At 72.2% G+C, this 115,343-nt stretch carries 100 protein-coding genes, 3 tRNA genes, 1 other RNA gene and 1 pseudogene (2 of these 105 cut by a window edge); 38 read left to right on the forward strand and 67 right to left on the reverse strand.

What is annotated here, in order from left to right; translation table 11 throughout:
* Both rfbB and rfbD read left to right on the forward strand, forming a co-directional pair.
* Positions 1-316: the end of a dTDP-glucose 4,6-dehydratase gene (rfbB, locus tag DEI86_RS08000; protein ID WP_111013465.1), read on the forward strand. 671 nt of this gene lie to the left of the window's left edge; the window shows 316 of its 987 coding nt (coding positions 672-987); its start codon lies beyond the left edge, outside the window; the stop codon is at positions 314-316.
* A complete protein-coding gene (gene rfbD / locus DEI86_RS08005) occupies positions 313-1,164 on the forward strand; it encodes a dTDP-4-dehydrorhamnose reductase (RefSeq protein WP_111049251.1) in 852 nt (283 codons plus the stop codon). Before rfbB ends, rfbD begins: the two co-directional genes overlap by 4 nt.
* 94 nt (positions 1,165-1,258) lie before the next feature.
* Here the strand turns inward: rfbD and DEI86_RS08010 are convergent, their stop codons facing one another.
* Complete coding sequence (locus DEI86_RS08010; protein ID WP_258376486.1) at positions 1,259-2,353, reverse strand: glycosyltransferase; 1,095 nt, start codon at positions 2,351-2,353, stop codon at positions 1,259-1,261.
* A 63-nt stretch (positions 2,354-2,416) separates the two neighbouring features.
* Here DEI86_RS08010 and DEI86_RS08015 point away from each other — a divergent pair, with 63 nt between their 5' ends.
* Together DEI86_RS08015 and DEI86_RS08020 are read left to right on the forward strand one after the other, a co-directional pair.
* Positions 2,417-3,430 carry a lysylphosphatidylglycerol synthase transmembrane domain-containing protein gene (locus DEI86_RS08015; RefSeq protein WP_146244886.1) on the forward strand — a complete coding sequence of 338 codons (1,014 nt, stop codon included), beginning with the start codon at positions 2,417-2,419 and terminating at the stop codon, positions 3,428-3,430.
* A gap of 91 nt (positions 3,431-3,521) precedes the next feature.
* A complete protein-coding gene (locus DEI86_RS08020) occupies positions 3,522-4,664 on the forward strand; it encodes a glycosyltransferase family 1 protein (protein ID WP_111049253.1) in 1,143 nt (380 codons plus the stop codon).
* Between the two features lie 71 nt (positions 4,665-4,735).
* On the opposite strand, the gene purE is transcribed toward DEI86_RS08020, so the two are convergent.
* From purE to DEI86_RS08035, 3 genes are all read right to left on the reverse strand, one after another.
* Positions 4,736-5,203, reverse strand: a complete 468-nt coding sequence (gene purE, locus DEI86_RS08025; RefSeq protein ID WP_111009629.1) for a 5-(carboxyamino)imidazole ribonucleotide mutase — start codon at positions 5,201-5,203, stop codon at positions 4,736-4,738.
* Between the two features lie 162 nt (positions 5,204-5,365).
* Complete coding sequence (locus tag DEI86_RS08030; RefSeq protein ID WP_111049254.1) at positions 5,366-7,072, reverse strand: glycoside hydrolase family 6 protein; 1,707 nt, start codon at positions 7,070-7,072, stop codon at positions 5,366-5,368.
* 200 nt (positions 7,073-7,272) lie between these two features.
* Positions 7,273-8,457, reverse strand: coding sequence for a 5-(carboxyamino)imidazole ribonucleotide synthase (locus DEI86_RS08035; protein ID WP_258376487.1), 1,185 nt, complete (start codon positions 8,455-8,457; stop codon positions 7,273-7,275).
* 62 nt (positions 8,458-8,519) lie between these two features.
* Here DEI86_RS08035 and DEI86_RS08040 point away from each other — a divergent pair, with 62 nt between their 5' ends.
* Positions 8,520-8,999 carry a GtrA family protein gene (locus DEI86_RS08040; protein WP_111009529.1) on the forward strand — a complete coding sequence of 160 codons (480 nt, stop codon included), beginning with the start codon at positions 8,520-8,522 and terminating at the stop codon, positions 8,997-8,999.
* An 81-nt stretch (positions 9,000-9,080) separates the two neighbouring features.
* Positions 9,081-9,818 carry a hypothetical protein gene (locus tag DEI86_RS08045; protein ID WP_111013469.1) on the forward strand — a complete coding sequence of 246 codons (738 nt, stop codon included), beginning with the start codon at positions 9,081-9,083 and terminating at the stop codon, positions 9,816-9,818.
* Positions 9,819-9,866: 48 nt separating this feature from the next.
* On the opposite strand, the gene DEI86_RS08050 is transcribed toward DEI86_RS08045, so the two are convergent.
* The 3 genes from DEI86_RS08050 to DEI86_RS08060 form a co-directional block, all read right to left on the reverse strand.
* Entirely contained in the window at positions 9,867-11,174 is a 1,308-nt protein-coding gene (locus DEI86_RS08050) for a UDP-glucose/GDP-mannose dehydrogenase family protein (RefSeq protein ID WP_111049255.1), read from the reverse strand.
* A gap of 111 nt (positions 11,175-11,285) precedes the next feature.
* Positions 11,286-11,849, reverse strand: coding sequence for a PH domain-containing protein (locus DEI86_RS08055; RefSeq protein WP_111071363.1), 564 nt, complete (start codon positions 11,847-11,849; stop codon positions 11,286-11,288).
* A gap of 4 nt (positions 11,850-11,853) precedes the next feature.
* Positions 11,854-12,645, reverse strand: coding sequence for a biotin--[acetyl-CoA-carboxylase] ligase (locus tag DEI86_RS08060; RefSeq protein ID WP_111049256.1), 792 nt, complete (start codon positions 12,643-12,645; stop codon positions 11,854-11,856).
* Positions 12,646-12,776: 131 nt separating this feature from the next.
* Between DEI86_RS08060 and DEI86_RS08065 the strand changes: the two genes are divergently transcribed.
* The gene (locus tag DEI86_RS08065) at positions 12,777-14,390 is read left to right on the forward strand and encodes an acyl-CoA carboxylase subunit beta (RefSeq protein ID WP_181435168.1); all 1,614 of its coding nucleotides are present in this window, start codon (positions 12,777-12,779) and stop codon (positions 14,388-14,390) included.
* Positions 14,387-14,650: an acyl-CoA carboxylase epsilon subunit gene (locus DEI86_RS08070; RefSeq protein WP_111049257.1), complete on the forward strand. Its 264-nt coding sequence runs from the start codon at positions 14,387-14,389 to the stop codon at positions 14,648-14,650. The genes DEI86_RS08065 and DEI86_RS08070 overlap by 4 nt, the downstream gene beginning before the upstream one ends.
* A 292-nt stretch (positions 14,651-14,942) precedes the next feature.
* Here the strand turns inward: DEI86_RS08070 and DEI86_RS08075 are convergent, their stop codons facing one another.
* From DEI86_RS08075 to DEI86_RS08090, 4 genes are all read right to left on the reverse strand, one after another.
* Complete coding sequence (locus DEI86_RS08075) at positions 14,943-16,007, reverse strand: hypothetical protein (RefSeq protein WP_111036611.1); 1,065 nt, start codon at positions 16,005-16,007, stop codon at positions 14,943-14,945.
* On the reverse strand, positions 16,004-17,278 hold the full coding sequence (locus DEI86_RS08080; protein ID WP_111026199.1) for an ATP-binding protein: 1,275 nt from the start codon (positions 17,276-17,278) through the stop codon (positions 16,004-16,006). The genes DEI86_RS08075 and DEI86_RS08080 overlap by 4 nt, the downstream gene beginning before the upstream one ends.
* Positions 17,268-17,948, reverse strand: coding sequence for a response regulator transcription factor (locus DEI86_RS08085; RefSeq protein WP_258370166.1), 681 nt, complete (start codon positions 17,946-17,948; stop codon positions 17,268-17,270). Before DEI86_RS08085 ends, DEI86_RS08080 begins: the two co-directional genes overlap by 11 nt.
* A gap of 144 nt (positions 17,949-18,092) precedes the next feature.
* Entirely contained in the window at positions 18,093-19,340 is a 1,248-nt protein-coding gene (locus DEI86_RS08090; protein ID WP_111049258.1) for a class I SAM-dependent RNA methyltransferase, read from the reverse strand.
* Positions 19,341-19,354: 14 nt separating this feature from the next.
* On the opposite strand from DEI86_RS08090, the gene DEI86_RS08095 reads away from it, so the two are divergent.
* From DEI86_RS08095 to DEI86_RS16290, 5 genes are all read left to right on the forward strand, one after another.
* Positions 19,355-20,119, forward strand: coding sequence for a nucleoside triphosphate pyrophosphatase (locus DEI86_RS08095; protein ID WP_111049259.1), 765 nt, complete (start codon positions 19,355-19,357; stop codon positions 20,117-20,119).
* Between the two features lie 96 nt (positions 20,120-20,215).
* Complete coding sequence (locus DEI86_RS08100; RefSeq protein ID WP_111049260.1) at positions 20,216-21,985, forward strand: biotin carboxylase N-terminal domain-containing protein; 1,770 nt, start codon at positions 20,216-20,218, stop codon at positions 21,983-21,985.
* 98 nt (positions 21,986-22,083) lie between these two features.
* Positions 22,084-22,920 (forward strand): purine-nucleoside phosphorylase, encoded by an 837-nt coding sequence (locus tag DEI86_RS08105; protein ID WP_111049261.1) that lies wholly within the window; start codon positions 22,084-22,086, stop codon positions 22,918-22,920.
* The gene (locus DEI86_RS08110) at positions 22,917-24,662 is read left to right on the forward strand and encodes a phospho-sugar mutase (protein ID WP_375342166.1); all 1,746 of its coding nucleotides are present in this window, start codon (positions 22,917-22,919) and stop codon (positions 24,660-24,662) included. Before DEI86_RS08105 ends, DEI86_RS08110 begins: the two co-directional genes overlap by 4 nt.
* A gap of 805 nt (positions 24,663-25,467) precedes the next feature.
* Positions 25,468-25,803 (forward strand): hypothetical protein, encoded by a 336-nt coding sequence (locus DEI86_RS16290; protein WP_146244887.1) that lies wholly within the window; start codon positions 25,468-25,470, stop codon positions 25,801-25,803.
* Between the two features lie 95 nt (positions 25,804-25,898).
* On the opposite strand, the gene DEI86_RS08120 is transcribed toward DEI86_RS16290, so the two are convergent.
* The 10 genes from DEI86_RS08120 to DEI86_RS08165 form a co-directional block, all read right to left on the reverse strand.
* The gene (locus tag DEI86_RS08120) at positions 25,899-26,171 is read right to left on the reverse strand and encodes a PTS sugar transporter subunit IIB (RefSeq protein WP_111009516.1); all 273 of its coding nucleotides are present in this window, start codon (positions 26,169-26,171) and stop codon (positions 25,899-25,901) included.
* A complete protein-coding gene (locus DEI86_RS08125) occupies positions 26,168-26,620 on the reverse strand; it encodes a PTS sugar transporter subunit IIA (protein ID WP_111009515.1) in 453 nt (150 codons plus the stop codon). The genes DEI86_RS08120 and DEI86_RS08125 overlap by 4 nt, the downstream gene beginning before the upstream one ends.
* The gene (locus DEI86_RS08130) at positions 26,617-27,732 is read right to left on the reverse strand and encodes an adenosine deaminase (protein ID WP_111009514.1); all 1,116 of its coding nucleotides are present in this window, start codon (positions 27,730-27,732) and stop codon (positions 26,617-26,619) included. The genes DEI86_RS08125 and DEI86_RS08130 overlap by 4 nt, the downstream gene beginning before the upstream one ends.
* Positions 27,733-27,742: 10 nt before the next feature.
* Positions 27,743-29,035, reverse strand: coding sequence for a thymidine phosphorylase (locus DEI86_RS08135; RefSeq protein WP_181439735.1), 1,293 nt, complete (start codon positions 29,033-29,035; stop codon positions 27,743-27,745).
* Positions 29,032-29,571 carry a cytidine deaminase gene (locus tag DEI86_RS08140; RefSeq protein WP_258376494.1) on the reverse strand — a complete coding sequence of 180 codons (540 nt, stop codon included), beginning with the start codon at positions 29,569-29,571 and terminating at the stop codon, positions 29,032-29,034. Before DEI86_RS08140 ends, DEI86_RS08135 begins: the two co-directional genes overlap by 4 nt.
* Entirely contained in the window at positions 29,568-30,857 is a 1,290-nt protein-coding gene (locus DEI86_RS08145) for an ABC transporter permease (protein ID WP_111049263.1), read from the reverse strand. Before DEI86_RS08145 ends, DEI86_RS08140 begins: the two co-directional genes overlap by 4 nt.
* Entirely contained in the window at positions 30,854-32,164 is a 1,311-nt protein-coding gene (locus DEI86_RS08150; protein WP_111049264.1) for an ABC transporter permease, read from the reverse strand. The genes DEI86_RS08145 and DEI86_RS08150 overlap by 4 nt, the downstream gene beginning before the upstream one ends.
* Entirely contained in the window at positions 32,161-33,681 is a 1,521-nt protein-coding gene (locus DEI86_RS08155; RefSeq protein ID WP_111036621.1) for an ABC transporter ATP-binding protein, read from the reverse strand. The genes DEI86_RS08150 and DEI86_RS08155 overlap by 4 nt, the downstream gene beginning before the upstream one ends.
* A 139-nt stretch (positions 33,682-33,820) precedes the next feature.
* The gene (locus DEI86_RS08160; protein WP_111009508.1) at positions 33,821-34,894 is read right to left on the reverse strand and encodes a BMP family protein; all 1,074 of its coding nucleotides are present in this window, start codon (positions 34,892-34,894) and stop codon (positions 33,821-33,823) included.
* Positions 34,895-35,097: 203 nt separating this feature from the next.
* On the reverse strand, positions 35,098-36,210 hold the full coding sequence (locus tag DEI86_RS08165; protein WP_111009507.1) for a mannose-1-phosphate guanylyltransferase: 1,113 nt from the start codon (positions 36,208-36,210) through the stop codon (positions 35,098-35,100).
* A gap of 226 nt (positions 36,211-36,436) precedes the next feature.
* Between DEI86_RS08165 and sdhC the strand changes: the two genes are divergently transcribed.
* The 5 genes from sdhC to DEI86_RS08190 are packed head-to-tail and all read left to right on the forward strand — an operon-like array spanning position 36,437 to position 40,686.
* On the forward strand, positions 36,437-36,910 hold the full coding sequence (sdhC, locus tag DEI86_RS08170) for a succinate dehydrogenase, cytochrome b556 subunit (RefSeq protein ID WP_111049265.1): 474 nt from the start codon (positions 36,437-36,439) through the stop codon (positions 36,908-36,910).
* A 14-nt stretch (positions 36,911-36,924) separates the two neighbouring features.
* Positions 36,925-37,371, forward strand: a complete 447-nt coding sequence (sdhD, locus tag DEI86_RS08175; RefSeq protein WP_111036622.1) for a succinate dehydrogenase, hydrophobic membrane anchor protein — start codon at positions 36,925-36,927, stop codon at positions 37,369-37,371.
* Positions 37,372-37,405: 34 nt separating this feature from the next.
* Entirely contained in the window at positions 37,406-39,229 is a 1,824-nt protein-coding gene (sdhA, locus tag DEI86_RS08180; protein ID WP_111009504.1) for a succinate dehydrogenase flavoprotein subunit, read from the forward strand.
* Between the two features lies 1 nt (position 39,230).
* Positions 39,231-40,007 carry a succinate dehydrogenase iron-sulfur subunit gene (locus tag DEI86_RS08185; RefSeq protein WP_111036623.1) on the forward strand — a complete coding sequence of 259 codons (777 nt, stop codon included), beginning with the start codon at positions 39,231-39,233 and terminating at the stop codon, positions 40,005-40,007.
* Between the two features lie 22 nt (positions 40,008-40,029).
* Positions 40,030-40,686 (forward strand): TNT domain-containing protein, encoded by a 657-nt coding sequence (locus DEI86_RS08190; RefSeq protein WP_111049266.1) that lies wholly within the window; start codon positions 40,030-40,032, stop codon positions 40,684-40,686.
* 37 nt (positions 40,687-40,723) lie between these two features.
* Here DEI86_RS08190 and DEI86_RS08195 read toward each other — a convergent pair whose 3' ends face one another.
* The 5 genes from DEI86_RS08195 to ptsP form a co-directional block, all read right to left on the reverse strand.
* Entirely contained in the window at positions 40,724-41,665 is a 942-nt protein-coding gene (locus DEI86_RS08195; RefSeq protein WP_111049337.1) for an NADP-dependent oxidoreductase, read from the reverse strand.
* Between the two features lie 273 nt (positions 41,666-41,938).
* Entirely contained in the window at positions 41,939-43,090 is a 1,152-nt protein-coding gene (locus DEI86_RS08200) for a mannitol-1-phosphate 5-dehydrogenase (RefSeq protein ID WP_111049267.1), read from the reverse strand.
* A complete protein-coding gene (locus DEI86_RS08205) occupies positions 43,087-43,524 on the reverse strand; it encodes a PTS sugar transporter subunit IIA (RefSeq protein ID WP_111036626.1) in 438 nt (145 codons plus the stop codon). Before DEI86_RS08205 ends, DEI86_RS08200 begins: the two co-directional genes overlap by 4 nt.
* An 88-nt stretch (positions 43,525-43,612) precedes the next feature.
* Positions 43,613-45,172: a PTS mannitol transporter subunit IICB gene (locus tag DEI86_RS08210; RefSeq protein ID WP_181435169.1), complete on the reverse strand. Its 1,560-nt coding sequence runs from the start codon at positions 45,170-45,172 to the stop codon at positions 43,613-43,615.
* A 58-nt stretch (positions 45,173-45,230) separates the two neighbouring features.
* Positions 45,231-46,886: a phosphoenolpyruvate--protein phosphotransferase gene (gene ptsP, locus DEI86_RS08215; RefSeq protein ID WP_111049268.1), complete on the reverse strand. Its 1,656-nt coding sequence runs from the start codon at positions 46,884-46,886 to the stop codon at positions 45,231-45,233.
* A gap of 228 nt (positions 46,887-47,114) precedes the next feature.
* On the opposite strand from ptsP, the gene DEI86_RS08220 reads away from it, so the two are divergent.
* From DEI86_RS08220 to DEI86_RS08265, 10 genes and pseudogenes are all read left to right on the forward strand, one after another.
* On the forward strand, positions 47,115-47,885 hold the full coding sequence (locus DEI86_RS08220; protein WP_111013490.1) for a DeoR/GlpR family DNA-binding transcription regulator: 771 nt from the start codon (positions 47,115-47,117) through the stop codon (positions 47,883-47,885).
* Between the two features lie 97 nt (positions 47,886-47,982).
* Positions 47,983-48,255 (forward strand): HPr family phosphocarrier protein, encoded by a 273-nt coding sequence (locus tag DEI86_RS08225; RefSeq protein WP_111009497.1) that lies wholly within the window; start codon positions 47,983-47,985, stop codon positions 48,253-48,255.
* Between the two features lie 129 nt (positions 48,256-48,384).
* On the forward strand, positions 48,385-49,227 hold the full coding sequence (locus DEI86_RS08230; protein ID WP_111009496.1) for an exodeoxyribonuclease III: 843 nt from the start codon (positions 48,385-48,387) through the stop codon (positions 49,225-49,227).
* A 49-nt stretch (positions 49,228-49,276) separates the two neighbouring features.
* Positions 49,277-50,284 carry a tryptophan--tRNA ligase gene (trpS, locus tag DEI86_RS08235; RefSeq protein ID WP_111049269.1) on the forward strand — a complete coding sequence of 336 codons (1,008 nt, stop codon included), beginning with the start codon at positions 49,277-49,279 and terminating at the stop codon, positions 50,282-50,284.
* Positions 50,285-50,300: 16 nt separating this feature from the next.
* The gene (locus DEI86_RS08240; RefSeq protein ID WP_111049270.1) at positions 50,301-50,867 is read left to right on the forward strand and encodes a GNAT family N-acetyltransferase; all 567 of its coding nucleotides are present in this window, start codon (positions 50,301-50,303) and stop codon (positions 50,865-50,867) included.
* A gap of 28 nt (positions 50,868-50,895) precedes the next feature.
* Positions 50,896-51,954, forward strand: coding sequence for a bifunctional diaminohydroxyphosphoribosylaminopyrimidine deaminase/5-amino-6-(5-phosphoribosylamino)uracil reductase RibD (gene ribD / locus DEI86_RS08245; protein WP_375342167.1), 1,059 nt, complete (start codon positions 50,896-50,898; stop codon positions 51,952-51,954).
* Positions 51,955-51,983: 29 nt separating this feature from the next.
* Positions 51,984-52,607: pseudogene (ribA, locus tag DEI86_RS08250) on the forward strand (GTP cyclohydrolase II); the annotation flags it as partial.
* A gap of 231 nt (positions 52,608-52,838) precedes the next feature.
* On the forward strand, positions 52,839-54,266 hold the full coding sequence (locus tag DEI86_RS08255; protein WP_111049271.1) for an MFS transporter: 1,428 nt from the start codon (positions 52,839-52,841) through the stop codon (positions 54,264-54,266).
* Between the two features lie 145 nt (positions 54,267-54,411).
* Positions 54,412-54,627, forward strand: coding sequence for a helix-turn-helix domain-containing protein (locus tag DEI86_RS08260; RefSeq protein WP_111009491.1), 216 nt, complete (start codon positions 54,412-54,414; stop codon positions 54,625-54,627).
* Between the two features lie 49 nt (positions 54,628-54,676).
* Positions 54,677-56,596 (forward strand): ABC transporter ATP-binding protein, encoded by a 1,920-nt coding sequence (locus DEI86_RS08265; protein ID WP_111049272.1) that lies wholly within the window; start codon positions 54,677-54,679, stop codon positions 56,594-56,596.
* Positions 56,597-56,612: 16 nt separating this feature from the next.
* Here the strand turns inward: DEI86_RS08265 and DEI86_RS08270 are convergent, their stop codons facing one another.
* From DEI86_RS08270 to DEI86_RS08335, 14 genes are all read right to left on the reverse strand, one after another.
* Complete coding sequence (locus DEI86_RS08270) at positions 56,613-58,148, reverse strand: NAD-dependent succinate-semialdehyde dehydrogenase (protein ID WP_111049273.1); 1,536 nt, start codon at positions 58,146-58,148, stop codon at positions 56,613-56,615.
* A 23-nt stretch (positions 58,149-58,171) separates the two neighbouring features.
* Positions 58,172-58,789, reverse strand: coding sequence for an isochorismatase family protein (locus DEI86_RS08275; RefSeq protein ID WP_111049274.1), 618 nt, complete (start codon positions 58,787-58,789; stop codon positions 58,172-58,174).
* Positions 58,790-58,831: 42 nt separating this feature from the next.
* Positions 58,832-60,358 (reverse strand): D-alanyl-D-alanine carboxypeptidase/D-alanyl-D-alanine-endopeptidase, encoded by a 1,527-nt coding sequence (gene dacB, locus DEI86_RS08280; protein ID WP_258376488.1) that lies wholly within the window; start codon positions 60,356-60,358, stop codon positions 58,832-58,834.
* A gap of 11 nt (positions 60,359-60,369) precedes the next feature.
* Positions 60,370-61,389 carry a Gfo/Idh/MocA family protein gene (locus tag DEI86_RS08285; RefSeq protein ID WP_111036629.1) on the reverse strand — a complete coding sequence of 340 codons (1,020 nt, stop codon included), beginning with the start codon at positions 61,387-61,389 and terminating at the stop codon, positions 60,370-60,372.
* A gap of 106 nt (positions 61,390-61,495) precedes the next feature.
* Positions 61,496-61,568 (reverse strand) — tRNA-Thr (locus DEI86_RS08290).
* A gap of 44 nt (positions 61,569-61,612) precedes the next feature.
* Positions 61,613-62,239, reverse strand: a complete 627-nt coding sequence (locus DEI86_RS08295; RefSeq protein ID WP_111049275.1) for a TetR family transcriptional regulator — start codon at positions 62,237-62,239, stop codon at positions 61,613-61,615.
* A gap of 61 nt (positions 62,240-62,300) precedes the next feature.
* Positions 62,301-63,443 carry a DNA polymerase III subunit delta' gene (locus tag DEI86_RS08300; protein WP_111013500.1) on the reverse strand — a complete coding sequence of 381 codons (1,143 nt, stop codon included), beginning with the start codon at positions 63,441-63,443 and terminating at the stop codon, positions 62,301-62,303.
* 49 nt (positions 63,444-63,492) lie between these two features.
* The gene (gene tmk, locus DEI86_RS08305) at positions 63,493-64,143 is read right to left on the reverse strand and encodes a dTMP kinase (protein WP_111049276.1); all 651 of its coding nucleotides are present in this window, start codon (positions 64,141-64,143) and stop codon (positions 63,493-63,495) included.
* Positions 64,140-66,893 carry a type I DNA topoisomerase gene (gene topA, locus DEI86_RS08310; RefSeq protein WP_111049277.1) on the reverse strand — a complete coding sequence of 918 codons (2,754 nt, stop codon included), beginning with the start codon at positions 66,891-66,893 and terminating at the stop codon, positions 64,140-64,142. The genes tmk and topA overlap by 4 nt, the downstream gene beginning before the upstream one ends.
* Positions 66,869-67,384, reverse strand: coding sequence for a hypothetical protein (locus DEI86_RS08315; protein ID WP_111049278.1), 516 nt, complete (start codon positions 67,382-67,384; stop codon positions 66,869-66,871). Before DEI86_RS08315 ends, topA begins: the two co-directional genes overlap by 25 nt.
* A 56-nt stretch (positions 67,385-67,440) precedes the next feature.
* Positions 67,441-67,749, reverse strand: a complete 309-nt coding sequence (locus DEI86_RS08320; protein ID WP_111049279.1) for a TadE family type IV pilus minor pilin — start codon at positions 67,747-67,749, stop codon at positions 67,441-67,443.
* Between the two features lie 29 nt (positions 67,750-67,778).
* Entirely contained in the window at positions 67,779-68,015 is a 237-nt protein-coding gene (locus DEI86_RS08325) for a DUF4244 domain-containing protein (protein WP_111009481.1), read from the reverse strand.
* 156 nt (positions 68,016-68,171) lie between these two features.
* A complete protein-coding gene (locus tag DEI86_RS08330) occupies positions 68,172-69,131 on the reverse strand; it encodes a type II secretion system F family protein (RefSeq protein ID WP_111049280.1) in 960 nt (319 codons plus the stop codon).
* A complete protein-coding gene (locus DEI86_RS08335; protein WP_111049281.1) occupies positions 69,128-70,189 on the reverse strand; it encodes a TadA family conjugal transfer-associated ATPase in 1,062 nt (353 codons plus the stop codon). The genes DEI86_RS08330 and DEI86_RS08335 overlap by 4 nt, the downstream gene beginning before the upstream one ends.
* Before the next feature lie 629 nt (positions 70,190-70,818).
* Between DEI86_RS08335 and acs the strand changes: the two genes are divergently transcribed.
* Positions 70,819-72,765, forward strand: a complete 1,947-nt coding sequence (gene acs / locus DEI86_RS08340) for an acetate--CoA ligase (protein WP_111049282.1) — start codon at positions 70,819-70,821, stop codon at positions 72,763-72,765.
* A 236-nt stretch (positions 72,766-73,001) separates the two neighbouring features.
* Here the strand turns inward: acs and DEI86_RS16835 are convergent, their stop codons facing one another.
* Positions 73,002-73,463: a RidA family protein gene (locus DEI86_RS16835; RefSeq protein WP_258376489.1), complete on the reverse strand. Its 462-nt coding sequence runs from the start codon at positions 73,461-73,463 to the stop codon at positions 73,002-73,004.
* The gene (locus DEI86_RS16840; RefSeq protein ID WP_258370170.1) at positions 73,460-73,618 is read right to left on the reverse strand and encodes a DUF4177 domain-containing protein; all 159 of its coding nucleotides are present in this window, start codon (positions 73,616-73,618) and stop codon (positions 73,460-73,462) included. Before DEI86_RS16840 ends, DEI86_RS16835 begins: the two co-directional genes overlap by 4 nt.
* Before the next feature lie 50 nt (positions 73,619-73,668).
* On the opposite strand from DEI86_RS16840, the gene DEI86_RS08350 reads away from it, so the two are divergent.
* From DEI86_RS08350 to DEI86_RS08360, 3 genes are all read left to right on the forward strand, one after another.
* Positions 73,669-76,218, forward strand: a complete 2,550-nt coding sequence (locus tag DEI86_RS08350) for a transglycosylase domain-containing protein (RefSeq protein WP_111049283.1) — start codon at positions 73,669-73,671, stop codon at positions 76,216-76,218.
* Entirely contained in the window at positions 76,215-77,177 is a 963-nt protein-coding gene (locus tag DEI86_RS08355; RefSeq protein ID WP_111049284.1) for a metallophosphoesterase, read from the forward strand. The genes DEI86_RS08350 and DEI86_RS08355 overlap by 4 nt, the downstream gene beginning before the upstream one ends.
* Before the next feature lie 78 nt (positions 77,178-77,255).
* Positions 77,256-77,332: transfer RNA gene (locus DEI86_RS08360), tRNA-Pro, on the forward strand.
* A gap of 122 nt (positions 77,333-77,454) precedes the next feature.
* Here DEI86_RS08360 and DEI86_RS08365 read toward each other — a convergent pair.
* The 12 genes from DEI86_RS08365 to ffs all read right to left on the reverse strand — a co-directional run bounded on the left by DEI86_RS08365 (position 77,455) and on the right by ffs (position 92,033).
* Complete coding sequence (locus tag DEI86_RS08365; protein WP_111049341.1) at positions 77,455-78,504, reverse strand: LLM class flavin-dependent oxidoreductase; 1,050 nt, start codon at positions 78,502-78,504, stop codon at positions 77,455-77,457.
* Positions 78,505-78,693: 189 nt separating this feature from the next.
* Entirely contained in the window at positions 78,694-79,320 is a 627-nt protein-coding gene (locus DEI86_RS08370; RefSeq protein WP_111009475.1) for a thymidine kinase, read from the reverse strand.
* On the reverse strand, positions 79,320-80,114 hold the full coding sequence (locus DEI86_RS08375; RefSeq protein WP_258370171.1) for a response regulator: 795 nt from the start codon (positions 80,112-80,114) through the stop codon (positions 79,320-79,322). The genes DEI86_RS08370 and DEI86_RS08375 overlap by 1 nt, the downstream gene beginning before the upstream one ends.
* The gene (locus DEI86_RS08380; protein WP_111049285.1) at positions 80,101-81,246 is read right to left on the reverse strand and encodes a hypothetical protein; all 1,146 of its coding nucleotides are present in this window, start codon (positions 81,244-81,246) and stop codon (positions 80,101-80,103) included. Before DEI86_RS08380 ends, DEI86_RS08375 begins: the two co-directional genes overlap by 14 nt.
* Positions 81,243-82,532: a sensor histidine kinase gene (locus DEI86_RS08385; protein ID WP_146244889.1), complete on the reverse strand. Its 1,290-nt coding sequence runs from the start codon at positions 82,530-82,532 to the stop codon at positions 81,243-81,245. Before DEI86_RS08385 ends, DEI86_RS08380 begins: the two co-directional genes overlap by 4 nt.
* Positions 82,533-82,758: 226 nt before the next feature.
* Positions 82,759-83,979, reverse strand: coding sequence for an Rv2578c family radical SAM protein (locus DEI86_RS08390; RefSeq protein ID WP_111049287.1), 1,221 nt, complete (start codon positions 83,977-83,979; stop codon positions 82,759-82,761).
* A gap of 45 nt (positions 83,980-84,024) precedes the next feature.
* Complete coding sequence (locus tag DEI86_RS08395; RefSeq protein ID WP_111049288.1) at positions 84,025-85,509, reverse strand: malate:quinone oxidoreductase; 1,485 nt, start codon at positions 85,507-85,509, stop codon at positions 84,025-84,027.
* A 63-nt stretch (positions 85,510-85,572) separates the two neighbouring features.
* Positions 85,573-86,625, reverse strand: a complete 1,053-nt coding sequence (locus DEI86_RS08400) for an aspartate-semialdehyde dehydrogenase (RefSeq protein ID WP_111009470.1) — start codon at positions 86,623-86,625, stop codon at positions 85,573-85,575.
* A gap of 12 nt (positions 86,626-86,637) precedes the next feature.
* Complete coding sequence (locus DEI86_RS08405; RefSeq protein WP_111013516.1) at positions 86,638-87,903, reverse strand: aspartate kinase; 1,266 nt, start codon at positions 87,901-87,903, stop codon at positions 86,638-86,640.
* Between the two features lie 134 nt (positions 87,904-88,037).
* On the reverse strand, positions 88,038-88,637 hold the full coding sequence (gene recR, locus DEI86_RS08410) for a recombination mediator RecR (protein ID WP_111049289.1): 600 nt from the start codon (positions 88,635-88,637) through the stop codon (positions 88,038-88,040).
* 2 nt (positions 88,638-88,639) lie between these two features.
* Positions 88,640-91,291 carry a DNA polymerase III subunit gamma and tau gene (locus DEI86_RS08415; RefSeq protein WP_111049290.1) on the reverse strand — a complete coding sequence of 884 codons (2,652 nt, stop codon included), beginning with the start codon at positions 91,289-91,291 and terminating at the stop codon, positions 88,640-88,642.
* 645 nt (positions 91,292-91,936) lie between these two features.
* Positions 91,937-92,033, reverse strand: an RNA gene (gene ffs / locus DEI86_RS08420) — signal recognition particle sRNA small type.
* 66 nt (positions 92,034-92,099) lie between these two features.
* Here ffs and DEI86_RS08425 point away from each other — a divergent pair.
* Positions 92,100-92,771 carry an SDR family oxidoreductase gene (locus DEI86_RS08425; protein WP_111049291.1) on the forward strand — a complete coding sequence of 224 codons (672 nt, stop codon included), beginning with the start codon at positions 92,100-92,102 and terminating at the stop codon, positions 92,769-92,771.
* Positions 92,772-92,926: 155 nt separating this feature from the next.
* Here DEI86_RS08425 and DEI86_RS08430 read toward each other — a convergent pair whose 3' ends face one another.
* On the reverse strand, positions 92,927-94,126 hold the full coding sequence (locus DEI86_RS08430) for an acetate/propionate family kinase (protein ID WP_111049292.1): 1,200 nt from the start codon (positions 94,124-94,126) through the stop codon (positions 92,927-92,929).
* A complete protein-coding gene (gene pta, locus DEI86_RS08435) occupies positions 94,123-96,243 on the reverse strand; it encodes a phosphate acetyltransferase (RefSeq protein ID WP_111036798.1) in 2,121 nt (706 codons plus the stop codon). The genes DEI86_RS08430 and pta overlap by 4 nt, the downstream gene beginning before the upstream one ends.
* Positions 96,244-96,354: 111 nt before the next feature.
* On the opposite strand from pta, the gene DEI86_RS08440 reads away from it, so the two are divergent.
* Positions 96,355-96,442, forward strand: a tRNA-Ser gene (locus tag DEI86_RS08440).
* Between the two features lie 295 nt (positions 96,443-96,737).
* Positions 96,738-97,376, forward strand: coding sequence for a hypothetical protein (locus DEI86_RS08445; protein WP_111013522.1), 639 nt, complete (start codon positions 96,738-96,740; stop codon positions 97,374-97,376).
* 35 nt (positions 97,377-97,411) lie between these two features.
* Here DEI86_RS08445 and DEI86_RS08450 read toward each other — a convergent pair whose 3' ends face one another.
* Complete coding sequence (locus DEI86_RS08450) at positions 97,412-98,662, reverse strand: multidrug effflux MFS transporter (RefSeq protein WP_111009462.1); 1,251 nt, start codon at positions 98,660-98,662, stop codon at positions 97,412-97,414.
* A gap of 188 nt (positions 98,663-98,850) precedes the next feature.
* On the opposite strand from DEI86_RS08450, the gene DEI86_RS08455 reads away from it, so the two are divergent.
* Positions 98,851-99,420, forward strand: a complete 570-nt coding sequence (locus DEI86_RS08455) for a TetR/AcrR family transcriptional regulator (protein WP_111009461.1) — start codon at positions 98,851-98,853, stop codon at positions 99,418-99,420.
* A gap of 125 nt (positions 99,421-99,545) precedes the next feature.
* Here the strand turns inward: DEI86_RS08455 and DEI86_RS08460 are convergent, their stop codons facing one another.
* The 10 genes from DEI86_RS08460 to DEI86_RS08510 all read right to left on the reverse strand — a co-directional run bounded on the left by DEI86_RS08460 (position 99,546) and on the right by DEI86_RS08510 (position 112,306).
* Positions 99,546-101,537, reverse strand: a complete 1,992-nt coding sequence (locus DEI86_RS08460) for a protease pro-enzyme activation domain-containing protein (RefSeq protein WP_258372043.1) — start codon at positions 101,535-101,537, stop codon at positions 99,546-99,548.
* Positions 101,538-101,918: 381 nt separating this feature from the next.
* A complete protein-coding gene (locus tag DEI86_RS08470; protein ID WP_181439736.1) occupies positions 101,919-102,560 on the reverse strand; it encodes a hypothetical protein in 642 nt (213 codons plus the stop codon).
* 75 nt (positions 102,561-102,635) lie between these two features.
* On the reverse strand, positions 102,636-104,027 hold the full coding sequence (locus tag DEI86_RS08475; protein ID WP_111049294.1) for an MFS transporter: 1,392 nt from the start codon (positions 104,025-104,027) through the stop codon (positions 102,636-102,638).
* The gene (locus DEI86_RS08480; RefSeq protein ID WP_111013525.1) at positions 104,024-105,175 is read right to left on the reverse strand and encodes a cystathionine gamma-synthase; all 1,152 of its coding nucleotides are present in this window, start codon (positions 105,173-105,175) and stop codon (positions 104,024-104,026) included. The genes DEI86_RS08475 and DEI86_RS08480 overlap by 4 nt, the downstream gene beginning before the upstream one ends.
* A 79-nt stretch (positions 105,176-105,254) precedes the next feature.
* A complete protein-coding gene (locus DEI86_RS08485; RefSeq protein WP_111027063.1) occupies positions 105,255-106,619 on the reverse strand; it encodes a cystathionine beta-synthase in 1,365 nt (454 codons plus the stop codon).
* A 114-nt stretch (positions 106,620-106,733) separates the two neighbouring features.
* On the reverse strand, positions 106,734-108,644 hold the full coding sequence (locus DEI86_RS08490) for an ABC transporter ATP-binding protein (protein WP_181439743.1): 1,911 nt from the start codon (positions 108,642-108,644) through the stop codon (positions 106,734-106,736).
* A gap of 194 nt (positions 108,645-108,838) precedes the next feature.
* Positions 108,839-109,225 carry a 50S ribosomal protein L7/L12 gene (rplL, locus tag DEI86_RS08495; RefSeq protein ID WP_111009457.1) on the reverse strand — a complete coding sequence of 129 codons (387 nt, stop codon included), beginning with the start codon at positions 109,223-109,225 and terminating at the stop codon, positions 108,839-108,841.
* Positions 109,226-109,270: 45 nt separating this feature from the next.
* Positions 109,271-109,786 carry a 50S ribosomal protein L10 gene (rplJ, locus tag DEI86_RS08500; RefSeq protein ID WP_111009456.1) on the reverse strand — a complete coding sequence of 172 codons (516 nt, stop codon included), beginning with the start codon at positions 109,784-109,786 and terminating at the stop codon, positions 109,271-109,273.
* 255 nt (positions 109,787-110,041) lie between these two features.
* Positions 110,042-111,517 carry a cell wall metabolism sensor histidine kinase WalK gene (locus DEI86_RS08505; protein ID WP_111013526.1) on the reverse strand — a complete coding sequence of 492 codons (1,476 nt, stop codon included), beginning with the start codon at positions 111,515-111,517 and terminating at the stop codon, positions 110,042-110,044.
* Between the two features lie 48 nt (positions 111,518-111,565).
* Entirely contained in the window at positions 111,566-112,306 is a 741-nt protein-coding gene (locus tag DEI86_RS08510) for a response regulator transcription factor (protein WP_111009454.1), read from the reverse strand.
* A gap of 199 nt (positions 112,307-112,505) precedes the next feature.
* Here DEI86_RS08510 and DEI86_RS08515 point away from each other — a divergent pair, with 199 nt between their 5' ends.
* Positions 112,506-114,053, forward strand: coding sequence for a bifunctional PIG-L family deacetylase/class I SAM-dependent methyltransferase (locus DEI86_RS08515; protein ID WP_181439737.1), 1,548 nt, complete (start codon positions 112,506-112,508; stop codon positions 114,051-114,053).
* A gap of 143 nt (positions 114,054-114,196) precedes the next feature.
* Positions 114,197-115,343, forward strand: the 5' portion of a protein-coding gene (locus DEI86_RS08520; RefSeq protein ID WP_111049296.1) for an ABC transporter permease. It continues 413 nt past the right edge of the window; 1,147 of the gene's 1,560 nt are visible here — the first part of the coding sequence; its start codon is at positions 114,197-114,199; the stop codon falls past the right edge of the window.

Raw genomic sequence — 115,343 nt, forward strand, 5'->3', positions numbered from 1 at the left:
GCGCGGCATCGCCATGGTCCTGACCCGGGGCCGCGCGGGCGAGATCTACAACATCGGCGGCGGCACGGAGCTCACGAACAAGGAGCTGACCCAGCTGCTGCTCGACGCCACGGGCAAGGACTGGTCGTACGTCGACCGCGTGGCCGACCGGCTCGGGCACGACCTCCGCTACTCCGTCGACATCTCGAAGATCCAGGCCGAGCTCGGCTACGAGCCCCTCGTGCCGTTCGAGCAGGGCCTCGCCGACGTCGTGCAGTGGTACCGCGACAACCGCGCGTGGTGGGAGCCGCTCAAGGAGCGTGCGGCGCTCGCATGACCCGGTACCTCATCACCGGCGCGGGCGGCATGCTCGGCCAGGACCTCCAGCAGGCGCTCCTCGGGCGGGCGGTGACCGCGCTGACGCGTGCCGAACTCGACATCAGCGACGGCAGCGCCGTCGGTGCCGCGGTCGAGGGCCACGACGTCGTCATCAACGCGGCGGCGTACACGAAGGTCGACGACGCCGAGACCGACGAGGCCACGGCGCGGCGCGTCAACGCCCAGGGCGCCGAGATGCTCGCCCGGGCCGCGGTCCAGTCCGGCGCCCGGCTCGTCCACGTGTCGACGGACTACGTGTTCGACGGCACGGCGACGACGCCCTACGCCGAGGACACGCCGACCCACCCGGTGAGCGCCTACGGTCGCACGAAGGCCGAGGGCGAGGCGTTCGTCCGCTCCGTCGCCCCGCACTCGTCGTACATCGTCCGGGGCGCGTGGCTCTACGGCGCCGGCGGCCCGAACTTCGCCAAGACGATGCTCCGGCTCGCGGCGTCGCACGACACGGTGAGCGTCGTCACCGACCAGGTCGGCCAGCCCACGTGGACGGGCGACCTCGCACGGCAGATCGTCGCGCTCCTCGACGCCGACGCTCCCGCCGGGGTCTACCACGGCACGAACAGCGGGCAGGCCTCGTGGTTCGAGTTCACCAAGGCGATCTTCGCCGAGGCCGGCCTCGACCCGGAGCGCGTGCTCCCGACGGACAGCAGTGCGTTCGTCCGTCCGGCACCGCGTCCGGCCTACAGCGTGCTCGGGCACGACGGCTGGGCGGCGGCCGGGATCGCGCCGATGCGCGACTGGCGGGACGCCCTGCACGCCGCCGCGGCAGCGGGGGTCCTGACCGCCTGAGGGTCGCCGGGCGCCGTCGCGGCCCGGCGCCGTCGCGCCCGGCGCCGCCCGGGGCCGTCGCGCCCTGGGCCATCGCGCCCTGCGCCGACCGCGTTCAGCGCCGGGCGAGCCGCTCCTCGAGCGGGGCGACCACCGCGGCCGGTCGGAACCCGGCGGCACGGCTCCGGGCGGCCCTCCGGAGCGCCGCCAACCGGTCACGGTCCTCGGCGAGTTCGCGCAGCGCGGCCCCGAGCGCGGCCGCGTCCCCCGGCGGCACGAACAGCGCGTCCTCCCCGAGCATCCGTCGCTGCGGGGCGGTGTCGCTCGTGACGATCGCGGTACCCGCCGCGGCGCACTGGTACACCTTGTTCGGCACCACCCGGAGCGCCTTGTCGGTCGTCCCGAACACGCCGAGACCGACATGGTGCGCGGCGACCACGGACGGCAGGTCGGCGGCCTCCACCCAGGGCGTCCAGGTGACGTCGGGTCGGTCGCCGACGGCCGCGCGCGTGGCGTCGAGGTCCTGACCGGCCCCGATCATGGAGACCTCGACGAGCCCCTCGGGGAGGCCCGCGAGCGCGTGCCCGATCACCGCGGCCCCTTGGAGGGGCGTGAACAGTCCGAAGAACACGACGCGGACGGGTCCGTCCCCGGGCTCGGGCGCGGGCTCGACCGCGGACCACTCCGCGGGCGCGCCGACGGGCACGACGACCGCCTTCGACCGCAGCGCGGCCGGCACGAGGTCCCGGTGTTCCTCGGTGTCGAGGACGATGACGTCGGCGATGGTGAGGGCGGCGCGGTCGAGCCACCGGAGGGCGCGCTGGACGACGCCACCGCCGACGCCGCGGTCGGCCGCCGTGTCCGCGGCGAAGATCAGGTGGTCGAGCACGATGGTGGTCCGGGGGAACAGCGCTCGCGCCAACCAGACGTCGAAGTGCCCCATGTACCCGACGAGCAGTGCGTCGGGACGACCGGCGGCGCGGACCCGCAGTGCCCGGACGGCGAGCCGGCTCCACGACGACAGCAGCCGCACGGCCATCCGGACCGCCCCGGTCCGCGACCCGAGCATGGCCACGCGGTCCCGGGTGCTCAGGCCGAGCGGCACGTTCGCCTCGACGACCCGGTGGCCCCGGGCACGGAGGCCCTCGACGAGGACCGTGACGCGCGGGTGGTTCGCCGACTGGTACGTCCCGAATGCGAGAATGCGCACGTGGCCTCGTGTCCTCCCTGCCCGGGCCGATGCGTCATCGGCCGCGAACTACCCTAGGTGATCATGACCACGAGCCCCGAGACGCCGCCCGCCCCGCGACGCAGCCGCCGGACCGTCATCCGCGTCGTCGCCCTCGTGCTCGCACTGGCGCTGTGCGTGGCGTTCCTCGTGCCGCGCGCGGACGACATCGCCGCCGCCTTCGCGCGGCAGCGTCCGGCTCCGCTCGCGCTCGCACTCCTGCTCGGGTTCGCCGCGACGTGGGTGACGTTCCTGTCCTGGCGGAGCCTCCTGGCCGGCGCGGGGCACCGCCTCCCGCTCGGTGCCGCGCAGCGCGTGTTCTTCCTGTCACAGATCGGCAAGTACATCCCGGGCTCGGTGTGGCCGATCGTCGCGCAGGCGGACCTCGGCCGCGAGCACAAGGTGCCCGCGGCCAAGAGCGTCGCCGTCGGCATGCTGACCCTGCTCGTCAGTTGCGGTGCCGGCGTCTGCGTGGCGGCCGTCACCATCCCGTTCGTCGCCCCCGGCGCCTTCCGGACCTACTGGTTCGTGCTCCTGCTCGTGCCCATCGTCGTCGCCGCACTCCACCCGTCCGTGCTCGGCTTCGGCATGCGCCTGGCCTCACGGGTGACGCGTCGGGAGCTCGGTCAGCTCACGATCCCCTACCCGACCCTGGCCCGCGCGTTCGGGTGGGCGGCGCTCGCCTGGGGGCTGTTCGGCACGCACATCGCCCTCGTCCTGTCGCCGCTCGCGCACCTCCGCCCCGGCGTGTTCCTGCTCGTGATCGGCGGCTACGCGCTCGCGTGGCTCGTCGGCTTCGTCGTGTTCTTCCTGCCGGCCGGGCTCGGCGGGCGGGAGGCCACGCTCACCGCGCTGCTCGTGGCGGGCGTGCCGCTCGCCAGCGGGACCGCGGTGAGCGTCGCGGTGATGTCCCGGGTGCTGCTCACGGTCGTCGACGTCGTGTTCGCGGCCGTGTTCGTGCTGAACCGGCGGCACCGTCCCGTGCCGCCCGTCGCGGTCTCCACCGAGCGGGACGACCTCGGCGCGCTCGGCTCTCGCGGAACTCCAGGGCAGCACTGATAGGTTCGTGCGGCCTGCCGGGGACGTCCGCGGGCCGAGCGAGACCGGGTCCGACGCGTCGTCGGCGAACTCCAGGAGACCGAACAGCCCCATGACCACCCTCCGCGTGATCGTCGACCAGATCGTGGCCCCGGTGCCGGGCGGGATCGGGCGGTACGCCGAGGAACTGACGCGGGAACTCATCGCCACCGCACCGGCGGGCTGCGACGTCGAGGGCATCGTGTCGGCCGTCGACGCCGGGGACCTGGCGCACATCCGGACGCTCCTGCCGGGCCTGGCGGACCTCGAGCGCCTGTCGCTGCCCCGCCGCGAGCTCTCGCTCGCCTGGCAGGGCGGGTTCGCCCACGGCGCCAGCCGCGGGATGGTGCACGCGCCGAGCGTGCTCGCCCCGTTGGTCAAGCACGACCGTGGTCTGGAGCCGGGCCGGCAGACGGTCGTCACGGTGCACGACGTCGTGCCGTGGACCCACCCCGAGACCCTGACGCCCCGCGGTGTCCACTTCCACAAGGCGATGGTGAAGCGCGCGTACAAGTACGCGGACGCCGTCGTGGTGCCCACGCACGCGGTCGCGGCCGAGCTCAACGAGATCCACCGGTTCGAGGACCGCCTCCGCGTGATCGGTGGAGCGCCGAGCGGGCGACTCCGGGTCCCGGTCGACGCCGACGTGCGGGCCGAGCGCCTCGGCCTCCCGGAACGGTACGTGCTCGCGGTGGGGACGCTCGAACCGCGCAAGGGCCTCGGGCACCTCATCGCGGCGATGGCGCGCCCCGATGCTCCCGCCGACCTCCCGCTCGTCATCAGCGGTCCGGACGGCTGGGGCGACGTCGACGTGGCCGGCACGGCCGCCGCCGCGGGCCTCGCCCCGGGCCGCGTCAAGGTCCTCGGACGGATCGAGGACGCCGACCTCGCGGTCGTCTACGCCCGCGCGTCGGTGTTCGTGTTCCCGAGCCTGGCCGAGGGCTTCGGCCTGCCCGTGATCGAGGCGATGAGCCTCGGCACGCCGGTCATCCACTCGGACGCGCCGGCCGTGCGCGAGGTCGCCGCGGACGCCGCGGTCGTGGTCGACACGAACCCCATCGAGACGTACCCGGAACGACTCGCCCACGCGATCTTCCAGGTCGTCGGCGACCAGGCGCTCGCCGCGCAGCTCCGGGTCGCCGGTCCCGACCGCGCGCGCATGTTCGATTGGCGCGACTCGGCCGCCGAGGTCTGGCACCTGCACGCCGACCTCTGAGCGGCACGCGCGGGAGGCCCGTCACCGGCCTCGCCGCGCCGCCCGGGACGCCGTGGTCGGCCCGGCACCCCTCAGAGCTGCGCGCGGAGCGCCGCCGCCTTCTGCTCGACGAGGTCCTCGAGTCCCGCGGCGTAGTCGGCCAGACGCGCGGAGACGGCGGCGTCGGCGGAGCCGATGATGCGGGCCGCGAGGAGCCCAGCGTTGGCCGCGCCGTTGATCGAGACGGTCGCCACGGGTACTCCCGCGGGCATCTGCACGATCGACAGCAGTGAGTCGAGGCCGTCGAGCCGCGCGAGCTGCACGGGAACGCCGATGACGGGCAGCGTCGTCACGGCCGCGAGCATGCCGGGGAGGTGCGCCGCACCACCCGCGCCGGCGATGACGACCTGGATGCCGCGACCGGCGGCCTCCCGACCGAACCGCATCATCTTGTCGGGCGTGCGGTGGGCGGAGACGACGTCCGCCTCGAACGGGATGCCGAGCTCGGTCAGGATCTCGGCGGCCGCGCGCATCGTCGGCCAGTCCGAGTCGGATCCCATGACGATCGCGACGAGCGGGGACGGCGGTGCGGTGGTGTCGGTCACGGGTCGATGTTACCGGCGCGGGACCGGGCACCCGGCCGCGATCCGTCCGTCCGTTCGTCCGTCCGTCCGCGCGTCGAGATGGCCGCGCCGGCACACCGGCCACCGCGGTCGGTGGGCCTACCGGCTCGTGTTCGGCACCGTGACGGTCTTGCACCCGAGACTCGTGTCGGCGCCACCGCCGACGCTCACCGCCGTCAGGCAGACCCTCCGCGACCCGGCCGCCGCGGGGACGAGTGCGGTGAAGCCGTGGGACGCCCCCGCGCCGTACACCCGCGCGACGTCCTTCCGCGTCGTGTCGGCCGTGAACGTGGTCGTCGTCGACCCGATGGCGGCCCGGACGGTGAGGGCGGTCCCGGTCTGGTCGCCGTCGAACGCCCATCCGGCCACCCGGATGCCACCGGCCGCGCCGGTCGCCGAGTCGAAGGACCCCTTCGGGCTGACGGACGGGACGGTCACGGTCCTGCATCCGAGGCTGCTGTCGCCGCCGCCCGCGACCCCGGCCGCGCTCGCGCAGACCGCGTGCTTCCCGCTCGTCGCCGGGACGGTGGCGGAGAACCCGTGCGCGGCCGTGACGCCGTAGGCGCGCGCGACGTCGGGCCGGGTGACGTTCGCGGTGATCGTGGTCGCCGCGCCGTCGACGGTGATCCGGACGGACAGGGGCGTTCGGGTCGCGTCGGGATCGAACGCCCATCCCTGGACGGTGACACCGGCCGTGACCGCGGTGGCGCGGTCGAACGACCCCTTCGGGGCGGATCCCGCGGGCGCGGTCGTGCCGCCGTTGCCGGAGCTCGCGCTCACGGTGCCGTTCGCGTCCAGCACGGCGTTCGCGACGAGGGCCCGGGCGTAGCTCGGGTACCACTCCCCCGCGGCGGGCGCACCGCCACAGGAACCGTCGCTCGCGCCGGGGGTCTTCACCCACAGGAGGGCGTCGAGCGCCGTGCCGTCATCGACGACGCGCGGGGCCGCGCCGAGTCCGGCTCCGGGCCCGTTGCACCAGGTGCCCCGCCAGCCCTGCCCGTTGCGTGACGTGTCGATGACGTAGTGGGCGCCGCCCGTCGCCGCGGAGACCTGCTGGTCGTAGGCCTGCTCCTGCGCGGTCGGGTAGTAGTTCGCGACGTTGCTGAAGAAGCCGCGCGCATCGGCGACACCCGCGGAACGGAGGCGCTGCGCCATGGTGGCCGGGGGGACCCAGTTCGAGTTCCCCCCGTCGAGGTACGCCGGGACCCCCGCGGCGGTGAAGGCGCTGACCTCGTGCGACAGGAGCGCGTACCGGCTCGTCGCCTCGTCGGGGCAGCTGCTCAGCATCGCGAGGGAGTCCGGCTCGACCATCACGGCCGCTCGCTTCCCCCGCAGGGTCGATGCGATGAGGTCCACCCACCGCGTGTACTGCGTCGCGGTCATGCCGCCGGACGAGTAGCCGCCGCAGTCGCGGTTCGGGATCGCGTAGGTGACGTAGACGGGCGTCGCGCCCGCCCCGGCCGCCGCGGCCTCCGTCGAGGTGAGGAGGTCGACGAGCTGCGCGTTCGAGTACCACTCGCCCAGCCAGATCGCGACCGGGTACTGCGCGATGGCGCGGGCGGCCGCGGCCCCGCTGCTGTCGCCCGCCGCCGCGAGGCTGCTGGCCGCCTGGGCCGCCTGGCTCGTGGGCTCGCGGTACGGTCCGCCGGCGAAGACGCCGCTCGACGCGGCGCTGTGGACCGTGGCGGCGGTGAGGGGTGTGCCCGACGCGGCGGACGCCGCGGACACGGGCACGACGGCGATCGAGACGACCGCGGCGGCGGCCGCGACGATCCCGGCGGTCGCGGCGCAGAGAGAGCGGAGCATGGACGTTCCTGACGGCGTGGTGGGCGCGGTCGTGCGTCGGGGACGCACGGGGTGGAACGTGCGTCGGGAGCACACGTGACTGGCTGTTGTCCATGACAACAGCAGTGGTCACCCCTGTGCACCGCCCAGTCCGGGGGATCCCCCATCGGGGGACGGCGCCGGTCGGGAGGGACGGCGCCGGGCCGTCGCGCGGCCGCCCGTCAGTCGTCGAAGTGCGCTGCGGCCGCCCGGGCACGGAACACGACGTCGTCGACGTCGTCGCCCGTGACCGTGACGTGGCCGATCTTCCGCCCGGGCCGCGGCGCCTTGCCGTAGAAGTGGTACTTCGCCTCCGGGAACTCGGCGAGTGCGGCGGGGTAGCGCGACGCGAGGTCGCCGTCGGCCGGGCCGCCGAGCACGTTCACCATGGCCGCGGTGGGCGCGTGCATGCCCGGCGCTCCGAGCGGCAGGTCGAGGACCGCGCGGAGGTGCTGCTCGAACTGGCTCGTCGTGGCGCCGTCGATGGACCAGTGCCCGGTGTTGTGCGGCCGCATCGCGAGTTCGTTGATGAGGATCCGCTCATCGTCGGTCTCGAACAGCTCGACCGCGAGCACGCCCGTGACGTCGAGCTCCTCGGCGATGCGGACGGCGATGTCCTCGGTCGTGTCCGCGATCCGCCCCGCGCTGCCCGGCGCCGGCGCGATGACCTCGGCGCACACGCCGTTGCGCTGGACGGTCTCGACGAGGGGCCACGGGACGACCTCGCCCGAGGGACGCCGCGCCACGGACTGCGCCAACTCCCGCGTGAAGGCGACGAGCTCCTCGACGAGCAACGCGTCACCCGAGGCGGTCTCGGCCAGGGCGGTGAACCAGTCGTCGGCCTGGTCGGACGCCGTCACGACGCGGACGCCCTTGCCGTCGTACCCGCCACGGGCGGTCTTGACGACCGCGCGGCCGCCGTGGGCGTCGAGGAAGGCGCCCAGTTCGGCCGCGTCGTGCACGGCGGCCCAGTCGGGCACGGGCAACCCGAGCGACGACAGCCGTGTGCGCATGACGATCTTGTCCTGCGCCACGGCGAGGGCGGCGGGGCCGGGACGCACGGCCACGCCGGCGTCGACGAGCGCGGCCAGCACGTCCTGGGGCACGTGCTCGTGGTCGAACGTCACGACGTCGACCTCGCGCGCGAAGGCGAGCACGGTCGCGGCGTCGTGGTAGTCACCCGTGGCCGTCGCGGCGATCGAGGCCGCCATGCCCGGCTGCTCCGCGAGCACCCGGATGTCGAGGCCGAGTTCCACGGCCGGGGGCACCATCATCCGGGCCAGCTGTCCGCCACCGATCACGCCGACGCGCAACGCCATGTCCGTGTGTTCCCTCCACGACGACCGGGACCGATCCCAGCGCGTCATCTAGACTCGCGGCGGCCGTTCTCGCATCCGCCGGCCACAACTCTACGGAACCGGGAGGGCCCGTGCGGCGTCTCTTCGCACAGCTCGCGCGCTTCGGCATCGTCGGAGCAGTCGGGTTCGTGGTCGACACCGGCCTGTTCAACCTCCTCCGCCTCACCGTCCTCGCCCCCGAGCACGTGCACGCCGGTCCCTTCTTCGCCAAGCTCATCTCGACCACGGTGGCGATCCTCGTGAACTGGGTCGGGAACCGCTACTGGACGTTCCGGCACCAGCGCCGTTCCGTGGCCGTGCGTGAGGGCATCGAGTTCGTCGTCGTGTCACTCGGCGGCATGCTCATCTCCCTCGGGTGCCTCTGGATCTCGCACTACGTCCTCGGCTACCACTCCGCGCTCGCGGACAACATCTCGTCGAACGTGATCGGCCTCGTGCTCGGTACGGCCTTCCGGTTCTGGCTGTACAAGGTGTGGGTGTACCACCCGGACCGCACCCTGGACACGCAGGACCGCAGCGTCCCCGCGGTCGCAGCCGACACAACGCCCTGACCGCGAGCCGTCGTCGGCGCGTTCCACGACCCTCCCGGCCGTTGCCGGGTCGGGTGGGGGCCACCTGCCAGGATCGGGTCCATGCCAGGTTCTCGCCGTCGGGGCGGTCTCGTCCCGCTGCCCGTCGTCGTGTCACTCGGGGTCGGCGTGGCCCTCGCCCTCACGGGGTGCAGCGGCGGCGGCGACCCGACACCGACACGGACCGCGCACGGCGCGAGCGCGACGCCCCACCCGACCGGCGACGCCACCACCGCGACGGGTGCGACGGCGGGTGCTGCCCCGATCAGCAGCGGCGCGCCATCGGGACCGGCGTCAGCCGCCCCGGGAGCGACCGCGGGTGCCGGCGGGTCCGGCTCCGGCGGGTCGTCGTCCTCGGGCGGGGCCGGCACCGGGACGACAGCGCCGGTCGACGTCGCCGGGATCGCCGCGCAGGGCGTCACGGCCGCCGGTGGTGGCACCGTCATCGCGTTCTCGAAGTCCGGTGCCGACGGCTGGACCGTGCTCGTCGTGGGGACCGGCGGGGCCGAGACGCAGTCGGTCGTCTCGGGGACGACGGAACGGGTGATCAGCGGCCCCTTCCCGAAGCAGGTGGACGCCGCGACGCAGGCCGCGGACGCCGCCGCGGCGACGGCGGCACGCGTCGACGTCGCCCACGCCGCCACGACGGCGACCGCCGCGGTCGACGGCGGCAGGGTGACGTCCCTCCGCCTCGGCGCCGCCGGATCGTCGCACCGGTGGACCGTGCTCGTCAGTGCCGGCGGCACCACCCACACGGTCGTCGTCGACGCGACGACCGGCAGCGTCGTCTCGACGGCCTGACGGACGGGCGGGCGCGGACCGGGCGGCCGGTGGAGCGTCGGACTCCGGTCAGCGCCCCATGCCGCGGTACGTGAACCCCGCCTGCCGCCAGGCCTGCGGATCGAGGCAGTTGCGGCCGTCGACGATCGCCTTGGCCGCCACGAGGGCACCGACCGCGGCCGGCTCGAGGTCCCGGAACTCCTGCCACTCGGTCAGCACGAGGACGACGTCGGCACCGCCGAGGGCCTCGGCGGCGCTCTCGGCGTAGGTGAGTTCGGGATGGACGCGCTGCGAGGTGTGGACGGCCTCGGGGTCGAAGGCCACGACCACGGCCCCCGCCGCCCGCAGTCGTGCCGCGATGTCGAGCGCCGGGGAGTCGCGCACGTCGTCCGAGTCGGGCTTGAACGCCAGACCGAGCACCGCGACGCGGCGGCCCTGGACGTCACCGCCGAGGAGCTCCGTCGCGACGTCCACGAGGCGGTCGCGACGCCGCAGGTTGACGGCGTCGACGTCCTCGAGGAAGTCGAGCGTGTGCGGCAGGCCGAGTTCGATCGACCGGGCACGGAAGGCACGGATGTCCTTCGGCAGGCACCCGCCCCCGAACCCGAGGCCCGCGTTGAGGAACCGCCGGCCGATGCGGGCGTCGAGCCCGATGGCGTCGGCGAGGGCGGTGACGTCGGCGCCGGTGACCTCGGCGATCTCGGCCATCGCGTTGATGAACGAGATCTTCGTCGCGAGGAACGCGTTCGCGCTCACCTTCACGAGTTCGGCCGTCGCGCGATCGACCACGAGTCGGGGCGTCCCCGCGGCGAGGGCCGCGGCGTAGACGTCGTCGAGCACCTCGACCGCGCGCTCACCCTCGACCCCGTCCGGCACGCCGTACACGATCCGGTCCGGGCTGATCGTGTCCTGCACGGCGAAGCCCTCGCGCAGGAACTCGGGGTTCCAGACGAGCGTCGCGTCGGGTTCGGCCACGGCGAGGTCCTCCGCCAGGCGCGCCGCCGTGCCGACCGGCACGGTCGACTTGCCGACGACGAGCTGTCCGGCACCGACGTGCGGCAGCAGTGCGGCCACCGCCGCGTCGACGTACCGGAGGTCGGCCGCTCCGTCGGCACCCTGTGGGGTCCCCACGGCGAGGAAGTGCACCTCGGACCCCGCGACGTCCGCGATCTCCGTCGTGAACCGGATGCGGCCGGTCGCGAGGGCCTCGCTGAGGATCTCGGGGAGTCCCGGCTCGAAGAACGGTGCCTCACCGCGGGACAGCGCCGCGATCTTGACGGGATCGACGTCGACGCCGACGACCTCGTGTCCGAGCTTGGCCATGGAGACGGCGTGGACGGCACCGAGGTACCCACAGCCGATCACTGAGATGCGCACCCGACGAACTTACCGGAGCGCGCCGACGCCGAGCGGCCGGACGCACCGGGGCCTCACCCAGCGCCCCACCCCCGGTGTCCCCGTGGGCCCGGACCCCGGATCACCGGCGCGTCACGACCGAGCGCCTCCGGGTCCGACGTCGTCGGACCCGGGGCCGCGGAGGATCTCCTCCCACGTCGGACCGGTGGCGTGCGCGGCGGGCGGCGGTGCGGCACGGCCGGCGAGCTCCTGCACGGCGGCCGCCACGAGCGCGACACCCGGCACGTCCCAGAACAGCACCGGACGGTCCGACGCCCCCTGCACGACCACGTCCCCGGATCCGCAGAGCCGCTGCCCGATCGAGCGGTGCACGGACACGACGAGCGCTGGCGTCAGCACCACCTCGGTGCGGTGCCGCATGAGGACCCCCTCGTGCGCGACGAGTCGGTGCGTGGTGACGACGAACCGCGTCGACAACCAGCGGAGGAACGGCACGAGCGCCCCGAGCACGAGCACCACGAGCGCCGCCACCGACACGACGAGGTCGACCCACGCCCACTGCGCGTGGAACACGCCGTGACCGGAGCCGTAGCCCGCGGCCGCGACGAGGAGCGCGACGACGGGCCGGACCAACTGGCGCCCGGAGGGCCGGATCCGGGCGACGACGCGCTCGCTGGGTCCGTCCTCGTCGGGCATGGCGTCATGCATACCGCAGGTGCGTCACATCGCCCACGGCGATCGCCGTGACGGCACCGGATGCACGGCCTGCTCCCGGCGTGGACGCAGTGCCGGGCCCCTCGACGACCAGACGCCCCTCGTCGTCGAGGTCCGTCGCGGTCCCCTCGAGCACGGATCCGTCCGGGAGCTCGACGCGCACCTCGCGTCCGATGGTTCCGCACGCCGCACGGACCCGGGCGCGCACGGCGGGCAGGTCCGCGGACAGACCGGACACGGCCTCCCGGAACCGCGTCCAGAAGCCGGCCAGCACGACGTCGGCGAGGTCGTCGGCGCCCCCACGCGCACCGGCGAGCGCGAGCGACGTCGCGACGGGTGTGGGCAGGTCGTCCTCGGTCAGGGTGAGGTTCACGCCCGCGCCCACGACGACGGACCCGTCCGCGGCGACCTGGGCGAGGATCCCGCACAGCTTCCGGTCGTCGACGAGCACGTCGTTCGGCCACTTCACGGCGACCGCGGTCGCCGTGACGAGCGGCGCGACCGCGTCCCGCATCGCCACGCCGGCCACGAGCGGCAGCCAGCCCCGCGCCACCGGGTCGAGGTCGGCACGGACGAGCACGCTGACCGCGAGCGTGCGACCGGGCGGCGCCGTCCACACGCGGTCGAGCCGCCCGCGCCCGGCCGTCTGGTCGAGTGTGGCCAGCGCGGCGAGGTGATCGGTCACCGGCGCGGTGGCGAGGAGATCCGCGTTCGTCGACCCCGTCGACGCCACGACCGTGAGCGGCACCCCGGCGGCACGGGATCGTTCGAACGACATGCGAGCCAATGTACGGGTCGCGCCCCCGCCGGGAGCACGTCCGCCGGTTGCATGACACCGTGCACTCCGACCCCCAGGAACCGTGGGGACCCTCCAACGGACGGCGCTCGACCGGCCGGTAGGGTGATCGGGTGAGCACCCCCGAGTCCCCCAACGGCGTGGACGCGCCGGACCTGTCGACCACCGCCGGGCGCCTCGCCGACCTCCGGGTGCGGTACCACGAGGCCGTGACCGCCGCAGGCGAGGCCGCGATCGCCAAGCAGCACGCCAAGGGCAAGATGACCGCCCGCGAGCGCATCGCGGCGCTCCTCGACGAGGGCTCGTTCGTCGAGCTCGACGAGTTCGTGCGGCACCGCACCTCCGCCTTCGGCATGGACGCCAAGCGCCCCTACGGCGACGCGGTCGTCACGGGTACGGGCACGATCCACGGCCGGCAGGTCGCCGTGTACGCGCAGGACTTCACGGTCTTCGGCGGATCACTCGGCGAGGTCGCGGGCGAGAAGATCGTCAAGGTCATGGACCTGGCGCTCAAGACGGGTGTCCCGATCATCGGGATCCTCGACTCCGGTGGCGCGCGCATCCAAGAGGGCGTCGTCGCACTCGGCAAGTACGGCGAGATCTTCCGCCGGAACACCGCCGCGTCCGGCGTCATCCCCCAGATCTCCATCGTCATGGGTCCGGCCGCGGGGGGCGCGGTGTACTCCCCCGCCCTCACGGACTTCGTGATCATGGTCGACAAGACGAGCCACATGTTCGTCACCGGACCGGACGTCATCAAGACCGTCACCGGCGAGGACGTCGGGTTCGAGGAACTCGGCGGCGCGCAGACCCACAACGCGGTGTCCGGGGTGTCGCACTACCTCGCCGAGGACGAACAGGACGCACTCGACTACGCCCGCTCGCTGGTCGGGTTCCTGCCGGACAACAACCTGTCCGACGCCCCGGCCTACGACACCGCGGTCGAGCTCGAGACCACCGACGCGGACCGGGAGCTCGACGTCGTCATCCCGGACTCGACGAACCAGCCGTACGACGTCATGACGATCATCGACCACGTCGTGGACGACGGCGACTTCCTCGAGGTCCAGCCGCTCTTCGCACCGAACATCGTCATCGGGTTCGGTCGCGTCGAGGGACGCACGGTCGGCGTGATCGCGAACCAGCCGCAGGCGATGGCGGGGACCCTGAACATCGACGCCGGCGAGAAGGCGGCCCGCTTCGTCCGGTTCTGCGACGCGTTCTCCATCCCGATCCTCACGCTCGTGGACGTCCCGGGGTACCTGCCGGGCACCGACCAGGAGTGGACGGGCGTGATCCGGCGCGGCGCGAAGCTCCTGTACGCCTACGCCGAGGCCACGGTGCCGCTCGTCACGGTCATCACGCGCAAGGCGTACGGCGGGGCCTACATCGTCATGGGCTCCAAGCAGCTCGGCGCCGACATCAACCTGGCGTGGCCGACGGCCGAGATCGCCGTGATGGGCGGCCAGGGCGCCGTCAACATCCTCTACCGGAGCGACATCAAGCGCGCCGAGGAGGCCGGCGAGGACGTCGCCGCGGTCCGGGCGCAGCTCGCCAACGAGTACACGTACAACGTGGCGAGCCCCTACCTGGCCGCCGAGCGCGGCGAGCTCGACGGGATCATCCAGCCGCACGCGACGCGGGTCGCCGTGGTCAAGGCCCTGCGCGCCCTCCGCGGCAAACGTGCGGCCCTCCCGCCCAAGAAGCACGGGAACATCCCGCTGTGAGCGCCGACGCGAGCGCGTCGGACCGGCCGGGAGGCCCGGGGAGCGCCGACGGGATCGACCTCTCGGTGGTCGCGGGGTCGCCGACACCCGAGGACATCGCGGCCGTCACGGCCGTGCTCCGCGCTGCCGCCGACGCCGCAGCGGCGCGCGGCCGCACCGTGGTGTCGGTCGACCCCCGCGCCGGGTGGGAGGCCGCCAGCCGCTCTCCGCGGACGATGCCGTCGGGTGCCGCCGGAACCTGGTCCCGCTCGCTCCGCTGATCCCGGGCACCGCCGCGGCCACGTCGCGACATTCCGGGGTACGACATCCAGGAATGTCCCCCGAAATGACGACTGTCCCGGGACCGCGGCCGTGTCATCATCGATGTGTTCGATGTGCCTCTTCGAGGAACATCGCCGAGCGACGACCGATTCGGGTTCGGCGTCGCTCCCGTCGAGTCAGAGCGACATTCGGGTTGTCGCTCTGACTCGTTCCCTTCGACGAGCGGGCTGGTGGACCACCGGCCCGCTTCGTCGTTCAACGAGGCGCGTGAGCGTCGCGGGACGCCGTCCCTCAGCCGGCCGGGCGCGGGTCGAGGTGCCGTGGGATCTCGAGCCACAGCACGACGGAGTCGTCCTCGTCGCCGTCCTCGTCGTCGAGACCGGCTCCGAGCGCCGCGGACTCGCTCGCGTCGCCGTCCAGGCGGAGTCCGACGACCGTGACGGCGGTGTCCGATCCCCCGGGAACGGTGCGGATCACCACGGTGTCGGCACCCGCGGCAGCCCGGAGGCCCCGCGCCAGCTCCGCGTGGACGCGCGCGCGGTCCTCGTCCTCGAGTTCGTCGAGACCACCCTCGTCGAGGAGCTGGACGGTGGCACCGGCGCGCCGGAGCGCCATGACCTCGTGCCGGACCTCGTCCGAGAGCAGGCTCCGCCCCCGGATCTCGTCGCGGATGGCGCCCTCGAGGTTGACGGACTCGAGTCGCTCCTCGGCGGACAGGTCCCCGCAGGTGGCGATGATCCGCTGGAGCATCGGCAGCGCCATGCGGGTCGTCTGCTCGAGCCGGAACTGCCGCTCGTGCACGTGGGCGTCCTGTGCCGCCTGCCAGTCGACGGTCTCCTGCTCGGCCCGGACGAAGTCGCGGAGCACGCGGGTCGCACCGTTCATCGCGGCGACGAACGCCGACGCGATGGCCACCCACGACAGGCTCCCGATCACCCCGAGCGACGCCAGCCCGCCGGGTCCCGCCCACAGCACCGAGTGGAGCGCGAGGAACCCGACGCCGATCCACGCGAACGCCGTGCGCTGGCGGACGACGAGGATAACCATGAGCGTCCCGACGGCCGCGACGTACCAGGTCGCGTACCCGGTGCCGACCGAGGCCGGGGGGACCTCCGGCGCGATGACGAGCGGCATCACGACCGACGTGGCGAGCGCGAAGCAGGCCGACCACACCGGGAGCGTGCCGTCCGTCGTGACGAGGGCGGCAGCGGTGGCGGCGACGTAGAGGACCATGCACGCGATGACCGGCTGGACGTCCCGGACCTCGGACAAGGACGTCACGGCGAGCACCAGGTGGTACAGCGAGAAGATCGCGGCGAGCGCGGTGGCGACGCCGGCGGGGAGGGAGGCCCTCATCGTCCACCCCGCGACGGAGCCGCCTCGACCGGGACGGACGCGGGCGCGGCCGCGGGCGCCCAGGTGAGCACGACGCGGGTGCCGCGACCGGGCGCGCTGACGAGCCGCGCCTCCCCGCCGGCGACCCCGACGCGCTCGATGATGGACCGACGCACGCCGAGCCGCTCGGCCGGCACGGTCCCCGGATCGAACCCGGCGCCGTCGTCGCCGATCTCGATGCGCACGCCGGCGGCGCCGATCCCGATGAGCGTGACCCACCGACGGACGGCGTCGTCGCCCGCGTGTTGCACGCTGTTCACCGCGGCCTGCAGGGTCGCGGCGGCGAGGGCCTCGGCGACCGACGCCGGCAGGTCGCGGTCGTCGACGTCCTGGGAGCGGACGTCCACGGGGGCGGCGAGCGCCCCGACGGTCTCCACCACGCGGGACCGGACCGCGGAGAACGGCACCGGCGGCACCACGGCGGGGCCGCCCCGCGCGGCCGCCGCGTCGAGGTGGGCGATCGCGTTCCGCGCCATCGTCGCCGCGAGGGTCTTCGCCTCGGGGGTGTCGGCGCGCGCCGCCGAGAGCAGGGTGGTGAGCACGCTGTCGTGCACGATGGCGTCGACCTGCACCCGCTCGAGCTCGATGGCGTGTTCGCGCATGGCCCGGGCGTAGCGCTGCACCGCGGTCGCCTGCGCGGCGTCGACGGCGGCGGCGGCACGGCGGATCACGACGATGAGCACGAGGGCCGCGCCCCCGAGGATCATGACGTACACGCCGTCGAGCACGGCGCGGGGCAGCGAGACGGCGCCGCCCGATGGGGTCATCCGGACGACGACGTAGGCGACGGGCACGAGGACGTTGTAGACGGCTGCGATCTGCCACGTGCGGAACGCGATGGCGGCTGCGATCGTCGCGACGTTGCACAACCACCAGAGCCAGGGCACCTGCGCCTGCGGGAGGCTCCCCGGCACCGTCAACGGCCAGGTGACGAGCGCGACGAGGAACACGACCGCGACGACGATCTGCGCGGTCCGCGCGAGCCGGCGGACGACGGCCGTCGCCCCGACGAACACGATCGAGGCGCAGACGACGAGCGCCACGACGAGTCCCCACACGGGGTCGAGCGACGGGAGCTGCTGGAGCACCGGCGGGACGGTGACCGCGCCGAACCCGAGGGCCGCCGCGGCGAGCATGACCGCGATGGCCCGCTCGAGGGTGGTCGCGGTGATGGCCGGCCGGATGCTCCGGCTCGGGTCCGCCGCGACCGGCGGTGCGGCGTCAGCGACCATCGCCGTCCGCGTCGAGTCCCGGCAGGATGCCGTCCTCGACCGCACGGCGCAGCAGATCGACCTTGGTCGGGGCCGGGCGTCCGACCTCGACGTACTTCACGCGGATGCGGTCCAGGTACTCGCGCGCGGTGGAGTAGCCGATGCCGAGCTGCTGGGCGGCGAGCTTGAGCGGCAGCCCGGACGCGTACAGGTGCAGGATCTCGCGTTCGCGACGCCCGAGCTGGGCCTTGGCGAAGTCGCGGTCGGCGTCGATGGCGCTCGCCCACTCGAGGTTGTTGAGGACGTCCCCGCGCGCGACGGTCGCGACCGCGGCCATGACGGTCTTCGTCGCGGAGGACTTCGGGATGACCCCGGCGGCACCGGCGGCGAGGGCCTCTCGGACGCTCGCGACGCGGTCGGCGATGCTGTGCACGAGGACGGCGGCCCCCGTGCCCTGGACGTGCTTGACGTTCTCGGTCACGGTCGAGCCGTCGCCGAGGGACAGGTCGAGCACGACGACGTCGACCTCGCGCCCGGCGAGGGCCTCGACGTACTCCGGGACGCCCGCGGCGGTGAGCACGACCTCGTAGCCCTCGGCCTGGCACGCGGCCTGGATGCCGAGCCGGACGGACTCGTGGTCGTCGACGATCGCGACCCGGACCGGCCTGGTCGTCGTGCTCGTGTGGTCCACGCTGGTGGACGTCGTTCCTGGTGCCACGGTCGCCTCGCTTCCGGCGCGCGGCCCCTGTTCCGCTCGCCGTCACCATCGTACTCAGGCCGCCACCAGCATCGGGCTCGGTTCCGGTCCGCGGTTCGGGGGACGGCGAGGACGGCGTCAGGTCTCGGGGACGAGCCGCGCCACGGCCTCGACGTGGTGCGTGTGCGGGAACAGGTCGTGCCCGCGGACGTCGTCCAGCCGGTACCCGAGCTCGGCGAACGTGCCGACGTCGCGCGCCAGCGCGACGGGGTCGCACGCGACGTACACGACCTGGGCGGGCGCGAGCGCGGCGACGGACTCGACCACGTCCCTCCCGGCCCCGGCCCGCGGCGGGTCGAGCACGACGGTGCCGGCGGCGAACCGGTCCCGCTCGGTCCGCCCGACGGTGTCCAGCGTGCGCCGCAGCCAGCGGTCGACGCGCCCCGTCTCGGCACGCGCTCCGACCCATTCGGCGAGGTTCTCCTGGGCGTGCTCGGTCGCGGCCGCGGCGCTCTCGACGCTCGTGACGCGGTATCCACCTCCGACGAGGTCACCGAGCGCCGCCGCGAGCAGCCCGACGCCGCCGTACAGGTCGAGGTGGTGGCCCTGGGGGTCGAGCCGGTCCGGATCCACGGCGCGCCGGACGGCGTCGGTCAGGACCCGGGGTGCGGCACGGTGCACCTGCCAGAACCCCGTGTCGTCGACGGCGAACACCCGCTCGCCGACCCGTTCGTGCACGACGGTGGGTGCCTGCGCGTCGATGACGAGCCGACCCTCGCCCGACCCCTCCGACGGGGCCAGGACGTCGACCACGGCCGCGCCCGGCATGGTCCTCGCGCCGAGCGGTGCGGCCGCCGCGACGGCGGCCGCCGCGAGCGGCAGGTCGTGCACCGCGACGACGTGGTGCGAGCGCGCGGCGAAGGGGCCGGGCGTGCCGTCCTCGTCGACGTGCAGCCGGACGCGGGTCCGCCAGCCGAGACCGTCCGCGGCGTCGTCCCCGGGCGCGGCGACGACCTCGACGTCGGGCAGGTCGAGGTGCGCGAACCGCGCGAACGCCTCGACGAGGACCTGCTGCTTCAGGGCCCGCTGGTGCTCGAGTGCGATGTGTCCGAACTCGGCACCACCGGCCCGCTCGGCGGGATCGCGCTCGATCGCGGCGGCCTCCCAGACGTGCGGACGACGGTGCGGTGACGGCGCGAGCACCTCGACGGTGTCCGCGCGCCAGAACGACTTCTTCCGGTCCTCACCCACCCGGGCGACGACCCGCTCGCCCGGGATCGCGTCGGTCACGAACACGACGCGTCCCTCGTGCCGCGCCACCGTGATCCCGCCGTGCGCGATCCCGGTGACGTCGAGTTCGAGCAGCGTTCCGACCTGGTCACCCATGGAACGATGGTCGCATGCGCACCCGCCTGTACCTCGCGAGCACCTCCCCGGCACGGCGGGCCCTCCTGGCCCAGTCGGGGATCGAGCCCGTCCTCGTGGCGCCCGGCGTCGACGAGGAGTCCACCGCCGCCGCCGAGGCACAGCGCCTCGGTCGGGCACTCACGGGCCCCGAGCTCGTGTCGCTGCTCGCCGTCGCGAAGGCCCGCGCCGTCGCGGACCGGTCGATCGCCGGCTCCCCCGTGGACGGTGTCGTCCTCGGAGGCGACTCCACGTTCGAGGTCGACGGCCACCTGTACGGCAAACCCCACGACCCGGTCGTCGCGCGCGAGCGGTGGCGCGGGATGCTCGCGGCCGGCGGCGGCACCCTGTGGTCCGGCCACTGCGTCGTCGACCGCCGACGGGACCGGCCGGGAGGCTCCGGTACGGCCGCGTCGACGACCGCCGACGACCACGCGACCGGTGCGCATGCGGGACCGGCGGGCCGGGCCGGTGCCGTCCCTCCCGGCATGCGGATCGAGGGTGACACCGTCGTGGCGGTGGACGGTGCGCGGCTCACCTTCGCCGACGACGTCGACCCCGACGAGGTGGCGGCGTACGTGGCGACCGGCGAGCCGCTCGAGGTCGCGGGCGCGTTCACGATCGACGGCGCCGCCGCCGCGTACATCACCCGGATCGACGGTGCCCCGAGCGCGGTCGTCGGACTGTCGCTGCCCATGCTGCGGTCGATGCTCCGCCACGGCTTCGGCATCGCCTGGCACGATCTGTGGGCCACCGCCTGACCCGGAGGGCGTTGTAGCAACCGCACGGCCGGACCACGCCTTCTTTGTGCATGCCGGTCAATGGGGGCACCCGGGGCGCGAATACGCTGAGTTCTCATGCCCCGTATCAGCAAGGTCCTCATCGCGAACCGTGGCGAGATCGCGGTCCGGATCATCCGAGCGGCACGTGACGCGGGCAAGGCCTCGGTCGCCGTCTACGCCGACCAGGACCGTGACGCCCTGCACGCCCGCCTCGCCGACGAGGCCTACGCGCTGAACGGGACGACGAGCGCCGACACCTACCTCGTCATCGACAAGATCGTCTCCGTCGCCCGACGCTCCGGTGCCGACGCCGTGCACCCCGGGTACGGGTTCCTCGCCGAGAACGCGGACTTCGCCCGCGCGGTGATCGACGCCGGACTCGTGTGGATCGGCCCGTCGCCCGAGGCCATCGAGCGGCTCGGCGACAAGGTGTCCGCCCGTCACGTGGCGGAGGCGGTCGGCGCGCCGCTCGCACCCGGCACCATCGAGCCGGTCCAGGACGTCTCCGAGGTCGTGGCCTTCGCGGACGAGGTCGGCCTGCCCGTCGCCATCAAGGCGGCGTTCGGCGGCGGCGGTCGTGGCCTCAAGGTCGCCCGGACCCGCGAGGAGATCCCCGAGCTGTTCGACTCCGCCACCCGCGAGGCCGTGGCGGCGTTCGGACGCGGCGAGTGCTTCGTCGAGAAGTACCTCGACGAACCGCGCCACGTCGAGACCCAGTGCCTGGCCGACGCCGAGGGCAACGTCGTCGTCGTGTCGACGCGTGACTGCTCGCTGCAGCGCCGCCACCAGAAGCTCGTCGAGGAGGCCCCGGCACCGTACCTGACGCCGGAGCAGACCGAGCAGCTGTACACCTCTTCGAAGGCCATCCTGCGCGAGGTCGGCTACCTCGGCGCGGGCACCTGCGAGTTCCTGGTCGGTCGGGACGGCACCGTCTCGTTCCTCGAGGTGAACACGCGCCTGCAGGTCGAGCACACGGTGTCCGAGGAGGTCACCGGCATCGACCTGGTCCGCGAGCAGTTCCGCATCGCCGAGGGCGGCACGCTCGACTACCCGGACCCGGAGGCCCGTGGGCACTCGTTCGAGTTCCGCATCAACGGCGAGGACCCCGGCCGCAACTTCTTCCCCGCGCCCGGCCCGGTCCACGTGTTCCACGCCCCGTCCGGTCCCGGCGTCCGCGTCGACTCCGGCGTCGTCTCCGGCGACGTCGTCACCGGTGCGTTCGACTCGCTGCTCGCCAAGCTCGTCGTCACCGGGGCGTCGCGCGCCGAGGCGTTGGAGCGTTCGCGTCGTGCGCTGGCCGAGTTCGAGGTCACGGGCCTCCCGACCGTCCTGCCGTTCCACCGCGCCGTCGTGGAGGACCCGGCGTTCGCCACCGCCGACGACGCACCGTTCAGCGTGTACACCCGCTGGATCGAGACCGACTTCGTCAACGAGATCTCCGCGTGGTCGGGCGAGCCCGAGGCGCTCCCCGAGCCGCCGGCGCGCGAACGGGTCGTCGTCGAGGTCGCGGGCAAGCGGATCGAGGTCACGATGCCGAGCGTCGTCGGCGTCGCGGCGTCCCCCCGGCACCGGACCGCTCCCCCGAAGCGCCGCACCTCCACGGTCCGGGGCGGCGGCGCCGGTGGTCCGTCCGGCGCGAGCGTCACCTCGCCGATGCAGGCGACCGTCGTCAAGCTCGCCGTCGAGGAGGGCCAGGAGGTCGTCAAGGGCGATCTGCTCGTCGTGCTCGAGGCCATGAAGATGGAGCAGCCCGTGCAGGCGCACCGCGACGGCGTCGTGCGCGCCGTGAACGCGCCCGTCGGGCAGACCGTGTCCTCGGGACACGTGCTGCTCGAGCTCGCGTAGCGCGGCCCTGGTCCTCCACACGCCGGGAGGCGCGGCGCGGCTCCACACGCAGGGGCCGTCGACGAGCGCGCGGGCGAGGCGCATCTAGAGTTGTCGGCATGGCCACCACGACCAGCGAGAACCCCCTGAACGACCCCGCGGTCGACCCGTTCGAGGTCGCCCGTGACGCCGCCGCCGTGATCGCGGACCGCTCGGGCATCGAGCACCACGACATCGCCCTGACCCTCGGGAGCGGTTGGGCGAAGGCCGCGGACCTCCTCGGCGAGACCGTGTCCGAGGTCCCCGCCACCGAGGTCCCCGGGTTCAGCGCCTCCGCGGTCGTCGGACACACCGGAACGCTGCGATCCGTGCGGATGTCTGACGGGCGGCACGCGCTCGTCATCGGCGCTCGGACGCACTACTACGAAGGCCACGGCGTCCGCCGGGTCGTGCACAGCGTCCGCACCGCTGCCGCGACCGGCGCGTCGATCATGGTGCTCACGAACGGCGCGGGCGGCATCAAGGAGCACTGGAAGCCCGGCACGCCCGTCCTCATCAGCGACCACATCAACCTCACCGCGGACAGCCCGCTCGAGGGCGCGACCTTCGTCGACCTGACCGACCTGTACTCCGCACGGCTCCGCGCCGTCGCGAAGGAGATCGACCCGACGCTCGACGAGGGCGTGTACACGCAGTTCCGCGGGCCGCAGTACGAGACCTGGGCCGAGGTGCGGATGGCCCGGACGATCGGCGGTGACATCGTCGGCATGTCCACCGCGCTCGAGGCCATCGCCGCGCGGCAGGCCGGCATGGAGGTCCTCGGCTTCTCGCTCATCACGAACCTGGCCGCCGGGATCCAGAAGGAACCCCTCTCGCACGCCGAGGTCCTGCAAGCCGGCAAGGACGCCGAGCCCGTGATCGCCGACCTGCTCGCCCGGGTCGTGGCGGCACTGTGAGCGGCACGGTGTCCGGCGCGCACGACCCGGACGACGAGTCGACACGCGCAGCCCTGCTCGATGCCGCGACGCGCTGGCTCGACCAGGACCCCGACGACGAGACCCGCGCCGAACTCGACGCGCTGCTCCGTGCTGCGCGCGACGACGACGACTGGGCGCCGCTCGCGGACCGTTTCGGGTCACGCCTCGCGTTCGGCACGGCCGGCCTCCGGGGCGAGCTCGGCGCCGGACCGACCCGGATGAACCGCGTGCTCGTCACCCAGGCCGCGGCGGGACTCGGACGCTTCCTCATCGACTCCGGGCGCGTCCGCAGTGTCGTCATCGGCTACGACGGCCGCGTCAACTCCGACGTGTTCGCCCGCGACTCCGCCGAGGTCCTGGCGGGGCTCGGCATCGAGGTCACGCTGCTGTCCGAGGCCCTGCCGACGCCCGTGCTCGCGTTCGCCGTGCGGCACCTCGACGTCGGCGCCGGAGTGATGGTGACCGCGAGCCACAACCCGCCGCGGGACAACGGCTACAAGGTGTACCTCGGCCAGGGCGACCACGGCTCCCAGATCGTCCCACCCGTCGACGCCGAGATCGCCCAGGCCATCGACGCCGTCGCCGCGGGCGACATCCGTGACCTCGCCCGCAGCGATGCCTACGCGATCCAGGGCACCGAGGTCGTCGACGCGTACGTCGCCGCCACCGCCGGTCTCGTCGACGCACCCGCCCTGCCGCCGCAGGAGCAGCCGCGCGTCGTCTACACGGCCATGCACGGCGTCGGCTGGGCCACCGCCCGCCAGGTGCTCGCGGCTGCCGGGTTCGCCGAGCCCGACGTCGTCCCCGAGCAGATCGAGCCCGACGGGGCGTTCCCCACCGTGGCCTTCCCGAACCCGGAGGAGCCGGGGGCCATGGACCTGGCGCTGGCGCGCGGTGTCGAGCTCGACGCCGATCTCGTCGTCGCCAACGACCCGGACGCCGACCGCCTGGCGCTCGCGATCCCCGTTCCCGCCGACGACGGCTCCCGGTCCTTCCGGCGGCTCTCGGGCAACGAGGTCGGATGGCTGCTCGGCTGGCGTGCGGCGGAGCAGGCTGCTCAGGGTCGAGCTGGGCGGGCGACGGGTGACGCCGTGGACGAGGGCACCAGGCCGACCCTCGCCGCCAGCATCGTGAGTTCCCCCGCACTCCGGCACGTGGCGGAGCGGTACGGCCTGGACTACCGCGACACCCTGACCGGCTTCAAGTGGGTCTCCAGGGTCCCGGGCCTCGTCTTCGGGTACGAGGAAGCCCTCGGGTACCTCGTCGACCCGCAGGTCATCCGTGACAAGGACGGCATCTCGGCGGCGGTCGTGCTCCTGGGTCTGGCCACCGAACTCGCCGCTCGTGGCCGTACCATCGCCGACCGGTTGCAGGAGTTCGCCGACACGTTCGGTGCCGCTGGCTCGGGGCAGGTGTCCGTCCGTGTCGACGACCTCGACCGCATCGGACAGGTGATGTCCGCGCTCCGGGAGACGCCGCCGACCGATCTCGACGGCATCCGTGTCCTCGAGGTCACTGACTTCCGCGACGGCGTGGAGGGTTTACCGCCGTCCGACATCCTGCGCTGGGACCTCGACGGCGGCGCACGGGTGATCGTGCGGCCGAGCGGTACGGAGCCGAAGGTGAAGGTCTACATCGACACGGTGTCCTCCGAGGGCCCGGACGCCGCGGCGGTCCTCGTGCAGCGGATCGCGGACGCGGTGCGCCCCCTCGTCTCCTAGTCCCCCGGCCCCTGCCGCCGGAATGAACCGGAGCATTCCGGTCGAACACCCCGAGTGACGTGTTCAACCGGACGAAGGGCGTTCGACGTCTGCTTCCACGCTCGAACGCGCCGTCCCAGCGAGCCGGCGCTCGGGCAGTTGTCCACAGAAGTCGAACATCCTCGGAGCCGGTGGTCGGCTACCCGCCACACTGCTCGACATGGACGAGCTCGAGATCCTCGAAGGTGGCACGGCTGATCCGTCGGGCGACCGCGGCCGACGGCTGCTGCGAGCAGTTGAGCGCGGTAGAGCCGTGCGCCTCGCTCCCGGCCGCTTCGTCGCGGAGCCCGGGTGGAGCGCCTCGACACCCGCCGCGCGGCATCGCGCTCGGCTCCGCGCGGTCCTCCCGACCGTAGCCGAACGGCTGATCATCTCGCACGCGTCGGCGGCCGCCGTTCATGAGCTCCCGTGGGTCGGCGAGTTCCCGTCGGTCGTCACGTTCCTCGACCCCGAGCGACGGACCGGACAGCGTCGTACGGGAGTTCGCAAGGTCGGCGCCGCCGGCCGTGTCGTGTCGATCGATCGCTGGTGTGGCGCGCCGGTGACGGCCCTCGCGGCCACCGCTGTGGACATCGCGCTGGAGCCCGATCGACGCTCATCGCTGATCGTGCTGGACGCAGTCCTCCGTCGCGGCGTGCGCTCCGCGGACCTGACCCGAGAACTCCACGATCGACCCACTCCGCGTGCTGTCCGGAGAGCGGGGGATCTCGTCGCGTTGGCCGCCCCGGAGGCCGAATCACCGGGAGAGAGCGCCACTCGGCTGCTGATGCACGACCTCGGCGCCCCGACTCCGCTCCTCCAGGCCCGGTTCACGGACGCCCGCGGAACGATCGGCATCGTCGACTTCTGGTTCCCGGACCAGGGTGTCATCGTGGAGTTCGACGGCCTCGTGAAGTACCGCTCGCCCACGGTGCGTGCCGGGAGGACACCGGAGCAGGTGGTCATCGAGGAGAAGCGCCGCGAGGATCGTCTCCGATCGGTACCGGGTGTCCGGGCGGTCGTGCGCTTCGTCTGGGCCGACATCATGCCCGGCGGAGCCGCACCCGCCGTCCTCGCACGCATGGGATTGCTCCCGTCGGGGGGCCGCGCGCGCCGCGGTTGAACCGCCGACATCCGATCGAGCCGCGACATGCGGGGGTTCAAACGGAAGGAGCCGGTGCAATCGCGATCAGACGAGCGGGAGCGACCCGGCCGCGGTCAGCCGAGCGCTCGCTCGACCGCGGCCGAGATCTCCTGCTGGTCGAAGTGGTTCCGGATGACGATGACCTCGGCGTAGGTCCGTCCGATGGCCTCCACGAACTCCTCGCTCGTCAGGATGACCTGGGCGTCAGCCGCGACGTCCCGCACCGAGGCGACGTCGGCCGCGACGACGTCGGCGTCGAGCCCGAGGTCGGCGAGCGCCCGCTCCGCGTTGACCTTGAGGATCCCGCTCGAACCGATACCCGCACCGCAGATCGTCACGATCTTCATGCCGTCACCCCCATGATCTGCCGGACCTCGTCCGGGCTCTGCGCCGCCGCCAACCGATCGGTCACGGAGGCGTCGTTGAACAGGTTGGCCAGGGCGCCGATGGAGTCGAGATGCCCTCCGACGGACGCCACGGCGAGCCCGAGCACGACCCGAACGGGATCGTTGTGCGGATGCCCGAAGACCACCGGTGCGGCCAGGGTCACCACGGCGAGACCGTCGCGGTGCACCTCGGGACCCGGTCGGGCGTGCGCCAACGCCAGCCCGGGCGAGATCACGATGTACGGGCCGTGCTCCTCGACCATGGCGACCATCGACCGGCCGTAGGAGGGGTCCGTCGCTCCCGATGCCGCGAGCGCTCCGCCCGCGAGACCGATGGCCGCGCGCCAGTCCGCCGCCGTCTCGTGGATCACGACGGCGCTGTCAGGGAGCGGCGGGAGCGTGGCGGTCATGCCTCGGCGTGACCCGTGGTGATCGTCGCGATGATCTCCTCGCGGTCCTCGAGGGGCAGGAACGCTCCGAGCGCGGCGTTGATCTGGAACGCCGCGAGGTCGTCGAGGTCGTACCCGAACGTCGCGGCGAGGAGCGCGAGCTCCTTCGACAACGACGTGTCGCTCATGAGCCGGTTGTCGGTGTTGACCGTGACCCGGAACCCGAGCTGGTACAGCGTGTCGAACGGGTGGTCCGCCAGGTCGTCGCCCCAGGCCGCGATCGCCCCGGTCTGCAGGTTCGACGACGGCGACACCTCGAGCGGGATCTCACGGTCCCGCACCCACGACGCGATCTCGCCCAGGGCCGCGAGGGCCGAGCCGTCGGTGTCGGCGTCGGTGATCTCGACGTCCTCGAACACGCGGACGCCGTGCCCGAGCCGCAGCGCACGACCGTCGAGCAGCGCCGATCGGATGGAGTCGAGCCCCGCCGCCTCGCCGGCGTGCACGGTGACGGGCATGAACTGCGCCGCCAGGTAGTCGAACGCCGCACGGTGCCGCGATGCGGGGAAGCCGTCCTCGGCGCCCGCGATGTCGAAGCCGACGACCCCGTGGTCACGGTGCCGCACGGCGAGTTCCGCGATCTCGAGCCCGCGGTCGGCGTGGCGCATCGCGGTCACGAGCTGCCCGACGCGGATCCGCCCGCCAGCGGCGTCCACGGCTTCCTCGATGCCCTGCTGCACCGCCTCGACGGTCTGGTCGAGCGTCAGACCGCCCTGGAGGTGCTGCTCGGGCGCCCAGCGCACCTCGCCGTACACGACACCGTCGGCCACGAGGTCCTCGACGAAGTCCCGCGCGACACGCGTCAGTCCCTCGCGGCTCTGCATGACGGCGGTCGTGACGTCGAACGTCTTGAGGTACTCGACGAGCGACCCGGAGTTCGACTGGTCCGCGAACCAGCGCCCGAGGTCGTCCGGGTCGGTCGTCGGCAGGGACACTCCGGCCGCGTCGGCGAGCTCGACGATGGTCGTCGGGCGGAGGCCGCCGTCGAGGTGATCGTGCAGGGACACCTTGGGCAGGTCGTTGATCACCGCCCCGCCGTCCGGGAGCCGGTAGGTCTGGTCGGGGGCGCTCATGCCCCCAAAGCTACCGGCCGATGCGCTCCCGCACGATCGAACCGCGCTCCGGCGCGGTGTCCCCGATCCCCCAGGCGCCCTCGAGCGCATCGAGGGCCCGGTCGAAGCGCGCGGGCTCGTCGGTGTGCAGCGTGAACAGGGGCTGCCCTGTGGTCACGGCGTCGCCCGGCTTCGCGTGCAGCTCGACCCCGGCGCCCGCCTGCACCGGGTCCTGCGCGCGCGCACGACCGGCACCGAGCCTCCAGGCCGCGATGCCGAACGGCAGCGCTCGCTGCTCGGTGAGCACGCCCGAGCGCGGCGCGGTGACGACGTGGGTCTCGCGAGCCGTCGGGAGTGGCGCGGACGGTTCGCCGCCCTGCGCGGCGATCATCCGACGCCAGGTGTCCATCGCTCGTCCGTCCGCGAGCGCGGCGGCCGGGTCGGCGTCGGGCAGGCCGGCGAGCTGCAGCATCTCGGTCGCGAGCGCGAGCGTCAGCTCGACGAGGTCGGCCGGACCGCCGCCGGCGAGGACCTCGACGGACTCACGGACCTCGAGCGCGTTGCCGATGGTCCGGCCGAGGGGGACGTCCATGTCCGTGAGCAGTGCCGTGGTGGCGACGCCGGCGTCCTGCCCGAGTTCGACCATCGTGCGGGCGAGGGCCCGGGACTGCTCGATGTCCTGCAGGAACGCGCCGGACCCGAACTTGACGTCGAGGACGAGCGCGCCCGTCCCCTCGGCGATCTTCTTGCTCATGATGCTCGACGCGATGAGCGGGATGCACTCGACCGTGCCGGTGACGTCGCGGAGCGCGTACAGCTTCTTGTCCGCCGGCGCGAGACCGGACCCGGCCGCGCACACGACCGCGCCGACCTCGGCGAGCACCTCACGCATCCGGGCGTTCGACAGCGAGGCCTGCCAGCCGGGGATCGACTCGAGCTTGTCGAGGGTGCCACCGGTGTGCCCGAGTCCACGGCCGGACAGCTGCGGCACGGCGACGCCGAACGACGCGACGAGCGGGGCGAGCGGCAGGGTGGTCTTGTCGCCGACGCCACCGGTCGAGTGCTTGTCCACCGTGACCTTGCCGAGTCCGTCGAACGACATGCGTTCGCCGGACGCGATCATCGCCAGGGTGAGGTCGCGCACCTCGCGCCGGTCCATGCCGTTGAGGAAGATCGCCATCGCGAGCGCCGCCATCTGCTCGTCGGCGACGTACCCACGGGTGTAGGCGTCGACGAGCCAGTCGATCTCGGCGGTCGACAGCGTGCCGCGGCCCCGCTTCGTGCGGATGAGGTCGACGGTGTCGAACGGCTCCACGGCGGTCACTGGTGCTCCGCCCGGTAGGTCGCGAGGGTCCGCGGCCCGAACGCGTCCGGCAGGACCTCGTCCATCGTGCGGACGCCCGACACGGTCTCGAGCAGCATCCCGTCCGCGGAGTGCTCGAAGAGCAGCTGCCGGCAGCGCCCGCAGGGCATGAGCACGGAGCCGCTGCCGTCGACGCAGGTGAACGCGACGAGCCGGCCACCGCCCGTCATGTGGAGCTGGGACACGAGCGAGCACTCGGCGCAGAGCGTCACACCGTACGAGGCGTTCTCGACGTTGCAGCCGGCGACGACGCGGCCGTCCTCGGTGATCGCGGCGGCCCCGACGGGGAACGACGAGTAGGGCACGTACGCGTGGCCCATCGCCTCGGTCGCGGCCGCCCGCAGGGCGTCCCAGTCCACGTCGGCCGGGAGGGACGGGGCCGCCTCCGCTGCGTGCGCGGACTGGGTGGCGGGGTCGGTTGCGGACATGCGGTGTGCCTCCCGGCGGAGCAGGTCGCGGCCGATCGCTCCCCCTGGGGGGCGGCCGCGGTGGATCAGGACTTGATGTACGGCTTGCCGGACGCGGCTGGACCGCGGGACTGCCCGACGAGTCCGGCGACGGCGAAGATCGTCACGACGTACGGCAGCATGAGCAGGAACTGCGTCGGCACCGGCGAGTGGATCGCCGCGAGCAGGTTCTGCAGATTCGAGGCGAACCCGAAGAGCAGCGCGGCGAGCGTCGCCTTGATCGGGTCCCACCGACCGAAGATGACGGCAGCGAGGGCGATGTACCCGGCACCGGCCGTCATGTCCTTCGCGAATGGGCCCGCGTTCCCGAGGGTGAAGTACGCACCGCCGAGACCGGCGATCGCGCCCGCGAGCGAGACGTTCCAGAACCGGGTGCTGGTGACGTTGATGCCCACGGTGTCGGCCGCCTGCGGGTGCTCGCCGACGGCCCGGAGCCGGAGGCCCCAGCGGGTGGTGAACAGGCCGATCGTGACCGCGGCGACCGCGATGTACATGAGGTACACGATCACCGACTGGTGGAAGAACACCGGGCCGATGATCGGGATCGCGGAGAGTCCGGGGATCTCGATCGCCGGGAACCGCACGCCGACGTTGAGCGCCGTGTCGGTCGCGAGGACCTTGGAGTAGAGGAACCCGGTGAGGCCCGAGACGAACGCGTTGATGACGACGCCGACGATCACCTGGTCGACGAGGTACTTGATGCTGAACGCCGCGAGGATGAACGACACGAGCACCCCGGCGATCACCGCGGCGACGAGTCCGACCCACGCCGAACCGGTGATGCTCGCGACGACGGCGGACGCGAACGCACCGGCGAGGAACTGCCCCTCGATCGCGATGTTCACGACACCGACGCGCTCGGAGATGACACCGCCGAGCGAGCCGAAGATGAGCGGGGCGGACAGGCCGAGCGCGCCGACGAGCAGACCCGGGACGGGGATCGTCGAACCGGGCGAGGCCCACGTGAGGAACGCGATGACGAAGGCGATCGCGAACAGCACGGTCACCCAGGTCTGCACCTTCCGCGACCGTGCTGCCCGCCACGTGGCGTAGGCGGTCCCGATGGCGAGGAGGACGATGACGACGATGCCGGTCCCGGTCGCGGGGAGCGGCACGGCGGGCAGCTGCACGAGGTCGTGCACCGACGCGAGCTCGAACGTGGACGTGCCGGGCTTGTGGAACACGCCGAACAGCACGAGTGCGAACAGCGTGAACACGCCGTACCCGATCGGTGCCTTCCAGCTCCGGACGGCCGTCACCGGACGGTCCGCGGCGGACGCGGCCGGCGCGGTGGCGTTGGGGGCGAGGACGCTCACGCGGCGACCGCCTTCCGCTTGGTGCGGCGAGCACCCGGCTGCGGGATCCGGAAGATCGCGCGGACGAGCGGCGGGGCCGCGATGAACAGGACGATGAGCGCCTGGATGACGCTGACGATGTCGATGGGGATGTTCTGGCTGGCCTGCACGTAGCTGCCGCCGGCCTTGAGCGCACCGAACAGCAGACCGGCCCAGAAGACGCCCCACGGCTTCGAGCGACCGAGCAGCGCGACCGTGATGGCGTCGAACCCGATGCCCGCGTCGATGCCCTGGTCGTACCCGCTGGTGACCGCGGCCTGCACCTGGTAGGCCCCGGCGATGCCGACGAGGGCCCCGGAGATCACCATGGCCCAGAGCGTGATGCTGCCGACGTCCATGCCGGCGACGCGCGCCGCACGGGGGTTCTCGCCCACGGTGCGGAAGCGGAACCCCAGCGTCGACCGGCTCATGAGCCACCACGTGAACACGACGGCCGCGATGGCGATGAGGATCCCGATGTCGACACCGGTCCCCTGGCCACCGATGAGCGTCGGGAGGACCGCGGACGGCAGCGTCGGCGATGACTGCGGGTTCGCGCTCCCGGGCGCCTGGAGCAGCCCCTTCGTGCCGAGGCCGTACTCGAGCAGGTACAGCGCCACGTAGTTGAGCATGATCGTGACGATCACTTCGTGCGCGCCCGTGCGGGACTTCAGCACGCCCACGATCCCGCCCCAGATCGCACCGCCGACGATGCCCGCGACGACCGTCAGCGGGATGTGCACGATCGCCGGCATGTGGAACGAGTACCCGAACCAGGCGGCGGAGGCGGCGCCGACGAGGATCTGCCCCTGGCCGCCGATGTTGAACAGTCCGGAGCGGAACGACACCGCGACCCCGAGGCCCGCGACGATGAGCGGCGTGGCGAAGTCGATCGTCGTCCAGAGCGACGCGATGCCCGACGAGAAGGTCGACTGGCCCGGGTCGTACACCGCGCCGTCGAACATGCTGAGGAACGCGCCGCCCACGCTGTGCCCGATCGCCACGAAGGTGTCGGAGGGACGGGCGAAGAAGTAGCCCATCGCCGTCGTGACCGTCTTGTCCGTGATGGCGATGAGGATGCCGCTGGCGACGAGCGCCAGGACCACGGCCAACACCGTGACGAGGACCGAGCCGCCCAGGATCCCGCGCAGCGCCGCCGACCAGCGGTCCCCGCCGTCGTCGGCGGTCTCGGTGGTCAGCGACGTGCCCGCCTCGAGGTCCTGCAGGCGGTCGTCGGTCTGGAGGTCCGGTTCGGCCGCCGTCGTCGGCGTCCGGGTGTCGTCGGTCATGCGGCGAGTTCCGTCCCGGCGGGGAGTTCCCCCGCCATCATGAGGCCGAGCACGTCACGCGGGGTGTCCGCCGGGACGATGCCGATGATGGTGCCGCGGTACATCACGGCGATGCGGTCGGCGAGCGCGACGACCTCGTCGAGCTCGGTCGAGACGACGATGACGGGGACGCCCTGGTCGCGCGCGGCGACGATGCGCTTGTGCACGAACTCGATCGACCCGACGTCGATGCCGCGGGTGGGCTGCGCGGCGACGAACAACCGGAGGTCGCGGCTCAGCTCGCGTGCGATGACGACCTTCTGCTGGTTCCCGCCCGACAGGCGTCCGACGGCGGTGGTCCGGCTCGGCGTCCGGACGTCGAACTCGGCGATCTTGTCGTCGGCGAAACGGTCGCGCTCGGCGGACCGGATCGTGCCCGCGCTGGCGAACTGGGACGAGGACGTGCGGTCGAGGATGAGGTTGTCGGCGATCGAGAACTCGGCGACGAGGCCGTCCTCTTGTCGGTCCTCGGGGACGAAGCCCACCCCGGCGTCGAGCACCTTCTTGACGCTCGCGTCGGTGATGTCCCGGCCGTCCAGGGTGATGGTGCCCGCGTGCACGGTCTCGAGCCCGAGGATGGCCTCGGTCAGCTCGGTCTGGCCGTTGCCCTGGACGCCCGCGATCGCCAGGATCTCGCCACGTCGGACCGAGAACGACAGGTCGTCGACGAGGACGTGGCCCGCTGCGTCGGTCACCGTGAGGTCGCGGACCACGAGGGCGTCCGCCCCGGGTGTGGCCGGGGCCTTGTCGACGACGAGCTCGACGCTGCGGCCGACCATGAGCGCGGCGAGCTCGGCGTTCGACGCGGTGGGCGAGGCCTCGCCGACGACGCGTCCGAGCCGCACGACCGTGATGCGGTCGGCGACCTCGCGGACCTCGCGGAGCTTGTGGGTGATGAACACGATCGCCGTGCCGGCCTCGCGCAGCTGCCGCATGATCGACATGAGCTCGTCGGTCTCCTGCGGGGTGAGGACCGCGGTCGGCTCGTCGAACACGAGTACCGAGGCGTCGCGCGACAGGGCCTTGATGATCTCGACCCGCTGCTGGACGCCGACCGGCAGGTCCTCGACCTTGGCGTCGGGGTCGACGTCGAACCCGAAGCGCTCGGAGATCTCGCGGACGCGCTTGCGGGCGCCCGCGAGGTCGAGACGGCCGCCGAAGGTCGTGGGCTCGTGTCCGAGCATGACGTTCTCGGCGACGGTGAACACCGGCACGAGCATGAAGTGCTGGTGGACCATCCCGATGCCGGCGCGCATCGCGTCGCCCGGGCCGTCGAAGTGCTGCACCGTGTCGTCGAGGAGGATCTCGCCCTCGTCCGCCTGGTACAGGCCGTAGAGGACGTTCATGAGCGTGGACTTGCCCGCGCCGTTCTCACCGAGCAAGCAGTGGATCTCGCCCGGCTCGACGGTGAGCGAGATGTGGTCGTTCGCGACGAGGGCGCCGAAGCGCTTGGTGATGCCGCGGAGCTCGAGCTTCATGGGCCGGATTCTATTTCTCTCGGGAGTCGCGCTGGGGTGGGCGCGGGTCCGCTGGTGGAGGGCGGCGCCGCCGCGGTGGTCCCGTGGTGGGCGCACGAACGCGGGCGGACGGCCGGAGCCGCCCGCCCGCGACGGGGTGTTACTTGACGTTCGACTGGGTCGCGACCTTGATCTTGCCGCTGATGATCCCGGCCTTGATCGTCTTCAGCTCGCCGGCGAGCGAGGAGTCGACCTTGGACGAGTAGTCGTGGAACGGGGCGAGCCCGACGCCGTCGTTCTTCAGCGTGCCGACGTACGGGGCGTTCGAGTACTTGCCCTTGCCCGCGGTCTCGACGACCGAGGTCGTGGCCTGTCGGATGCCTTTGAGGACGCTCGTCAGGGCGATGCTCTTGTAGCGCGGGTCCGCGGTGTAGAGGTCGCTGTCGGCGCCGATGAGGACGCTGCCGTTCTTGGCGTCGTTGATCGCCTCGGCCGCGGACTGGTAGATCGGGCCACCGACGGGGAAGATCACGTCGGCGTTCTGGTCGAGGAGCGACTGTGCCACCGACTTGGCCTGCGTGCCGGCCGAGAAGCCACCCGTGAACGAACCCTGCTGCGTCTTCTCGTTCCAGCCGACGACCTTGACGTCCTTGCCGTGCTGCTGGTTGTAGTACTGGACGCCGTCGTAGAAGCCGTCCATGTAGATGGTCACGGTCGGGAGCTTCTGGCCGCCGAAGGTGCCGACCACGCCGGTCTTCGAGTAGCTGGCCGCCGCGTACCCGCCGAGGAACGCCGCCTGCGAGGTGTCGAACGTGATCGGCTTGATGTTCTTCGACTGCAGGGTGTCGTCGATGATCGCGAAGTTCGTCTTGGCGTTCGACGCGGCGTTCGACTTCGTCGCGGCCTCGAGGTTGAAGCCGACCGTCACGATCAGGCTGCACTTCTGGCTGAGGAGGGTGCGGATGTTCGGGTTGTAGTCGTTCGAGTCCGTCGACTGCACCGTCTTCGGGGTGACGCCGAGCGACTTCGCCGCGTCCTGCAGGCCGTCGTAGCCGAGCTGGTTGAACGAGTGGTCGTCGAAGCCGCCGTTGTCCGAGACCATGCACGGCAGGAAGTCCGACTTCGAGCCCGACGCACTGGACGACGACGGGGCGGCCGAACAGCCGGCGAGCATCGTCACGGTGCCCAGCAGGGCCAGGCCGCCGAGCGCGAGCTTACGGGTGCTGAATGTCACGGGATGTCCTCCACAGGGGTGCAGCCCGGCTCTGCGCACCGGGCGATCGGAAGGACAGTACACGACGGTCCGGCCGGTGCAGGACCGCTCCGGCCGGGGGCTGGGCACCGTTGCCCGATCGCGACGAACCTGTAACGCGCTCGTAACGCTGGTACCCCGGACGCGGGCACCGGGGTACCAGCGCGGACTCCGACGTGGCGTGGCTACAGCACGTCGTCGCGGCCGCTGATCTTGAGCGCGTCGACGACGCCCTTGACCCGCTGCGCGTTGGCGCTCGTCGTGACGAGCAGCGCGTCCGGGGTGTCCACGACCACGATGTCGTCGACGCCGATGAGCGAGATGAGCCGGTCGCTGTGGCTGACCACGATGCCGCTCGACGAGTCCGCGAGGATGCGGGCGTTGTCCCCGAGGACGGCGAGGTTGTGCGGTCGGCCGCCGGACTGCAGCTTGGCGAGCGAGGCGAAGTCGCCGACGTCGTCCCAGTCGAAGTCCCCGGGCACGACCGCCATGCGCCCGGCCGCCGCGGCGGGCTCGGCGACGGTGTAGTCGATCGCGATCTTCTTGAGTCGCGGCCACACCTGGTCGACGACGGCGCCGCGCGAGGACGTGTCCCACGCGGCGGCGAGCTCCTCGATCCCGGCGAGGAGTTCCGGTTCGCTCCGCCCGATCTCCTCGAGCAGTCGGTCCGCCCGGGCGATGAACATCCCCGCGTTCCACATGTAGGAGCCGTCTGCGACGTACGCGGTCGCCGTCTCGAGGTCGGGCTTCTCGACGAACGACTGGACGGCGTGGACGTCCTTCGCCGAGTCGACGTGGATCCGCTCCCCCGCGTGGATGTAGCCGAAGCCGATCGCCGGCTCGGTCGGGGTGATGCCGATCGTCGTGATGTACCCGGCCTCGGCCGCGACCACGGCCTCCCGGACGGACCGGCGGAACCCGCGGACGTCACCGATCACGTGGTCGGCCGCGAACGAGCCGATGACGACGTCGGGCTCGCGGCGGCGCAGGATCGCGGCGGCGAGGCCGATCGCGGCGGTCGAGTCCTTCGGTTCGCTCTCGAGCACGACGTTGTGGTCGGCGAGACCGGGGAGCTGGCGTTCGACGGCGGCGCGGTGCGCACGGCCGGTGACGACCATGATGCGTTGGTCGCCGCTCAGCGGGGCGAGGCGGTCCCAGGTCGACCGGAGCAGGGACGCGCCCGTGCCGGTCAGGTCGTGGAGGAACTTCGGCGCGTCCGCCCGGGACAACGGCCAGAGTCGGGAGCCGATGCCACCGGCGGGGATGATGGCGTAGAAGCGCTCGAGGTCGTCGGTCATCCGGTCACCATATCGGCGGGGGCGGCACGAGCGGCAGGGGCATCGGCCGCCGGTCCGGGAGGCGGGCCCCCGTCCCCGGATCGCCACGGCCCGTTCACGTGGTCACCCCCGGACGGCATGGCACGAGGAGGTCGGTGCCCGGCCGTAGGATGGTCCGTGTTCCACACGAACACGAACGGCAACGGCCGCCGATCGGCGGCCGAGCATCCCACGGGAGGGCGCGCTCATGGCCGAGCAGACCGCTGTGCACGACGAACCCGGTGGCGCGACGGCAGTCGCGGCGCCGGTCGGTCCCACGTCGGCACCGACACCGCGACCACCGCGGACCCCGTCGGGCACGCTCTACCGCGGCGGCGCCGGCATGTGGTCGTGGGTGCTGCACCGCATCACGGGCGTCGCGATCTACTTCTTCCTGCTCGTGCACATCCTGGACACGGCCCTCGTCCGACTCTCGCCCGCCGCGTACGACGCCGTCATCGGCACGTACAAGACGCCGATCATGAACCTCGGCGAGACCGGCCTCGTGATGGCGATCGTCTTCCACGCGATCAACGGCCTGCGCATCGTCGCGGTCGACTTCTGGAGCAAGGGACCGCAGTACCAGCGGCTCATGTTCTGGATCGTGGTCGGGATCTGGGTGGTGCTGATCGCGGGCTTCCTGCCGACCCAGATCATGAACCTCGTGGCCGACCTGCACTGAGCGGAGGAGATCCGATGACCACCGAGACCGTCGAGGCCCCGCGTTCCGCCACGGCCGCCCGCCGCACCACCAACTGGGAGAAGTGGGGCTGGATCTACATGCGCGCGTCGGGGATCGTCCTCGTCGTGCTCATCTTCGGGCACCTGTTCATCAACATGGTCGCCGGGGGTGGCGTCAAGCAGATCGACTTCGCCTTCGTCGCCGGCAAGTGGGCGAGTCCGCTCTGGCAGGTGTGGGACACGCTCATGCTGTGGCTCGCGCTCATCCACGGCTCGAACGGCATGCGCACGATCATCAACGACTACGTCGGCCGACCGGCCGTGCGGCGCACGCTGCTCGGCGCCGTGCTCGTCGCGTGCGTCGTGCTGATCGCGCTCGGCACGCTCGTCTGCTGGACGTTCGACCCGTGCCCCGCGGGTGCCGCGGCCGCCGACCTGCCGTCGTTCTGCCCCGCGCACTGAGCTCCGCCCTCCTGACCACATTCGAGAGAAGTCCGTGACCGACACCACCGCTGCACCCACGAGCTCCGTCGTCGACGGGGTCCACCACCACCAGTTCGACATCGTCATCATCGGCGCGGGAGGCGCCGGCATGCGAGCGGCGATCGAGGCCGGCCCGCAGGCGAACACGGCCGTGATCTCGAAGCTGTACCCGACGCGATCCCACACGGGCGCGGCGCAGGGCGGCATGGCGGCGGCTCTCGCCAACGTGGAAGAGGACTCCTGGGAGTGGCACACGTTCGACACGATCAAGGGCGGTGACTACCTGGTCGACCAGGACGCCGCCGAGATCCTGGCGAAGGAGGCCATCGACGCGGTCATCGACCTCGAGAACATGGGGCTGCCCTTCAACCGGACGCCCGAGGGCAAGATCGACCAGCGTCGGTTCGGCGGCCACACGCGCGACCACGGCAAGGCGCCGGTGCGCCGCGCCTGCTACGCGGCGGACCGCACGGGCCACATGATCCTGCAGACGCTGTTCCAGAACTGCGTCAAGCTGGGCGTCAACTTCTTCAACGAGTTCTACGCCCTCGACCTCGTCATGGCCGAGGTCACGGGCGACGACGGCGTCACCCGCGAGCAGCCCGTCGGCGTCGTCGCGTTCGAGCTCGCGACGGGCGAGCTCCACGTGTTCCACGCCAAGGCGTTGATCTTCGCGACCGGCGGGTTCGGCAAGATCTACAAGACGACCTCGAACGCCCACACCCTCACCGGCGACGGTGTCGGCATCGTGTGGCGTTCCGGCCTGCCGCTCGAGGACATGGAGTTCTTCCAGTTCCACCCGACGGGCCTGGCGGGCCTCGGCATCCTGCTCACGGAGGGCGCCCGCGGTGAGGGCGCGATCCTCCGCAACGCCTCCGGCGAGCGCTTCATGGAGCGCTACGCACCGACCATCAAGGACCTCGCGCCCCGCGACATCGTCGCCCGGTGCATGGTGCAAGAGGTCGCGGAGGGCCGCGGGGCCGGCCCGAACAAGGACTACGTCCTGCTCGACTGCACGCACCTGGGGGCCGAGGTCCTCGAGACCAAGCTCCCGGACATCACCGAGTTCGCGCGCACGTACCTCGGTGTCGACCCGGTGACGGAGCCCGTGCCGGTGATGCCGACCGCGCACTACGCCATGGGGGGCATCCCGACGAACACGAACGCCGAGGTCCTGCGGGACAACGACACCGTGGTGCCGGGCCTCTACGCCGCCGGCGAGTGTGCCTGCGTGTCCGTGCACGGGTCGAACCGGCTCGGCACGAACTCGTTGCTCGACATCAACGTGTTCGGCAAGCGGAGCGGCAACAACGCGGCGGCCTACGTGCAGACCGCGGAGTTCGTCCCGCTCCCCGAGGACCCGGCGGGCAACGTGCGCCGCATGCTCGAGCAGCTGCGGGCCTCCACGGGCACGGAGCGCGTGGCGAGCCTCCGCAAGGAGCTGCAGGACGAGATGGACAAGAACGCCCAGGTGTTCCGCACGGACGAGTCGCTCGCCAAGGTGACGGCGACCATCCACGAGCTCCGTGAGCGGTACCTCCAGGTCTCCGTCCAGGACAAGGGCAAGCGGTTCAACACCGACCTGCTCGAGGCCGTCGAGCTCGGGTTCCTGCTCGACCTCGCCGAGGTCGTCGTGTTCTCCGCGCGGAACCGCAAGGAGTCCCGTGGCGGCCACATGCGCGACGACTACCCGAAGCGCGACGACGAGAACTACATGCAGCACACCATGGCGTACCTGACGGGCGATCCGCACTCCTCGCTCGCCGACGACCACATCACACTCGACTGGAAGCCCGTGGTCATCACGCGGTACCAGCCGATGGAGAGGAAGTACTGAGATGACCGACACGCTGGTCAGCGACGCCCCCGCGAGCCGCGCCGAGGACCGCACCGCGCCTCCCGGCTCGTTCCCGGTGACCCTCATGGTCCGCCGGTTCGACCCGGACGTCGACGCCGAGCCGCACTGGCAGGAGTTCGGCGTGATGATGCTGCCGACGGACCGGATCCTCGACGCCCTGCATCAGGTGAAGTGGGAGCAGGACGGTTCGCTGACCTTCCGCCGGTCGTGTGCACACGGCGTCTGCGGCTCGGACGCCATGCGCATCAACGGTCGGAACCGGCTCGCCTGCAAGACGCTGATCAAGGACCTCGACGTGTCGAAGCCGATCTACGTCGAGGCGATCAAGGGCCTGCCGCTCGAGAAGGACCTCGTCGTCGACATGGAGCCGTTCTTCGCCTCCTACCGCGAGGTCCAGCCGTTCCTGCAGTCGAAGTCCGCCCCGCAGAAGGGCAAGGAGCGCGTGCAGTCCGTCGCCGAGCGTGAGCGCTTCGACGACACGACGAAGTGCATCCTGTGCGCGGCGTGCACGTCCTCGTGCCCGGTGTTCTGGACCGACGGGCAGTACTTCGGTCCGGCCGCGATCGTCAACGCGCACCGGTTCATCTTCGACTCCCGGGACGACGAGGCGAAGGTCCGTCTCGACATCCTCAACGACAAGGAGGGCGTGTGGCGCTGCCGCACGACCTTCAACTGCACCGACGCCTGCCCGCGCGGCATCCAGGTCACCAAGGCGATCGCAGAGGTCAAGCAGGCACTCGTCCGAGGCCGCGCCTAGGACCGCTCGGTAGGCTCCGACCATGACCTTCGCGGACGTCCGCCCCACGCTCGATCAGCTCGGCTACACCGACCGGTACGTGGTGCTCCCCGGGGAGCACCCGCTCGACGAGCCGGTCGAGGGAGCCCTGCGGATCGTGCCGGTCGATGCCGCGTCGGCGCACGGGCAGGACTGGGCCCTCGAGGTCGTCGACTACGGCAACCCCCGCCGATTGGCCGTGGCCCGCAGTGAGGACGACGCGGTCGAGATGCTCCGGCGGTTCCTCAACCGTCCGTTCCCGCCGGCCCGCGACGTCCCGCAGTCCGACCTCGACGCCCTCCGCGATCGTGCGGGCGCCACGTACCCGCAGCTCGCGGCGCAGGCGCACGGCGCGGGCAACGCGGGCCTGACGATCCAGATCCCAGCCGGGATCCCCGTCGACCGCGTCGGCGGTCCGGACGGTTACCTGCTGCACCCCCTGGACACCCCGCTCCCCGCTCGGTCACTGCCGCCGCACGCGATGCAGCGCCCGGACGTGCACCGCTACGTGACGGACCGGCCGTTCCTCGTGAACGTCCGGCTCGTGCAGCCCTGGTTCGACCAGCCCGGCGGTGCGTTGCGGTTCGCGATCGCCGATCCCGGGGTGACGGTGCGCGACCTCGTGGTCGACGGTTCGCTCGTCCGACTCCGGGTCGTCTGACCGCGACCGCTCCGCCGACCGCACCGAGGCGCCCTGCTCAGGGGACGAGTGCGAGCTTGCCGCCCGGGTGCCCCTCCTGCAGGAACCGCAGCGCCTCGACGGCGTCGGCGAGCGGCCATGTCCGGGCGACCGGCACGACGAGCTCCCCCGACGCCGCCATGTCCACGAGCTGCTGCCGCACCGAGTCGCGGAACGCGGCACTCTCGGGCTGCGCACCGCCCACGGCCCGGAAGCCGTCCCGCTGGGCACGACCGTGCGCGGCGATGGTCACGATGCGGTCGCGGTCGACCACGAGCTCGAGCGACACGTCGACCGCCTCGTCGGTGCCGACACAGTCGATCGCCGCCGCGACACCCTCCGGTGCGAGCGCGCGCACCCGGTCGGCCAGGCCCCCGCCGTACGCCACGGGCTCGCCACCGAACCGCCGTACCGTCTCGGCGTTCGCCTCCGACGCGGTGCCGATCAGGCGGATGCCCCGCTGTCGCGCCTGCTGGAGCACGCTGACCCCGACCGATCCGGATGCACCGTGCACGAGCACCGTGTCGCCCTCGCCCGGGTGGACGACCCGCAGCACGTCGGCCGCCGTCGTCCCGGCGAGGAACAGGTTCGCCGCCGCGGCATCGTCGAGGGTGTCCGGCGCCGCGAACACGTCGTGCGCCGGGACGGTGATGTCCGTCGCGTAGCCGCCGTCGACCCGGAACGCGATGACGCGGTCGCCGGTGCTCCCACCGCCGGACGCGATCGTCGTCCCCGGTCCGATGGCGCTGATGACGCCCGCGACCTCGTACCCGATCCCCATCGGCAACTGGGAGCGGTCGGCGTTCGGACCGCCCTGGGTGTGCTTGTAGTCGGCGGGGTTGACGCCGGCCGCCCGGACGCTGATCGTCACCTCACCCGCGCGGGGCTCCGGCACGGTCGTCTCCACGAACTCGAACACCTCGACGCCGCCGAACTCCGGCGCGATCCACCGCTTGGCCATCCCGGTCCACTCCCGTCCGGTGTCGTCCTTCGGCACCGTCCGCGCCATCCAACGCCCGACGGCTGCACGGCGCCCCGGAGCCGGCCGGGAAGCGGGGCGGTCGGCGACCGTCTCGGCGCGTCGGGCGCGGACAGCACGACGGCCCCCGGCCCGGGAGGGACGGCGGCCGTCGAGCTGGCCCGGTGCGGGCTCGACGGCCCCCGGCCCGGGAGGGACGGCGGCCGTCGAGCTGGCCCGGTGCGGGCCTGCGTCGGTGCGGGATGCGGCTCCGCGTCAGGCGCGGACCGCGGCCACGCGGTCGGTGAACGGTGCGAGGAACGGGTGTCCGGCCTCCAGACCGGTGATCTGCTGCGCGACGTCCGTGTCCGAGGCATCCGATCGGAGCAGGGCCTGGAGTTCGACGCTCTGCTCGTCGTCCGCGACGTCGAAGCGGAGCGCGGCGCCCATGGCGTCAAGTAGCGCGGTCGGCTCGACGCCCTCCTCTGCGAGGGCAGCCCCGGGCGACACGAAGCGCTCGTCGCGCGAGAGCTTGCGGAGCGGCTGCCGCCCGACCCGCGTCACCGTGTCGGGCAGGTGCGGGTTCTCGAAGCGGGCGATGATGGCCGTCACGTAGGCGCGGTGCACCTCGGGGTCGAGCTCGTGCCGACGGACGAGCAGGTCGCTCGTCTCGCCGAGCACGGACTCGAGGGCCGACCGGACCGCGGGGATCGCGATCGCGTCCGAGATCTTGTCCGCACCGGCGAGGTACCCGTGGTAGGCCACGGTCGCGTGCCCGGTGTTGACGGTGAAGAGCTTCCGCTCGATCGACGCGGCGAGCCCGTCGACGTAGTGCGCTCCGGGGATCGTGGGCTCCGTGCCGGCGAACGGCGTGCGGTCGATCGCCCACTCGAAGTAGGTCTCGACGGTGACGTCGAGGCCCGCGTCGGCCGGCTGTGCCGGGACGATGCGGTCGACGGCGGTGTTCGCGAACACCGCCTTGGCGAGCGCCGCGTCCCGCTCGCCCTCGGGCAGCGCGTCGACGATGAACTCGCGGAGGCGGTCGGTCGCGTTGATCGCGTTCTCGCACGCCATGACGGCGAGCGGCGCTGCCTCCGGGTCGCGCTCGACGAGGCCGCGCGCGATGACCGGGGCGATGAACCGGAGCACGGTGGGCCCGACGGCGCAGGTGACGACGTCGGCCGCGGCCACCTCGGCGACCACGCCGGCCTCGTCCTGAGCGCTGTTCACCGCGCGGAAACCGGTCACGACGTGGTCCTGCGCACCGGCGCCGACCTCGTGCACCGTGTACGAGTCGGCGGCCGCGAGCGCGTCGATGAGCGGCGCGGCGACGTCGGCGAAGACGACCTCGTACCCGGCCTCGTGGAGGAGGAGCCCGACGAAGCCGCGCCCGATGTTGCCGGCACCGAAGTGGACGGCGACGCTCACTCGTTCACCTCGCCGAGGATCGCCATGATCGCCGCGGCGTCGGGCGCCTCGGTGAGCGCCTGCACCTGGTCCTCGTCGGAGAACACGATCGCGATCTTCGACAGGATGTCGAGGTGCTCGTTGTTGACGCCGGCGATGCCGACGACGAATCGCACCTCGTTGCCGTCCCAGTCGATGGGCGACGCGTAGCGGATGAACGACAGCGCGGACGTCTTGATGGCGTCCTTCGCCTCGTTCGTGCCGTGCGGGATCGCCAGGAAGTTGCCCATGTAGGTGGACACGCTCTTCTCGCGCTCGAGCATGGCGGGGTAGTAGTCCCCCGTGACCGCACCGGCGGCCTCGAGGATGTCGGCCGCCTCCTTCATCGCCTCCGTCTTGGTCGGAGCGGTGTCCTCGGTGTGGATCCGGATCTGGCTCTCCTGCAGGACGGGCATCGGTGGTTCTCCTTGTTCGTGGCTGTGGGGCGGGGGAACGCGTCGTCCGCGTTCCCCCGCCCCGTGGGTGTGGTGCCGTGTGGTGCGGTTACTGCTGCTTCAGCTGGTCGACGACCTGGTCGTACTGGGGCGCGTTCATGAAGTTACCGACCGACACGTGCTGCGCGTTCGGGTTCTTCTGCTTCGCCCGGTCGGTGAGCTCCTCCTGGGTGATGATGAGGTCCTCGTCACCCGAGAGGTTCGCGATCGCCTTGTTGACGACCGTGACGCCCTCGATACCGGCCTTCTTGATCTTGTTCCGCAGGACGCTCGCGCCCATGGCACTCGAGCCCATGCCGGCGTCGCAGGCGAACACGACGTTCTGGACGCGCGTGGCGGTGGTGGTGCCCGTCGCGGAACCGACGCCGCCGAAGGACGACTCGGTCTCCTCCTCGTTCGCCGGGGCGTTCGAGCCGAAGATGCCCGCGGTCGCGGCGTTGACGTCGCGGCCCTTGTTCGCCTGCATGCGGGCGAGGGCGTCGCTCATGTCGCCACCACCGGCGGCCAGGTCCCGCTTGCGGGTCGAGATGAGGAAGAAGGACGCGACGGCGCCGGACACGAGCGCCGACAGGACGACGGAGAGGATGACGCCGACGTAGCTGTCCCGCGAGGTGTTGAAGAGCACCGCGAGGATCGAGCCGGGCGAGGCCGGGGCGACGAGACCGGACCCGAACGTGACGTTCGTGGCGACACCGGTCGCACCACCGAGGATGACGGCGATGAACAGGATCGGCTTCTGCAGCACGTACGGGAAGTAGATCTCGTGGATGCCACCGAAGAACTGGATGAGGATCGCGCCGGGAGCCGTCGACCGCGCGACGCCGACACCGAAGAAGGTGAAGGCGAGGAGGATGCCGAGACCGGGGCCGGGGTTCGCCTCGAGGAGGAACAGGATCGACTTGCCGGACTGCTGGACCTGCTGCGCGCCGAGCTGGTCGAGCACGCCGTGGTTGATCGCGTTGTTGAGGAAGAAGACCTTCGCCGGCTCGATGATGACGCTCGCGAGCGGCAGCAGGTGCGCGTGCACCAGCCACTCGACGGCGGCACCGAGGCCGTCCGCGATGCGGAGGAAGATCCAGGACAGCCAGAAGAAGCCGACCATGAACAACCCGAAGCCGAGGATGCCGGCCGCGTAGTTGTTCACGAGCATCTCGAAGCCCGGCTTGATCTTGCCGTCCCAGATGCGGTCCACCTGCTTGATGAGATACGCGCCGAGCGGGCCGCAGATCATCGCGCCGAGGATCATCGTCGTGCCCGACGCGCCGAGGATGACGCCCATGGTGAAGATCGAGCCGACGACCGCACCGCGGATGTCGTAGACCATCCGGCCACCCTGGATCGCGATCGCGAGCGGGATGAGGTAGGTGAGGATCGGGCCGACCACGCCGACGTTCGCGACGCCGTGCGTGGTGCCGAAGCCGCCGAGGACGCCGACGGGAGTCCAGCCGGTCTGGATGAAGAAGGCGGTGATGATGCCCCACGCGATGAAGATCGCGATGTTCGGCATCACCATGCCGGAGAGGAAGGCGCCGAACTTCTGGACGGCGACCCGACCGCCGCCCCGCTTCTGTGCGGGGGCGCCGGTCGCTGCGACGGACGTCGTTGTCATGTGCGTTCTTTCTGGTGTGGGTTCGTGGGAACGGATCGGAGGGAACGGGACGGGGAGGTCAGGCGACGTGCGCCGACGTCGCAGCGGCACGTGCGGCCGCGGCGGACGGGGCGGCGAGCGCGGCCCGGGCCATCTCGCGCGCCTGCTCGAGGGTGTGCTGGCCGAGTTCGGCGCGCACGTCCGCGAGGGCGGCGGGGGTCATGGAGAGCGTGGTGGCGCCGAGACCGACGAGGACGACGGCGAGCAGCGGGTCGGCCGCGGCCTCACCGCAGATCCCCACGGCCTTGCCCGCGTCACGCCCGGCAGCACCGAGCTGGGCGACGAGGCGCAACACCGCGGGGTGCCACGGGTCCTGGTAGGAGGCGACGGACCCGAGCAGCCGGTCCGCGGCGAGCGTGTACTGCGTCAGGTCGTTCGTGCCGATGGAGACGAAGTCCGCCTGCTGGAACACCTGCTCTGCGAGGAGCGCGAGCGACGGCACCTCGGCCATGACACCCGCGGTCCGGACACCGAGCTCGCGGGCCAGGGACACGAAGTACGCGGTCTCCTCGGCGTCCGCCACCATGGGCGCCATCACCCAGAGGTCGGCCTCGGTCTCGGCGTCGGCCTGGACGAGCGCGGTGAGCTGGTCACGGAGGACCGCCTCGTGGTGTCGCAGCGCCCGGAGGCCACGGCGACCGAGTGCGGGGTTCTCCTCGTCCTGGTCGGTCAGGAACGACAGCGGCTTGTCCGCCCCCGCGTCGAGCGCGCGGACGACGACCTTCTTGCCGGGGAACGCGGACAGCAGCTGCACGTAGGCCTGACGCTGCGCCTCCACGGTCGGTGCGGTCGGCGAGTCGAGGAACAGGAACTCGGTGCGGAACAGGCCGACGCCCTCGGCGCCGAGCGCGACGGCGCCCGCGGCATCGGCGGGGTTGCCGAGGTTCGCCAGGAGCGGCACGAGCGTGCCATCGGCGAGCGCGCCGGGGGTGACCGGTCGGTCGGCCGCGGCGAGACGCTCGGCGATCCGGGCCTCCGTCGCGGTGACGAGGTCGGGATCGGGGTCGGTGACGACCACGCCGGCAGCGGCGTCGACGACGACCGTCTGGCCGTCGACGAGGTCCGCGGCGCCCTCGACGCCGACGATCGCCGTGATGCCCTTCGCCCGGGCGAGGATCGCGGTGTGCGAGGTGGGGCCGCCGTCGCTCGTGACGAGCGCGAGCACCTTGCCGAGGTCGAGCAGGGCGGTGTCCGCCGGGGCGAGGTCGCGCGCGACCAGGACGAAGGGGGTGTCCGAGTCGGGCACGCCCGGTGCGGGCACCCCACGGAGCTTCGCGATGATGCGCTGGGACACGTCGCCGAGGTCGGCCGCCCGCTCCCCCATGTAGCCGCCCATCGCGGCGAGGATGTCCTGGAACGCGGCGAACGCGTCGTGCACGGCGCGCTCCGCGTTCGCGCCACCGCTGATCCGGGTGTGGACGTCGTCGAGCAGCGTCGGGTCCTGCGCCATGAGCGCCTGGGCCTCGAGCACGGCCTGGGCGTCGCCACCGGCGAGCGCGCCGCGCTTCGTCAAGTCGTCGGCGACCGCGGCCACGGCCTCGTGCACGGCGGCGTCCGCGGCCTCGACCGGACCGTCGAGCGGTGCCGACGACGGAGCGCCGAGGGGCTCGGGCATGCGCAGCACGGGTCCGAGCGCGACGCCGCGGCCCACCCCGGTTCCGGGCAGTTCGGACATTCGAGACTCCTTCATCTCATCGCGCAGATCAGGCGGTGCGGTGGGGCTGGACGACGGCGCACGGGCGGCGCGCTGCGACGACCATACATCGATTCCGATTGACAAACAAACAAATCCGGGGATAAAAATGCAGAAACAGATGCCCGTTTGCGTCTGACTCCCCCCGCCCCGGCCACTCGGGCCTCCGGGGACGTCGGTCCATGCCCGTTTCGCCCACTCCGAGGTCCGATGTACGCACCAGAACGTCACCAGCGCATCGTCGAGCAGGCGCGCGCGCAGGGGCGGGTCGACGTCAAGGACCTCGCCGAACTCCTCGCGGTCACGCCCGAGACGATCCGCCGCGACCTCACGAGCCTCGAACGGCGCGGCCTCGTCCGGCGCGCGCACGGCGGCGCGATCCCGGTCGAGCGGATCACGATCCACGCGGGCGTGGGCGACCGCGGCGGCATCAACACGGCCGAGAAGATGGTGATCGCCGAGGCCGCGCTCGACGAACTCCCCGAGGGCGGCTCGATCATCATCGACGCGGGCACCTCGACCATCTGCCTCGCCGAGATGCTGCCGACCGACCGCGGGCTCACCGTCGTGACGCACTCGCTGCCGGTGGCGATGGCGGTCGCCAACCGGCCCGGGATCGACCTGCACTTCCTCGGCGGGAACATCCGGAGCGACTCCCTCGCGGGCGTCGGCACGTGGACCCACCAGCTCGTCGGCATGGTGAGCGTCGACGTCGCGTTCCTCAGCATCAACGGCATCACACCCGAGCGGGGCCTGACGACCCACAACCTGGCGGAGGCCGCCGTGAAGACCGCGCTCATCAAGGCCGCGCGGCGGAGCATCCTGCTCGCCGACCACTCGAAGTTCGGCCGCGAGGAGTTCGGGCGCGTGGCACCGCTCGCCGCGATCGACACGATCATCACCGACCCCGCGGTCAACCTCGACCTCGTGCGCGAGGTCGAGGCCGCCGGCACCGAGGTCTTCTGGCCCGGACGGGACTGACCCGTCGGCCGCGACCGTCCACGGCCACACCGGCCGCGCTCGCTACCATGAGGGCGCATCCACCCGGACCACGCGTCCGATCGAGACAGGAGTTCCGATGTCCGAAGCCACCCGCACCGTCACCGTCGCCAGCGGATCGGGGCTGCACGCCCGCCCCGCTTCGCTGTTCGTGCAGAACGTCACGGCGTCCGGTCACCAGGTCACGATCGCCAAGGGTGACAAGTCGGCCAACGCGGGCAGCATCCTCGGTCTCCTCGGGCTCGGCGTCGAGAACGGCGACGAGGTCACGCTCACGGTCACGGGCGACGACGCCGACGCGACCGCCGACGCACTCGTGACCTTCCTGCAGACCGACCACGACGCGGCCTGACCGCGGCCGCGGCTAGCGCGTCGTGCCACCCGCCGGCCGGGAGGCCCGTGGTGGCGCCGCCACGGACCTCCCGGCAGGGGCGCACGTCCGGGACGGGCCCCGTCGGAGGCCGCCGCTAGGGTTGAACCCATGACCCGCCTGCGTCTCGCGACCGTCAACGTCAACGGCATCCGCGCCGCGTTCCGCAAGGGCATGGGCGACTGGCTGCAGGGGCGGGACGTCGACGTGCTCGCCCTGCAAGAGGTCCGTGCGTCCACCGACGACCTGCAGGAGCTCCTCGGTGAGGACTGGAACGTCGTGCACGACCCTGCGACGGCGAAGGGCCGCGCGGGCGTGGCGATCGCCTCGCGCGACCGGGCCCGGATCCACCGTGTCGAGCTCGGCCCGGACGACTTCGACTCGGCGGGCCGGTGGCTCGAGGCCGACTACGAGGTCGGCGACGCGGTCGTCACGGTGGTGAGCACCTACGTGCACTCCGGCGAGGCCGACACCCCCAAGCAGGACGAGAAGTGGCGCTTCCTCGACGCGATGGAGCAGCGCCTCCCGGCCCTGCAGCGGCACAACGAGCTCGCGGTCGTCGTCGGCGACCTCAACGTCGGGCACGACGAGCGCGACATCAAGAACTGGAAGGGCAACGTGAAGCGGGCCGGCTTCCTGCCCCGCGAGCGCGCCTACTTCGACCGCTTCCTCGGCGCCGCCGGCGAGCAGGTGGACTGCGTCGACGGCACCACCGGCACCGGGCTCGGATGGGTCGACGTCGGACGGGAGCAGGCCGGCGACGTCCCCGGCCCCTACACGTGGTGGTCGTGGCGCGGCCAGGCGTTCGACAACGACTCCGGTTGGCGCATCGACTACCAGATGGCGACGCCCGCGCTCGCGGCGAAGGTCACGGCGTACGCGGTGGACCGCGCGGCCGCGTACGACCAGCGATGGTCCGACCACACCCCCGTGGTCGTCGACTACGAGGTCTGACCCCCGACTCCCCGGCCCCCTCGGCCGCCCACGCAAGGACACCTGCACCATGACGAAGACCCGCTTGTTCTCCGGCATCCAGCCGTCCGCCGGATCGCTCCACCTCGGCAACTACATCGGCGCGCTCATGCAGTGGCGGGACCTGCAGACCACGTACGACGCCATCTACTGCGTCGTCGACATGCACGCGATCACCTCGCCGCAGGACCCGGCCGCCCTGCGCGAGAACACCCGTCGCACGGCCGCGCAGTACATCGCGGCCGGGATCGACCCCGAGCAGTCCACGCTGTTCGTGCAGTCGCACGTCCCCGCGCACGCCGAACTCGCCTGGGTGCTCAACACCATCACCGGCTTCGGCGAGGCGAGCCGGATGACCCAGTTCAAGGACAAGGCCGCACGGCAGGGCACCGAGTCGGCGTCCGTCGGCCTGTTCACGTACCCGATGCTCATGGCCGCCGACATCCTGCTCTACGGGTCCGCGATCGTGCCGGTCGGCGATGACCAGCGCCAGCACGTCGAGCTGACGCGGGACCTCGCGGGCCGCTTCAACTCGCGCTTCGGCGACACGTTCGTCGTGCCCGAGGCCCACATCCTGGCCGAGACCGCACGGATCTACGACCTGCAGACGCCGACGAGCAAGATGAGCAAGTCGGCGGCGACCGACGCGGGTCTCATCCAGTTGCTCGACGACCCGAAGCGCACCGCCAAGAAGATCCGATCGGCCGTCACGGACACCGAGCGCGACGTCCGGGCCGACCGCGAGCACAAGCCGGGCGTGACCAACCTGCTCACGATCCTGTCGGCGTTCACGCGGACCCCGGTCCCGGAGCTCGAGCAGGCCTTCGTGGGCAAGGGTTACGGCGATCTCAAGGGCTCCGTGGCGGACGCCGTCGTGGCCGAGCTCGAGCCCGTCCGCGCGCGGACCCTCGAGCTGCTCGACGACCCGGCCGAGCTCGACCGGCTCCTCGCCGTCGGGGCGGACCGGGCGGAGTCGATCGCCGAGTCCACGCTCGCCACCGTCTACGACCGCATCGGCTTCGTGCCGCGGCACCGCTGACCCGTCCCCGCCGGACGTGCTCCCCGTCACGCTGCGGTCCCCCGTCGCCCGCCTCGACATGCCGACGCGGGCGGACGCACCCGCGATCACCGAGGCGTGCCAGGACGCCGAGATCGCGCGTTGGACGACGATCCCGACGCCGTACGGGCCGCGTGACGCCCATGCCTTCGTCGACGCCCTGGTCGGCCCGGGCTGGGCGTCCGACCGCGAGTACACGTGGGCGATCCGCCGGCCGTCGAGCACGTGGCTCGAGGGCGTCGTGGCGTTCCGGCCCGCGCACCGCGACATCGGGTTCTGGCTCGCGCCCTCGGCGCGCGGGCACGGGCTCATGGCCGAGGCCGTGCGACTCGTGACCGGGTGGGCGTTCGAGCAGGGCCACGAGGACGTGTACTGGGAGTGCTTCGTCGGCAACCGGGCGTCGGCCGCGGTGGCGCGACGGGCGGGGTTCGCCTACACCGGGACCGGACCCGGGCTCATCCCCGGCCGTGACGGCACCCCCGTGACCTGCTGGAAGGGACTGCTCCGAGCGGACGGCCGATCGGCCTCGGACCTGCCGTGGCCGGCGGCCGCGCTCGACGCCTGACGCCCGGCCGGCGGCCGGGAGCCTCGCTATGCTCGACCGGGTGAGCACCGCGCCCTCCGGACCCGTCTCCCCGGCCGAGGAGCGGGCCATGCGCCGCGCGCTCGAACTCGCGGCCGAGGGTCCGCGCGTCGGCGACCACGCGCGCGTCGGCGCCGTCGTCCTGGCGTCGGACGGCTCCGTGCTCGCCGAGGGACACCACCGTGGTGCGGGCACGCCCCACGCCGAGGTCGAGGCACTGTCAGCGCTCCCGCCGGGCGCGGCCCGTGGTGCGACGATGGTGGTCACGCTCGAGCCGTGCGACCACGTCGGCCGCACCGGACCGTGCTCGGTCGCTCTGCTCGACGCCGGGGTGACCCGCGTCGTGTACGCGATCGACGACCCGGGCGAGCACGCGCACGGCGGTGCCGCACGCCTCCGCGCCGCGGGCGTCGACGTCGTGTCCGGGCTCCTCGCGGACGAGGCCGAGTCGTTCCTCGAGCGCTGGCTGCTCTCGGTCCGACTCGGCCGGCCCTGGGTGACGGTGAAGTGGGCCATGAGCCTCGACGGCCGGGCCGCGGCGGCGGACGGCTCGAGCAAGTGGATCACGGGGGCGGCCGCGCGGCAGCACGTCCACGAGCAGCGCGCGGACCACGATGCGCTGCTCGTCGGTACCGGTACCGTGCTCGCCGACGATCCGAGCCTCACCGCGCGGGGCGACGCGGGCGAGCTCATGCCGGTGCAGCCCCTGCCCGTCGTGGTCGGTGACCGCGCGGTGCCGGACGACGCCGCACTGCGCCGCCATCCCCGCGGCTTCCGCGCGGTTCCGGGCCACGACCTCGAGGCCGCGCTGCGCTCCCTCCGCCCCCTCGGGGTGCACACCGTCTTCGCGGAGGGCGGTCCGACGGTCGCGAGCGCCCTCATCCGGCGCGGCCTCGCCGACGAACTGCTGGTGTACGCGGCGCCGGTGCTGCTCGGCGGTCCACGCACGGCCCTCGATGACCTCGGCGTGGGAAGCATGGACGACCGCCTGCGGTTGACCATCGCATCGTCCACGGAACTCGGCCCGGACCTGCTGTTCCGGGCCCGCATCGACCGGAGCACCACATGAGCGACGCGCTGACCTCCCCCACACCGGGCAGTCCCGTGCGGTTCGAGGTCGCCACCACCGTCCCGACCGTCCACGGCCGGTTCGAGATGCGCGCGTACCGGGACCTCGTGACCGGGGCGGACCACGTCGCCGTCATCGCGCGCGACCGCACCGGGAACGCCCCGGCCGACGGAGCGCTCGTTCGAGTGCACTCGGAGTGCCTGACCGGCGAGGCCTTCGGGTCGCTCAAGTGCGAGTGCGGCCCGCAGCTCGACGCCGCGCTCGACACCATCGCCGCCGAGGGCGGGGTCGTCGTCTACCTGCGGGGGCAGGAGGGCCGGGGCATCGGGCTCATCGACAAGCTCCGCGCCTACCGGCTGCAGGAGGACGGGCTCGACACGCTCGACGCGAACCTCGCGCTCGGCCTGCCCGCGGACGCGCGTGAGTACGGCGGGGCAGCGGGGATCCTCACGGACCTCGGGATCACCCACATCCGGCTGCTGTCGAACAACCCCGAGAAGCGCCGGCAGCTCGAGGAGCACGGGATCGTCGTCGACGAGCTCGTGCCGCTCGTGGTCGGTGTCTCGGCCGAGAACGCCGGCTACCTCGACACGAAGCGCGACCGGATGGGACACGCCCTCCCCGCGCATCTCGAGGCGGACCTCCCCGGCTGATCGGTCGGGCGGCGGAGCCCATCCGGCGCCGCGGCGTTGGTATCCCAGGCTCTGGGCGGATTCGCAGGTTCGACGACGAGCACGTAGACTGTGTGGACCGTCACGAGCGGTACCTCGACGAACGCATCCGACCGGTGTCCGCGCCCACCTGCGCGAACCGGTCGTCGACCCGACGTTCGTGTCCGCACCGCACCCGTCCCGGGTGCTCCCCTCGGAGTCCGACGCGCAACCATGTCCGCACCCGCTCCGGCGACGTCCGTCGCCGCACCCACCACCAACCCGCGCTCACGCGTGGTGATCGCCAGCCTCGTCGGCACGTCGATCGAGTTCTACGACTTCTACGTCTACGCGACCGCCGCGGTCCTCGTGTTCCCCAGCCTGTTCTTCCCGAACGAGAGCGCGGTCGCCTCGCAGCTGTCGTCGTTCGTGACGTTCGCGCTGGCGTTCTTCGCACGCCCGGTCGGATCGATCATCTTCGGCCACTTCGGTGACCGCATCGGCCGGAAGACCACGCTGGTCGCCTCCCTCCTCGTGATGGGGAGCGCGACGTTCCTCATCGGCGTCCTGCCGACGTTCGCGCAGATCGGTGTCTGGGCGCCGGTCCTCCTCGCCGTCATGCGGTTCTGCCAGGGCGTCGGCCTCGGGGGCGAGTGGAGCGGGGCGGCGCTTCTGGCGACCGAGAACGCGCCGTCCGGCCGCCGGGGCGTCTTCGGGTCGCTCCCCCAGCTCGGCGCGCCGATCGGGTTCCTCATCGCCAACGGCGTCTTCATCGTGCTCAACGCGCTCATGCCGGCCGCGGCGGGACAGGCGGCATCGCCCGCGTTCCAGTCCTTCGGCTGGCGGATCCCGTTCCTCCTCAGCGCCGTGCTCGTGGTGATCGGACTCTACGTCCGGTTCAAGCTCATCGAGTCGCCGGTGTTCACGGGGGTCGTGGAATCGGGCGCGGTCGCCAAGGTGCCGCTCGGCCGTGTGTTCCGCACGTCCTGGCGTGCGGTCGTCGTCGGGACGTTCGGGATGGTCGCGACGTACGTGCTGTTCTACTTCATGACGACGTTCACGCTGACGTACGGCACGGCGCCGTCCACCGTGACCGCCGGTGCGAAGATCGGGCTCGGGTACCCGCGGGGCGAGTTCCTCGGCCTCCTCATGATCGGCGTCGTCTTCTTCGGGATCTTCACGCCGATCGCCGGCATGCTCGCGGACCGCTTCGGGCGCCGCCCGACGCTCATCCTGACGACGATCGGTATCGTGCTGTTCGGCCTGACGTTCCAGTTCTGGTTCGCGTCCGCGCATGGGCCGCTCGGCACGGTGACGTTCCTCGTCGTCGGACTCTCGCTCATGGGCCTGACGTTCGGTCCGATGGGTGCGCTCCTGCCCGAGCTGTTCCCCGCGAACGTCCGGTACACGGGCTCGGCCGTCGCCTACAACGTCGCGAGCATCCTCGGTGCCTCCCTCGCCCCGACCGTCGCGATCGCCCTGTGGAGCGCCAAGGGGAACATCTTCCTCGTCGGGCTCTACCTGACGGGAGCGGCGGTCGTCACACTCGTCGCGCTGTTCTTCGTCCGCGAGACCCGCGGGAGCGACTTCGACCGCACGGACGGCACCGTCGGCGCCGGCACGACAGGGGGGACCACCAGCGCCGGGAGCCTCGCTCCCTGACGCGGGCCACCGCCAGCACGACGGGCGCTCGCCGACCGACCGGGAGGACCGGCACCGGTCGACGGGCGCCCGTCGCCGTGGCGCGGACGGGCGCCTCCGTCAACGCGGGTTGACATGCTGCGAGTGTCAATGTAGGTTGACACCCATGGACAGCGGCACGATCACCGCGCTCGCGGCCGACGCCGGCGACGACGACCCGTTCACGGCCCTCGGTGCCGTGCGGGACCTCCGTCGCGAGGTCGACCGGGTCGAGGCGATCGCCGCCCGTCGCGCACGCAACGCCGGAGCCTCGTGGCAGGAGATCGCCACGCTCCTCGGCGTGAGCCGTCAGGCCGTGCACAAGAAGTACGGCCGCTGCTGACGCGACCTCCGTCACGGGCATGCGCCCGGCACCACCCGAGAAGGAACCGATGAGCAATCCCCTGGCCCGACGCGGCCGCAAGCAGCCGGACGGACCCCGCGCGACCTTCCGTTCACTGCTCCCGTACCTGTTCGAGAACCGCCCGGTGATGGTGTTCATCGTCGTGCTCAGCGTGCTCGGCTCGGCTGCGTCGCTCGCACAGCCCCTGCTCGTGAACCAGGTGATCCAGGCCGTCGAGGCGGGGCACACCCTGACCCTGCTCGTCGTCGCGCTCGCGGCGATGGTCGTCGTCGCGGGGCTCATCAACGGTTTCCAGCACTTCATGCTCCAGCGGGCAGGCGAGGGCGTCGTGCTGTCGAGCCGGCGGCGCCTCGTCGCGCGGATCCTGTCCCTCCCGATCTCCGAGTTCGACGTCCGCCGCACGGGTGACCTCGTGTCCCGCGTCGGCAGCGACACGACGCTCCTCCGCGCGGTCCTGACCCAGGGACTCGTCGAAGCGGTCGGGGGCGCCCTGACCTTCATCGGCGCCGTCGTGGGCATGGCGATCATCGACCCGCTCCTGCTCGGCCTCACCGCCATCGTGATCGCCGTCTCGATCGTCGTCGTCGGCGTGCTGTCGCGCCGGATCCGCGCCGCGAGCAAGGCCGCGCAGGAGAAGGTGGGCGACCTGACGGCCGCAGTGGAGCGCGGCATCAGCGCCGTCCGCACGATCCGAGCCGCGGGTGCCACCGAACGCGAGGTCACGGAGATCGACGGCCACGCCTCGGAGGCCTACCGCCGCGGTCTCGACATCGCGCGGATGTCGGCGTTCGTCGTCCCCGTGGCGAGCATCGCCATGCAGCTCTCGTTCATCGTCGTGATCGGCGTCGGCGGAGGACAGGTCGCCGCGGGCAGCATCCAGGTCGCCACCCTCGTGACGTTCATCCTGCTGCTGTTCATGATGATCATGCCGCTCGGTCAGGCGTTCGGTGCGGCGGTCGCGGTCAATCAAGCCCTCGGGGCCCTCGGCCGCATCCAGGAGATCCTCGACCTGCCCACCGAGGACCAGGACGACCACGCCGCCCTCCCGGCCCCCGCGGTCGCCACGGACGACGCCATCACCTTCGAGCACGTGTCCTTCCACTACCGCGAGGCCGCCGTCCGCGCGGTGACGGAGGCGGACGGCACGGTCCCGGGAACCGCTGCCGCCGTGGCGGTCCCCGCGGTCGACGGGGCGGACGCGCGCGGCCTGCCGGGCGCGCGCACCGCCTCCCGGCCGGACGGCGACACGATCGGCACGGCCAGCGACACGGCCGTCCTGCACGACGTGTCCTTCGGCGTGCGGCGCGGCACGCGCGTCGCGCTCGTCGGCCCCTCCGGTGCCGGCAAGAGCACGACGCTCGCGCTCATCGAGCGGTTCTACGACCCGACCGACGGCGTCGTCCGACTCGGCGGGATCGACGTCCGCGGGCTCGACCGTGCCGAGCTCCGCAGCCAGATCGGGTACGTCGAACAGGACGCCCCCGTGCTCGCGGGGACGATCCGGGCGAACCTGCTGCTCGGCAAGCCCGAAGCGACCGAAGCCGAGTGCGTGCGCGTCCTCGAGGCCGTCAACCTGTCCGACGTGCTCGAGCGCGACGAACGCGGCCTCGACGCCCAGGTCGGCGAGGACGGCGTCATGCTGTCCGGCGGTGAGCGCCAGCGGCTCGCGATCGCCCGCGCGCTCCTCGCCGCACCGCCGATCCTGCTGCTCGACGAGTCGACGTCGAGCCTCGACGGCATCAACGAGCAGCGGATGCGGGCCGCGATCGACGCGGTGGCCGAGGACCGCACGCTCCTCGTGATCGCGCACCGGCTCTCCACCGTCGTCGACTCGGACCACATCGTCGTGCTCGAGCAGGGACGCGTCGTCGGGCAGGGCACCCATTCGGAACTCGTGCAGACGACGCCGCTCTACCGGGACCTGGCGAAGCACCAGCTCCTGGTCTGAGGGCCTGCCCGGACGGTCAGGGCGCGGCGAACGGATCCGGCGTCAGGACGTACACGGTCTCGAGGTACTCCTCGAGACCGTCGTGGGCACCCTCACGCCCGAGCCCCGACGCCTTGACACCACCGAACGGTGCCGCCGCGTTCGAGACGACACCCGTGTTCAGCCCGACCATGCCCGACTCGAGCCGCTCCGCCATGCGCTGGCCGCGCGCGAGGTCCTTCGTGAACACGTACGAGACGAGACCGTACTCGGTGTCGTTCGCCAGCCGGACGGCCTCGGCCTCGGTGTCGAACCGGGTGATCGCCACGACCGGCCCGAAGATCTCGGTCGACAGGATCGCGGACCCGGGCTGGACCGTGTCGAGCACCGTCGGGGCGTAGTAGGTCCCCGGACGGTCCACGCGCTCCCCGCCGAGCACGAGGGTCGCCCCGCGATCGACGGCGTCCGCGACGAGTCGCGCCGCCTTGTCGACCGAGCGCTCGTCGATGAGCGGCCCCATGGTCGTGCCGTCCTCGGTCCCGCGGCCGATGCGGAACCCGCGGACGCGGTCGGTGAGCGCCGCGACGAAGGCATCGGCGATCCCGGCCTGCACGAAGAAGCGGTTCGCCGCCGTGCAGGCCTCGCCCACGTTGCGGAACTTCGCTGCCATCGCCGCGGACACGGCGGTCTCGAGGTCCGCGTCGTCGAACACCACGAGTGGCGCGTTGCCGCCCAGCTCCATGCTCGTCCGGAGCACGTTGTCCGCGGCCAGCTTGAGCAGTGCCGAGCCGACGGGCGTGGACCCGGTGAACGTGAGCTTCCGGAGTCGCGGATCGGCGATGAGCGGCTCCGACTGCGCCGGGGCGTCCGAGGTCGGCACGACACCGAGCACCCCGGCAGGCAGCCCGGCCTCGGCGAACAGCCGCGCGAGGTACAGGGTCGTCAGGGGCGTCAGGTCGGCGGGCTTCACGACGATGGTGCAGCCCGCGGCGAGCGCCGGCCCGATCTTCCGCGTCGCCATCGCCAGGGGGAAGTTCCACGGCGTGATCGCGTAGACCGGGCCGACCGGGCGCTTCAGGACGATGGCGCGACCCGTGCCCTCGGGGTTCGTGCCGTAGGAGCCGCCGATGCGCACGGCCTCCTCGCTGAACCACCGGAGGAACTCGGCGCCGTACACGACCTCGCCGCGCGCCTCGGCCAGGGGTTTGCCCATCTCGAGCGACATCAGCCGCGCGAGGTCCTCGGCGTGCTCGTGCACCAGGTCGAACGTGCGACGGAGCACGTCGGAGCGCCCTCGGGGCGAGGTCGCAGCCCAGGCGTCCTGCGCGACCACCGCGGCGTCGAGGGCCGCCATCGCGTCCTCGGGGGTGGCATCGGCCACGGCGGCGATGACGGCGCCCGTCGACGGGTCGCGGACGTCGAAGGTCCGGCCGGACGACGAGGCACGCCATCCGCCCGCGATGAACAGGCCCGTCGGCACGTCCGTCACCCGGACGACGCCGTCGTCGATCGTGGTCGTGTGCGCGGTGGTGGTCTCGCTCGGGTGCGCGGTCGTGGTGGTCCCGTCGCTCATGCTCGTCTCCTCGGGGTCGCGCGTCAGATCTGGGCGCCGTCGGTGCGTTCGAGTCCCTCCCCGACGTCGCTCCGACCGACGTGCCCACCGGCCGCGCGGATCTCGTCGAGTGCGGCCGCGCTCGGTCCGGACGCGACCCCGGCGACGAGGTCCTCGAACACGAAGACGTCGAGGCCGGCTCGGGCACCGTCGAGGGCCGTCGCCCGGACACAGTGGTCGGTCGCGATGCCGACGACGTCGAGGGCGTGCACCTTCCGGTCGTACAGCAGGTCGACGAGCCCCCGGCCCTGGTCGTCGACACCCTCGAACGCGGAGTACGCCGGCTCCCCCATGCCCTTCCGCACGTGGATGTCGACCGGTGCGGTGTCGAGGTCCGGGTGGTACTCCGCCCCGAAAGTGCCCGCCACACAGTGCACCGGCCACGTCGTGACGTAGTCCGGCTCCCCCGACGCGAAGTGACCGCCGTTGTCGTCGTCGCCGTGGTGCCAGTCGCGCGAGGCGACGATGACGTCGTAGTCGCCCGCGTGCCGCCCGAGGAAGGTCGTGATGCGCGCGGCGGTCACGGCACCTCCGTCGACACCGAGGGCGCCGCCCTCGGTGAAGTCGTTCTGGACGTCCACGATCACGAGCGCTCTGGTCATGCGACCATCCTGTCCCCTGCCGCCGACCGCGGCCGCAGACGGTCAGGAGTTCGCGAGCTTGCCGCCGCATCGGTAGACCGCGGCGGTGATCGCGTCGAGCGCCGGCAGCGCGGCGGCCCGCGACGACCCGAGGGCGTAGAACGCGAACGTCAGCCGCGTGCCGTCCGCGGCGTCCATGTACCCGCCGAGTGTGTTCGCGGTGTCGATCCAGCCCGTCTTGGCGTGCACCTTGCCCGCGGCGACCGCGTTCGCGCCCGTGAAGCGACCGGCGAGCGTCCCGGTGCGACCGGCGATCGGCAGCGACTGCGCGAGCACGCCGAGGCCCTTCTGCCCGGCCGCGACCTGCACCATGAGCTTCGCGACGAGCGCCGGTGCGACCGCGTTCGAGGCGCTCTCGCCCGAGCCGTCCCTGATCGTGATCGCCGAGGCGTCGATGCCGTAGGTCGACAGGGCCGCGCGGTACACGCCGGTCAGCGATGCCGCTGAGCCGTTCGACCCCGACACCTTCGACGAGATCCGGGCGAGCATCTCGGCGAGCGTGTTGTCGGAGTTCGGGATCATCTGCCCGATCAGGGTCGACACCGGCTGCGACTGTACCTCGGCGATGGTCGTCGTGCCCGTGGTGGCGCGCTTCGTGATCGTCGCCGACGCCGCACCGACCACGCCCGCGTTCGCCAGGGCGGTGCGGAACATCGCGCCAGCGCGGCCGACGGGATCGGTCGACCGGGGGGAGGTCGCGAGACCGGGACTGGCGCGGTCACCGTCCACCATGAGCGCGGTGATCTCCGGCTGGTAACCGATGGTCCGCTCGGTGACCGGCCACGTCGGGTCCCACGCGTCCGCGTCGTTCCAGTACGTGTCGTCGGTGACGATCGTCGTCACGGGCGTGCTGCCGAGCGTCGTCTTGACCTGTTGCGCCAACTGCACGAGCGTCGGGGCCCCGGGGTAGACGGTGGCCCCGCCCGCCGAGAGGGTCGGGTCACCGTGGCCGACGATCGCGACGGTGCCGCCGCCCTCGGAGACCACCGTGGTCGGGATGCGGTAGCCCGCACCGAGGTCGGCGAGCGCCGTCGCGGTCGTGAGCGTCTTCATGACGCTCCCCGTCCGTGCGGGCGTGCCGCCGCTCCGGTCGAACAGGGTCTCGCCCGTCGCGGCGTCGACGACGACGCCCTCGAACTGACCGAGACCAGCGGCGGAGGCCGCCCCTGCGACCGAGCACGTCCCGATCGCCGTCGGACCGGCGGGGTCGGTCGGCACCGGTCGGGCGGCCACCGTCGGCGTCGGCGTCGGTGTCGCCGACCGTGTCGCCGGAGGCGCGGACCGGGAGGCGCCACTCGCCGCCGTCACGCCGGTCACGGGCCTCCCGGCGCCGGGTGTCGTCGCCGCCGCGATCGCGGCGGCGCCACCGGACCCGAGCACGAGGACCGCGACGAAGGCGCCGACCGCCCACGGCATCGGGCGTCGCGCGACCGCACCGCGGAGGCGCGTCAAGGCCGCGCGCCCACCGTGCGGGGCGTCGGCGGCGGGGACGTGGTCGGCGTGGTTCGGCGCGTCGAGGTCGTCGGACATCGCCGACGATTCTACGGGTGGGTCGGCTCCGCGCCAGTGTCGGTGGTGTCGTCCGTCTCGCCCGGGTAGCGCACGCCGACCTGCCGACGCGCCTCGTCCATGACCTCCATGATCGCGACGGTCTGCTCGATCGGCATCGGTCCGCCCTCGTGGTCACCCGACGCGATCATCTCCTCGAACGCCCGCGCCTCGTGGTGGTAGCCGACGCGGTCCTCACGCCCGTCGAACTCCTCGAGCACGTGGCCGTCCCGATCGCGCAGCCGGTAGGTCGTCGGGCCGATCCACGACGGGTCGAGGTCGATCCGCCCTTCGTCCCCGATGATCGACGCCGCGTTCGGGCTGCGCAGGTCGAGCGCGAAGTGCAGCACCGACTGCGCGCCGTCCGGGTGCCCGAGCACGAGCCCCATCTGCGTGTCCACGCCCTGATCGCTCAAGGACCCCACCGCCGCGACCGTCTCCGGCACGCCGAGCGCGTCGACCGCGAACGCCAGCGGGTAGACGCCGAGATCGAGCAGCGCACCGCCGGCCAGCGCCGGGTCGTTCAGTCGGTGCCGCGGGTCCGTCGGCAGGGCCTGGTGGTGGGTCGCCTCGACGAGACGAGGCCGTCCGATGCGACCCTCGTGCACGAGCTGGCGGATCCGGCTCGCCTGCGGCAGGAACCGCGTCCACATCGCCTCGACGACGAGGACCCCGGCGGCTCGTGCCGCGTCCACGACCCGTCGCGCCTCCGCCGCGTTCACCGTGAACGCCTTCTCCACCAGCACGTGCTTGCCCGCCTCGATCGCCCGCAGGGCGTCCTCGGCGTGTGCCGAGTGCGGGGTCGCGACGTACACCGCGTCGACGGTGTCGTCGGCGACCAGGGCGTCGTAGTCGCCGTGGGCGTGCTCGATGCCGTACTCGTCCGCGAACGCCTGCGCTCTGTCCCGCGTCCGCGACCCCACCGCGGTGAAGCGCACCCCGAGCGCGGCGCTGTCCTCCACGAAGGAGCGAGCGATGCCGCCCGTCCCGATCACGCCCCAGCGAACCGTCATGGTCCCTGTCTACCGGGACCGCGACGGACGTGTGCGAAGCGCGCCGCGGACCACCGCTCGCGACGAAGAGGCCCACACCCCGACGTGGGGATGTGGGCCTCGATCGAGCCGCCTGTCGGAATCGAACCGACGACCTATTCATTACGAGTGAATCGCTCTGCCGACTGAGCTAAGGCGGCGGACGCTCCGGATCCGGAGCGGCACGGGTGTCAACTGTAGCGGATCAGGCGGGTGTGCGCGAAACGAGCACGGCGAGGTCCGCGAACGCGGTCTCGATGCTGTCCACCAGGGTCGCGTCCTCGTCCGCCGACCACTGCGACCACGCCTGCCGCACCGCCGCGAGTGCGACCAACGCCACGAGCGTCGAGCGCCGGGCGAGCACGACCGGGTCGCCATCGGGGTGGTCACGCAGGAGCCGTCGTTCCACGACCGCCGAGAGCTGCGCCTGGAACTCCTTCATCGACGCCATGCGCTGACTGAAGAGCTGGGGGTGCTCCCTGAGCAGGCGCTGCCGCTCCGGCAGCAGCTCGCGGTCGGCGATGAGTTCCTGCGTCGAGTGGACCAGGAGCGAACCGACGTCCGAGAGCAACGACCCCGTCGGTCCGCCGGCCGCGAACTCGGCCAGGATCGCGTCGTCGGGGAACGAGGGATCGTCACCCGAGAGCGCTTGCTCCTTGTTCGGGAAGTAGTTGAAGAACGTGCGTGGCGAGACGTCCGCGCGCCGCGAGATCTCGTCGACGGTCACCGCGGCGAGGCCCTGCTCGAGCGCGATCCGGATCGCCGCCTGCTGGATCGCCAGACGGGTCGCCCGACGCTTGCGTTCGCGCAGGCCCGGCTCGGTGTCGCTCATCGTCTGATCATCCCAGAGGCGGTGCGGTCGGCGACGGTCGTCCGCCGAGGGCGTCCGTGCATCAGCGGACGGCCCGCGCGATCGTCACCATGAGCGCCTCCAGCGCCAGGAGCGCCGCCACGTTCGCGGCGATGCGGTCTCGGGCGAGGGCGACCGCGTCGAGCACCTCGAGCGCGGACGCGGGAGGCACCGATGCGAGCGCACGATCGAGTTCCGCCTGCATCGACGCGTTCACGGGCTCGACGGGCGCGCCGAGACCGAGCAACAACAGGTCGCGGTACAGGGACATGACGTCGACGAGGATGCGGTCGAGGCCGTCGCGGAGGCTCCGGGTGGCGCGCCGCTTCTGGTCCTCCTCGAGCCCACGCAGCTGCCCGCGGAGCGCCGGCGGCACCGTCCCGCCCGGCTCCACGCCGAGCGACCGGAGCGCCGCGTCACGCTCCTCGGCGTCCTTCTCCTGCGTGATGGCCTTGGCGTCCTCGTCCGCCACGGCGAGCAGGTCGGCCGCGGCGACCACCGCGTCCCCGACACTCCGGACAGCGAGCACGGTCTCGAGGGTGCGGCGACGGCGGTCCCGCGCCTCGGCGCTCGTGGCCAGACGCTGCGCCATCCCGATGTGGCTCTGGGCCTGCCGGGCCGCGTCGACCGCGAGGGTGCGGTCGACGCCGGTGCGGGCGACGATGAGGTCGGCCACCGACGCGACGTCCGGGACCCGGAGGCGCACGGACCGCACCCGCGAGCGGATGGTCGGGATGAGGTCGGCCTCACTCGGGGCGCAGAGGATCCAGACCGTCCGCTCCGGGGGCTCCTCGAGCGCCTTGAGCAGGAGGTTCGAGGTGCGCTCGGTCATCCGGTCGGCGTCCTCGACGATCACGACGCGGTGCCGACCCACCGACGGCGCGTAGTGCGACCCCGTCACGAGCGAGCGGATCTCGTCGATGGTGATGATCACCCGTTGCGTCGACAGGACCGCGACGTCCGGGTGCGTCCGGGCGGTGACCTGCGTCAGGGCGCGGTCGTCGTCGGGGCCGTCACCCACGAGCGCCGCGGCGAACGCGAGCGCCACGTTCGACCGCCCCGAGCCGGGAGGCCCGGTGATGAGCCACGAGTGCGTCATGCTCCCGCTGCCTTCGGGGGCCTCGGCCGCCGCTCGGAGCGCGGCGACCGCGTCCGCCTGGCCGGTCAGCCCGTCCCACACGCTCACCGGGACACACTCTCATCGGCCACCGACAGCGCGGAGCGATCGCGGGAGGTCACGCCGCCGCTCCGAGCACCTGCGCGACCCGAGCGCGCACCGCCCCCGCCAGTTCCTCCACGGGGCGTGTGGCGTCGAGTACGAGGAACCGGTCCGGCTCGGCTCGGGCCATGGCGAGGAAGGCGTCGCGCACCGCGGTGTGGAACGCGGTCGCCTCCGACTCGAGTCGGTCCAGCGTCCCCCGTGCGGCGGCCACCCGACGGCGGCCGACGACGGGGTCGAGGTCGAGCAGCACCGTCACGTCCGGGGTCAGGCCGTCCGCGGCCCAGTCCGAGACCGCTCGGACCCGGTCGGCGCCGAGCGATCGCGCGACGCCCTGGTAGGCCACCGACGAGTCGATGTAGCGGTCCTGCACCACGACGTCGCCCCGGGCGAGCGCCGGCCGGACGACGGTCTCGACATGGTGTGCCCGGTCGGCGGCGTAGAGCAGCGCCTCGGCCCGCGGGGCGACGTGCCCACGCTCGTGCAGGACCATCTCGCGGATGCGCTCGCCCAGCGCGGTGCCGCCCGGCTCGCGGGTGCGCACGACCGTCCGGCCCCCCTCGGTCAGCCAGTCCTCGAGGAGGGCCGCCTGCGTGCTCTTGCCCGCGCCGTCGCCGCCCTCGAGGGTGATGAACCGTCCGCGGCCGGTCCGGCCCGACGCGCTCACTTCTTCTTGGTGGCGGGCTTCCGGGTGGCCTTGGCGCGGGGCTTCGCCGGGCCCTTCGCACGCTTGTCCGCGAGCAGCTGGACGGCCCGGTCGAAGTCGACCGCCTCGACGTCCTCGCCGCGGGGAATGGTCGCGTTCGTCTCGCCGTCGGTGACGTACGGCCCGAAGCGTCCGTCCTTGACCTTGATCGGCTTGCCGCTCACCGGGTCCGCCTCGAACTCCTTGAGCGCGCTCGACGCTCGACGCGCGCCGTACTTCGGCTGTGCGAAGAGCTCGAGGGCCCCGGGCAGGTCGATGTCGAAGATGGCGTCCTCGCTCGGGAGCGTCCGCGTGTCGGCGGCCTTCTTGAGGTACGGGCCGTAGCGGCCGTTCTGCGCCGTGATCTCCTCGCCCGACTCCGGATCCGTCCCGACCACGCGCGGGAGGTCGAGCAGCTTGAGGGCGGTCTCGAGGTCGATGGTCTGCGGGTCCATCGACTTGAACAGCGAGGCCGTGCGCTCCTTCGGGGGCGCTGCCTTCTTCGTGGTGCGCTTCGGCGCCGTCGCGGTCGTCGTCGTGCCCTCGGCAGCGTCTGCCGCCGTGGACGCCCGGACCTCGCCGGTGGCCTGGTCGACCTCGGCCTCGGGTTCCGGCGTCCGCTCGGTCACGTAGGGCCCGAACCGGCCGTCCTTCGCCAGGACCTCCTTACCGGTCGCGGGGTTGATGCCGACCACGCGGTCCCCCACGACGGGCGCCTCGATCAGCTCGCGCGCCTTCTCGGCCGTCAGCTCGTCGGGTGCGAGCTCCTCGGGCACGTTCACACGACGGGGCTGCTCGGGGTCGTCACTCGGTGCCTCGATGTAGGGGCCGTACTTGCCGATGCGCAGCGTCAGGTCGGGCGCGAGCTGGACGGAGTTGATCTCGCGCGCGTCGATCTCGCCCAGGTTGTCGATGACCCCGCGGAGGCCGCGTTGGGCGTCGGTGCCGAAGTAGAAGCCGTTGAGCCAATCGACCCGGTCGGCCTCGCCATCGGCGATGCGGTCGAGGTCGCCCTCCATCTCGGCGGTGAAGTCGTACTCGACGAGGTCGTGGAAGTACTCCTCGAGCAGCCGGACGACGCTGAAGGCGATCCAGCTGGGAACGAGCGCACTGCCGCGCGGCGTGACGTACCCGCGGTCGACGATCGTCGACAGGATCGCGGCGTACGTGGACGGACGGCCGATGCCGAGCTCCTCGAGCGCCTTGACGAGGCTCGCCTCGGTGTACCGCGGCGGCGCCGACGTGTCGTGGCCCTTGGCCTCGATGCCCTCGACGCCGAGGTGGTCGCGCTCCGCCACCTGCGGGAGCGACGTGTCGGCCGCGTCGCTCGCGTCGTGCCGGTCCTCGTCACGACCCTCCTCGTAGGCGTTGAGGAACCCGCGGAAGGTGATGACCGTGCCCGACGCGGTGAACTCGGCGTCCGTCCCGCCCTGCGTGACCGCCAGCCCCTCGACGGCCTCGGGTGCGGCGATCCCGATCACCACGGAGGCCGTGGAGCCCTTGGCGTCGGCCATCTGCGATGCGACCGTCCGCTTCCAGATGAGGTCGTAGAGCTTCCAGTCGTTGCCGCGGAGCACGCGCTCCATCTGGCTGGGCGTCCGGAACGTGTCGCCCGCCGGCCGGATGGCCTCGTGGGCCTCTTGGGCGTTCTTGCTCTTGCCCGCGTACGTGCGTGGCTTGTCCGGGACGGTGTCCGAACCGTAGAGCTCGGCCGCCTGCTTGCGCGCGGCGGTGACGGCCTGCTGCGAGAGCGACGCGGAGTCGGTCCGCATGTAGGTGATGTGCCCGTTCTCGTACAGCGACTGCGCGACGCTCATGGTCTGCCGCGCGCTGAACCGCAGCTTGCGGGCTGCCTCTTGCTGCAGGGTCGACGTCGTGAAGGGCGCCGCGGGACGACGTGTGTACGGCTTGGACTCGACGCTGCGGACGACCGCATCGCCGGCCTGCTGGAGCACCGACGCGAGGCCGTTCGCCGATGCCTCGTCGAGCCGGACGGCGTCCGAGGTGGCGTTGCCGCGGTCGTCGAAGTCACGGCCAGCGGCGACGCGGGTGCCGTTGAGCCGCGCGAGGCGGGCCGGGAAGACCGACGCGTCCTTCGCGAACCGCGCGGTGAGATCCCAGTAGTTCACCGACACGAAGGCGAGCCGTTCGCGCTCGCGATCGACCACGAGTCGGGTGGCCGCCGACTGCACGCGGCCGGCGGACAGGCCCGGGCCGACCTTGCGCCACAGGACCGGGGAGACCTCGTACCCGTACAGGCGGTCCAGGATCCGGCGGGTCTCCTGCGCGTCGACGAGCGCGGTGTCGAGGTCTCGGGTGGCCTCCTTCGCGCGCTGGATGGCCTCCTTCGTGATCTCGTGGAACACCATGCGCTTGACGGGGACCTTCGGCTTGAGGACCTCGAGCAGGTGCCAGGCGATCGCTTCACCCTCGCGGTCCTCATCAGTGGCGAGGTAGAGCTCGTCGGCGTCCTTCAACGCGCGCTTGAGCTCGGTGACCGTCTTCTTCTTCGCGTCGGAGACGACGTAGTAGGGCTCGAACCCGTTCTCGACGTCGACGGAGAACTTGCCGAGCGAGCCCTTCTTCTTGTCGGCCGGGAGGTTCTTGGGCTCCACGAGGTCACGGATGTGACCGACGGATGCCTGGACCTCGTACCCGTCGCCGAGGTACTGGGCGATCGTCTTCGCCTTCGCGGGGCTCTCGACGATCACGAGCTTCTTCGTGCCTGGCACGTGACTCCTTGATCGAATGCTGCGGGCGGTCGTCGCGCGACGAGCGGCGCTCGAAGGACCGTGGGTGTCGGTGGGTGGCGGACCGACAGGCACACCATACACACACGACCGGCGGCTTCCGCCGCTCGCGTGCGCCGCTGTGTGGTGAGGCCGGGGTGCTGCCCGGGCATCGTCCGGGCGACGGCGGCGGGACCCGCACGCGCCGTCGCCGCCGTCGGGACGAGCGGTCCGACGGCCCGGAGGCGGACCGTCACCGTCGCGCCGTCGACGTCGCACCGTTCGACGTCCGTGCCCTCGGCGCGGGCGACGTGCGACACCGCGTCGCAGGGCGGTCCCGGGACGACTCCGACGGCGGCGGCCGCGCCGGCGACCGCCGCCGAGTCCGCCGCGGTCGCGACGTGGAGGGCGTCCACGCCGCGCCGGATCCCGGCGAGCACCGCGGTCGACAGGAGGACCGTGGCGAGCACCGTGGCGACCAGCACGATCGTCACCGCGCCGCGGTCGTCCCGGGCGTCGGGATGCGCCGCTCGCGCCCGGGGTGGCCCGGTCATCGCCCGCCCGCCGCGGCACACCCGCGCGCCGACACCGACACCGCGGGCATCGGTCCCATCCGACGATCCGCTCGGAGCACCGCGCACACGAGTCCGGACGGGAACTCGAACCGGACCGCGGCGCCTGGAGCGAGGGCACCGGCCGCGCCTGCAGCCGCCGCACCGTCCCCACGAGCCGCGGCGCGCGCCGCCACGGCCGCGGCGACCTGCATCCGGGCCTGCTCGCCGGCCAGCACCACGCCGCCGAGCACGAGCCCCAGCACGACCGTGACGACGGGGAGCGCGACGGCGAGCTCGACCGTCACCGATCCGCGCTCCCCACCGGGCGGGGACGTCACAGCGAGAGCGCGTCGCTGATGATGCCACTGAGGAGGGACTGGACGGCCCCCGACCGCACCACTGCCACGAGCACCCCTGCGAACGCCACCGCCGCCAGCACCACCACCGCGTACTCCGCCGTGGCCGAGCCCCGCTCCCCGGCCGCCCGAGACCACCACCGCCCCCACCGCGTCGTCCGCCGGGCCCGAGCCCGCCGTGCGTCCCGCCGTGTCCGTCCCCCGTCGACCACCATCGTCGTTCCTCTCTGTCATGCACACATCGGTCATCCGGCACCCGGGCGGCCGTGTCGTCCGCCCGGGTCGACCGCGGGCCCCCGCCCGCGGTGTCGGCTCTGATCATCGCGGCCCAGCGTCGTCGCCCACGTCGCCGTCGCCCGGCTTGTGCACGATCACGTGACGGCGGCGATGGTGGACGACGCGATGCCGACGACGACCGGGACGACGCCGACGAGGACGAACGCCGGCAGGACACACAGCCCCAGCGGCACGACGAGCTGGGCGTTCAACCGCTCCGCCGCAGCCAGACGGTCGGCGACCACGCGACGTCGGACGTCCAGTGCGCTCGTGCGGAGCAGTGCCGCCGCGGGCACGCCCGCCTCCGCAGCGACGGCCAGGGTCTCGGCGGCCGCGCGGGCCTCGGCGTCCGGAGGCGGCACGACCGACTCGGCGACCACCCGTTCGGCGGTCGACCACGCCGCACCGCCCGAGACCGCGATCGCCCAGGTCTCGAGGACGAGCCCCGGCACGGGCCCGTCCGGCCGGGCCCGACGGACGAGGGCGCCAGTCCAGGCCCTCGCGAGCGCCACCAGCCCGACGGCGACGACGATCGACGCCCAACCGAGCGGTGTCAGGAGGAGGAAGCGCAACGCATCCGCACCCGAGAGGAGCCCGAAGAGCACGCCCACCAGCGGCAGCGCGAGGACGACACGAGCACTCGCGCGTGGACCCGCGAGCGCCACCTCCACGGCACGTTCGCCCTCGGCGACGTCGCGGAACGCCGCGGCGGCCGCGGCGAGCGCCGGACCGGCGGGCGCGCCGATGCGCTCGGCGACCCGCCACATCGCGGCCACCTGCGCCCAGGCAGGACCGGGCAGCCTGGCGATCGCCGCGACGAGGTCCTCGCCGGCGTCGCACGCGACGACGAGCGGTGCGATCGCGGGTTCCCGCGCCGCCACGATGCGCCAGGCACGGCGCGGTGCGAGCCCGCCGCCCACCAACGCCGCGACCCGTTCGAGCACGCGCGCCGTGGCGGTGGCGACCTCCGCGGTACGGTCGGGCGGACGGGCCTCCCGGGCCAGACGCGAGGGGGCGGCGCCGGAGGTCGTCGTCGCGTCGTGCGGGCCGGTCACTGCGCCGCCGCCGTCGGTGCCGTCTGACGGACGACCAGTCGGCCGCTTCCGTCGAGCGCCAGGGACGCGACCGCCTGGAGCCGCCGGGTCCCGGCGGTCCGTCCGACGTGGAACACACGCTCGAACGCGCTGACGGCCTGCCGCGCGAGCGCGTCCGATCCGAGCCCGGCGAGCGCGCCGAGGGCCTCGAGCCGCGCGGGGACGTCCGCCACACCGTTCGCGTGCAGCGTGCCCGCGCCGCCGTCGTGTCCGGTGTTGAGGGCGCTCATGAGTTCCCGGACCTCGGCTCCGCGACACTCGCCGACGACGATCCGGTCCGGCCGCATCCGCAGGGCCTCCCGGATCAACCGGTCGAGCTCGATCGCGCCCGCACCCTCCGCGTTCGCCTGCCGGGCCTGCAGCGCGACGACGTGTGGGTGAGCGACGCGGAGTTCGGCGACGTCCTCGACCGTGAGGATGCGTTCGTGGTGCGGGACGAGTGCGAGCATCGCGCCGAGCAGGGTGGTCTTGCCGCTGCCGGTCGCTCCGCTGACGAGCACGTTCCGGCGCGCGCGCACGGCGTCCTCGACCTCGGTCCGGGCGACGCTGGCGAAGAACCCGGCCGCTTCGAGGTCCGACAGCCCGAGCTGCTCGGTGCTCGGCAGCCGGATGCTGATCGCGGTCCCGTGGTGGGCGACCGGACGGAGCACGACGTGCACGCGGATGCCGCCGACGTGGTGGACGTCCGCGCAGGGCGTGGACTCGTCGACGTGGCGACCGCCCAGCGCCACCAAGCGGACGGCGAGTTCCCGCGTGCGGGCCTCCGGGAGCACCATCCCCACCACGGATCGGAGTCGGATCCCGTCGTCGACCCAGACTCCGCGGCCACCGATCACCAGCACGTCGGTGATGTGCGGATCGGCGACGAGCGGGTAGAGCTCGTCGAAGTCGACGAGCCGGTCCGGACGGGGCCGGGAGTCGAGCAGCGGCGGTCCGTCGCTCGTCGTGGACGGAACGAACGGTGTCACGTCCTGCGTCCAGGCCACCCCGGGCGGACGCGGCGTCTCGGTGTCGTGCATGCCGCGGAACGGTACGCAGGCGCCGAGGGCGCCGATCGCTCGACAGCACCCGCGGTGGATGACTCTGAGGCGGCGCGACCTGTGGAGGAGGTATGTGACGAGCGCACCGACGGGACGCGATCTGTACCCCGTTGTGCGGGTGCGGTCCGCGCCCGCGGTCGTCGCGGCCCGGGTCCGGCGTACGGTGCCGCGAGGCACGACGAGCAGCGTCGACGACCGCTGTCGGTGCGAGGGTCAGCCGCTCGGCTCGGACGGGGATGGACCGCTGCGGCGATGTCCGCCGAGCCCCCAGACCGACCGTTCTGTGTACAGCGCGGCGATCGGGAGGCGTCCCGAGGGCCCACGGTCGCCCTCGACCGCGTCGACCCTCACCAGGAAGAGAAAGGGGCGGCACCAGTTGGGGGGAACGGGTGCCGCCAGACAACGGAGGATTGGGGGGAATCCCGACCGCTGCCCCCGGAAACGAGTCCGGTACCACCAGTGTACCCCACGACAACACCGTCGTGGGCGCACCGCGACCGTTCCGAGGGCAGTCTGTCCGCACCGACAGGATCGGAGGCGTGACGGTCGTCGTCCGCGGTAGTGTCCCGAACAGCCACAACCCGTCGCGACGATGCGAAAGGACGCCGATGCCCACTCCCGCCGAGTCCCCGGTCACGCCCCACGACGGGTTCCCCCCGTCACCGGAGTTCTCCGCGACCGCGATCGCGCAGCCCGACGTGTACGACGCAGCACGAGAGGACCCGGCGGCGTTCTGGGCCCGACAGGCACACGAGCTCCTCACCTGGCGGACTCCGTTCGCGCGGACCGTCGACACCTCGGACGCACCGTTCGTCCGCTGGTTCGAGGACGGCACGCTCAACGTCGCCGAGAACTGCCTCGACCGGCACGTACGGGACGGGCACGGCGAGCGGGTCGCGATCCACTTCGAGGGCGAGCCGGGCGACCGACGGGACATCACCTACGCGGAACTGACCGACGAGGTCCGCCGCGCCGCGAACGCCCTCGAGTCCCTCGGCGTCGGGGTCGGCGACCGGGTCGTCGTGTACATGCCGCTCGTCCCCGAGGCCGTGGTGACGATGCTCGCGGTCGCCAGGATCGGCGCCGTGCACTCGGTGGTGTTCGGCGGCTTCAGCGCCGAGAGCCTCCGCGCCCGGATCGAGGACGCCGGCGCGAAGGTCGTCGTGACGGCCGACGGCGGCTGGCGGAAGGGCGCGGTCGCCCCGCTCAAGCCCGCGGTCGACGAAGCCCTCGCCGGGGCGGGGACCGGATCGGTCGAGCACGTCGTCGTGGTCCGCCGCGGCGGGAACGCGGTCGGGTGGCAGGACGATCGCGACCTGTGGTGGCACGACCTCGTGCCGGGCGCTTCCCCGGAGCACGAGGCCCGGGCGTTCCCCGCGGAGCAGCCGCTGTTCATCCTGTACACGTCGGGCACCACGGGGCGCCCGAAGGGGATCGTCCACACGTCGGGCGGCTACCTGACCCAGGCGGCGTGGACGCACCGGAACGTGTTCGACATCCACGCTGACCGCGACGTCTACTGGTGCACGGCGGACATCGGCTGGATCACCGGCCACAGCTACGTCGTGTACGGCCCCCTGGCGAACGGCGTCACCCAGGTGCTGTACGAAGGCACCCCGGACGAACCGCGTCCCGGGCGCTGGTGGGACGTCGTCGACCGGTACGGGGTCACCGTCCTCTACACGGCACCCACCGCCGTCCGCGCGGCGATGAAGGCCGGGCGTGCGATCCCGGACGAGCGCGATCTCGGCTCGTTGCGGCTCCTCGGCTCGGTCGGCGAACCCATCAACCCGGAGGCCTGGCACTGGTTCCGGCAGGTCATCGGGCACGACCGCACGCCGGTCGTCGACACCTGGTGGCAGACGGAGACGGGCGCGATCATGGTGTCCGCCCTCCCCGGCGTGACGCGGTTGAAGCCCGGAGCCGCGCAGACGCCGATCCCCGGGATCAGCGCCGAGGTCGTCGACGACGACGGAGCGGTCGTGCCGCGAGGCGGGAGCGGCTACCTCACGATCACGGAGCCGTGGCCGTCGATGGCGCGGGGCATCTGGAACGACCCGGAGCGGTTCGTCGAGACCTACTGGTCGCGGTTCCCCGGCCGCTACTTCGCCGGTGACGGCGCACGGCTCGACGGCGAGGGCGACCTCTGGTTGCTGGGCCGGGTGGACGACGTCATGAACGTGTCGGGGCATCGCCTCTCCACCGCCGAGATCGAGTCGGCGCTCGTCGAGCACCAGGCGGTCGCCGAGGCGGCCGTGGTCGGCGCCGCCGACCCGACCACCGGACAGGCGATCGTCGCCTTCGTCATCCTGCGGGCGTCCGCCGACGATGTCGACCGGGAGGCCGTGGCCGCGGAACTCCGCACCTTCGTCGCCACGCGGATCGGTGCGATCGCCCGCCCGCGTCAGGTCGTCGTCGTGCCGGAACTGCCGAAGACCCGGTCGGGCAAGATCATGCGGCGGCTGCTCCGCGACCTCGCGGAAGGACGGGGCGTCGGGGACACGACGGCGCTGGCGGACGCCGACGTGATGCGACGGATCACGGAGTTGCTCTGACGGACCGGTCGAGCCGGCCCGCGGAACGGGCACGGACCTCCCTGCTGCGGCGGGACCGCGAAGCGCACGCGTTGTCCGACCAACGACCGGATGGTGACGACGCGGCGCCCGCGCGGACGACGCTCTGACGGGCGGTCACCGCAGCTGCGGCGATGCGCGGCGCCGTGGCCGGTCTCCCCCAACACACCGACCGGTCACGGCGTACCCGGCGTCGGTTCGCGGCGTCCCGGGCGGTGTCAGGCCGCGAGCTCGAGGACGAGCTCGATCTCGACGGGCGCGTCGAGCGGCAGCACCGCCACCCCGACGGCGCTGCGCGCGTGCACGCCGATCTCGCCGAAGACCGCGCCGAGGAGGTCCGACGCGCCGTTGACGACGCCGGGCTGCCCGGTGAAGGACGGGTCGGAGGCGACGAACCCCGTCACCTTGACCACGCGAGCCACGCGGTCGAGCGACCCGATCGCGGCACGCGCCGCGGCGAGGGCGTTGAGGGCGCACTGGCGTGCCTGGTCCCGGGCGACGTCCGCGGTGACCTGCGCGCCGACCTTGCCGCTGACCGGGAGCGCTCCGTCGACGAACGGCAGCTGCCCGGAGGTGTACACGAAGCCCTGGGCCACGACGGCGGGGACGTAGGACGCGACCGGGGCGGCGACCTCCGGCAGGGTGATGCCGAGTTCGGCCAGTCGCGCGTCGACGTTCACGCCGACGCCAGCGGCCGCTTGAGGTACGCCACGAGCCCGCCCTCGGGACCCTGCACCACCTGCACCAGCTCCCAGCCGTCCTGGCCGAAGTTGTTCAGGATCGCCGTCGTGTTGTGGATGATCAACGGGGTGGTGAGGTACTCCCAGCGGGGCATGCGGCTCCTTGTCAGCTGGACGGTCGGGGGCATCATCTAGGCTGCATCCTATGTCTGCCCAGAGGACGAAGCCCGTCTCCGCCGTCGGCGCCCTGGTCGGTTTCGTCGGCTTCAGCGTGCTCGCCGGACTGCTCGTGACGATCGGGGTGACCCCCGCCATCGCCGTCGCGGGCGTCACGACGACGTCCACGATCGGCGTCTTCGAGTCGCTGCCGGAGTACATCGAGATCGGTGCGCTGCCTCAGCGGAATGAACTCTACGCGTACCAGGGCGGCAAGTCCGTGCAGTTCGCGACCGTGTACGACCAGAACCGCGAGGAACTGACGTACGACCAGATCTCCCCGATGCTCAAGGACGCCGCGGTCGACGGTGAGGACCGCCGCTTCTGGAGCCACGGCGGCGTCGACGTCGCGTCGTTGGTCCGCGCGGGTGTGGGCAGCATCGCCGGTGGCAGCCTCGGTGACTCCGGTGGGGCGTCGACGCTGACGATGCAGCTCGTCCGGAACATCAAGATGCAGCAGGCGCTCGAGAAGCCGACCAAGGCCGAGCAGCTGAAGGCCTACAACCAGGCCGTCGAACAGACGATCCCGCGCAAGCTCGAGGAGATGAAGCTCGCCATCGGTCTGGCGAAGAAGTACACGAAGAAGCAGATCCTCACCGCGTACCTCAACATCGCGTACTTCGGCGACAACACGTACGGGGTGCAGGCGGCAGCGCAGCACTACTTCAACAAGAGCGCCACGAACCTCTCGCCGGTCGAGGCCGCGTCGATCCTGGCGATCGTGCAGTCGCCGAACACGCGGAACCTCTCGGACCCGAAGTACTACGACGCCAACCAGGCCCGCCGCGACGTCATCCTCAAGGCGATGTTCGCCGAGCACGACATCTCGAAGGCGGACCTCGACAGCGCCCTCGTGACGAAGCCCGCGGACTACGTCCACCTGACCCCGGCCACGCAGGGGTGCCAGGCGGCCGGTGGGACCGGCGCCCAGTTCTTCTGCGACTACGCCGTCAAGGTCGTCAAGGAGATGGACCAGCTCGGCGGGACCCAGGAGGAACGCGACGCCGCGTGGCGGACCGGCGGGTACAAGATCCAGACCACGCTCGACCTCGACCTCAACGGGCAGCAGAAGACCTTGCTCGACACGTACGACGACAAGGGCTCGACAGCGCTCTCGCTCGGGTCGACCTTCGACTCCGTCGAGACGTCCACGGGGCGGATCCTCACGATGGCGCAGAACAAGGACTACGACCAGTCCCCGACCTCGCCCCCGTCGTCCACGAGCATCAACTACAGCGTCGACCACAAGTACGGCAACTCGATCGGGTTCCAGACCGGGTCGACGTACAAGCTGTTCACGCTCCTCGACTGGCTCGAGAACGGGCACGGCTTGTACGAGAGCGTCAACGGGACGCCCCACACGGTGAGCGCATGGCGGCACTGCGGGAGCACGCTGTACACCCCCTGGAACCCGAAGAACGACTCGCTCGGCGAACGCGGGTACTACTCGGTCGTCAACGCCACCGCCGAGTCGGTCAACGCGGCCTTCGAGTCCATGGCGGCCAAGCTCGACCTCTGCGACATCCGTGACGTGGCGCAGAAGCTCGGCGTGCACGACGCCGACGGCAAGGCGCTGAAGACCGTGCCCTCGTCCGTGCTCGGTGTGAACAACATCGCGCCCCTCACGATGGCGTCGGCGTACGCCACCGTCGCGAACAACGGCGTGTACTGCGCTCCGATCGCGATCGACGGCATCACGGACGCGAACGGCACGTCGCTCGGCGGCCAGACGAAGCAGTGCAAGCAGGTCATCGACCCGAGCGTCGCGCAGGCCGCGGTCTACGCGATGAAGCGCACGATCTCGAGCGGCACCGCGGTGGGCGCGCAGACGTACGACGGAGCCCAGCTCTTCGGCAAGACGGGGACCACCGACAACGCCGACCAGATCTGGCTCGTCGGCGGGAGCACCAAGGTCGTCACGGCCTACTGGCAGGGCAACACGGACGGCAAGCGGATCAGCCTCCGGCACGTGTACTCGCCCGCGAGCGGGACCACCCTCGCGTCGCAGCGCGCGTCCGTCTGGCGACAGGCGCAGACGCCGGTCAACCAGCAGTACGCACCCGGCGTGTTCACGGACCCCACGTCGTCCGCGATCAACGGGTCCTCCGTGAGCGTGCCGGACCTCAGCGGGAAGACGACGGCCGACGCCCAGACGACGCTCGCCGCGGACGGCTTCACGTTCGTCGACGGTGGCACACAGGCGGGGTCCGCCGCCGCGGGCACGGTGTCCTCGACCTCGCCCACCGCGGGCACGATGCTCTCGAAGGGATCGAGCGTCACGGTGTTCACCAGCGACGGGTCCCAGGCGAAGGTCCCCGACGTCAAGGGCAGGACGTCGTCGGACGCCAAGGCGACCCTCGGCGATCAGGGCTTCACGTCCGTGACCGTGAGCGGCACCTTCCAGAAGGGCACGAATGGCCAGGCCTGCAAGGTCGCGTCGACGGACCCGGCCGCCGGGACCGCCGCGACGAAGTCGGCCCAGGTGACGCTCACGCTGTACGGGACGCCGGACGGCAAGGACCCGGGGAACTGCAAGTGACGCGCGGTCGCGGCGGCTCGGCCGCGCTCGGCGTCCTCGCGGTCGGCGCGGCCGTCGGCGTCGGGAGTGCGGCGTGGGGCACGCTCGTGGAGCGTCGGCGGTTCTCGATCCGGTGGGAGACCGTCCCGGTCCTGCCACCGGGATCACGGGACCTGACCGTGCTGCACCTGTCCGACATCCACATGGCGCCGTGGCAGTCCGACAAGCAGCAGTGGCTCCGTGACCTGAGCCTCGTCGAGCCGGACTTCATCGTGAACACGGGCGACAACGTGAGCCACCCGATGGCGAACGCCGCGGTGGAGTACGCACTCGAACCGTTCCGCGGCGTGCCCGGCGCCTTCGTCGACGGCTCGAACGACCACTTCGGGCCGAGCCCGCGCAACCCGCTCAAGTACTTCGGCGGCCCCAGCCAGCTCCGCAAGGACGTCGAACCGGTGCGCCTCGACGTCACGCGACAGCACGCGTTCTTCGAGTCCCTGGGCTGGCTCGACCTGAACAACCGGGCACATGCCGTCGAACTCCGCGGCTCACGCCTCGAACTGTTCGGGACCGGCGACGCGCACCGCGGTTGGGACCGCCTCGATCTCCTGCCGAACACCGTCGACGAGCTCCGCGAGAACGTCCCGTGGACGGACGAGCCGGGACCGGAGCCCGTGTCGATCGGCGTGACGCACGCGCCCTACCGCCGCGTGCTCGACGCGTTCGTCGCCCAGGGCGCGGACATCGTGTTCGCCGGACACACGCACGGCGGCCAGGTCGCGGTCCCCGGGTACGGCGCGCTCGTCACGAACTCGGACCTCCCCCGGCGCTACGCGAGCGGTCTGCACCGGTGGGAGAACCGGACGCACTGGTCCTGGCTCGAGGTCTCGGCGGGGATCGGGACGTCGATCTACGCGCCCGTGCGGTTCGCAGTCCGACCCGAGGCGGTCGTCGTCACGCTCACGGCGCGCACGGTCTGACCATCCGACGCGTGGTCTCGAACACCTCCGATCATCCGGTAGACTTCTGGGGTTGCTCCGATTCGGACAACCGCACCGCGGGGTGTGGCGCAGCTTGGTAGCGCGCCTCGTTCGGGACGAGGAGGTCGCAGGTTCAAATCCTGTCACCCCGACCACCACGAAGGGCCCGGCTCATGTGAGCCGGGCCCTTCGTCCTTCCGCAGGCAGGACCGCCGCTCGCGAGCGGCCAGCCCCAGTCCGTCGGCCGCTCGCCGATGCGCGTCCGCTGGCGGACGCGTCAGAGGGCGGGAGCAGCAGCCGAGGCGGTCCGGGTGATCCGGCCCTCCCGGTGCAGCCGCATGACGGTCTCGAGCGCCTGGTGCCGGTACGGGGCCTGCGCGGCACCCGGCGCGATGATCAGGCCGTCGGCACCCGTCGAGTCGAGCAGGGACGACAGCTTGTCGGCGACCTCGTCGGCGGAGCCGTACGCCTGGCGGGCGATCCGCGCGGCGATGAACCGGCGCTCGAGCTCGTCGAACTGATAGGCCCGGGCCTCGTCCATGCTCACGGGCTGCGGCTTCGCACCCTGACGCATGCGGATGAACGAGATCATGCCCGGCGCGGACTGCTCGTCGACGACTCGGGGGTCCTCGTCGGTGACGACCTGGACGCCGATCATCGACCGCGGTTCGGACAGGAACCGCGACGGACGGAACGAGGACCGGTAGAGCTCCAGCGCCGCCTCGGTGTTGTCCGCGGCGAAGTGGTGCGCGAACGCGAACGAGACGCCGAGCACGCCGGCGACCTGAGCGCTGTAGCCGGACGACCCGAGCAGCCAGAACTCCGGCACGTCGCCGTATCCCGGGACCGCCTGGATGCGCGCGAGGGGGTTCGTGGGCTCCATGCCCGTGAAGAACCCGATGAGGTCGGCGAGGCGGTCGGGGAAGTCGTCGACGTCGAGCCGGTCGGTCCGACGAAGGGCCATCGCCGTCGCCCTGTCGGTACCCGGAGCGCGTCCGAGCCCGAGGTCGACGCGGTCGCCGTAGAGGGCACGGAGCGTGCCGAACTGCTCGGCGACGACGAGTGGGGCGTGGTTCGGCAGCATGACACCGCCGCTGCCGATACGGATCGTGGACGTGGCCGCGCCCACGGCGGAGAGCAGCACCGCCGGTGCGGACGAGGTGATGCCGGGCATGCCGTGGTGCTCCGCGACCCAGAACCGCTCGTACCCGAGCCGCTCCGCGACGGTCGCGGTCTCCACGCTCCCCCGGAGCGCGTCACCGTTCGACTGCCCGTACTCCCGCGTCGCCAGGTCGAGGACGGACAGGTGCACGCTGGTGTCGGTCATGCCCACTGCAACGCCTCGTGGCGCCGCCGGATTCCCGGGAGGCACGGCCCAGGCCCACCCGCAGCGGGCCGGCACCACGGCTGGATCCCGGGAGGCACGGCTCGGGCCGGACCCGCGGCGGGCCGCCACCGCGGCTGGATCCCGGGCGGCACGGTGCGGTCGGACCGGCACCGCGCCTCCCGACCGACGTCAGTCGCCGTCGAGGACGCCGCCGGACTCGGTGAGGTAGCAGGTGGCGCAGAGCGACTCGTACGTCACGTCGGCGCCGTCGATCGCCACCTGCGACCCGGCGAAGACGAACACGCCGTCGACCTTGCGCGCGTTGAACACGGCCTTCCGGCCGCATCGGCAGATGGTCTTCAGCTCCTCGAGGGAGTGGGCGACCTCGAGGAGACGGCGGCTGCCCGGGAACGCCTCGGTCCGGAAGTCGGTGCGGATACCGTAGGCGAGCACCGGGACCTCGTCGAGGACGGCGATGCGGAGCAGGTCGTCGACCTGCCGGGGCGTGAGGAACTGGGCCTCGTCGACGAGGACGCAGCTCACCGGCCGCACCATGCCGTCGAGGGACGACGACATCGGGTCGGTCCCGCTCGCCGTGGCCACCGCGGCGCGCACGTCATCCGACCCACCGACGACGAGGTCGACGGGACGGGTCACGCCGAGGCGCGAGACGATGTGCCGGTCGCCCTTCGTGTCCACCGAGGGCTTCGCGAGGAGCACCCGCTGGCCCCGCTCCTCGTAGTTGAACGCCGCCTGGAGCAGCGCGGTGCTCTTGCCGCTGTTCATGGCGCCGTAGCGGAAGTACAGCTTCGCCACTACTGGAGGAACCCGTCCTCCGCCGCGCGCCGGATGAGATCGGACTTCTTCGATGCTGGCCGACCGACCTTGCCGTACTTCTCCCGCACGCGACGCAGGTACGTCTTGGCGGTCTCGTACTGCACGTTCATCTGCGCGGCGACCTCGTTCGTCGAGAACCCCGACACGTACAACCGGAGCGCTTCTTCCTCACCGTGGCTCAGCTTCGGCCGCTGGTGCGCGTTCGCACCGGTCGGCAGGGGACGCCAGTCGCGCTGCGGAGCGGCCTCACGAGCGACGCCCATGATGTCGCGGGCGATGTCCATGACCTCGCGCATCGGCAGCGACTTCGACAGGAACGCCGCGGCTCCGGCCTGCAGTGCACGGTCGCGGGACTCCCGCGTGTCGACGCTCGACAACACCACGACCTTTGCGCCGGCAGCACGGCAGGTCCGGACCCGGGCCTCGATCGAGACGGGTTCCTTGAGCTGGAAGTCGAGGAACACGAGGTCGGTCGGGAAGCTGTCGCTGTGCACCATCTCGAGCCAGCTGTGCGCGGTGAGCGCGAGATCGAAGTCGTAGGCGTTCACCGAGATCCAGCTCGACAGGCTGTCGAGGAGGACCTCGTGGTCGTCGAGGATCGCGAGCCGGACGCGCCGTGCGCTCTGCCCTGCTCCTTGACCCGGTGCCCCCTGAGCGGCGCGGGCGTCGCGCGCGGTGGCCGGCACGGACGTCGCTCCGGCGGGCCGGGCGTCGGCGGCAGGGAACCGCGCCGACTGCCCGTTGGTCAGCCTGTTCGGGTCAGTGCTGGTCATAAGAGAACCTTAGTGCGAGGGCGGAAGGACGGACCTCGACGTCGAGGTCCGGGAACGTCACGCGGAGGACGGCGAGGTACGGATCGAAGGCGCGGTGGATGGCGAGGTCCGTGGCTGCGACCGCGGCCTCGAGCGTGAAGCGGACGCGGCCGTCGTGGTGCGGGTCCGGCTCGATCCGGATCCGGACGCCCGCCGGGTCGACGGTGGACGCCCGGAGCACCGCGCGGACCGCCGTGCGGACGACCGTCCGCTGGTCGACGTCCATGCTGCGGATGAGTGCACCCGGATCATCGACGTGCGCGGCCTCGGCGCCGTCCGCCATGAGCGCCTGCTCGAGCCACGTGCGATCGGCCTCGGCGACCATGACGCGGCGGATGCCGTCGGCGATGGAGCGCGCGCGGGCACGGTCGGCGTCGGTGATCGCCTCGCGCCTCCGGAGCTGTTCGAAGAACGGGATGACGTCGCGGGCGAGGATGGTCACCCGGTCCTGCTGGACGCTGCGGGCGATGCCGTCCCGCTCCGCACGCTCGACCGAGTACGAGGCCGCGCGGATCTGCACCCGTTCGGCGAGACCGACGAACGTCCACGCGAACGCCACGGCCGCGGTCGTGAGCACGACGGTGGGGACGGCGGCGAGCACGGCCGACACCGCGACCGGCACGCTGGACGGGAACGCGGCGGCCACGGCCCCGAACGCCACGGCGTCGACGACCGCCAGGACCACCCCGCCGACGAGGACGTCGCGCCAGGGCCGGTAGGGCGCCATCACGAGGATGCCGACGCCCGTGACGAGCGGCATGAAGTCGTTCGCGGCGTCCCGGTCCGGGCCCCACTGCGCCGCGACGCTCGCGATCGACGCCGCCGCGAGGAGCGCGGTGTAGGCGACGAACGCCCCGCGCGCGAACGGCGCACGGAACGGACTCGTCGCGAACGCCGAGACACCGGCGGCCGCCGCGACGAGCAGCACGGTGAGCGCGGAGAGCGTGGGACTCCCCGGTACGTCTCGGGCGACGATGGAGGCCACGAGCGCCCAGACGACCGAGGCGGCCCCGGTCACGAGGGCGAGCGGGCGGGACCCGAGTGCGCCGAGCGGGTCGTACTGCTGCGGGGTCCGAGCGGGCTCGCGGCTCACGAGGCCGACCTGAGCCGGCCGTCGTCTCCGGCGGGGAACGAGGGCGCCGAGACCGCGCCGGCGCGCCGCGCGTCACCCTCGGCGGCACCGCGTCGGCCCGGTCGGAAGGGCACGGACATCATGACGCTGGTCCCGCTGCCGGGCGAGGACCACACCTGCACCTCACCACCGACGCGATCGATTCGCTGCCGCACGGAGTTGCGGAGACCGAGGCGGTCGGCGCCGGTCGTCCGCTCGTCGAAGCCCCGGCCGTCGTCGACGACCATCACGGTGCACATGAGGCCGTCGTCGAACACGCTGACTTCGGCGCGATCGGTACCGGCGTGCTTCTGGACGTTCGTCAGGCACTGCGCGAGCGCACGCGCGAGCGCGGCCGCGACCGGCTGGTCCAGCCGGGCGGTGACGCCCGGGTCGCCGGTCAGGTCGACCTGGAGGCCCGCGGACCGGCACTCCTCCACCGTCCGGTGGACCACGTCGTCGTCCGTCACGACTCGTCCCTGTGCATCGGCGTCCCGGCCCGCGTCCGGCGCCGCCAACCACTCGTGTCCGGTGAGCATCGCGAAGTCCTCGTCGACGGTCCGGGCGAGGGTGGCGTCCATGGGGCCCGCGGGGGCGAGGGCGATCGCGTTGAGGTGGTTGAGGACCGTGTCGTGGAGGATCGCCGCGGCCTCGAGCTCGATGCCCTGCCGGTACGTCGACACGTGCTCCTCGCGCGCCGACCGCAGCAGCTCGGGTTGGACGCGCTGCAACCGCGCGGTCAGCCCCGTGGCGACGCCCACGATCCCGACGACGAGCCCCATGGTCACCCACGCGAGCAGGGTCGGCACCACCTGACCGATCACCTGGGCGGTGCCGATCAACGTCGCGAGGTGACCGACCGAGAACCCGAGGATCGACCACGCGATCACCCGTCCCGTCGACGTGCTCGCCCCACCCACGAGGACGAGCGGGATGACGGCGAGCGACAAGAGGTAGGACTCGATCCAGGTGGGCGCGCCGAGGCCGCTCGCCACGACGATCGTGAACCAGTACGAGCACGCGCCCCCCACGAGCAGGAACGCCGCCGCAGAGCGCCACGTACCGATGCGTGCGTGGACGGCGATCATCACGGTCGTCGGGACGAGCGCGAGCACCGCGAGTCCGACGCGCGGCGACCCCATGACCGCGCCGTACAGCCCGAGGACCGCGACGAGTGCGACCAGTGCTGCGAGGGCGGCAGCGTGGAACGCCCGCACCAGCGACCATGCGTTCACGCGCGGCGCGAGGTGCGTTGGAATCCCGAGCATCGGTGCCGTCCCTTCCGCCGCCCTGGTGCGCCGCGGCCGATTCAACCACCACAGCGCGCGTCGTGTACCCCGAACAGTGGAGTTGGCTCGGGTTGACCTGATTGTAGCGGGCCGTCGCGACCATGGTGTGTCCCCCGAATGCCCGGACCCGAGCCCGAGAGCCGGCCCGCGACGTCGGCGGAGGCAGCGCCCGCGCGACCATGCTCGCCGGGCGTGGAGGACGACGTCAGAACAGTGTGACGACCGACCCTGCGGCGACGTCGAGGCCCCGTCGTACGCGGCCTGCCGTGGTCGGGGACACGGCGTTCGGCACCGCCGGGGCTCCAGCTGCCGGGAGGATCCGGGCCGCTGCTGCCGGGGCCACCGGGGTCGCCGCAGCAGCCGCAGCCGACGCAGCGCCCTGTGCCTCGCCGACCTCGTCACCGAAGGATGCCGCGGCCCGTTTGAGTGGCGAACCGTCGTGGAATCCCATGGAGCCCGTCGCCGGGTCCACTCGCCCCATGGGCAGGCCGTGGTCGGCGAGGATCGGCCGCATCCGCTCCGAGAGCCACCGTCGGTAGTCCCGCGGTGCGTACGCGGCATCGAGGTACATCCGCCGGTAGCGCTCGACGAGGTCCGGGTGGCGTCGTCCGAGCCAGTCCATGAACCACGGCTTGACGCCCGGCTTGAGGTGCAGGGCGGAGAACACCACGCTCGTCGCCCCGGCTGCCGCCGCACGGCCCACCGCATCCGTCAGGTGTGCCTTGGTGTCCGTGACGTACGGGAGGATCGGCATGAGGAACACGGAACAGTCGAGTCCGGCGTCGCGCACCGCGCGCACGGTCGCCAAGCGCGCGGCCGTCGAGGGCGTCCCTGGTTCCACCGACTGCTGGAGGTCGTCGTCGTACACGGCGATGGACATGGCGAGGTCCACCGGGACGCGCTCCGCGGCCTCGACGAGGATCGGGATGTCGCGACGGAGCAAGGTGCCCTTCGTCAAGATGCTGAACGGCGTGCCCGAGTCGGCGAGCGCGCGGATGATCCCGGGCATGAGCCGGTACCGCCCCTCGGCACGCTGGTACGGGTCGGTGTTCGTGCCCAGCGCGACGGGATGACGATCCCACGAGGGTCGCGCCAGCTCACGCGTGAGGACCTCGGACACGTTCGTCTTGACCACGATCTGCCGGTCGAAGTCCGCTCCGGCGTCGAACTCGAGGTAGGCGTGGGTGGGGCGGGCGAAGCAGTACACGCAGGCATGACTGCAGCCCCGATAGGGGTTGATCGTCCACCCCCACACGCCGCCGTCGTGGCCGCCGACCCGGTTGAGCGCCGACTTGGCCAGGACCTCGTGGAACGTGACCCCGGCGAACTCCGGCGTCGTCACGCTCCGGACGAACCCGCGGTTCGACGCGAGCCCGGGGAGCATCGCGTCGTCCGAGGCATCGATCGTCTGGCCGTCCCACCGCATGCCCCCATTCGAACACATGTTCGAACGGAGGTCAAGCGGCGGCGGTCAGCGGTGGAGGTGCAACGTCGCCGCGGTCCGGGTGAGCGTCTCGTCAGCGAGCGCCGGGTCGTCCGACAACCGCTTGCCGTACGTCGGCACCATTCCCCGGATGGCATCCGCCCAGCGGTCCCGGCGGTCGGGGAAGCAGCGCTCGAGCAGCCCGAGCATGATCGGCACCGCGGTCGACGCCCCGGGCGAGGCGCCGAGCAGCCCGGCGATGCTGCCGTCCGCCGAGGTGATGACCTCGGTGCCGAACTGCAGGACACCGCCTCGCTCGCGGTCGGGCTTGATGACCTGGACGCGCTGTCCCGCCGTGATCCGGTGCCAGTCCCCCGGCTGTGCGGACGGCATGAAGTCCCGGAGCGCGGCGAACTTGCGGGACCGGCTCGCGAGCAGCTGCCCGACCAGGTAGCGGACCAGGTCCATGTTCGAGAACGCGACCGACAGCATCGGCCGCAGGTTGTGGAGCCGGATCGACCGGAAGAGATCCGACCACGAGCCCTGCTTGAGGAACTTCGGGCTGAACCCGGCGTACGGCCCGAACATCAGACTCGCCTGACCGTCGACGATCCGCGTGTCCAAGTGCGGCACCGACATGGGCGGCGCACCGACCGACGCCTTGCCGTAGACCTTGGCGGCGTGCTTGACCACGACCGCCGGGTCGTCGGAGCGGAGGAACTCACCGCTCACGGGGAACCCGCCGTAGCCGCGGATCTCCGGGATGCCGGAGCGCTGGAGGAGCTGGAGCGCGCCACCGCCGGCACCCACGAAGACGAACTTCGCTGCGATGCGGGACCTCGACTGCCCCACCTCGTTCTTGACGAGGAGCTCCCAGGCGCCGTCCTTCCGGCGCGACACGTTCTTCACGACGTGGTTCGACTCGAACTGGACGCCGTCCCGGCGCAGCCCGTCGACGAGCTGACGCGTCAACGAACCGAAGTCGACGTCGGACCCGGCGGGCGAGTACGTCGCCGCGATGGGCTGCGACCGCTTCCGGCCGGGGATGAGCGCGGGCGCCCACCGGCGGATCTGGCGTGCGTCGTCGCTGTACTCGAGGCCGGCGAAGAGCGGGTGGTCCTTCATCGCCTCGTACCGTGTGCGCATGTAGGACACGTTGTCCTCGCCCCAGACGAAGCTGATGTGCGGCGTCGGGTTGATGAAGGTCTCGGGAGCGGCGAGCGCGCCGGTCTCGACGAGGTGCGCCCAGAACTGCCGCGAGACCTGGAACTGCTCGTTGACGCCGATGGCCTTGCTGATGTCCACGGAACCGTCGGGCAGCTCCGGCGTGTAGTTCAGCTCACAGAGCGCCGAGTGCCCGGTTCCCGCGTTGTTCCAGGGGTTGGAGGACTCCTCGGCGACGTCGGCGAGGCGCTCGTAGATCCGGATGGACCAGTCCGGCTCGAGACGGTGGATGAGCGCGCCCAGCGTCGCGCTCATGATGCCACCGCCGATCAGGACGACGTCCAACGGCTGCACTGGCTTCTCTGGCACCCGATGATCCTACCGGCGGCGGTCCGACACCGGCTGCGCCGGGACCGGGAGGCACGGCCTGGGTCAGGCGACGACCGCGCGGCGGGCGAGCACCGCCTCCGCGATCTGGACCGCGTTGAGCGCAGCACCCTTCCGGAGGTTGTCGTTGCTGACGAAGAGGGCGAGCCCGTGCCCCTCGGGTGCCGAGCGGTCCGTCCGGATCCGCCCGACGAAGCTCGGGTCGGCGCCGGCGGCCTGCAGGGGCGTCGGGACCTCGGACAACTGCACGCCCGGTGCGGCGGCGAGGACCTCCGACGCTCGCTCCGGCGTCAGGGGGCGCGCGAACTCCGCGTTCACCGAGATCGAGTGCCCCGTGAACACCGGGACCCGGACGCAGGTCCCCGCGACGAGCAGGTCGGGCAGCTCGAGGATCTTGCGGCTCTCGTTCCGGAGCTTCTGCTCCTCGTCCGTCTCGCCCCAGCCGTCGTCGACGATGCTGCCCGCGAGGGGGATGACGTCGAAGGCGATCGGCGCGACGTACTTCGTGGGCTCCGGGAAGGTCACGGCGGAGCCGTCGTGCGTGAGGGCCGCGGCGTCCTGCTCGAGCGCCGCCCGGGCCTGCCCGAGCAGTTCCTCCACACCGGCGAGGCCGCTGCCGGAGACGGCCTGGTACGTCGTCGCGACGAGCCGGCGCAGACCGGCCTCGGCATCGAGCACCTTGAGGACCGGCATGATCGCCATGGTCGTGCAGTTCGGGTTCGCGATGATGCCCTTGCGTGCCTCGTCGATCGCATGCGGGTTGACCTCGCTCACGACGAGCGGGACATCCGGGTCCATCCGCCAGGCGCTCGAGTTGTCGATGACGAGCGCCCCCGCGGCGGCGAAGCGCGGTGCCAGGGTCCGGGATCCCGATGCCCCGGCGGAGAACAGGGCGATGTCGATGCCCGTCGGGTCCGCGGTCGCCGAGTCCTCGACGACGATGTCCTCGCCCCGGAACGGCAACGTCGTGCCTGCGGAGCGGGCGGTGGCGAAGAACCGGACCGTCGTGGCGGGGAAGGCACGGTCCTCCAGCAGACGGCGCATGACCGTGCCGACCTGCCCTGTGGCGCCGACGACGGCGACGGTGAGCTCGCTCATGGTGTCTCCTGTCTACCGGCCGGTGCCGGCGTAGACGACGGCTTCGACGTCGGCGTCGAGACCGAACGCCGAGTGGACGACGCGCATCGCCTCGTTCAGGGTGTCGGCCCGCGTGACGACCGAGATTCGGATCTCGCTCGTCGAGATCATCTCGATGTTGATCGAGGCCTCGTGGAGCGCACGGAACAGCTGCGCCGACACCCCGGCGTTCGTCCGCATGCCGGCACCGACCAGGGCGAGCTTGCCGATCTGGTCGTCGTACTGCACGGTCTCGTAGCCGATGCTCGCCTTCGAGGCCTCGAGCGCGGTGAGGACCCCGGAGCCCTGCGACTTCGGCAGCGTGAACGAGATGTCGGTGCGGCCGGTCGCCGCGGCGGAGACGTTCTGCACGATCATGTCGATGTTCGCGCCGGCCCGGGCGACGGTCGTGAAGATCTCGGCCGCCTTGCCCGGCTGGTCGGGCACGCCGACCACCGTGATCTTGCCCTCGGAGAGGTCGCCGGCGATGCCGGTGATGATCGGTTCTTCCACGGACTCCCCCTCGGCAGGGTTGTAGACGATGGTGCCCTCGGTGTTGTTGAACGAGGACCGGACATGCAGGGTGACGCCGTGCCGCCGGGCGTACTCGACGGCGCGGATGTAGAGGACCTTGGCGCCCGCGGCCGCGAGCTCCAGCATCTCCTCGCTCGTGATGCGGTCGATCTTGCGCGCCTTCGGGACGACCCGCGGGTCGGCGCTGAAGATGCCGTCGACGTCGGTGTAGATCTCGCACACGTCGGCACCGAGGGCAGCGGCCAGGGCGACGGCGGTCGTGTCGGAGCCACCGCGGCCGAGGGTGGTGATCTCGCCCGTCGTGCGGTTGAAGCCCTGGAACCCCGCGACGATCGCCACGTGCCCGGCGTCGAGGGCCTCACGGACGCGCTTCGGGGTGACGTCGACGATCCGGGCACGGCCGTGCTGGGCGTCGGTCAGCATGCCCGCCTGGCTGCCGGTGTACGAGCTGGCTTCGACCCCGAGGCTCTTGATCGCCATCGCGAGCAGCGCCATCGAGATCCGCTCGCCCGCGGTGAGGAGCATGTCCAGCTCGCGACCGGACGGCAACGGGGTGACCTGGTTCGCGAGGTCGAGGAGCTCGTCCGTCGTGTCGCCCATCGCGGAGACGGCCACGACGACGTCGTTGCCGGCCTTCTTCGTCTGGACGATCCGCTTGGCCACGCGCTTGATGCTCTCGGCGTCCGCGACGGACGAGCCACCGAACTTCTGCACGATCAATGCCACTGACGAACTCCTGGACTCCCACGGACGCGGTCCGCCGATTCTACCGAGTGTCCTCGGACTGTTGCGTCGCGTGCACGCCGCACGCAGGACCCCGGGTGGTCGCCGACCGGCACCCGTCGACCGGGAGGCCCGGGTCAACCGCCCACGAGCCGGCGCCCCTCGAAAGCGCGTCCGAGCGTGACCTCGTCGGCGTACTCGAGATCCCCACCGACCGGGAGTCCGGAAGCGAGGCGCGTCGTCCGGACCCCCATCGGCACGAGGAGCCGGCTGAGGTAGGTGGCCGTGGCCTCGCCCTCGAGATTCGGATCGGTCGCGATGATGACCTCGTCCACGATGCCGTCCGCGAGCCGCGTCAGCAGACCCTGGATGCGGAGGTCGTCGGGGCCGACGCCGTCGATCGGGCTGATCGCGCCGCCCAGCACGTGGTACAGCCCGCGGAACTCACGGGTCCGCTCGATCGCGGCGACGTCCTTGGCCTCCTCGACCACGCAGATGACCGCGGGCGAGCGGCGGGGATCGCGGCAGATGCTGCAGCGTTCGGTCTCGGTCACGTTCCCGCAGACCTCGCAGAAGCGGACCTTCTCCTTGACCGTCATGAGGAGTTCCGCGAGGCGCGTCGGGTCGAACGACTCGGTCTGCAGGATGTGGAACGCGATCCGCTGCGCGGACTTCGGACCGATCCCCGGCAGACGGCCGAACTCGTCGATGATGTCCTGGACGATGCCGTCGTACATGGTCAGAAGCCTCCGGACCCGCTGCTGTCGAGCGTGGTCTCCTCGATGAACTGGGCCCCGAGGATCTCACGGACGACCGCCTCGCCGTAGCGTCCGGGGACCGGCACACGGGCGGGCCGCTCGGGCGCCGACGGGGCCGTCCGGGCGGGAGCTGGGGTGCCGCCCCCGCGGGGTGCGGATGCCGACGGTGCTCGTCCTCCCGTGGGTACGGGCCCCGCGGCGGATCGACCCGACGGGCCCGGGTCCGGGAACGGCGCTCCGTCGTCGTAGGGCTCGTCGTCGAGGGGGTAGTCGTCGACCGGCACGTCGCTCGGTCCGCCTGCGACAGCCGGGGTGCTGGCCGGACCACGGACGGCACCGGCAGCGGGCGCGCTCGTCGGGGCACCCGCGGGCGCACCGCCCGTCCGTCCGGCCGGCGCGACGGCGGCCGGTGCCGTGCCGTCCGGGCTCGACGCCACCCCGAAGGGCGCGGCCCAGGACGGCTCGACGTCGTCCGGGACGGCATCTGCAGTGGGATCGGACGCCGGGATCGTCGCGACCACCCAGTCGGTGACCGGGCCGGTGGGCGCGGGGGCCGGCGCGGCTGCGGATGCTCGGGACGGAGCAGGCGCGGCTGCTGGCGCCGATCCCCCGGCTGAGGCCGGCACCTGTGCGCTGCTCTGCTCGGAGGATCCGCGAGCGCCGTCACGCGTCGGCGCCGCCGGTGCGGACTCGGGCGCCGACTGGCGCTCGGGCGCCGACTGGCGCTCGGGTGTCGCCTGACGCTCCGGCACCGCCTGACGCTCCGGCACCGCCTGACGCTCGGGTGTCGCCTGACGCTCCGGCACCGCCTGACGCTCGGGTGTCGCCTGACGCTCCGGCACCGTCTGACGCTCGGATGCGGGCCGTCCCGCGTCCGGGTTCGACCCAGCGGGTGCCGGCCCGCGAGCGACGAACTTCACACGGACGCCGAGCACATCGAGGATGGCGGCCCGGAGGTACTCGCTGACGCTGTCCTTCGGGTCGGTCATCTGCTTGAACGACGCGACGTCCTGCTGACTCGGGAACGTCAGTGTGAGGACGTCGTCCGTGAAGGCGGTCACCTGCGCGGTCACGACGACCATCCAGGCGGACCGCCGAGCGCGCTGCACGTGCTCGACGACCTGCGGCCAGCTGTCCCGCACCTGTTGCACGCCCAGCTCGCCGACGGCCCGGACCGCCGGCGAGGCCGCGAGCGCCGCGCCGACACCGGTCGACGAGGGCGAGCCCGCACCCGAGGGCGCGCTGCCGGTCGTGGGGACGACCTCGACCGCGCCGGGGACCGCGCGCTGCTCGTCATCGTCGGCCCGTTCGGTCCCGGACGCGCTGGCCGGGGCAGCAGCAGCGGTGGCACGGGTCGAAGCCGGGGTCGGCGCGGCCGGCGTCGGCGCCGGCGCCGGCGCGGGTGCGGCAGCCGGTGCGCTTGACGTGACGACAGCGACGGGCGCAGAACCGGTCGTGCCCCCGGCGTCACCGACGCCGACGCGACGCTCGAGGCGCTCGACGCGCGCCAGGGCGCCCCGCTGGCTGTCATCGCTCTCCGGCACGAGCATCCGCGCCACCATGAGTTCGAGGTGCAGGCGGGGCGACGTCGCGCCGGTCATCTCGGTGAGCGCACGGTTCGCGATGTCGGCCGCGCGCGAGAGCCCGACCGCGCCGAAGACGGCCGCCTGCCGCGTCATCGTCTCGAGTTCCTCGGGCGAGACTCCGCGCAACACGGCCGCAGCGCCCTCGTTGGTGGCGGCGACGACGATGAGGTCGCGGAGCCGTTCGAGCAGGTCCTCGACGAAGCGACGCGGATCCTGACCTGTCTGCACGACGCGGTCGACGGCCGAGAACGCCGAGGCCGGATCCGCCACGGCGAGCGCGTCCACGACGTCGTCGAGCAGGGCGGCATCGGTGTACCCGAGGAGTGCGACCGCGCGGTCGTAGGCGATCGTGCGGTCCTCGCTCCCGGCCATCAGCTGGTCGAGGAGCGACAGGGTGTCCCGAACCGATCCCCCGCCGGCCCGGACGACGAGCGGCAGGACACCGGGCGCCACCGACACGGACTCCTGCGCACACAGCTGCTCGACGTACTCGAGCATGGACGCCGGCGGCACGAGCCGGAACGGGTAGTGGTGGGTCCGCGAGCGGATGGTCCCGATGACCTTCTCGGGCTCGGTCGTCGCGAAGATGAACTTGACGTGCTCCGGTGGTTCCTCCACCAACTTGAGGAGTGCGTTGAACCCCTGCGGCGTGACCATGTGGGCCTCGTCGAGGATGAAGATCTTGTAGCGGTCGCGTGCCGGGGCGAACACGGCGCGGTCGCGGAGGTCGCGTGCGTCGTCCACGCCGTTGTGGCTGGCTGCGTCGATCTCGATGACGTCGAGCGACCCGCCGCCGTCCCGTGCCAGCTCCACACAGCTCGGGCACACTCCGCATGGCGTGTCCGTCGGGCCCTGAGCGCAGTTGAGACACCGCGCGAGGATCCGTGCCGACGTGGTCTTGCCACAACCCCTCGGTCCGCTGAAGAGGTAGGCGTGGTTGACGCGGTCTGCCCGGAGTGCTGTCCGCAGCGGATCGGTCACCTGCGACTGGCCGATGAGTTCGGCGAAGTTCTCGGGCCGGTAACGGCGATACAAGGCGGTGACCACGCCACCAGGGTAATCGGCGCCGCCGACACCGGGGGTCGCTCTCCACAGACCCCGGCGATGTCAGCTCGTGGTCCCGGCGCTCGCTGGCGAACCTGGACGTCGACCCAGAAAGGGTGTACCGATCAGTCCGTGGAGCGGTATCGTCCACGTACGGCCACGGCGCGACCGACCATCGCAGGACCATCCGTGGCGGATCAGGATCAGGAGTCGAGCTCATGAATGAGCGGTTGACGCTGTCGTGCACGCTGCGCCGGACGATCGTCCGGACCACCGTGGCGCGGACGGCTGGCCGGGCTCGGAACGGCACCACGACGAGCGCCTGATCGCGGGCTCCGGGAGCCTCGGCCCCCGGAAGCCGGGGCGCGTCGGTGTTCGGGTCATCGCCGCCCCGGCCCCTCGGAGCGGCGGACGACGATGTTCGGGTCATCCTCGTCCGCCGCTCCCTCATGCGTGTCAGGGCCGCGTCCGCGCCGCTGCCCAGCGGCCGCAACCGATCCGACGGACGCGCACCGCGGACCGGACTCGGGGAACGGAGGGTCGGTGCCGGCCGTGGCGGTCCGCGCCGGACGCCGGACAGCGCCACCGGTCCCCTGCAGCGGTCTCCGAGCAACCGTGATCGACCGGTTCCAGCGGGCGGCGGCGGAACGAGAAGACTCCCCACGTACCCGCCAGAGCCCGGTTGCCCTTGCTGCGTTTCCGCCCTGGGGGAGTTGGCCTGGATGGCGTCACGTGAGGAGCCGCCGACAGTCTAGCGGACGCCTCGCCCGTTCATCGACGCGCACTCAGCCGCGGGCGGTTCAGTGGAGGCATGAAGATCGTCATCGCCGGAGGACACGGCAAGATCGCCCTGCTGCTCGAACGGCTCATCACGCAGGCGGGACACGACGCGGTCGGGATCGTCCGCAACCCGGCGCATGTCGCCGACGTCGAGGCCACCGGCGCGACCGCGATCGTCCGGGATCTCGAGCAGATGGACGAGGACGACCTGGCGGTGGACCTCGAGCAGGCCGACGCCGTCGTGTTCGCGGCGGGCGCCGGACCGAACAGCGGTGCCGAACGCAAGTTCGCGGTCGACCGCGACGCCGCGATCCTGCTCGCCGACGCCGCCTCGCGGGTCTCGGTGCCGCGGTACGTGCTCATCTCGGCCATGGGCGCCGACTCGTACGACCCGGCCACGGCGGTTCTGCCTGCCGCGGACGACCGCGCGGTGTTCCAGGTCTACCTGCGGGCGAAGGCGGAGGCGGACGCGAACATCCGCGCACGCGGGTTCCAGTGGACGATCGTGCGTCCCGGAGGTCTCCTCGACACCCCGGGCCAGGGCACCGTCCGCGCCGGCACCGAGGTGCCCCGTGGTTCCGTCTCGCGGGCCGACGTCGCGGCGATCGTCCTGGAGGCCCTGCTCGCGGGTGCCGCGATCGGTCGCCAGTTCGAGCTCACGTCGGGCGACGTGCCGATCCACGAGGCGCTCGCGGCGCTCTGAGGCGGCGGCGCGCCACGGCCCGCATCTGAGGCGGCGGCGGGTCACGGCCGCATCAGCCCGGGCGGCAGCAGCGGCGCGCGCTGGAGATCTTGGGGACGCGCCGGCGGCGCCACGACGCCGACGCGGACGCCGGGCGAGCCCGCGAGTCCGGCAGATCAGTGCAGTGCCACAGCGGCGGACTGCCGTGCGATCTCCAGCTCCTCGTTCGTCGGGATCACGAGCACCGCGACCCGGGAGCGGTCGGTCGAGATCCGCCGCGCACGGCTGGAGTGCAGGTCGTTGCGGTCGTGGTCGACCTCGATCCCCAGGTGCTCGAGCCCGGCCAGGACCCGGCGCCGCAGGAGCGCGTTGTTCTCGCCCACACCCGCCGTGAACACGACGGCGTCGAGGCCGCCGAGCTGGGCGGTGTACGCGCCGACGTACCGGCGGATCCGGTGTCGGTAGACGGCGAGCGCCGCCTCCGCCCGGTCGTCACCCTCGGACGCGTCGCTCTGGACGTCCCGCATGTCCCCGTTCCCGGTGAGTCCGAGCAGGCCCGACTGCTTGTTGAGCATGGTGTCGAGGTCCTCGAAGGACATGCCTGCCTCGCGGTGCAGGTGGATGAGGATCGCGGGGTCGAGGTCGCCCGAGCGGGTCCCCATGACGAGCCCCTCGAGCGGCGTCAGGCCCATCGACGTCTCGATGCTGCGCCCTCCGTCGATCGCGGCGGCGGACGCCCCGTTGCCGAGGTGCAGGACGATCGTCTTGAGCTGCTCGAGCGGGCGGCCGAGGAACACCGCGGTCTGCTCGGACACGTACTTGTGGCTCGTCCCGTGCGCGCCGTACCGCCGGATCGCGTAGCACTGCGCGAGGTCCGCCGGGATCGCGTACGTGTAGGCCTCCGGCGGCATGGTCTGGTGGAACGCGGTGTCGAAGACGGCGACCTGCGGCACGTCCGCGAACACGTGCTGTGCGGCCCGGATACCCTCGAGGTTGGCCGGGTTGTGCAGCGGTGCGAGGGCGGACAGGGCGTCGATCCGCGCTTCGACCTCGGGCGTGATGACGGTGGCGCGGTCGAAGTCGGTGCCGCCGTGGACGACTCGGTGGCCGACGACGGCGGGCGGCTCGTCGTCGAACGAGGGTCCGACGGCGGCGAAAGCGTCGAGCATCGCGCGGAACCCGGCGGCGTGGTCCGGCACGTGGGCGTCGTCGTTCGAGGTGGACTTGCCGGTCAGGGCGTTCGTGTGCTTGGTGGCGCCGGAGGACTCCCCGATGCGCTCGACCAGCCCGGACGCGAGCATGCGCTCCCCCTCGAGCTCGATGAGCTGGTACTTGAAGGAGCTCGATCCGGAGTTGACGACGAGTGCTGTGGTCACGATGCCTGCTTCCTGGGTTCGGCGCTGGTCCCGGCCTGGATGGCGGTGATCGCGACGGTGTTGACGATGTCCCCGACGAGTGCGCCGCGCGACAGGTCGTTGATCGGCTTGCGCAGCCCCTGCAGGACGGGCCCGATCGCGACCGCGCCGGCGGACCGCTGCACGGCCTTGTACGTGTTGTTGCCGGTGTTGAGGTCCGGGAAGATGAACACCGTCGCGCGGCCGGCGACCGGCGAGTCCGGCATCTTGGCGCGGGCGACGGTGGGATCGGCGGCGGCGTCGTACTGGATCGGGCCCTCGACGAGCAGCTCGGGGTGCCGTTCGCGGACGAACGCGGTGGCGGCCCGCACCTTGTCGACGTCCGCCCCGGATCCGCTGTCCCCGGTCGAGTAGCTGAGCATGGCGACGCGCGGTTCGATGCCGAACTGCGCGGCGGTTGCCGCGCTGGACGTCGCGATGTCCGCGAGCTGTTCGCTGGTCGGGTCCGGCACCACGGCGCAGTCGCCATACACGAGGACGCGGTCGGCGAGCGCCATGAGGAACACGCTCGACACGATCGACACGTCGGGCCGGGTCTTGATGATCTCGAACGCGGGGCGGATCGTGTGCGCGGTGGTGTGCCGGGCTCCGGACACCATGCCGTCGGCGAGGCCGAGGTGCACCATGAGCGTGCCGAAGTAGGACACGTCCGTCACCCGGTCGCGCGCCAGCTCGACGGTCATGCCCTTGTGTGCGCGGACACGGGCGTACTCCTCGGCGAACCGTTCACGGAGCGGTTCGGCGGAGGGGTCGACCACGTCGGCGGCGTCGAGGTCGAGCCCGAGCTCGGCCGCGCGGGTGCGGACCGCCGTCGGGTCCCCGAGGATCGTGAGGTCGCAGACGTCGCGCTGCAGGAGCGTCGATGCGGCCCGGAGGATCCGGTCGTCGTCCCCCTCGGGCAGGACGATGCGCTTCCGGAGCTCCCGAGCGCGGTCGATCAGACCGTGCTCGAACATGAGCGGCGTCACGACGGACGACGGTCCGACCTCGAGCCGGGCGAGGAGTTCGTCCGCGTCGACGTGCCGCTCGAACAGCGACAGGGCGAGGTCGGTCTTGCGCGGCGAGTCCGCCGCGAGGCGCCCCCGGGTCTGCGTGATCCGCAGCGCCGTGTCGTAGGTGCCGAGCCCGTTGCGGGCGATGGGCAGGGTGCTCGACAGACCCTCGAGGAGGCGCTGGATCTGCGGCGAGGTCTCGAACCCGCCGTTGAGGACGACCCCGGCGAGCGAGGGGAACGTCTCCGAGTCGTTCGCGAGCAGCGTCGCGATGAGGACGTCGGTGCGGTCGCCCGGGACGACGACGATCCCGCCCTCGATGAGCCGGGGCAGAACGTTCTCCATACTCATGGCGGCGACCACCGTGCCGAGGGCCTCGCGGTCGAGCAGGGCCTCGTCACCGCTGACCAGGGTGGCGTCCGTCGCGGCGAGCACGGCACGTACCGTCGGGGCGACGAGCACGGCGTCCTCGGGGATCGCCCAGACCGGCGTGCCCGGGTGCTCTGTCGCGATCGCACTGCGGATGCCGGCGACGACCTCGTCGATGCGCTCCGGCGCGGTGCGGTTCGCGACGACCCCGAGCAACGACGCGTGGGCGGCGCGGAGTTCGCTCGTGGTCAACTCCGCGATCTGTCGGACGTCGTCGCCGGTCCGGGCGCCGCGCTCGGAGCTGCTCCGCCCGCCGAGCACGAGGAGGACCGGTGCGCCGAGGTTCGCCGCGATGCGCGCGTTGTACGACAGCTCGGTCGGGCTGCCGACGTCGGTGTAGTCGGAACCGACGACGACCACCGCGTCGCACTGCCGCTCGACGAGCGCGAACCGGTTCACGATCGTGGCGAGCGCCCCGTCGGGGTCCGCGTGGACGTCCTCGTAGGTCACCCCCACGGCGTCGTCGTAGTCGATGCCCGCCGATGTGTGCTGGAGCAGCAGCTCGAGGACGTAATCCCGCTCGGCGGTCGACCGCGCCACGGGCCGGAAGACGCCGACCCGGCCGACGGTCCGCGCGAGGGTCTCGAGCACCCCGAGGGCCACGGTGCTCTTGCCGGTGTGCCCTTCTGCTGACGTGATGTAGATGCGGGTCGACACCTCCCCAGGATAGGACCGGGGGGCCGGGTGCCGCCCCAGGGCGCGGTGCCGCGGTCGTCGGCCCGCCTCCGGACCTGTACCATGGGGTGTCGTCGCCACAGGGCGACGCCCGGAGGATTCGCCTAGTGGCCTATGGCGCACGCTTGGAAAGCGTGTTGGGTGCAAGCCCTCGGGGGTTCGAATCCCCCATCCTCCGCCACGATCGACCGTCGATTCCCGTCCGTCGCCCCTCGCGTTGCGCGCCCGGGAGGCCCGTCACCGCCCGCACCGGAGCTCCGGTCCCCCACCTGCCGGACCCGGTCGAACCCCACGTCGCGGGGATCCGCAGATCACCCCCACAACGCTGGGACGGCGCGGGGGTCAGGCCCTAGGCTGACGCTCGCAGGCCGCTCCGTCACCGGTGACGGCCGAGATCCGGCAGCGGCAGGGGCGTCGCGTCGGACCACCGGGACGGCTCCCGGTGGCCGCCGGACCGTGAGGGGCGAGGAGCATCCGTGGGGGAGACGACGGCACGCGTCAGGGCGACGCCGGGGAGGGCGCACCTCGTGGTGCGGCCGAGCGGGGCGTTCCTGCGGAGCACCGCATTGAGCATCCTGTTCTCCGCGGTGCCACTCGCGGTCGCGCTCGTGTGGGTGTCGTTCCCGCTCGGGTTCGTCGCGCCGGTGGGCACCGTCGCGGTCGTCGCGGCGGTGCTGACCTCGCTGCTCGTGGTCCGGTTCCGCACGGTGTACGCCGGCGTCGGCTCGCACCACGTCGAGATGCGCGGGCTGCTCGGACCACGCGTCGTGCTCGACCGTGCGCATGTGCACCGGGTCGTGCTCGCGACGACGTTCGGTCCGTCCGTGGACCGCACGACCCGCCAGCTCGTCGCGCTGACCGAGTCCGGCCATCCGCTCTTCCGGATGCGGGGCGTGCTGTGGGACGACACGGCGCTCGGGCACCTCGCCGAGGCACTGGACGCACGGGTCACGGAGCTCACCAAGCCCATGCCGCTGCGGGAGTTCCACCGCCTGTACCCGCAGAGTCGCGCTTGGTACGAGCGGCCGATGGCGATCCTCGCGATCGCGGTCGGGGTCGGGTCGCTCGTGGTCCTGGCGCTCGTCGCGGAGACCGCGGGACGCATCGCTCACTGACGTCGGGCCGCACCCTCGGCGGTGCGGATCCGGGGTCAGTGCGACAGCGCCGGCACCGTGCGCGGCCGGACCACGAACCAGAGCACGAACACGGCCACGACGGCGGTGGCGGCCATGACCTCGGCCATGGGCACGGCGGAGCCGATGCCGAGCAGGCCGACGACCGGCGAGATGATGCCGGCCACGCCGAAGTTCATCGCGCCGAGCAGTGACGCCGCCGTCGCGGCCTCCTTGCCGTGGGCTGCGAGCCCGAGCACCTGGATCTGCGGGAACGAGAACCCACACGCACAGATGAAGAACCACAGGGGCACGAACACGCCCGCGCGCCCCACCCCGACGGAGTCGAACACGGCGATGGCGACCGCGCTGACGAGCAGGACGGCGGTGGAGCAGGCGAGGATCCACTGCGGGCCGACGCGCCGTGCGAGGCGCGACGACACCTGCACGCCGATCACGACGCCCAACGAGTTGACCGCGAACAGGACGCCGTACTGCTGGGTGCTGAGGCCGTACACCTGCTGGAACAGGAACGGCGACGCCGACAGGTACGAGAACAGGCCGCTGAACACCATCGCTCCGATGAGCGCGACGCCGACGAACACCCGGTCCGAGAACAGTGCGCGGTACCGGTCCCGTACCGACGCGTGTCCGACGTCGTGGCGGCGCTCGCGCGGGAGCGTCTCGACGATGAGGCTGATCATCGCGATGATCACCACCGCCCCGTAGCAGGCCAGGAACACGAACACCCCACGCCAGTCGACGACGCGCAGCATCTGCGAGCCGATGAGCGGGGCCAGGATCGGGGCGAGCCCGTTCACCATCGCCAACCGCGACAGCATGCGCACGAGCGGGATGCCCCCGAAGAGGTCGCGCACCATGGCCATGGCCACGACGACGCCCGCCGCGGCGCCCATCCCCTGGAGGAACCGGAGCACGGCCAACGTCTCGAGGTTCGGCGCGAGGGACGCGGCCACCGAGGCCACGATGTGGAGGGACGTGGCGAGGATGAGCGGGAGCCGCCGCCCGACGCGGTCGCTCCACGGCCCGACGAGGAGCTGGCCGACGGCGAAGCCGACCGTCGTGGCGGTGAGGGTGAGCTGCACCGCTCCGGCGCTGATGTCGAAGGCACGCTCGAGCGACGGGAACGCGGGCAGGTAGAGGTCGATCGTGAACGGCCCGAGCGCCGTGAGCGCGCCGAGGACGACCACGTAGACGAGGCGCTGGGAGCGACGCAGAGCGTCGCCGGGGTGGACGACGGTCAGGGCGCCGGTGGCAGGGGCGGTCACGGGGAGGAGGGCCTTCCGGGGTGAGGGGTGGTCGCCGGTCGAATCGATTCGGGTCCGGGACCAATGCTACGGGTCCGCATCGGCCCGCGCACGGCGGGCCGCGCTTCTGCGTGCATCGGCGCCGCCCGTGCGCGAACCGGCCCCGCCACCCGCCCTCCTGGTAGCGTCGGGGCGTCCACAGAGGGGTGATGACCATGGTCGACGCGCGGATCCTGCACACCACGGCGGCGCTGCGTGGGGCCATCCTCGGGCTCGCGGCCGACCGGCCGGTGTCCGCCATCACCGTCGCGGACGTCACGCGCGCCGCGGGCATCAACCGCGCGACCTTCTACTCCCACGCGGTCTCCCCCGGCTCGCTCCTCGCCGACGTCCTGACGCCCGAGCTCGACAGCATCCGCGACGAGGACGCCGCGCTCCGCGAGGTCCCGGGCGCCGACCCGAGCACGATCACCCGCAGGGGCATCAGCGCCGTCGTCGAGCACATCGTCGCGCACCGCGAGATCTACCGGTGGGCACTCCCCGACCCGAACGACGCCTCGCTGCATCGGCTGCTCGCCGAGCACTTCCGGGTGTCGTGCGTCGCGCACATCGCCGGCATGGCGCCCGAGGACCGGCCCGAGGTCCTCCACGACGTCGCCGCGGGGTTCGTCGCACAGGGGTTCGTCGGCGCGATCACCGTCTGGGTCGCCGGTCCGCGGCGGTCACGCAAGGCGCTCGTCGACACGATCACCGCGTCCCTCCCCGCCTGGTGGCGCTGACCCCGCCAGGCCCGCGGGTCGCCTGACGGGGCGCTCCGGGCCTCCCGGCCGGAACGGCGAGACGCCGGGCCCCTCGTGGGGACCCGGCGTCTCGTGCACCCGCGGAGGTGCGTCGGACCGGTCGACTAGACCTTCGCCTTCGCGAGCGCGGTGAGCAGGTCGAACGACACCGAGCCGAGGCCGGTGACGTCGTCGTAGCCGCGCGCGGTCGTGAGCGACGTGTCCGTGTTGAGCGTGACCAGGTAGCTGTTCCCGCTCGTGGCACTCGTGTACGCCAGCGCGATCGGCGAGGCTGGCGGGGTCACGTCGTTGAACAGCGACGGGGCCACGCGGTCGACCGCGTAGAGCGTCGGGTTCGCGAACCCGATCCGCGAGTGGGTCGTCTGCTGGACGAGCGCCATCAGGGCCGCCGTGATCGGCGACGCGAGCGAGGTCCCACCGTAGGTCTCGGTCTCGTAGGCCGCCGCGGCGAGCGTGCTGTCGTCCTTGATCGGGCGGATGCCGATCGAGAACCCGGTGTACGGGTCGGCCAGCGCCCCGAGGTCCGGCGAGACGCGCTTGCCGTTCGCGAGACCGGCGGGGACGATGCCCTTCTGGTAGCTCGGCTGGGCGAAGTACGTGCTCGCACCGCCACCCGCGCCGCCACCGAACAGGTTGCCGGGCAGCGGTGCCGCGTAGGAGTCCGTGCCGTTCGTCGACACGATCTTGTCGAGCGTGTCCCCCCAGCCGGTCTCGTAGGCCTTGCGACCCGCCGCGTCGATGCCGAGGCTCGTCCCGCCGACCGCCGTGACCCACGGGGACGAGGCCGGGAAGTCCGGCTCGGGCTGCCCGAGGGCCGCCGTCTCGTCGCCGTTGTCACCGCTCGAGAAGTACAGGCCGATGCCCTCGCCGGCGGCCTGCAGCTGGATGTTCTCCTCGCCCTGCAGGGTCGACAGCGGGACGTCCTCGCCGGTGTTGCCATAGCTGTTGCTGACGATGTCGGCCAGGCCGCCGTCGAGGATCCGGGACATCGCGATGTCCAGGCCCCCGCCGCAGTTCGTGCCACCGACGTACAGGATCGACGCCGCGGGCGCGACCGCGTGCACGGACTCGACGTCGAGCGTCTCCTCGCCCTGCCAGCCGCTCGGCTCCGCGCAGGCCTCCTGGTCGGTGAACTGCGACACCGACGGGATCTTCTGCGAGAACGTGCTGCTCGTCAGCTGGGGCTCGCCGTGGCTGGCCGAGTAGGTGTTCGTGTCGTGGATGATCGTCGGCGACGCGTACGCGTCGATGATCGCGACGGTCTGCCCCTGGCCCTGGACGCCCCGTGCCTCGAGCGCCGAGACACCGTAGGCGGACCGCAGCTGCGACGGGATGTAGCCGCAGTTGAAGGTGTCGACGGTGGTCGTGCCGTACGCGGCCGGGACGGTCGCGGTGTGCTGCCCGGTGTAGGCCGAGCACTGCGCGTTCACCGCGGCCGGCGCCGTGGTCGACTGAGCGAACACGTGCGACGGTGTGGTGGCGGCGGGCGTCTGCCCCTGGCCGACGATCTCGGGACGCGTGGTGAACCGGCCCTGGTCGACGCTGACACCGGAGACCTTCGCCGCGATCGCGGTCGGCAGGGACGGCGTGGAGGACGGCGCGACGAGCGAGCGACCGTCGTGGCGGTACTCGTGGAGCGTCGTGCCCATGACGCTCTGGACCGTGGCAGCGGGACCGCGGAAGACCACGTACTGGTGGCTCGCGGGGACGCCCGAGATCGTCAGGCCCTGCGCGCGCAGGTAGCTCGTCACCTGGTCGACGTCGGCCTTGGTGGGCGCGTACTTCGCGATCCACGCGGCCGGCGACAGCGGCGTGCGGTACTGCGGGTTGCCGGGCGTCGACACCGCCGTGGCGAGGGCGGTCGCCCCGGCCAGGTCGCGGAGCGGCAGGTAGACCTCGCCCTCCACGCTCGTGTCGGCGGCGACGGTCCCGCTGTCGTTCGCGTGGGTCGCCCACGACGGGACGGAGTTGCCCAGCGGCGCACGGGTGGCCGCGTTGGCGGGGGCCGCGGCGAGGAGCGAGGTGCCGGCGACGCACGCCGCGGCGATGACACCGACGAGGACTCGTCGATGAGGGGTGAGTTTGGGAGTTGGCACTACTGTCCTCTCTGACCGTTGTCCAGGAGACCCAGGGAGCTCCAGGAGATTCGTGTGCTGACCCTAATCTGGGGGGTCCCCGGCAGGACAGTCAGCACATCGCGGGACGGTCGCCGTGCCCCGGGCGTGGTCCGGACCCTGAGCGGACGCACAGCGCCGCGCCGCGCGGAGGCAGGCGACGATGCGATCGGTGGGCAGCACGGCTGGGAGGACGCCCAGAGCGATCCGGGCCCCTGCCAGCTGCCGCCAGCCACCAGCCACCAGCCACCAGCCACCAGCCACCAGCCACCAGCCACCAGCCACCAGCCACCAGCCACCAGCCACCAGCCACCAGCCGGAGCGTGCCACGGATGCCCGTCGCCGGACGACGTCCGACGGCGCTCACTCCCCGGACGGGCGGCGTCCCTCCTGGAGCCGGTCGGTGAGCCGGACCACTCGGCGGACGAGGTCGGCATCGCTGCTCCCCACCGGGAGCCGGAAGTCCGAGACGACCGGCCGTGACGCGCCCCCCTTCCGCAGGGGTTCCCCGATCGCGACCACCAGCGCGCCCGCGTCCTGCGCGCGCTGGACCGCCGCGGCCAACGCCGTCGGGTCGACCGCTTCGACCACGACCACCTTCGCCCCGGCCATCGCCGCGGCGACGATCGCCGCGGACTGCGCGTCCGGACGGGAGGCGATGCGCACGTCCGGCACGTAGCCGGATGCAGTGAGCGCGGATCGGAAGGCCCCGTCGAGTCCGGGCGTGGGTGTGGCGGTCGCGCCGGGCCGCGTCGCGCCGGGTGTCGCGTCGGCGGTCGCGTCGGCCTTGGCTCCGCGCGTGCCGCTGGCCGATGCGCCCGCCGGCACCACGACGGCGATGCGCGCGTGCTCGTCGAACCCGCCGTCGGCCCCCGTGAGGTCCGTGCTCCGCACCGGCGTCGGGGTCGTGCCGTCCTCCGCCGCGCAGGCGGCCGGCCCGACCGCGACCACCGCGGCGAGGATGACGCACCGGGTCACCACGGCCACCGTCCTGCCCCGCCGCATCACGTCCTCCCTGGTCGCCCGGCGCCCCACGCTACACACGGCGGGACGGCCGGCACCGCCGCGTCGCCCGCTCCGTCACCCGCGCGGGGCGGGCACGGGCCCGACGCGGCGGACGAGGGCCAGGCCGGCGAGCGCCACGAGCGTCATCGCGCCGAACACCACCGCGAACGACACGGTGGCCGCCCGACCCCCGAACGCCGCGAAGGCGACGCCCGTGATCGCGAGCCCCACGACCGCGCCGGTGGCGTCCCCGATCGCCAGGGCGGAACTCGCGGATCCCTGGTCGGCACGGTCACTGAGCCGGAGTGTGAGCATCGAGGTCCGCGGGTAGACGATCCCCATGCCGGCACCCGCCACGAACCACCCGGCGATCGTCACGACCGGCAGGACACCGGTGACGGCGACGACGAACGCGGCGAGCAGCCCGAGCGCCACGAGCGTCAGTCCGATGCTGAAGGTGCGGCGCGCCGTGAGCACCCGTTCCGGGATCCGGCCGTGGGCCCAGCTCGCGGCGGCCCAGCTGATCGCCGCCAGGGTCAGGGTGACACCGGCCGCCGACGGGCTGAACCCGTGGTGCGCCTGGAGCAGGTACGGCAGGTACACCTCGCTGCCCATGTAGGCGGCGCCGGCGACGCCGCGCATCACGACGACGGCCGGGAGGCCCGGTGCGACCCGGAACGTCCCCACCGGCAGCAGGGGGCGCAGCCCGACCACCGCGACCACGAGTCCGACGGCGAGCACGAGGGGCCCGAGTGCGCCGGCGAGGTCCGGGGCGGTGTTGAGCCCGAGCACCGCGACGGCCGCGACGGCGGACCAGGCGATGCGCGGGCCCGGCCACGCTGGGCGGTCCGCGACGTCGGGGACCGGGAGACGCCGGAGGCTCGGCAGCAGGAGGACGAACGAACCGACGGCGATGACGAGCGCGCCGACGAACACCCAGTGCCAGCCCCACGTGTCCGTCACGACACCGGCGGCCGCCGGACCGACGAGGCCCGGCACGACCCACGCGCCGGCGAAGCCCGCGAAGATCCGTCCGTGCAGGTGCTCGGGGTAGATCCGCGACACGATGACGTACAGCACGACCGTGAGGGCCCCCGCGCCGAAGCCCTCGACGAGGCGTCCGCCGAGGAACACCGGCATCGACCCCGCCAGGGCCACGATCGCCGTGCCGAGCGCGAAGAGCAGCGCGGAGACGATCGTGACCACGCGTGCCCCCGACCGGTCCGCCCAGGTGCCGGCCACCACCATGCCCGGCACCCCTGCGGCGAGCGGCGCGGCGAAGGCCAGCGAGTACAGCGCCTCGCCGTCGAGGTCGCGGCTGATCACCGGCATGATCGTGGCCATCGCCAGGTTCTGGAACGCGCTGACGGCGACGATCGCGACCATGCCGACGGTCGGCAGGACGTATCCGCGTCCCAGGATGCCCGCGCGCCCCGGCCTCGCCGCGCGCCCGGGCGGGATGGTCACCGCGTCAGGGCCTGCTCGACGTCGGCCACGAGGTCGGCGACGTCCTCGATGCCGACCGACAGGCGGACCACGTGCTCGGGCACCGCGAGCTCCGTGCCCTTGACCGACGCGTGGGTCATCTCGCTCGGGTATCCGATGAGCGACTCGACACCACCGAGCGACTCCGCGAGCTGGAACACCTCGGTGGACTCGGCGAACCGACGTGCGGCCTCCGGACCACCCGTCAGCGCGACCGACAGCATGCCGCCGAACCCGCGCATCTGCTTCGCCGCGATCGCGTGACCCGGGTGGGACTCGAGGCCCGGGTAGAACACCCGCTCGACCGCCGGGTGCCCGACGAGCGCCTCGGCGACGGCCTGCGCGTTCGCCGAGTGCCGTTCCATCCGGACCGCCAGCGTCTTGATGCCCCGGGTCGTCAGCCAGGCGTCCATGGGCCCGGAGATCGCTCCCGCGGCGAACTGCACGAAGCCGACGCGCTCGGCGAGCTCCTCGTCGCGCAGCACGATCGCACCGCCCACCACGTCCGAGTGGCCACCGAGGTACTTCGTGGTGGAGTACGCGACGACGTCGGCACCGAGCGCGAGCGGCTGCTGGAGGTACGGGGACGCGAACGTGTTGTCGACGACGACGAGTGCGCCGACCTCGTGCCCGATCGCGGCGAGCGCGGCGATGTCGACGATCTTCATCAGGGGGTTCGTCGGCGTCTCGACCCAGAGCACCACCGTGCGGCCGGGCTCCCCTGCCTGGAGGACGGCGCGCACCGCGTCGAGGTCGCTCATCTCGACGGTGGTGAGCTCGACCCCCCACGGCACGTGCAGGCGGTTCACGAGGCGATGGGTGCCGCCGTAGACGTCGTTGCCCATCACGACGTGGGCGCCCGGCGCGAGGACGGCGCGGAGCAGGGCGTCCTCGGCGGCGAGGCCGGACGAGAACGACAACGCGCGGACACCGCCGTCGAGGTCGGCGAGTTGCTCCTGCAGGGAGTCACGTGTGGGGTTGCCGGACCGTGAGTACTCGTACCCGTTGCGCATCCGCCCGATGCCGTCCTGCACGAACGTCGAGGTGAGGAACACGGGCGGGACCACCGCACCGGTGCGCTCGTCGGGCTCCTGCCCGGAGTGGATCGCGCGGGTGGAGAACTCGGCCATGGGATGACTCCTGGTGATGACGGCGGGGTGGATGGTCGGACGGCTCCACGGAGGGGCTGCCCAGCGGGGCCGGGAACGGCTACGCGGACAGGAACGCGAGCAGGTCGTGGCGGGTGACGACCGAGACGGGCTTGCCGTCCTCGACGACGAGCAGGGCGTTCGTGTCCTCGAGCGCACGGCGGGCGGCCGTGACGGACTCACCGATGCCGATGATCGGCAGCGGGTCGCCGACCGAGGCCGACAGCGAGTCGGTCATGCGGGCCGCGCCCGTGAACACGGCCTCGAGCAGCTCCTGCTCCTCGATCGCGCCGACGACCTCGCCGATGACGACGGGCGGCTCGGCCGAGAGCACCGGCATCTGCGAGACCCCGTACGTCTTCATGATGTCGATGACGTCGCGCACGGTGTCCGACGGGTGGGCGTGCACGAGGTCCGGCAGGGCGCCGGTCTTGGCCTGCAGGAGTGCGCCGACCGTGCGCTCGTCCTCGGTCTCGACGAATCCGTACGAGCGCATCCAGCGCTCGTTGAAGATCTTGCCGAGGTAGCCACGGCCCCCGTCCGGCAGGAGCACGACGACGACGTCGTCCGGTCCGAGGTCTCGCGCGGCACGGAGGGCGGCCACGACGGCCATGCCGCTGGAGCCACCGACGAGCAGGCCCTCCTCGCGGGCGAGGCGGCGGGTCATCGCGAACGACTCCGCGTCCGAGACCGCGATGACCTCGTCGACGACGCTGCCGTCGTAGGCGGGCGGCCAGAAGTCCTCACCGACACCCTCGACGAGGTACGGGCGTCCGGTGCCGCCGGAGTAGACGCTGCCCTCGGGGTCCGCACCGACGATGCGCACGCCGCCCTCCGAGACCTCCTTGAGGTACCGTCCCGTCCCGCTGATCGTGCCGCCGGTTCCGACGCCCGCGACGAAGTGCGTGATCGTCCCGTCGGTGTCCCGCCAGATCTCGGGGCCGGTCGTCTCGTAGTGGCTGCGCGGCCCGTTCGGGTTGGCGTACTGGTTCGGTTTGAACGCGCCGGGGATCTCCTGCACCAGGCGGTCGGAGACCGAGTAGTAGGACTCGGGGTGCTCCGGCGGCACGGCGGTCGGGGTGATGACGATCTCGGCACCGTAGGCGGTGAGGACGTTGCGCTTGTCCTCGCCGACCTTGTCGGGAAGGACGAAGACGCACCGGTACCCACGCTGCTGGGCGACGAGCGCCAGACCGACGCCGGTGTTGCCGCTCGTGGGCTCGACGATCGTGCCGCCCGGTCCGAGCTGCCCCTTCGCCTCGGCGTCGTCCATGATCCGGGTGGCGATGCGGTCCTTGGCCGAGCCACCCGGGTTGAAGTACTCGACCTTGACGAGGACGGTCGCGGCGATCCCCGCGGTCACCGAGTTGAGGCGGACGAGCGGGGTGTTCCCGACCAGGTCGATGACGGAGTTGGCGTAGCGCACGGTCATCGAGTGTACGTCGTGCCCCTGCCGCATGACCTGGCAGGTCGGCGAACGCCCCCGGCAGCGGACGTCGCACGGGTCTCCCGCGGCGCCGCTCCTCCCGAGGCCCTGCGTTCAGGCCTCGACGCCCTGGGCAGCGGCGACCACCGGCTCGTTCTGCTGACGGTGCAGCGCCGCGTAGACACCGCCGAGTGCCAGGAGCTCCTCGTGGTCGCCGCGCTCGACGATCCGGCCGTGGTCGACGACGAAGATGACGTCGGCGTCCCGCACGGTGGACAACCGGTGCGCGATCGCGATCGTCGTCCGACCACGCGCGGCCGCGTCCAGGGCGTCCTGCACCACCCGCTCCGAGATGGAGTCGAGCGCGCTCGTCGCCTCGTCGAGCACGAGCACCGGCGGGTCCTTGAGCAGGACGCGCGCGATCGCGATGCGCTGCTTCTCGCCGCCGGAGAGTCGGTAGCCGCGCTCCCCCACGACGGTCGCGTAGCCGTCGGGGAACGACTGGATCGTCGCGTCGATGTTGGAGGCACGGGCGGCCGCGCGGAGCTCGTCGTCGGTCGCGTCCGGCTTGGCGTAGCGGAGGTTCTCGGCGATCGTCGCGTGGAACAGGTAGGTCTCCTGGCTCACGACGCCGACGTGCCGCACCAGGTCGTCCTGCGCGATCGCGCGGACGTCGGTGCCAGCGAACCGGACGGTGCCCGTCGTCGCGTCGTACAACCGGGGCACGAGGTACGAGATCGTGGTCTTGCCGGCGCCGGACGGTCCGACGAACGCGGCGAAACGTCCGGGCTCGAGGTCGAACGACAGCCCACGGAGCGTCGGCTCGTCCGGGTCGCCGTCCGGGTAGACGAACGTGACGTCCTCGAACGCGAGCGCGCCGATCCGCGACTCGTCCACGGGAACGGGATCCGCCGGGTCGGTGATGGCCGGCCGCAGGTCGAGGTACTCGAAGATGCGCGCGAACAGCGCCCCGGACGTCTGCAGGTCGAGCACGACGCGGAGCAACCCGACCGTCGGGAACAAGAGCCGCGACTGCACGGTGGTGAACGCGACGATCGTCCCGGCGGTGACGGGCACACCACCGACGATGAGCCAGGCCGCGACGAGGTAGATGATCGCCGGGATCACGGACAGGAAGATCTGCACGATCGCGAAGAACCACTGCCCGGACATCTGCTGACGTACCTGCAGGCGGATCTGGTTGCGGTTCTCGGCCTCGTACCGGTCGATCTCGGCGCCCTGGCGGTTGAAGCTCTTGGCGAGCAGGATGCCCGACACGCTCAGGGCCTCCTGCGTGATCGCCGTCATGTCCGACAGGGACTCCTGCGTCTCGGCGGCGATGCGGGCGCGGACCCGGCCGACGCGACGCTGCGCGATCACCAGCAGCGGCAGGAGCACGACCGCGACGATCGTCATCTGCCAACTGAGCAGCACCATCGCGACGACGGCGGCGATCACGGTCACGGTGTTGCCGAGGACGGACGAGATGGTGTTGTTGAGGACGCTCGCGACCCCACCGACGTCGTTCTGGAGGCGCGACTGGATGACACCGGTCTTCGTGCGTGTGAAGAACGCGAGTTCCATGCGCTGCAGGTGACCGAACAGCTGCGTGCGCATAGCACCCATCACCCGGTTGCCGACGGTCGCGGTCAGGTAGGTCTGCCAGACGCCGAGCCCCGCCGACGCGATCCACAGCGCGACCATGCCCGCGACGAGCCATCCGAGCACGGGCAGGTCGGGATGTCCGGACCGGGGGAAGAGCCCGAGGTCGAACGCCTTCTGGGTGAGCAGCGGCGGGATCACGCTGAGCGCCGCCCCGAGGAGCACGAGCACGACGGTCCCGATGATCGCCGTCCGATGCGGCCGGAACAGCCCCGCGATGCGACCGAGCAGGTCGGGGATCTTCGGCGCTGCCGCGTTCATGGCCCGCTGGGCGTCCGGGTCGCCGCTCGAGATCCGGTTGCCGCGCATGGGTCCGCCCCCGCCGCCGCCCCGCATGCCACCGCCGCCGGCGACGGCGTCCATCCGGCTCATGGCGCGATCCTCGTCATGAGGGTCCAGGGTAGTCGCGCGCGCCGACGCGGACGGGCGCCGTCGCACCGTCGGTGAGCGTGCGCGTCGTGGCGCCCGGCGACGACGGGCGGTGCATCGCCCGGGAACGACGGAGGCCGCCGTCCCCGAGGGGACGACGGCCTCCGTGCGAGCGGTACCGACGGGTCTTACTTGACCGTGACGGTCGCGCCGGCGCCCTTGAGCTGGTCGGCGGCCTTGTCGGCGGTCTCCTTGTTGACGCCCTCGAGGACGTTCGCGGGGGCACCGTCGACGAGCGCCTTCGCCTCGCCGAGGCCGAGGCTCGTGAGGGCGCGCACCTCCTTGATGACCTGGATCTTCTTGTCGCCGGCGGACTCGAGCACGACGTCGAACTCCGTCTTCTCCTCGACCTCCTCGGCCGGGGCGGCGCCCGCGCCACCAGCGGCGGCGACGGCGACGGGAGCGGCGGCGGTGACCTCGAAGACCTCCTCGAACTTCTTGACGAAGTCCGAGAGCTCGATGAGCGTGAGCTCCTTGAAGGCGTCGATGAGCTCGTCCTGGGACAGCTTGGCCATTGTTCTCTCCTTGCTACGTGGTGTGGTTGTCTACCGCAGGCCCGATCAGGCTGCGGACTCCTGCTTCTCGCGCAGTGCCTCGACGGTGCGGACGGCCTGCGAGAGGGGCGCGTTGAACAGGTACGCGGCGCCGAACAGCGATGCCTTGAAGGCGCCGGCCAGCTTGCCGAGCAGCACCTCCCGCGACTCGAGGTCGGCGAGCTTGTCCACCTCAGAAGCGGTCAGGGGGTTACCGTCGAAGTACCCCCCCTTGACCACGAGCTGAGGGTTCGCCTTGGCGAATGCACGCAGCGACTTCGCGACGGCGACGGTGTCACCGTGCACGAAGGCGATCGCGGACGGACCGGCCAGCTCGTCGTCGAACGACGAGATGCCCGCCTCGTTGGCAGCGATCTTCGTGAGCGTGTTCTTCACCACGGCGTACGTGGCGTGCTCGCGGATGTCAGTCCGCAGCTGCTTGAGCTGGGCAACCGTGAGACCGCGGTACTCGGTCAGCAGGACGGCGTTCGAGTTGCGGAAGTGATCCGACAGCTCGGCGACCGCAGCTTCCTTGTTCGCCATGGCTCTCCTTAGGGTCTGTGCCGGCAGCCCCCGGTCCCGAACACGAAAAAAGCTCCGGCGCAGAGGCTCGGAGCTGGACCCACGCGAGGCGTGTGAGCGGTTCGGAACACCTGCGCGGGCTGCCTCGTCGGACGAGGACCTTCGGCCACCACACCAGCGACAGTGGGAACTGTGCAGGCACGGCGGCAACCGGCGGTCTTTGGCTTCCGGAAGCGTACCAGTCCCGCCGCAGGGCCACAACCGGCGGACGACCGCTCACGCGCCCGACGCGGCGACTCCCGATCGGCGCAGGTCGTCCGGGCGCGACGGCACCGCCGGCAGACGGACCGTGAACACCGTGTCGCCCGGGACACTCCGGACGGACACGACGCCGCCGTGGGCCTGGACGACCGCGTCGACGATCGCGAGCCCGAGGCCGGTCGATCCGGCGGTCCGGCTCCGCGAGCTGTCGGCACGCGCGAACCGCTCGAACATCTTCGGCAGGAACGCGGGGTCGATTCCCTGTCCGGTGTCCCGGACGGTCAGGTCCACCCCCTCCGGACCGGTCGCGATCCCGACCGTGATCCGGGTGCCGTCCGGGGTGTGCGTGCGGGCGTTCGTGACGAGGTTGACGACCACCTGGTGCAACCGTGCGGCGTCGCCGAGCACCACGACGGGCTCGTCCGGCACGTCCACGTCGATGAGATGGCCGGGACTGGCGGCGTGCGCGTCGTTCACGGCGTCGAGGACGAGCCCGGTCAGGTCGACGTCGTCGAACTGGATCTCGCGCCCTTCGTCGAGTCGGGCGAGCAGCAGCAGGTCCTCGACCATCCCGGTCATCCGGACGGACTCGGCCTCCACGCGACTCATGGCGTACACGACGTCGTCGGGCAGGTCGACGGACATGCGCCGCGTCAGTTCGGCGTACCCGCGGATGGAGGCCAACGGGGTCCGGAGCTCGTGCGACGCGTCGGCGACGAATTGCCGGACCTTGTCCTCGCTGGCCTCACGGGCACGCATGGCGTCGCCGATGTGGCCGAGCATGCGGTTGAAGGCGGTGCCGACGCGCCCGACCTCGGTCCGCGGGTCGGTGTCCTGCTGCGGCACCCGCACGTCGGCGAGCTGGTCGCCCCGGACGAGGGGCAGGCGCGCGACCGTCGTCGCGGTCTCGGCGACGCGTTCGAGCGGGCGCAGGGAACGGCGGACGGCGTACGTGGCGACGAGGCTCGCGGCGACGAGCGCGACGACCATCACGACGACGACCACCCAGATGAGGTTCCAGATGCTCGCGTAGACCGGGGCCATCGGCAGGCCGACGACGAGCACGCCGTTCGTGGTCGCGACCGCGGCGACCCGGTAGTCACCGACGCTGCCCCCGAGGTGCACGGTCTGCGCCCCGTTCCCCACGGTCGCCTGCGCGAGCGTCTGCGCCTGGCCCGCGGTGAGCTGCTTGATGGAGCCGCTCTCCTGGATGATCGTGCTGAAGACACGGTTCCCGTTGAGGTACACGGCCGTGAGCGTGCCGGCCGCTTGACCCGCCGGTCGGGCGAGGTCGTCGGGAGGCGCGCCTCCGAATCCGCCGCCGCCCTGGTTCAGGTGGCTCTGCGCCCGGTCCGTCGCGTGTTCGATCTGCGAGTCGATGCTCGTCGTCTGGATGGTCGCGAGCGCGATGATGCTGCCCGCGCCGATCACCGCGCTCACGGCGACGACGAGGGCGACGATGCTGAGCACGAGGCGTCGACGGAGCGTCATGGGTGGAGGTGCCTTCGTCGGGGCGGTCCGGGCGTGGTCACCCGTCGGTCAGGACGTCGGCTTGATGACGTAGCCGACGCCGCGGACCGTGTGGATCATCGGCGTCTCGCCCGCGTCGATCTTCTTGCGCAGGTACGAGATGTAGATCTCGACCACGCTCGACTTGCCACCGAAGTCGTAGCTCCAGACGCGGTCGAGGATCTGTGCCTTCGAGAGCACGCGTCGCGGGTTCCGCATGAGGAAGCGGAGGAGCTCGAACTCGGTGGCTGTCAGTTCGATCGACCGACCGGCACGGTGCACCTCGTACGACTCCTCGTCGAGCACGAGGTCGCCGACGGTGATCGTGGAGTCACCGGCCTCGGCGATGCTGATCTGCGACCGTCGGATCAGTCCGCGGAGCCGCGCCACGACCTCCTCCAGGCTGAACGGCTTCGTGACGTAGTCGTCGCCGCCCGCCGTGAGCCCGCTCACCCGGTCCTCGACGCTGTCCTTCGCGGTGAGGAAGAGGACGGGGGTGTCGTCGTTGTTCTGCCGGAGTCGGTTGAGGACCTGGAGGCCGTCGAGGTCCGGCATCATCACGTCGAGCACCATCGCGTCCGGCCGGAACTCGCGGGCCTTGGCCAGGGCGTCCTGACCGCCGTTCGCGCTCGTGACGTCCCATCCCTCGTACCGCAGGGCCATGGAGAGCAGGTCGGTCAGGCTGGACTCGTCGTCGACGACGAGGATGCGCAACGGCGAGCCGTCGGCACGGGTGAGACGGGGAGCGGCTGAGGGCTGGGAGATGGTCACGTCTTCCGAGTATCTGGACTCGCCTATGAGCGGTCTGAGGAGGACCGGAGGACCGCCTGTGGATGCGATGGCGTCGGCATCCCCGACATCTATCGGGCGGCGGCGCAGCCGCTCCTCCGTGCGTACGGTGGCAGGGTGCTCCACCCGACCGCCGCGCCGTCCGCGCACCACCCGTCCGACACGACCGAGGAGGACTGACATGGTGAGCTTCGACCACCGGGAGCCCGGCACCGACCCCGCGTCGTGGACGACGTTCCTCGCGGAGCGGACGACGGAGCGGCTCGACCTCGACGGGATCGCGTCGGTCGTGGTGCTCGCACCCCACCCGGACGACGAGACCCTCGCCGCCGGGGGGCTGCTGGCGACGGCCGCCGAACTCGGGTTGCCGGCACGGGTCCTGCTCGCCACGCGCGGCGAGCGGTCGCACCCGGACTCCCCGACGACCACGCCCGAGCGGCTCGCCGCGCTCCGCGAGTCCGAGTTCGCGACGGCGCTCCAGGTGCTCCAGCCGGACATCCGCGCCACCCGCGTCCGCCTGCCGGACGGCGAGCTCCGCGAGCACCGCTCGACGTTGCGTGACGCGCTCGACCACGTCCTCGCGGGCATGCCGACCCCGACCCTCCTCGCGGCGCCGTGGACGGGTGACGGTGACCGCGACCACCGCGCCGCGGGCGAGGTGGCCGAGGAGGCCGCCGCCGCCCACGACGGCGTGACGCTCGTCGAGTACCCGATCTGGATGTGGCACTGGGACGACCCCGCGTCGGCGAGCGGTCCGTGGGACCGTGTCACGGCCCTCCCGGTCCCGCCCGCGCTGCGTGAGCGGAAGTTCATCGCGCTCACGATGTACGCGTCGCAGGTCGGCGCGCTCTCGGACGCCCCGGGCGACGAGGCGATCGTCGACCTCCGTCACCTCGAGCACTTCACGCGCGCGGAGGAGGTCTTCTTCCGCATCGCCGCCACCGAGCGGCCGAGCATCGAGGAGCCCGGAACGACGGCAGCACCCGCCGAGGAGGAGCCCGGAACCACGGCAGCACCCGCCGAGGAGGAGCCCGGAACCACGGCAGCACCGGTCGAGGAGGACCCCAGGACGACCCCCGCACCGGGCGGGGGCGAGGCCGGACCGGCGGACCAGCCGTCGCCGGACGGGTCCGGCTCGCGGACCCGCGCGTCCTCCGAGGCGCACTCCGCGCGCCGACCGGACGGCCGGGACTTCGAGCACGACTGGTACGAGCGCCGGAAGCGGGCCGTCACGATGGCGGCGCTCCCGCGCGAGCGCTGGCGGTCCGCGCTCGAGATCGGCTGCGCGACGGGGTTCCTCACCCGTGAGCTCACGGAGCGGACGGACGCGGTGCTCGGCGTCGACATGGCACGGGCACCCCTCGAGCAGGCCCGCCGCACGGCACCGCGCGCGACGTTCCTCCGCATGACCGTCCCCCAGGAGTGGCCGGACGGGCGCTTCGACCTCGTCGTGCTGTCCGAGGTCGGCCACGACCTGAGCGCCGCCGACCTCGGAACGACGGTCGAGCGGGTGTTCCGGTCCCTCGACCCAGACGGGGTCCTCGTCGCATGCCACTGGCGCCACCCGATCGGCGACGCTGCGCTCGACGGCGACGCCGTGCACGCCCGCCTCCGCGCGCGCTGGCCCCGGTCACCGCTCGTGCACCACGAGGAGGACGACTTCGTCCTCGACGTGTTCCCCGGCCCGGCCGTCCCCTCGGTCGCGCAGGCGTCCGGTCTCGTCCGGTGAGGTGCTGAGCCGAGGTCGACCGCACTGGGGAATCCCATAGGAGCGGGCAACTCCGCGCACAGCACCCCTCCCTACGGTCTCCTCGTCGGCCCCGTCCTGCGACAGCATGACGGTGTTCCCCGCCGGCCCCTGCGAGGAGAACCATGTTCCTGACCTACCTCAGGCGCGAGCTCACGAACCGCAAGAAGCAGACCGTGATCATCGCGATCGGGATGGCGTTGGCCATCGCGCTCGTGATCATCGTGTCGTCGATCTCGAGCGGCGTGAAGGCAGCGCAGTCCACTGTGTTGCAGTCCGTGTACGGCGTCGGCACCGACATCACGGTCACCCAGACCGCGAGCGCCACCACGGACGGCGGCCGCCCGAGCTTCGGCTTCGGCCAGAGCGGCGGTGCCACCGGCAGCGACGGCACCACGAAGCTGTCGAAGTCGCGGCTGTCGGTCACCCGCGGCACCACCGCCATGTCGGACAGCACCGTGACGACGGTCACCTCCACGGCCGGCGTGTCCGCCGCGTCCGGGGTGCTGAACCTCACGAACAGCACGTTCTCGGGTTCCATCGCCCAGCGACAGGACTCGTCCTCCGGCACGTCGGGCTCGTCCGGCTCGTCCGGCACGCGTCAGGCGCCGACGGGCGGTCAGGGCGGCGGGTTCGGCGGTGGGAACTTCAGCATCGACGAGTTCACGGTCACGGGCATCCCGACGAGCAGCAGCACGGTCGGCCCGCTGACGAGCGCCGAGGTGACGAAGGGTCGGGCGCTCAGGGCTTCCGACGCCGGGAAGGACGTCGTCGTGCTCGACACGACGTACGCGAAGACCGAGTCGAAGACCGTCGGCGACACCATCACCATCGGCGACACGACGTTCACCGTGGTCGGCATCGTCGCGTCGACGAGTTCGTCCTCGAGCACCGCATCGGACATGTACATCCCGCTCGACACCGCACAGGAGCTGTCCGGTGAGACCGGCAAGGTGACCTCGGTCTACGTCTCCGCGGCCTCGTCCTCGAACGTCAGCAGCATCAAGACCGCGCTCGAGAAGAAGCTCACCAAGGCGACCGTCTCCACCGAGGCCGACCTCGCATCGAGCGTGTCCGGGTCCCTCTCGACCGCGTCGAGCCTCGTGTCGAACCTCGGCACCTGGCTGTCGATCGTGGTCCTCGCCGCCGCGTTCCTCATCGCCATCCTGTTCACGATCTCCGGCGTGAGCCGCCGCACCCGCGAGTTCGGCACCCTGAAGGCCATCGGCTGGTCCAACGGCCGCATCACGCGGCAGGTCGCCGGGGAGTCGT

Origin of the sequence: Curtobacterium sp. MCBD17_028 (assembly GCF_003234875.1) — a bacterium.
Taxonomy (GTDB): Bacteria; Actinomycetota; Actinomycetes; order Actinomycetales; family Microbacteriaceae; genus Curtobacterium.

What these genes read in the sequence shown, in the direction of transcription:
- rfbD (WP_111049251.1), top strand. Translation starts at nt 313, where the DNA reads ATGACCCGGTACCTCATCACCGGCGCGGGCGGCATGCTCGGCCAGGAC.
- DEI86_RS08015 (WP_146244886.1), top strand. Translation starts at nt 2,417, where the DNA reads ATGACCACGAGCCCCGAGACGCCGCCCGCCCCGCGACGCAGCCGCCGG.
- DEI86_RS08020 (WP_111049253.1), top strand. Translation starts at nt 3,522, where the DNA reads ATGACCACCCTCCGCGTGATCGTCGACCAGATCGTGGCCCCGGTGCCG.
- purE (WP_111009629.1), bottom strand. Translation starts at nt 5,203, where the DNA reads ATGGGATCCGACTCGGACTGGCCGACGATGCGCGCGGCCGCCGAGATC.
- DEI86_RS08030 (WP_111049254.1), bottom strand. Translation starts at nt 7,072, where the DNA reads ATGCTCCGCTCTCTCTGCGCCGCGACCGCCGGGATCGTCGCGGCCGCC.
- DEI86_RS08035 (WP_258376487.1), bottom strand. Translation starts at nt 8,457, where the DNA reads ATGACGCGCTGGGATCGGTCCCGGTCGTCGTGGAGGGAACACACGGAC.
- DEI86_RS08045 (WP_111013469.1), top strand. Translation starts at nt 9,081, where the DNA reads ATGCCAGGTTCTCGCCGTCGGGGCGGTCTCGTCCCGCTGCCCGTCGTC.
- DEI86_RS08055 (WP_111071363.1), bottom strand. Translation starts at nt 11,849, where the DNA reads ATGCCCGACGAGGACGGACCCAGCGAGCGCGTCGTCGCCCGGATCCGG.
- DEI86_RS08060 (WP_111049256.1), bottom strand. Translation starts at nt 12,645, where the DNA reads ATGTCGTTCGAACGATCCCGTGCCGCCGGGGTGCCGCTCACGGTCGTG.
- DEI86_RS08075 (WP_111036611.1), bottom strand. Translation starts at nt 16,007, where the DNA reads ATGAGGGCCTCCCTCCCCGCCGGCGTCGCCACCGCGCTCGCCGCGATC.
- DEI86_RS08080 (WP_111026199.1), bottom strand. Translation starts at nt 17,278, where the DNA reads ATGGTCGCTGACGCCGCACCGCCGGTCGCGGCGGACCCGAGCCGGAGC.
- DEI86_RS08090 (WP_111049258.1), bottom strand. Translation starts at nt 19,340, where the DNA reads ATGGGTGACCAGGTCGGAACGCTGCTCGAACTCGACGTCACCGGGATC.
- DEI86_RS08095 (WP_111049259.1), top strand. Translation starts at nt 19,355, where the DNA reads ATGCGCACCCGCCTGTACCTCGCGAGCACCTCCCCGGCACGGCGGGCC.
- DEI86_RS08100 (WP_111049260.1), top strand. Translation starts at nt 20,216, where the DNA reads ATGCCCCGTATCAGCAAGGTCCTCATCGCGAACCGTGGCGAGATCGCG.
- DEI86_RS08105 (WP_111049261.1), top strand. Translation starts at nt 22,084, where the DNA reads ATGGCCACCACGACCAGCGAGAACCCCCTGAACGACCCCGCGGTCGAC.
- DEI86_RS16290 (WP_146244887.1), top strand. Translation starts at nt 25,468, where the DNA reads ATGCACGACCTCGGCGCCCCGACTCCGCTCCTCCAGGCCCGGTTCACG.
- DEI86_RS08120 (WP_111009516.1), bottom strand. Translation starts at nt 26,171, where the DNA reads ATGAAGATCGTGACGATCTGCGGTGCGGGTATCGGTTCGAGCGGGATC.
- DEI86_RS08125 (WP_111009515.1), bottom strand. Translation starts at nt 26,620, where the DNA reads ATGACCGCCACGCTCCCGCCGCTCCCTGACAGCGCCGTCGTGATCCAC.
- DEI86_RS08130 (WP_111009514.1), bottom strand. Translation starts at nt 27,732, where the DNA reads ATGAGCGCCCCCGACCAGACCTACCGGCTCCCGGACGGCGGGGCGGTG.
- DEI86_RS08150 (WP_111049264.1), bottom strand. Translation starts at nt 32,164, where the DNA reads ATGACCGACGACACCCGGACGCCGACGACGGCGGCCGAACCGGACCTC.
- DEI86_RS08155 (WP_111036621.1), bottom strand. Translation starts at nt 33,681, where the DNA reads ATGAAGCTCGAGCTCCGCGGCATCACCAAGCGCTTCGGCGCCCTCGTC.
- DEI86_RS08165 (WP_111009507.1), bottom strand. Translation starts at nt 36,210, where the DNA reads ATGACCGACGACCTCGAGCGCTTCTACGCCATCATCCCCGCCGGTGGC.
- sdhC (WP_111049265.1), top strand. Translation starts at nt 36,437, where the DNA reads ATGGCCGAGCAGACCGCTGTGCACGACGAACCCGGTGGCGCGACGGCA.
- sdhD (WP_111036622.1), top strand. Translation starts at nt 36,925, where the DNA reads ATGACCACCGAGACCGTCGAGGCCCCGCGTTCCGCCACGGCCGCCCGC.
- DEI86_RS08185 (WP_111036623.1), top strand. Translation starts at nt 39,231, where the DNA reads ATGACCGACACGCTGGTCAGCGACGCCCCCGCGAGCCGCGCCGAGGAC.
- DEI86_RS08190 (WP_111049266.1), top strand. Translation starts at nt 40,030, where the DNA reads ATGACCTTCGCGGACGTCCGCCCCACGCTCGATCAGCTCGGCTACACC.
- DEI86_RS08195 (WP_111049337.1), bottom strand. Translation starts at nt 41,665, where the DNA reads ATGGCCAAGCGGTGGATCGCGCCGGAGTTCGGCGGCGTCGAGGTGTTC.
- DEI86_RS08205 (WP_111036626.1), bottom strand. Translation starts at nt 43,524, where the DNA reads ATGCCCGTCCTGCAGGAGAGCCAGATCCGGATCCACACCGAGGACACC.
- DEI86_RS08210 (WP_181435169.1), bottom strand. Translation starts at nt 45,172, where the DNA reads ATGACAACGACGTCCGTCGCAGCGACCGGCGCCCCCGCACAGAAGCGG.
- ptsP (WP_111049268.1), bottom strand. Translation starts at nt 46,886, where the DNA reads ATGTCCGAACTGCCCGGAACCGGGGTGGGCCGCGGCGTCGCGCTCGGA.
- DEI86_RS08220 (WP_111013490.1), top strand. Translation starts at nt 47,115, where the DNA reads ATGTACGCACCAGAACGTCACCAGCGCATCGTCGAGCAGGCGCGCGCG.
- DEI86_RS08225 (WP_111009497.1), top strand. Translation starts at nt 47,983, where the DNA reads ATGTCCGAAGCCACCCGCACCGTCACCGTCGCCAGCGGATCGGGGCTG.
- DEI86_RS08230 (WP_111009496.1), top strand. Translation starts at nt 48,385, where the DNA reads ATGACCCGCCTGCGTCTCGCGACCGTCAACGTCAACGGCATCCGCGCC.
- trpS (WP_111049269.1), top strand. Translation starts at nt 49,277, where the DNA reads ATGACGAAGACCCGCTTGTTCTCCGGCATCCAGCCGTCCGCCGGATCG.
- ribD (WP_375342167.1), top strand. Translation starts at nt 50,896, where the DNA reads ATGCTCGACCGGGTGAGCACCGCGCCCTCCGGACCCGTCTCCCCGGCC.
- DEI86_RS08255 (WP_111049271.1), top strand. Translation starts at nt 52,839, where the DNA reads ATGTCCGCACCCGCTCCGGCGACGTCCGTCGCCGCACCCACCACCAAC.
- DEI86_RS08260 (WP_111009491.1), top strand. Translation starts at nt 54,412, where the DNA reads ATGGACAGCGGCACGATCACCGCGCTCGCGGCCGACGCCGGCGACGAC.
- DEI86_RS08265 (WP_111049272.1), top strand. Translation starts at nt 54,677, where the DNA reads ATGAGCAATCCCCTGGCCCGACGCGGCCGCAAGCAGCCGGACGGACCC.
- DEI86_RS08270 (WP_111049273.1), bottom strand. Translation starts at nt 58,148, where the DNA reads ATGAGCGACGGGACCACCACGACCGCGCACCCGAGCGAGACCACCACC.
- DEI86_RS08275 (WP_111049274.1), bottom strand. Translation starts at nt 58,789, where the DNA reads ATGACCAGAGCGCTCGTGATCGTGGACGTCCAGAACGACTTCACCGAG.
- dacB (WP_258376488.1), bottom strand. Translation starts at nt 60,358, where the DNA reads ATGTCCGACGACCTCGACGCGCCGAACCACGCCGACCACGTCCCCGCC.
- DEI86_RS08285 (WP_111036629.1), bottom strand. Translation starts at nt 61,389, where the DNA reads ATGACGGTTCGCTGGGGCGTGATCGGGACGGGCGGCATCGCTCGCTCC.
- DEI86_RS08295 (WP_111049275.1), bottom strand. Translation starts at nt 62,239, where the DNA reads ATGAGCGACACCGAGCCGGGCCTGCGCGAACGCAAGCGTCGGGCGACC.
- DEI86_RS08325 (WP_111009481.1), bottom strand. Translation starts at nt 68,015, where the DNA reads ATGGTGGTCGACGGGGGACGGACACGGCGGGACGCACGGCGGGCTCGG.
- DEI86_RS08335 (WP_111049281.1), bottom strand. Translation starts at nt 70,189, where the DNA reads ATGCACGACACCGAGACGCCGCGTCCGCCCGGGGTGGCCTGGACGCAG.
- acs (WP_111049282.1), top strand. Translation starts at nt 70,819, where the DNA reads ATGCCCACTCCCGCCGAGTCCCCGGTCACGCCCCACGACGGGTTCCCC.
- DEI86_RS16840 (WP_258370170.1), bottom strand. Translation starts at nt 73,618, where the DNA reads ATGCCCCGCTGGGAGTACCTCACCACCCCGTTGATCATCCACAACACG.
- DEI86_RS08350 (WP_111049283.1), top strand. Translation starts at nt 73,669, where the DNA reads ATGTCTGCCCAGAGGACGAAGCCCGTCTCCGCCGTCGGCGCCCTGGTC.
- DEI86_RS08365 (WP_111049341.1), bottom strand. Translation starts at nt 78,504, where the DNA reads ATGACCGACACCAGCGTGCACCTGTCCGTCCTCGACCTGGCGACGCGG.
- DEI86_RS08375 (WP_258370171.1), bottom strand. Translation starts at nt 80,114, where the DNA reads ATGACCAGCACTGACCCGAACAGGCTGACCAACGGGCAGTCGGCGCGG.
- DEI86_RS08385 (WP_146244889.1), bottom strand. Translation starts at nt 82,532, where the DNA reads ATGCTCGGGATTCCAACGCACCTCGCGCCGCGCGTGAACGCATGGTCG.
- DEI86_RS08390 (WP_111049287.1), bottom strand. Translation starts at nt 83,979, where the DNA reads ATGCGGTGGGACGGCCAGACGATCGATGCCTCGGACGACGCGATGCTC.
- DEI86_RS08400 (WP_111009470.1), bottom strand. Translation starts at nt 86,625, where the DNA reads ATGAGCGAGCTCACCGTCGCCGTCGTCGGCGCCACAGGGCAGGTCGGC.
- recR (WP_111049289.1), bottom strand. Translation starts at nt 88,637, where the DNA reads ATGTACGACGGCATCGTCCAGGACATCATCGACGAGTTCGGCCGTCTG.
- DEI86_RS08425 (WP_111049291.1), top strand. Translation starts at nt 92,100, where the DNA reads ATGAAGATCGTCATCGCCGGAGGACACGGCAAGATCGCCCTGCTGCTC.
- DEI86_RS08455 (WP_111009461.1), top strand. Translation starts at nt 98,851, where the DNA reads ATGACCATGGTCGACGCGCGGATCCTGCACACCACGGCGGCGCTGCGT.
- DEI86_RS08470 (WP_181439736.1), bottom strand. Translation starts at nt 102,560, where the DNA reads ATGCGGCGGGGCAGGACGGTGGCCGTGGTGACCCGGTGCGTCATCCTC.
- DEI86_RS08480 (WP_111013525.1), bottom strand. Translation starts at nt 105,175, where the DNA reads ATGGCCGAGTTCTCCACCCGCGCGATCCACTCCGGGCAGGAGCCCGAC.
- DEI86_RS08490 (WP_181439743.1), bottom strand. Translation starts at nt 108,644, where the DNA reads ATGGACGCCGTCGCCGGCGGCGGTGGCATGCGGGGCGGCGGCGGGGGC.
- rplL (WP_111009457.1), bottom strand. Translation starts at nt 109,225, where the DNA reads ATGGCCAAGCTGTCCCAGGACGAGCTCATCGACGCCTTCAAGGAGCTC.
- rplJ (WP_111009456.1), bottom strand. Translation starts at nt 109,786, where the DNA reads ATGGCGAACAAGGAAGCTGCGGTCGCCGAGCTGTCGGATCACTTCCGC.
- DEI86_RS08505 (WP_111013526.1), bottom strand. Translation starts at nt 111,517, where the DNA reads ATGACGCTCCGTCGACGCCTCGTGCTCAGCATCGTCGCCCTCGTCGTC.
- DEI86_RS08515 (WP_181439737.1), top strand. Translation starts at nt 112,506, where the DNA reads ATGGTGAGCTTCGACCACCGGGAGCCCGGCACCGACCCCGCGTCGTGG.